Source organism: Psychroflexus torquis ATCC 700755, assembly GCF_000153485.2.
Lineage (GTDB): Bacteria > Bacteroidota > Bacteroidia > Flavobacteriales > Flavobacteriaceae > Psychroflexus > Psychroflexus torquis.
On the sequence record NC_018721.1, the window covers coordinates 1,787,251 to 1,902,593 of the forward strand.

Below are 115,343 nucleotides of genomic sequence, written 5' to 3' on the forward strand. Positions count from 1 at the left end.
GTTGCTCTGCAAGCTGCTGAGCGGGGAGCGCTGTGTCTACATCTTCAACAAGATGGATATGGCTATGGTTTCCAAAAAAATGGCTACACTGGTGCAATGCCATTTGGTGAGACCTCACTTCTTTTAGGTCTTCTAATTTCTGTCCTGTCAGAGCCACTAAATTGTGACTTATGTTTAGATAATGCTCTGCAGTCACTTGAAGATCATGGTCCAAAATAAGGCGGTAATTGGGAAGGATACTCCCTGCTATAGAATTCTCAATAGCCATCACTCCTTTTTCACATTCATCACTTATGATAGCCTGAACGAGTTTTTGGAATGTCATACATTCTAAAGCCTCGACATCGGTTTCTCCAAAAAGCTCTGTAAGGGCTTTATAGTGATTAGATCCTTTTATTCCTTGTATTGCTATTTTCAATTCTATAAATTAAAAAAGCCTCGTAAAAAACGAGGCTTTGTATATTTGATAATGAATTTATTTCATATCAACCCCGTTTCGCTAGACTAGCAAAATAAAAGTTGAAATAAATATAAAAACGAGTTGTCATTTGTATTGTAATATGGGACTAAATTAAAATTTATTTTGAATAAAATCCTATTAACCTAAATAAAATTCTAAATATTAGTTTTTTAGATACGCCTTTTGTCTAGGAATCGTTAGAAATTCTTTTTGTCTCCCATTCAGATAAATGACTTCTTGCCCATTAAAATAAGCACCTTCTTCCAACATCACCCTAAAAGGCTTTTCCCATTCGTCTAAGTAAACTTCAGCGTTGAGCTCTATCGCATACACCGTATTTGGGTGGAGTTCGTAATCACCAGAACCCGGTACTTTACCTTGATTGTCCCACATCCCGATAGTAGGTCCTGCAGCATGTCCATGATATCCCATGGGATGAGTATAAATAGTGCCGATTATACCTTCAGAACTCATCTTAGATCTAGCTGCTTCTAAGATTTCATTTCCAGTTCTGCCAGTTTTAAAATTGGACGTTAATATATCTTGTAACCGATTTCCAACGGCAAGAGCCTCTTTAAGATAGTGGGGAACTTCCTTTTCATCTGGCTTTAAGACGTATGCGAGTTCTTGCGTATCTGTGTTCAATCTTAAGTAGGTGATACCAAAATCCATATGTAAAATATCACCAGGCCTAATAATCTTTGGATCTGAATTAGTATCAAACGTTCTCAAATGTTCCTTGCTTTCGTTACTGCTTCTTTGAATATCTACCGTAGGATGAAACCAAGTTTCTAGACCAAGCTCTTTAATTTTATCTCTGTACCACCAGACCACATCTGTAGTACTGGTTACCCCTGGAGTAATCACCTGCTCCGATAAACCCTCTTGGATAATATGATGAGCTATAGTTTGGATGTGTTTATACGTTGCCATTTCTGAAGGTGTTCTTGTTTCCAACCAACCTACGGCAAGGGCTTCTGCAGAAGTTACTTTCTTTTGGTAGGATTTGGGCAAGTACTCCATCAGCATTTTGTATTCGGTATGGTTTAAGCCATCGGCATGTCCAAAATCTTCAGAAGTATTAATACCGATCTGCTTTGGATCGCGTTCTTTAATAAGCTCTATCAATCGCTTCCATTGGTTTGGTTCGACCTCAGGATCCCATGCTTTTTTAAAATATGAGCCCACATTATACCTAGCTACTGCCAAAGTTTCCACCTCATCTTCTCCTTCAGGCTTATACATCATTAGTATAGTCCTCCTCCGAGCCGCCAACCATGTGCTTGGCAGAAAAGTTTTAATAACTGGATCTTCATTGTATTCTCTAGAAATCACCAACCACATGTCTATCCCAGAACGGTCCATTAGTTTTGGCAAGACTGTTTCTATACGTTCTCCAAGCCATTGATCAATAACTTTAGATTGTTCCTTTTGAGATAATACAGCTATGCCTTGAGCATTGGTGGTACAGCAAATGCATGCTATAAAAAATAGGCTGAAAACTAATTTCATATGTCTGTTTTTTAATTTAAAATTAAAAATAGACATAAATTAAATAAAAAACCTCATCAATTAAATTTGATGAGGTCTGTAACTATTTCTTATAAAAGTTAGGTGATATTAACTCACTGCTTTCAATTTTCTTAAACTAGTTCTTTCAAGAGATTTTTCAGCATAGGATTTCGTTACCTTAAATTCAGTTTCATCACTTTCTGGCAGATAGAACATCGCATCGGTCAGGATAGCTTCACAAAGTGAACGTAAACCTCTTGCTCCAAGCTTGTACTCTAGTGCCTTTTGAACGATAAAATCTAAAGCCCCATCGGTAATTTGAAAATCGATATTATCCATTTCAAACAACTTTTTGTATTGTTTTATAATGGCATTTTTAGGTTCTGTCAAAATACGTCTTAGCGTCTCCTTATCCAAAGGATCCATATAGGTAAGAACAGGAAGACGACCAATAATCTCTGGGATGAGACCATAATCCTTCAAGTCCTTAGGGATAATATATTGAAGAATATTTTCTTTATCTACACTTTCACCCAATTTTGAAGCTCCATAGCCAACGGCTTGCATGTTTAAACGCTTTGAGATATTTTTCTCAATACCATCAAACGCACCTCCAGCAATAAACAATATGTTTTCTGTGTTGACTTCTATAAATTTTTGATCTGGATGCTTACGGCCTCCCTTTGGTGGTACATTAACGGTAGTGCCTTCTAAAAGTTTTAGCAAAGCTTGTTGAACACCTTCCCCACTTACATCTCTTGTAATGGAAGGATTATCACTTTTACGTGCGATTTTATCAATTTCATCGATAAATACAATCCCATGCTCAGCTTTTTCAGTATTGTAATCTGCTGCTGCAAGAAGCTTAGTCAAAATGGTTTCCACATCTTCACCAACATATCCAGCTTCGGTTAATACAGTAGCATCTACAATAGCTAGAGGAACATTAAGCATTTTAGCTATGGTTTTGGCAACAAGTGTTTTACCTGTCCCCGTTTGCCCTGCCATAATAATATTACTCTTTTGGATTTCAATGTCATCCTTAGATTTTGGCTGTAGTAATCTTTTGTAGTGATTATAAACGGCCACAGACATCACTTTTTTAGTTTGGTCTTGACCAATGACATATTGATCTAAGAAATCTTTGATAGCCTTTGGCTTTCTTAACTTCAATTCTGAAGAAAGCTCTTCTGTACTATCCTGTTTGGATTCCTCAACAACGATTCCGTGAGCTTGCTCGATACATCGGTCACAAATATGGGCGTCCAATCCTGCAATAAGTAGGTTGGTTTCAACTTTTTTGCGTCCACAAAATGAACATTCTAACTCTTCTTTAGCCATAATTTAGTCTCTAGTCAATATTTCATCAATCATTCCATACTCTTTCGCAGCATCTGATTTCATCCAGAAATCTCTATCTCCGTCTTGGTAGACCTCATCATAAGATTTTCCAGAATGTTTTGAAATGATCGTATATAATTCTTCTTTCAGCATTATGATTTGATTCGCTGTGATTTCAATATCATCTGCTTGTCCTTGTGCTCCACCCATAGGCTGATGGATCATCACTCTTGAATGAGGAAGACCACTTCGTTTTCCAGCAGTTCCTGCACAAAGCAGAACGGCTCCCATAGAAGCTGCTATTCCTGTATTAATAGTAGCCACATCCGGCTTTATAAATTGCATAGTATCATAAATTCCCAAACCAGCATAAACACTACCTCCGGGAGAGTTAATGTAAATCTGAATATCTTTTGAAGAATCTGTGCTTTCTAGAAACAAAAGTTGGGCTTGGATAATATTCGCAACTTGATCGTTGATAGGTAATCCTAGAAAAATAATTCTATCCATCATCAATCTAGAAAAAACGTCCATAGCCACAGCATTCATCTGGCGCTCCTCAATAATATTGGGAGTCATCGCAGAAGGAGTCATGCTTGTAATAATTTTATCGTAATAATTGGCATTGACACCATGATCTTTGGTGGCAAATTTTTTGAATTCTTTATCCATTTTCATAATATCCTCTGTGTTTTAAAACAAATATAGCTCGAAGCTAAGATCTTGCATGCTTCTTTTACTAAATGTTAACTTCGAGCTATATCCTTTTGTAAGTATAAAATTGATTTATTTATAAATCGTATCTACAAATTCTTTATAAGTAACGTCCTTTTCTTCAATCTTCATTTTCTCCTTGTAAAGTCCAAGTAATTTTTGGACCATTACTTCCTCTGAAAACTGTTTTACCTGCTCTTGGTTTGACATCAAATTTTGAATAATTCCGTCCATTTGATCTTCTGGAAAATCCATTTGACCAAATTGCATCATTTGCATTTTAATCTTTTCTTTGGCGACTTTCTTAACGTCCTCCATCTCGACCCTGACATTGTTGTCTTTCGCTATTTTGGCTTCGATAAGCTGGTACTTAATACCTTTCTCACTCTTTTCGTATTCGTCTTTAGCCTCTTCGACTGTCAATTTCTTTTCACCTTGTGTTTGCATCCACTTTTGAAGAAACTCTGAAGGTAAACTCATATTTGACTTTTCAATCAGGTGCTCTGTGACATCATTAAAAAATTGCTGATCGCCTTGTTGCTGAAAAGTTTGCTTGGATTGTTCTGCTATTTTTTCTTTAGCTTCTTTTTCTGAAGAGACTTCTCCTTCACCAAAAGCTTTATCAAACAGTTCTTGATTAAGTTCTGCTAGAATTTGTTCATTGATATCTTTGATCGTAAACGTCAAATCAACTTTTAAACCCTCAGCTTTATCTTTTTCTATACCGAGTTGAGTCGCTAAAGTATCCTCATCTTTAAAAAGTTTGCTAGATTTTAAAATAACTTGATCTCCTGCCTTTGCTCCTAAAAGTTCTTTTTGGTTGCTCTCTCCATCGAGATCTTCAACGTTGAAGGTGGCCTCATTTTCGATACCTTCTTCTTCATTGTGAAACGTTCCAACCACTGTAAAGTTTTCCTTCACTTCGTTATGGGGCTCGAGTTTCCCGTATTGACGCTGAATGGTTTTGAGTTGATTATCAATCATCTCCTCATCTGCAGAAATGTTGTAATACTTAACTGGACCTTCACCTTCCAAAGTGATATCAAATTTTGGGGCTAATCCTAATTCAAATTCAAAGTTATAATCGTCGGACTCCCAGTTTAATTCGTCTTGTGGTTTAGGGAGTGGATTTCCCAAAATTTCGAGCTTCTCTTTTGTGATATATGAGTTTAATGACTCTTGTAACAATTTATTGACTTCATCTACTAAAACAGATTTTCCATACTGTTTTTTTATCATACCCGTTGGGACCATTCCTTTTCTGAAACCAGGAATACTTGCTGTCTTACGATGGTCTTTAAGTACTTTTTCTACCTTTGGACTGTAATCGTTTTTTTCAATATTGATTTTGATGACAGAATTTAGTTGGTCTTTATCTTCTCTTGTTATCTTCATTTTAAAGAATTTTTTTGAAAGTGCAAAATTACAATTTATTTCACTGCTTACCAAGTTTTTATGCTGAAGGCTAGAGTGTAAGGCTTTTATACCAAATTAAATTTATAATGTCATATAAATTTAATTATACGACGACGTAGTTCAGCACAGGTTTTTTGATTGATTGAAGTTGAAAATAATTAGCATTGCCTTTGTTACGCTAATTATTTTGATAAAAAACAGGCGAAAAAAGCCTGTGTCGAATTCGTATCGGTAAAACGATTCATTACGACATTACAGGTTTTATTTGGCATTACACTAAGCCTTAAATCTTATTCCATTTCAGAAGACATCGATCTCGCTTCTTTTCTGAGTTTAATAAACATGATGACATCAAAAATAAAATGCGCAGCCATTGCCGAAAAAATATCAATGTAAAGCGTGAGATAGCCAAAGCCAGCAGAAATTAAAATCAAAAATACTCCATAGATAGATTTTTTCCAATCCTTTGTAGATATATAGCCGTGAAGAACAACAAAGAGTATAGCAGCCCACCATAACCCCATTAGAGGCTGAAGCGCTCCGCGGAATAAAATTTCTTCTCCTATACCCGCACATAGAGAATAGAATACTATATCAATCCACTGAAGATCTAAGCCTTTAAAAAGCCTAGCATAAAAAGCACTTGTTTCTTTTAACACAGGAAGTTTTAAAAGCAAAGCTCCTATAAGAGCCGCCAATGAACCAAAGCCAAGACCAATTGGAATAGAGGTGACGAGATGATCATAATTGAACATCTCGAAATAATCAACTTTATCTGAAAATGATAAAATAAAAAAAGCTATTCCGCTAAAGCCAAAAAGAGTAAATATGGACATGATAAGCATGGCCTTTTTGGTTACTACCATTTATTAAAGTTTAGATTATCTTTTACGCTGTGCAAGGGCGAACACTATAGATTGAAAGAAAGAGAGTAAAATACTAAATAAAACTGCCCACCAAAATCCATCCACACGGAAGGCCTCTATAAGCCAGTCTGCCATTAGAATGATAAATGCATTGATTGCCAGCAAGAACAAACCAAAGGTGACGACGGTGACTGGAAGGGTAAGAATCAATAAAATTGGCTTTATAAAGATGTTAAGTAGAGCAAGAATTGCAGCAACAACGATAGCCGTAAAAAAGTCGGCGACATACACCCCACCCAGAATATTGGATAGTATAAGGACGATAAGTCCTGTGAGAACAATTTGAAGTAAGGTTTTCATAGGTCTGTTTTAAATCTTAAATTTCCTAATATAAAAAAAACTGCCTCAACAATTAAGTTGAAGCAGTTTTTTTACAATTTAGAAACAGTTAATTCACATTGTCACTCAAAGATATTGTTCCAAATTCTCCAACATTTACTTTTGGCAAGTTAGACCCATACGTTTGATTAATAGCTTCTAGAGTTTCATTAGCTATAAGAGCATAACCCCGTGGAGTTAAATGCACACCATCCAAAGAAAATCCTCCACCAGTAACAAAGTCTGAAGTAATAATTCCACCAGGAAAGCTTATGCCTTGTCCTACTCTATTTAATAAAGCGTCAGCGTCTACAAAAGCCAATCCATTAGCTTCTGCTAAAGACTGTATTGTAGAATTGTAAGAAAGTCTAGCATTAGAAATGGCGCTAAGTTCACTAGAGTCTAAAGCATCTTTATCGTCGATACCATTCACCGCCCCCAAAACCAATTGCGCTTGTTCTTGAGTGGGCGTTCCTCCTTGCTGAAGAATTCCTAAAACTTGCAAAACTGCTGGTGAAAGAGCTACAGAACCATAACCTTGTGCCAAAGCAGCTCGATTGATGGTTAAAAGTATAAGCTCACCCTCCTGCATTTGTCTAAATCCTAATGGATTAGTTTGAGTTACAGGAACATCAATTACAAAACGATTTGGACCTTCATTAAATGCAATAGCATATTGAGCCGCTAGAGCTTGTGCTTGTGCTGGTGGCACTCCTTGCTGAATCAAGCCTTGAGTAAAAATTCCAGCAACTGCTTGGAAGAAGCCGGTCAAACTACCCGCTGAAGCTGCATCCAGAACCAAAGCGTTGTTTGGAACCGTTGTAAAAAATGGGATGTCGGTAACATTCGGAATATTATAAACAACTCCTCCAGAAGCATTTGCATTCAATTCATTTATCAACTGATTATAAACACCTCCAAATACGTTAGGGTCTGTAATATCCGTACTTCCATAAGTTGAAGGATCTAAATTTCCAGCTTGGTCAACACCTGTCCCTCCACTAGTAGCATAACCTAAGATATCATTATTTCCAATCCAAAGCGAAAAGAAACTAGGGTTTTGAGCTACAGCATCTGCAAGGACCGTCGTCGTTTCTGAAGTAGAAAATCTTACGAAATAAGGGTTAGACTGAGAGGGTAATCCTGCAGCAGCTCCATAACCAGGCGCCGCTAGATGGAAACTTTTTGCACCAGGGACTCCCATATTATTAAAAGGTCCCGATAATTTGTTGGTGATTTCAGTTTGAGGAGTTCCTGCAATTATTGCTGGTGCTGGACTACCTGAAACAGTAGATAACACCAATCGATTATTAGCAATTTGGACTCCATTCAAAAGTAAGCCTCCTAAATTATCAGCCATTAAAGGCTGTGTAAACTCACCACCTCCTAAGAGTTTAAATTGACCAGCAAGAATATTAGGGTAAGAGTTTTGCTGTCCTTTTATGTAAAGTGCATTGTCTGCAAATCCTGCAGTTAACGAATTCCCTAGAGAAACATAGTTAGAGAAATCAGCTTCACCAGCGGTGTAGACTTCGTTTTCTTCGATTGCATCATCAAATTCTGGTTCACAAGACAGAAGTCCTATAGCTAGAAACGGTAAATATTTTATATAGTTTTTCATTGTCTTTAATTATAGTTTATAAGTCACTCCTAAACCTGGTAAGAATGCATTTGATTTGTAGGTTCCACTAAAAGGGACGCTTTGTCCATTTTCAAGGTATGAGTCATAAGAGGCATCTACTTCTTGGAATCTTAAGTACAGAAAAGAAGCATCTATAGCAAGCTTTTCAGAGACCTGAAAAGACAAACCTGCTGTATAACCATTTCCATCATTTCTTGGAGTTTCTGGCGCAAAAAATCCAGCTTGAACTGGAGATTCATCAAAATAATAACCCGCTCTCAACGTCACATTGTCTGTTGCTTTATATTGAGCACCAAATCTATAGATAGAAGCATTTTTGTAGTTCCTTGGATTAATAGACGTTGGAACATTTGGATTTCCAAATTCAATGTCTAGAGAGTTATAAACATCCCAGAAGGCTCTCTGATAATCAAAGGCAAATAACCATTTTTCATTAGGCTCGTAAGCAAACCCAATGGTTAACTCAGCTGGAAGTGGCAAAGTGGCATTAAAGGTAGTTGTGCCGTTTTGAGGAGTTAATGCCGAGTTTGGGAAATTACTAAAGACTGCCTCACCTCCCTCAGCATTCAAGAGTATTTCGGATCTGTAATTAAATCCAATTCTCAATTCTTTAACAGGAGTAAACATAAAACTTCCACTCCATCCTGTATTGCTTACTCCAGTGTCGTCTACGGTAATATTAGATCTGTTTCCTTGCTCATCGGTAAGAGTACGGCTGGCATTTCTATTGAAATTGACATTACCTGTCACAAAAATAGGCCCACCTCCTATACTAAAATGCTCGGATAGCTTTATTGAAACTAAGGGCTGTATAAAGATAGCTGCTAAATTAATATCATTGACCAAGTGAGAACCTGCCCAATCTGGCTCCCACTCTACAGAGCTTCCATAGGGAGTCGTTACCGATAAACCTAAACTTATCCATTCATTGACTTTATAAGCCGCATGAAGGTAAAACGGTGTTCCTGCACCCTGCTGGGTTTCTGCAAATTGCCCAGTAGACCTATTTTGCCATTTCACATTAGAGAAGACACCTGTTACCCCGGCAGAAACCGTGAATTTGTCTTCCAAATAAACCATTCCTGATGGATTGAAAAATGCAATTTCCGCACTATTTACAACACCTACACCAGCATGACCCATCGCTAAAGCGCGCTGCCCTTGGGCTGCTACTCGATAGCCTCCTGCATAGACTGAAGCTGATGCAAAAATTAAAAGCATTCCTGAAATTAAAAAGTTCTTCATATCAATTTTGTTTAATTGTGAATTTCTAAAATTACAAATCAAATTTATCATTTATTAATAATTTCACACCATAAATTTAAAATATTATGCATGCATTGTAAATTAGTTTGTTTTCAAAAATTCTAAACTGGCTTGAAGGAAGTCCTCCCTTTTTTCTGCATGCACCCAATGACCTGAATTTTTAATGACTTTCATCTCAAAATTTTCAAAATGAGAAGCTGTATCTTTTTCATCTTCTTCTTGGATATAGTCTGAATTCCCTCCTTTTAAAAACAAGGTCTCTCCTGCATATTTTGAATTTTGCGGTAAACCTTTCCCCACTTCTTCTATATTGTCTTTTAGAGCTTGTAGGTTTATTCTAAGGTTGAGTTCGTCTTGCGTCTTCCAATACAGATTTTTTAAAAGAAATTGTCTTACTGCTTTTAAAGAAATATACTTAGCCAGAAGCTCATCCGCATCACTTCTAGAGGTTAGTTTAGCTTTAGAAACTTGGGTTAAACCCTCCAAAATTTGCTGGTGATGTTGTGGATAATATTTTGGGGCAATATCTACAATGATCAGTTTATTAAGACTCTCTGGATGTAAGGTAGCAAAGCGCATAGCAACTTTCCCTCCCATAGAATGACCAATAATAGAGACCTTTTCTAAATATTTATCCTCAAGATATTCCTTAAGGTCTTCGGCCATGAGTTCATAACTAAAAGCTGTGTCATGAGGACTTCTTCCATGATTTCTTTGATCGACAAGATGCACCTCAAACCCTTCTTTGTCGTAGGCATTGGCTAATGTTTTCCAATTATCGCCCATCCCCAAAAACCCGTGTAAAATAATAAGAGGCTTACCCTTTCCTTTTATTTTTGAATGTAACTTCATTTAGCTTAGTTTTTTTAGATAAGATTTAACCACAACTTCCAATCCATCATATAGGGCTTCTGAAATTAAAGCATGACCGATAGAAACTTCGTCTAGGAAAGGAATCGTCTGAGCAAAGTATTCAATATTCTCAAGTGAAAGATCGTGCCCAGCATTGATCCCTAAGCCTAGACTTTTCGCTTCTTCAGCACATTTTAAATAAGGTGCAATCGCTTTTTCCTTATCTTTAATGTATCCTTGAGCATAAGCCTCAGTGAAGAGTTCTACTCTATCGGCCCCTACTTCGGCGGCCCCTTGAATCATTTGCAAAGAAGGATCGACGAAAACTGAAGTTCTTATGCCATGAGCTTTAAATTCTGAAATTACCTCCTTCAAGAAATCCTTATGCTTTATAGTGTCCCATCCAGCGTTGGAAGTTAAAACATCTTCCCCATCTGGGACCAAAGTCACCTGAGCGGGTTTAGCGTCTAGAACTAAAGCTATAAACTTCTGGTTAGGATTCCCTTCAATATTGAATTCGGTTTTAATCACTTTGGTTAGTTCATTAACATCGGCATATCGTATATGACGCTCATCTGGCCTTGGGTGAACCGTAATCCCTTGAGCTCCAAAAGACTCTAAATTTTTTGCAGATTCAACCACATTAGGGGTATCTCCTCCTCTAGCATTTCTAAGAGTCGCAATTTTATTGATATTAACACTTAATCGTATCATTGTTAGTTTTTAAACAAAAATACAATCAAATACGAGACTTTGCTTTGATTTTACGTATTTTGCATGAAAAGATCATCTTATGATTTGGCAAAATTTAATTGACAAAACCCTACAGCCTCTAGATATATCGAATTCAATTTCAGAAGTGAAGTCGGTTTTCAAGACCTCAACATTCAATCATCTTCCCGTCTTTAAGAAAGGCGTTTTTAAAGGAAGTATTAATATAGATGACTTGATCGATTTAGATAAAGACGCACCACTTTCGGAATTTAAATACCTGATAGAAGTTTTTTATGCGGAAGCACATAAAACCAACTTAGACCTTATCCATGAGTTTGCTAATCATCAGACCAACATGTTGCCCATTTTAGACCAAGATAAAAACTACATTGGCGTAATGAAGCTTGAGGATGTTTTGGATTTATTTGGGGAAAGTCCTTTTGTAGCTAACGAAGGGGAAGTCATGATCTTAAGAAAAGAGAGAACCAAATTCTCTTTTAGTGAAGTCGCTCAACTTATTGAAACTCTTAATGCGAAGTTATCTGGCATGTATGTGAGTTATCTCTCCAAAGATGTCGTTGAAATTACTGTAAAAGTAGAACACCAGAGTATCAATGAAATCCTACAAACCTTTAGACGTTACGATTATCAAATTGCTAGCGAACATCCCGAGGACCTCTTTACGGAGGACCTTAAAGAACATTCAGACTATCTCAATAAATATTTAGACATATAGCTTAAGTAAATCATGGTGAAACACGTCGCTATTTTTGGCCAATCTTTTAATCTGGAAACTGAAAAGTACCTCCTTCAACTACTTGATGTCCTCAATGAACATCATATAAGTATAGTCATCGAGCAAGACTACTTTAGACTACTGAAGAAAGAGAAACCTATCCCCGAAATCAATAGCTTAAAAACATTTGCATCTCTTGATAAAACCATAGATTTATTTTTTACCATAGGTGGAGATGGTACTATTCTGTCGGCGGTAAAGTTTGTAAAAGATCTCAAAATTCCTATTATAGGTATCAACACTGGCAGGCTAGGATTTTTGGCTACTGTTCATAAAAACGAAATTAAAAAAAGCATAGAGGAAATTCTAGACGAAAAATACACAGTTTCGGAGCGGTCTGTCCTGGAAGTCTGCTGCGAATCTCAAGAGGGCGCTTTGCATTCTTTTCCTTTTGCCCTTAACGATATTGCCGTGAGCCGAAAGGAAACAACTTCTATGATCACCATTGAGACTTGGTTGAATGATGAATTCCTCAATGCATACTGGTCTGATGGTATTATTATTTCAACGCCAACGGGCTCCACGGGGTACTCTTTAAGTTGTGGAGGGCCCATTATTACACCTCAAACCAAAAGTTTCGTCATCACTCCCATCGCACCACATAATTTAAATGCCAGACCTCTAGTTATCCCCGATGATTTAGAAATAAAGTTGAAAATTTCAGGCAGAGAAGATCAATATCTGATTTCTTTGGACTCTAGGTTAGCCAGTTTGGACAAAGACACCATTGTGCGGATCAAAAAAGCTGACTTCAAGATTAAACTTGTTTGGCTATTTAGCGATAGCTTTATTACAACCCTCAGAAAAAAACTACTTTGGGGACAAGATAAACGCAACTAAAACAATAAATCGAGTCAAATTGTGTTTTTAAATCACAAATGATTTAAAATAAAAACCAGTGATATCAATATTTATATATTTGCAAACTTTTGAAACTCTATGAGATATATTCTTATTGGCCTCTCCATTTGTCTTGGAATTCAGTTCGCGTCGGCTCAGACTTATGAAGCAGGTCTTATGTTAGGTGGAGTGAATTTTGTTGGTGATGTTGGCTCCTCTTCCTTCATGAAAACAGAAGATTATCTGAGTCAAGATAAAGTCTCTTATGGTGTCATCTTAAAATGGAACAGAAGTCCTAGACACGCTTTCAGGTTTTCTATTTTAAGAGCAAACACCTTTGGAAACGATTTAAGGTCTGATGAACCCAGAAGATTTAATCGAAGATATTCTTTTGAGAGCAGCATTACAGAACTGTCGGTTGGTTTAGAATTAAACTTTTTTGAATGGGATCTTCATGCGCTTAAAAGACCTCTTATCACCCCCTATCTTTATACAGGTCCAACTTATTTTTTTACCAATGATTTTTTTGTAGAAAATGGTGAACTTGTTGAGGGAAACTCTATCTCAAATTTTGCCATTCCCTTAGTTATAGGAATAAAGGGGGCCTTGAGCAAGCATTGGATACTAGCTTTAGAATTTGGTGCCAGATATACTTTTACAGATAATTTGGACGGAAGTGCTCAAGATGAAATAAACAGTCAAACAATTTATCCTACCTTTGGAAATTCAAATATGAATGATTGGTACATGTTTTCGGGACTTACACTCACTTACACATTTGGGCGTAAACCTTGTTATTGCAATTTTTAGTGAATGGATTTCAGATCAAACATAAACGTAGAAAAACTTCCTAAGCACGTTGCCATCATCATGGATGGAAATGGACGCTGGGCTAAGAAGCAGGGATTAATGCGGGTAAGAGGCCATGAAAAAGGAACTAAAGCCGTTAGAGAAACTGTAGAAAGTAGTGCTGAATTAGGCATTGAAAATCTTACGCTTTACGCTTTTTCGACTGAAAATTGGAATAGACCTAAACTAGAGATTCAAACTCTTATGAGGCTCTTGGTGTCTTCTTTAAAAGATGAGATTAAGACATTACAAGACAATAAAATTAGGCTTCAGGCGATTGGTTGTATAGAAAATTTACCCACCAAGGCCAAAAAAGAACTTAAAGAAGTTATCGAGAAGACAGCAAATAATTCTCGCATGACCTTAACCCTAGCTCTGAGTTATGGAGCGAGAGAAGAAATGATTCAAGCTGTCAAACAAATCAGCCAAAAGGTAAAAAATAATATAATAGATTCTGAAACTATTGATGAGTCTACAATAAATAATCATCTTTACACCCGAAATTTACCAGACGTAGATATGATGATTCGCACAAGCGGCGAACAGCGAATCAGTAATTTTTTACTTTGGCAGATGGCATATGCGGAATTGTATTTTACAGAAACCCTCTGGCCAGATTTCAGAAAAGAAAACCTTTTTGAAGCAATTTACGAATATCAAAAAAGAGAAAGAAGATTTGGAAAAACAAGTGAACAACTCTAAGTGCACTACACTATTTTCTAGAGTTAACCTATATGTAACAGCTCTAACACTAATGTTATTTTTCGCCTTTGCGAATGCTCAGCAAAACCCTCAGCAAGCCGCCGGTAAAAAGTACACTTTAGGAAAGATAGAAGTTATTGGTTCCTCAAGCTATAACGAACAAACCGTGATTGCCTTCACAGGCCTTAAGGAAGGAGAAGAACTCTACATTCCTGGTGACAGGATAAGTAAGGTTCTGAAAAAACTTTGGGATCTTGGTCTTTTTAGTGATATAAATTTTTACTTAAAAAATGTAGACGGAGATATCGCAGATTTGCAACTGGAAATCGTTGAAGTACCCAAACTTAACGAGGTAAAAGTAAGAGGAATTAAGAAACGCAAGCGCTCCGAAATTATAAAAGACAACTCCATTCAAAAGAATACAAAAATCACTGAAAATTATGTGATAAACCTTCGTAATAATATAGAAGAGAAATATAAAGAGAAAGGTTTTCTGAATGCAAAAGCGAATATCATTACCAGTGAAGTTATAGACACTTCAAGTACGGATAACCTTGTTAATGTAACAATTGACATTGAAACTGGCGATAAAGTAAAAATAAGCGAAATAAATATTAAAGGGAATGAACAGTTTTCCGACTGGACTATAAAGCGGATGATGAAGAAAACCAAAGAAAAGTTCTTCTTAAGGTTATGGAAACGTTCAAAATTCATTGAAGAAGAATATGAAACTGATAAGGATAAAATAGTAAAGAAGTTTAAGGAAAAAGGATATCGAGATGCAAGAATAGTGAGCGATTCTGTTATTGTAAATTCCGATACTGATATTACTATTAACATAGAGGTAAAGGAAGGGAACCGCTACTATTTTGGAGAAATTGACTTTTTAGGAAATTCTGCTTATACAAACGCTCAGTTAAGTCAACTCATGGGGATAAGAAAAGGAGATCCTTACAACGGAACTGTTTTACAGAATAAAATCGCCAATAATGAAAAACCAGATGCCAATGATATTACCAATTTGTATCAAAACAATGGTTATCTATTTTCCAATATCACTCCTGTAGAAACCCGAATTTATAACGATACTATTGACTTCGAAATACGAATCAACGAGGGGAAAATTGCCTACTTCAACGAAATTTTAATCTCTGGTAATGACAAGACAAATGACAATGTCATTTTTAGAAATTTAAGGACACGACCAGGACAACAATACAGCAAACAAGATGTCATGAATACGATTCGTGAACTTGGGCAGCTTGGATTTTTTAATGCTGAAAATCTTGAACCAGAATTTAAAAATGTAGATCCACAATCAGGTACTCTTGACCTTCAGTACGTAGTAGAAGAACAAGGTAGTAGTCAAATTGAGTTGCAAGGTGGCTATGGTGGAGGAGGTTTTATTGGAACTTTAGGTTTGAGATTCAACAACTTCTCTCTTAAAAATATTTTCAACAAAGAGGCCTATAAACCAGTACCTATGGGGGATGGCCAATCTTTATCTCTAAGAGCACAAGCTAGTTTAGCCTTTCAAAATTATAGTTTATCTTTTGTAGAACCATGGTTGGGCGGTAAAAAGCCGGTACAGCTCTCTGTTTCCTTATCTCAAACTATACAATTTTTGTTCAACCCATTAACACGAAGAGCTGATAATGACAGAAGTTTTACCATTTCTGGAATAAATGTTGGTTTTGCTAAACGACTACGAGAACCCGATCAAAACTTTACTTTATCAACATCTATTGGGTATCAGAATTTTCAATTAAATAATTATAATATCGGATTATTTAGATTCCCTAATGGGACATCAAACAACCTATCATTCACCGTCGGATTAAACAGAAACAATACGTTTACTAATCCCATTTTTCCAACAGGAGGTTCAGAATTCGATTTTTCTGTGAAATTTACTCTACCCTACTCGGCTTTTAACGATGTAGATTACGCTGGTCTTCGAGAACAAAGAATAGAGGCTTTGGCCAGTAATGATGGAGAGGCTTTAGCGGTCATCGATCAGCAACGATTTAACTGGTTGGAATTTTATAAGGTTAAATTTAGTGGGGATTGGTATAATAATTTGTTTGATAAACTAGTTTTAAGGACACGTTTTGAATATGGGTTCTTAGGGGCTTATAATAATGACAGAGGTATTCCTCCATTTGAACGTTTTTTCTTAGGAGGAGATGGCTTAGCTGGTTTTGCTTTGGATGGTCGTGAAATTATTGCTCTAAGAGGTTATCCTAACCAATCCATATTACCTAGGACACGAACAGTTGGTGGAGAAGAAAGCTTTAATGATGGAGCTTCCATCTATAACAAATACACGATGGAGTTGAGGTATCCTATTACATTAAAACCTTCAGCTTCAATCTACGCACTTGCCTTTATGGAAGGTGGTGCTACTTTTGATCAGTTTAAAGACTTTACACCCTTTGAAATGAGCAGATCTGCTGGTGCTGGTTTACGTATCTTTATGCCTGCTTTTGGTCTATTGGGCATAGACTTTGGATATGGATTTGATCCCATACCAGGCAGTAATACAGGTCCTAATGCTTGGGAAACCCACTTTATTATCGGTCAACAATTTTAAAACAACATGATTTTTAATACCTTCCAATTATGAGATTTATTAATAGCGTTTTCTTTATTTGTTTTTGTGCTGTTACCTCTTTTGCACAAGGTGGTCTAAAGATAGCTTATGTGGATATGGATTATATTCTAGATAATGTTCCTGAATATAGACAAGCCTCTAGCCAATTGGACTCTAAAGCTCAACAGTGGAGAACGGAGATAGAAAGCAAACAAAACGAAATTGATAAGCTTAAGAATGAGTTAGAAAGTGAAAGACCTCTACTTACTGCAGATTTAATTCAAGATCTTGATGATGAAATAGAATATCTTGAAAACCAACTCTTAGAGTATCGCAATAAACGTTTTGGTGTTTCTGGAGATTTTATTGTTCAAAAAAGGCAATTGATACAGCCGATACAAGATCAGGTCTTTAATGCCATACAAGAAATTGGCGACAATAGAGATTATGACTTTATTTTTGAAAACTCCGCAGATGCCTTACTTTTGTTTTCTGCAAAGCGACATGATTTAAGTGAAGTCATCTTAAAGCTCATCAATAGAAATTCTAGAGGAGCTAAAAAAGAATCTTCCGATGTTCTGGAAGAAATTGGAGATTATAAGTCTGTTGAAAAAGCTGAAGAGGAAGATGTCAAAAAGGAAGAAAAAGCTCAAGAAGAAGAAGCCAGAAAGAATGAACGAGAAGTTTTAATAGATGAACGCCAAAGAAAAAGAGATTCGTTAAGAGATGCCAGACAAATAGAATTTGAAGAACGGAGAGCAAGAATCTTAAAAGAAAGAGAAGAAAGAGAAAAAGAAAGAGACTCTATTAGAAAAGCAAGAGAGAATAATTAAATATAATCACTAAACTAAAATTAAGAAATGAAAACTTTAAAAACAATCGCAATAGCTTTAGTATTGTCATTCGTATTAATGGCACCCTCAAATGCACAGTCGAAAGTAGCACACGTAAACTCGCAAGAGTTTGTTCAAGCCTTACCAAGTTATCAATCTGTAATGACAGAGCTGGATCAACGAGAAAAAACTTATCGTACTGAAATAGACGATTTGTTGAAGGAAGCTCAGAAAACAAACGAACGTTACCAAAGAGAAGCTGGCACTAAGACTGAAGAAGAAAATCAAAAGAGAGCGATGGAACTGCAAGAAATGCAACAATCCATCATGGAATACAGACAAACCGCTTCTGAAGATCTTCAGAAAAAACAAGAAGAACTCATGAGACCCGTCTTAGAAAGAGCAAGAGAGGTCATCCAACAAGTTGCTAGAGCAAAAGGCTATGACTATGTTTTAGATTCCTCACTCGGAGCAGGAGTCCTTATGGCAGACGGTTACGACCTGATGGCAGATGCTAAAACTGCTATTGGAGAATAATTAATTCACATTATATTTTTATAAAAAAAGACCATCTTTGTGATGGTCTTTTTTAGTTATATCCCCTATGTCTAAACACCCTGTTGTATTATTTGATTCTGGTGTCGGTGGTACATCACTCCTTAAGGAAATTATCCACTTACTTCCTCACGAAAATATAGTTTATCTGGCTGATAGTAAAAATGCTCCATACGGACTTCGAACAAGCCAAGATATCATCGCCTTAAGTATTAAAAATACGGAGTTGGCTATTCAATTGAAGGCTAAGATGATCGTTGTAGCCTGTAATACAGCAACAACAAATGCTATTTCATTTTTAAGATCTAACTATTCTCTTCCTTTTATAGGGATAGAACCCGCCATAAAGCCAGCAGCTCTAAATTCAAAAGCAAAGCGCATAGGTGTTCTAGCGACTAAAGGCACTTTAAGCAGTGAGTTATTTAAGCAGACCTCAGAGAGTTTTACTGAAGGTGTTAACGTCATTGAAGTGATTGGAAAAGGAATAGTGGAGGCTGTTGAGGGTGGCTGGACCAATGATGAGAGGTTCATTAATAACCTGAATCAACAAATCCAACCTTTTATTAAAGAGGATATCGATTATTTGGTATTAGGGTGCACACACTTCCCTTACATCATTCCTAAGCTTAGAGAATTACTTCCAAAGCATGTCACTCTTATCGATTCTGGGAGGGCAGTCGCTAAGCAAACCAAGGCTATTTTGAGAGAAAAGCATTTAAAGAACACAGATGATAGTTTTGGGGATATAAACATTTATACCAACACCGTCAACTCTTCTCATCTTCAAGAATTAATGAAGGATTATAGAAATGTAAGTATTACCCATATGGACTTTTAATAGTTTACAGCGGGGCAGTTACACTTATAACGCTTTCTATCTTCACCAAAATCATATCCTAAGGTAATCTGGTGGAAACCTCCAGTAGAAATCACATTCGAATTGGTTTGATAAGAATAGGTATACGCTACCATAAATCGATTATAATTAAAACCAAAAAAAGGTGACACATACTGAAGCTTTTGAGACTCTAGTTCAAAAGAACCAGAAGCTGCAAAATCTATCCCATCTAAAGCAGTTCTGTAAGATAGCCCACCCCAAATTTGACCAATGTTAAGTTGGTAATACGCCTTCACATTGAAATCGATATTGGATTGATTAAGCGCTTCTCTATGCTGAAAAAAAACTGAAGGTTCAAATAACCAACGTGATTCTGGTAAAGTAATGGTATAACCAACAGAGGTGAAGTATTGTCTTTGATTTTTAGTTTCGAAAATTTCTGAAAAAACTCTACGCTGCTGTGGGAGTAGATTTTTAAAAGTCACATGAGCAAAAAAATTCAAAAAGAAATATGAAAATCCAATATCTGAATTAAATAAGGTTTCGGAACGTTGAGACCCATCTATGGCAGGGTCTGGATTAACTATAGTGTTTAGCCCTGCTTGGTCAAAACGATCCTGAAGAATAGTGGCACTAAGTCCAAAAGAAAGTTGGTGGAGATCTGCTGTAGATCTGGAAAACATCAAATGGTAAGCAAAGGTGGCAGTTACACCCTGTTGTGAAAATCTTCCATTGGAGTCATTATAAAAAATCCCTCCGAGTCCTACTTTATCATTTAATCTCCCATTGACACTTAGCGTTTGTAAACTCGGGGCGTCCTTTACATCTAACCACTGTTGCCTAGCTGTTAACCTAACTTTATTGTAGTTTGAGGCTCCAGCCATAGAAGGGTGGACCAAATAATAGTTGTCTGTTAAATAATCTGAATAAATAGGTAAACTAGACCCTTGAGAAAAAGCAGTAAAAGAGAAAATAACGAATACTAGTATTGCTAAGCAATTACAACTTTTAGAAAAAATTAAAAAAAGGGGATTATTAAACAAAAGGATTTTAAAAGATTTAGTAATAAAAGAGAGTAAACACAAATATAAATTTTAAACCGCTATATTAATTTGTATTATCAAATTATTAATAGAAGCACAAAGTTGAAGCTTTGATTTTATTGTTTTGTAATTTTGCTCAAAAGAAAAATCATGCAGAATTACACGGTTGAAATTAAACCTACCAATAAACCCTCTATACTAAAATTTGAATTCAATGAATTTTTGACCAAACAAAAGGGCTATGAATATCATAATATCGAAGAAGCAATGAAGTCTCCAATTGCTTCTCAGTTATTCTACTTACCCTTTGTTAAAACAGTTTACATTTCTCAAAACTTTATTGCTATTGAGAAATTTAATATTGTAGAGTGGGCGGATGTACAAAACGAGATCTCAGAACAGCTTCTAAAACATATGAATGATGGCGGTAAAATTGTCGATGAGAAAGAAGAAAACTCTGTCAGCAAAATTCCTGTGACCGTCTATGCAGAAAGCACTCCTAACCCTTCAGTGATGAAATTTGTCGCTAATAAAAAACTGGTGTTGGAGTCTGCCGAATTTAAAAGCATCGATGATGCGGAACTCTCTCCTCTTGCTCAAAAATTATTTCACTTTCCTTTTGTCAAAGAAATATTTATGGATGATAACTATATCTCCATCAATAAATACGACATGGCAGAGTGGGAAGAAATTACCAACGAATTGAGAGGCTTTATAAAAGATTATCTCGAAGAGGGGGGAAAGATTTTAGAATCTGGAAAAGTCCAATCTAAAAAAACAGAGGCCCCTTCTCCAGAAATTGACACTAGCAATCTTGACGATATTTCTAAAGAGATTGTACAAATCCTAGAAGAATATGTGAAACCAGCTGTTGCCAGCGATGGAGGAAACATCATGTTTAAGTCTTATAACGCCGAGTCAAAAGATGTGCAAGTCATTTTACAAGGAGCTTGTAGTGGGTGTCCATCCTCTACCATCACCTTAAAAAATGGTATTGAATCCATGCTTAAAGAAATGCTACAGGGTAAAGTAGAGACCGTAACAGCCTTTAATGGTTAGTTGAAGGAATTAACAATCAATTCGGCGGTTTTACGACTTGCTCCGACTCCGCCGAGCTTTGTTTTCAATTCTTTATACTCCTTTTGTATATCTTCCCGCTTCTTAAGATCTAAGACTTTATCCAATTCTTGTTGAAGTTGTTTGACATTGAAATCACTTTGGATGAGTTCTTTAACGACTTCGCGATCCATTATTAAATTTACCAAAGAGATAAAACGCAAATTGACAATTTGTTTAGCTATTAAATAAGACACAGCATTTGCTTTATAACAAACCACTTCCGGCACTTCAAACAAAGCGGCTTCTAAAGTTGCAGTGCCCGATGTAACCAAAGCTGCATGAGCTTGACTCAATAAGTTATAAGTGTCGTTTTCTATCAATTTCACTTCCGAATTGGATACAATCGACTTATAAAACTCTTCATCTTGGCTTGGTGCTCCCGCAATAACAAATTGGAAAGACGGATAATGTTCTACTACTGAAAGCATAACCGACAGCATTTTAGAGATTTCTTGCTTTCTACTTCCCGGTAACAAAGCAATGATAGGTTTATCTTCCAATTTATGCTTTAGCTTAAAGGCTTCAAAGCTGATGTCTTTTCGTTTTTCAATTTGATCTAATAAAGGGTGGCCTACGAAATGAACTGGAAAATCATGCTTATTCTCATAAAAGTCTTTTTCAAAAGGCAAAATCACATACATATGATCTATATCTCTTTTTATCGCTTTAATTCGGTTTTCTTTCCACGCCCATATCTGCGGAGAAATATAATAATGTGTTGCAAACCCTAATTCTTTTGCCCATTGAGCAATCCTCATATTGAATCCAGGATAATCTATAAAAATGATAGCGTCAGGTTGATATCCTAATATATCAACTTTACAAAAATTAATATTCTTAAAAATAGTTTTAAGGTTTGTAATCACCTCCCAAAACCCCATAAAAGCGAGTTCTCTATAGTGTCTAACAAGTGTACCACCAACTTCTGCCATAAGGTCACCTCCCCAAAACCTAAAATCTGCGGAGGTATCTTTTTCTTGTAGGGCTTGCATTAAATTGGAAGCATGCAGATCTCCAGATGCTTCTCCTGCTATAATATAATATTTCATGAACTCAATTTACCTATCTACAATAGCGAAATTACAATAAATTAAGCATTACTCCTTGGGGGAATGCCAACTTCCCCTAAGGAGTTCCTGTGGGATTTGTTACCTTTGCATAACTTTTTTAGATAAGATTTTATGATTCAATCGATGACCGGTTACGGTAAAAGCAAATTGGAAGTAGCTGGCAAAACTTTTGTAGCAGAACTCAAATCTCTCAATAGTAAGCATCTAGATGCTAACGTAAGACTACCTTCAGAACTTAGAGAGCTAGAACTTCCCCTTAGAAATAGATTATCAAAAGCACTAGGACGCGGTAAAGTAGACTTGTCCTTACAGGTAGAAAAGCATGAAGCAGAAAGCTCTGCAAAGATAAATATCAAAGTAGTTGAAAGTTATCTGAGTCAACTTCAGCAATTTCCATCTTCTACAAATGGAGACTACAACCGTTTGTTACAGATTGCAATGTCAATGCCAAACGCTTTGAGTTCAGAAAAAAATGAGCTAGAAAAAGAGGATTCTGAAGCAGTTTATAAAGTTTTGGAAATGGCTTTAGAACAGATTAATCAATTTAGATCCGATGAAGGAGAGGTCTTAAAAAAAGACTTTGAGCTTCGCATCGATACCCTCACCGAATTACTTTTAAAAGTAAAAGACATCGATCCAGAACGCATCGCCAACGTGAAGTCTAGATTGCGAAAAGGCATTGAAGATCTAAAACAGAAGGTGGATGAAAACCGTTTCGAACAAGAATTGATTTATTACATAGAAAAATACGATATCACCGAAGAGAAAACAAGGCTAGACAACCATCTAGATTATTTCAATAAAGCGTTAAACTCTTCAGATTCTAACGGAAGAAAATTAAATTTTATTTGCCAGGAAATAGGAAGAGAGATCAATACCATAGGCAGTAAATCTAACTTTGCTCCCATGCAAAAAGCCGTTGTACAAATGAAGGATGAGCTAGAAAAAATAAAGGAGCAACTCCTTAACGTATTATAGGTATGGGCGAATCAAAACAGGGCAAACTCATTGTATTTTCTGCTCCATCTGGATCTGGCAAAACCACTATTGTAAGACATCTCTTAAGCAAAGAGGATCTAAATCTAGAGTTTTCGATTTCTGCAACCTCTAGATCACCAAGAGAAGACGAAATCGACGGAAAAGATTATTATTTTATGGATTTGAAGGCGTTCAAATCCTATATTAAAAACGATGACTTTTTGGAATGGGAAGAGGTGTACAGAGATAACTTTTACGGAACCTTAAATTCTGAGATAGATAGAATCTGGGCTATGGGAAAACATGTGGTTTTTGATATAGACGTTGTGGGGGGGTTGGATATTAAGCGTATTTATCCCACACAAACCTTAGCGGTATTCGTTGAGCCTCCAAGTATCGAAGAACTTAAAATCCGACTTAAAAAAAGGAAAACAGAGTCTGAAGATCGCATTGCCATGCGTGTTGCAAAAGCCTCTATTGAAATGGCCACCGCTCCACAGTTTGACCATATTATAGTCAATGAAGATTTGGATAAAGCTCTGGACGAAGCCTACCACTTAGTAAAAGATTTTATTCAGTAGATATGAAAAAAGTTGGTCTTTACTTTGGAACGTTCAATCCTTTTCACATCGGGCATTTGATTATTGCAAATCATTTGGTAGAACATACAGACATGGATGAGGTTTGGCTTGTTATTACTCCACAGAGCCCGTTTAAAAAGAAAAAAAATCTTTTAAAAAATCATCATAGATTAGAGTTGGTTTATCGAGGTACAGAGGATTATGAAAAATTAAAACCTTGCGATGTGGAATTTAACTTACCTCAACCAAGTTATACCTCCAAGACGCTAGCGGAACTCAAAGATTCACATCCAGACTTAGACTTTTCTTTGATTATGGGAGAGGATAATTTGGTAAATTTCCATAAATGGAGAAATTTCCAAACTATTTTGGACAACCATGAGATCTATATTTGTCCACGACACACTAAATCTGAAGTTCCTGAACAGTTCTTGAATCATCCAAAAATCAATATCACCACCACTCCTCAAATGGAAATCTCTTCAACGCTAATAAGGGAAATGATAAAATCTGGTAAAAATACACGCCCTCTTCTTCAGCACAAGGTCTGGGAATATATGGATGAGATGAATTTTTATAAATAAGCAGATAGCCTGTGCTCGACTTAAAGGTATTTTCCTCCAAGAGTAAATGTGATTATCTTTAAGATTTTTTAAATTAACTATAGAACATAGAAATTAAGATATAGACACTAAAACAAAATATATGACTAATTCTAATCCGAATTTTGGCGTTATAGGTGGTGGAAGCTGGGCTACCGCAATAGTAAAAATGCTATGTGAAAATGTATCGCAAGTGAACTGGTATATGAGAAACAAAGAAGTCATAACCCACATTGAGAAAGAGCACCACAACCCAAATTACCTTAGCGCCGTAGAATTTGACCCAAAGCAAATCAACTTATCCGATGATATCAATAAGGTCATCCAGGAATCAGATTTTCTAATCTTCGTTGTGCCTTCAGCCTTTTTAAAAAAAGAACTTGATAAAGTAACGGTCAGTTTAAAAGACAAAATCATATTTAGTGCTATAAAAGGGATTGTTCCAGAATCTCAGAGTTTGGTTGGGGAACATTTTCATCATGAATATGACATCCCTTTCGACAAAATTGGGGTGATCACGGGACCCTGCCATGCGGAAGAAGTCGCTTTAGAACGCCTTTCTTATTTAACCTTGGCCTGTGCCAACGACGATCATGCCAATACCTTAGCAACGTACTTGAGAAGTGACTATATAAAATGCAATATTTCCGAAGACATTATCGGTACAGAGTATGCTGCTGTACTCAAAAATATTTATGCTATTGCTGCAGGAATTGCTCATGGCTTAGGCTATGGTGATAATTTCCAAAGTGTCTTGATGAGTAATGCAATACGGGAGATGAAACGCTTCATCAAAAAACGCTATAAATTGAAACGAAATATCAATGATTCTGCGTATTTAGGAGATTTGTTGGTCACAGGATATTCAGTCTTTAGCCGTAATCGCTATTTTGGAAATATGATAGGAAAAGGCTATACGGTAAAAAGTGCTCAAATGGAAATGAGCATGATCGCAGAAGGATATTATGCCACTAATTCGGCTTACGAAATCAGTAAATCTTACGGGAATAAAAAACCCAAAACTCCTATCATCAATTCCGTTTATAAAGTTTTATACGAAGGTGAAAATCCAAAAGAAGTCTTTACCAAACTAGCTGATAAGCTAAACTAACCATTACTTTACTATGAATTCTATTTTAAAAGGAGGGCTTCTAGTCGCTCTTGGTGCTTCTTGCTACGGCTTGCTTACCACTTTTGTGAAACTGGCTTACGAGGAGCATTACACTCCTTACGAAGTGACCTTTGCTCAGCTTCTTATTGGCTTTATAGCTTTGGTTATTTTAAATCTCTTTCTAAAGAAAAGTGAGCCTCCTATAAAGGACTCAAAACTGAGACGCAAGACTATTTTATATCTTATCCTATCTGGGACGTCTCTTGGATTTACGAGTATATTTTATTATTTAGCTATTCAATACATCACTGTTTCTGTTGGTATTGTCTTGCTGATGCAAAGCGTATGGATAGGCGTTGTTTTGGATGGAATTATCAATAAGATAAAGCCTACTAAAAGAAAGATTTTTTCGGTTATCCTTATTTTAATAGGTACTGTTTTGGCGGCAGATTTACTTATAGAAAAACAAGAGATAGATTTCGCAGGAATAGGATACGGCATACTCGCCGCCTTGTCTTATACGGTTACTATTATGACATCCAATAGTGTTGGGCTTCAATATCACCCTATTACTCGAAGCAAATGGATGATGCTTGGAGGGCTCCTTGTTGTTTCTGTGATTACACTTCCAGAACTTATAAACTATATGGACTTTGGCATTTTTATAGTATGGGGACCAATTCTCGCTCTATTTGGAACCATTTTACCTCCCTTATTTTTTACAGCAGGTATGCCAAAAATAAATGTAGGTCTAGGCGCCATCATTTCTTCCATAGAGTTACCTGTAGCTGTTTTAATGGGCTATTTTGTCTTACAAGAAGAGCAAAATCTTTATAAATGGATTGGAATTGCTCTCATTTTATCATCTATAGTATTGATGAATTTGAGAAAAGTTAAAAAGAATCCAGTTTAACGCCAAATTAATCTGCTATGATTCCTTTTGAATTTAATAAGGGTAAATCTACAACCACTTCCGGTTTCAGAGAGAATTTTGAAAACCTGAAATCCTTATGAAGGAGCTTTCCTTCTAAAAAATAAGTCACTTGAAAAATATTATCTACTTCTAAAACATCGTCATGGAGAAACTCGAGTTTGGCGAATGACTTAACAGGTAAAACATCTAATTTCTTCCTTAAAATAGAAGTTGCTTTCGAGTTGCTTTCTCCTTTAGAAACCACTAAAACAGTCTCTAAAGGCTCGGTATTATCGTTGACGAGATAAATAGTCCATTCGTCTACTTTAAAGATAGAATTGAACTCATAAGAGGCGACAATGTAGACGTTTTTTACTTTTGGAATGTCCCTGTCGATGTCTTTTTTCATGTTGAAAAATTTACAATGACGATTTAAACTGTTTAAGGAAGCGAACATCATTTTCATAAAACATTCGAATATCTCCAATTTGATAAAGCAACATGGCTATTCGCTCTATACCCATACCAAAGGCAAAACCACTATACTCTTTAGGATCGATATCGCAATTTTTCAAAACATTTGGATCTACCATTCCACATCCCATAATTTCTAACCAACCAGTCCCCTTTGTGATTCTATAATCGGTTTCTGTTTCCAGTCCCCAGTAAATATCAACTTCTGCACTAGGTTCTGTAAAGGGGAAGTAAGATGGTCTTAACCGAATTTTAGACTTTCCAAACAACTCTTGTGTAAAATAAATCAAAGTTTGCTTCAAGTCTTTAAAAGATACATTTTTATCAATGTACAAACCTTCTACTTGATGAAATATACAATGAGACCGAGCTGAAATGTCTTCATTTCTAAAGACTCTTCCTGGAGAAATCGTTCGTATAGGAGGCTCATTGTTTTCCATATACCTCACTTGGACGCTCGATGTGTGAGTTCTTAACAGAATATCTTTAGGATCGGTTTGGATAAAAAAGGTATCCTGCATATCCCGAGCAGGGTGGTATTCTGGAAGGTTTAAGGCAGAGAAATTATGCCAATCGTCTTCTATTTCAGGTCCTTCAGAAACGTTAAACCCAATATTAGAAAATATGGTTGTAATTCTATTCTTGACTAGAGAAATAGGGTGTCTCGCACCAATTTCAAGAGGCTCTCCAGGTCTTGAGAGGTCGCCGTATAGCCCTTTATCCTCAATTTTTGAGGCAATTTCAGATTTCAGCTGCTCCACTTTTGATTGAGCTGAAACTTTCAACTCATTTATCGTTTTCCCAAACTCTTTCTTTTGTTCATTAGGCACATTTTTAAATTCAGCAAAAAAGGTATTCAAAATTCCTTTTTTTCCTAAATACTGAATTCTAAATTGCTCTAAGTCTTCTGTATTATCTGTTGTAAAGCGCTCAACCTCATATATATACGCCTTTATCTTATCTATCATACTGTTTGGTAAAATGAATTTGCAAATTTATAAAAAAAAGCAGCATGTTCCCCATAAAAAATATTAATTACTCAGCATACTATTCTATATACTCTCGTTTAAGAAAATAAGATACCAAAGCTTCTTTCATTAGTACCGTTTGTTCTCCTGCTTTTAAGACTGGAAGTTTTGAAATATTATTGAAATGTGGCCAGCCATCTTCATCAACAAAGTCAAATTCATAGAATCCATAAGGCTCTAGAAGTGTACAGATACCGATGTGAATCAAATTTACTTTATCATCTTTTTTAAATTTATCTTGTGGTTTGCCTAACTCTTGTACTCCTACCAAGTATATAATGGCATCGAGCTGCATCAGATCTCCATCTGCAAACTGTTCGGATAGTGCCTTTTGAAGGGATTCCCAACGTTTTTTAAGTAATTCATCTCTCATACCGCAAAGGTAAATGCTTTCATCGATTTGATTATATTTGACGACATGAATATAGTGGACATTATTCTTGGTGTTTTGCTTCTCATTGGTCTTGTAAGAGGATTCCAGAGAGGCTTTATTTTAGAGCTTACTGGAATCATCGGTTTAATAGCGGGGATCTTTGGCGCTTTAGAATATAGTTACATTGCAGAAAGTTACTTTACTCGATGGACAGACCTGTCGACCTCCAACATAGAAATTATCGGCTTTTTTATTAGCTTCCTAATCATAACACTCGCCGTATCAATTTTGGGTAAGATTTTGACTAAAATAGTACATACTATAGCCTTAGGAATGGTTAATCGATTACTAGGAGCACTCTTTGGAGTGGTTAAAACAGGCTTATTCATTTTTATTTTGATATTAATTTTTGAGTATATCAACACTGATGAAAGGTTTCTTGCAGTAACCAAACTTCAGGACTCTTTTATTGTGTCGACTATAAAAGAAGTGAGCTCTGCTCTTATACCTTCTTTGGAGGAATTAATAGAAACAAGTAATTTGTTGGATACTACTGATGAAGCATAAAAATATCTACTAAAATAACTTTCAAGAGTCTGTCTTAAGGAAACAAAAAGTCAGATTAAGACAGTAATTCTACCTTGCCAGACTGAAGAGAATAGACTCCTCCTATAATCTTTATGTCTCCTTTATACTCCATATCTTTTAAAATAGGACTCTTTTCACGAACCCTCTCCATAGTTAACCGGACGTTTTTTTCGACCACATCATGAACAAATTTTTTATTGGTAGAATCTCTCTTACCTTCTGTTTTGACGGCTTCAACAGCTGGTTTTATATTGCTTAATAGATGGGTGATGTTTCCTAATTCTATTCCATCACAAGCCGCGCTTACAGCTCCACAGCTCTCGTGACCCATCACAAAAACGAGCTTACTCCCCGCCACTTTACAAGCATACTCCATACTTCCAAGAATATCTTTATTTTCAAAATTTCCCGCAACTCTAGCGACAAAAATATCACCTATACCCTGATCGAAAACAGTTTCCACAGGAACACGGCTATCGACACAAGATAGAATAACAGCTTTAGGATATTGACCAACAGTAGCACTAACCTTTAGAGCGTTGTAATCTCTAGAATGAAAATTATCTGATGTAAACCGATTATTTCCTTCCATTAGATCATTTAAGATTTCATCTGGAGTAAGCGCCTCTTGCTCTAATTTAGTAATGATTTTATTTAATCCCATAATTAGTAGTTTGACTTTAGGTTAAAAAATTTCTGATAACTGTCTGGATTTTCGAATTTCCCTCGGTCTGAAATGATGGTTATATAAATATCCCTATTTTTAGCTTTAGTTTTAAAATCTTCAAGAATTTCTAAAATATCGTAATCCAGATATTTAGATTTTCTGATATCAATTTCAACATTGGAATGTGATGCAATATCATTAAGAGATTTTAAGATTGCCCCTTTATTGAAAAACGTAACTTCTTCAGCAAAAGTCATTTTTACGAGTTTCCCATCACCCGTTTTATCTTCTACATTTAAGAAATGCGAGTTTTTATAACTATTAATGAGAATTACAATTAGACCTACAACAAGGCCTAAACCTATTCCTGTGAGCAAATCACTTAAAACGATACCTGTTACGGTCACCATAAAAGGTAAAAACTGAGTTTTTCCAAGCTTAAACATCTTTACGAATAAAGAAGGTTTCGCTAGCTTATAGCCTACAATAAATAAGACTCCTGCGAGAACCGCTAATGGGATGAGGTTAAGTAAATCTGGGATAAAAACGACTGCGAGAAGCAACCATACAGCATGTAATATTCCAGATAATTTTGTACGCCCTCCAGATTGGATGTTGGCAGAACTTCTTACAATCACTTGAGTAATGGGTAAGCCTCCTATAAAACCCGAGAGCATATTTCCTGTTCCTTGAGCAATCAATTCTCTATTTGTTGGTGTTACTCGCTTTCTGGGATCAAGCTTATCTGTTGCTTCGACACTTAGCAAAGTTTCCAAACTAGCCACAACTGCAATTGTAAACCCGACAACCCAAACTTCTGTGCTTGTGATAATTGAGAAATCTGGGAAAGTGAATTGAGTAATGAAATCTGAAAAACTACTAGGTACAGGAACTGAAACTAGATTGGAATCTGCAATTCCAAATACACTGTCATCTTCTATAAATAACTTATAAAGAATCCCAGCAATAACTGCGACTAAGGGACCTGGAACTACTTTAAAAAAGTGGTGTTTTTTTTCTAAAACACTGGACCAAAATAACATAATCCCAATACTGATTAGTGTAATGCTTAGAGTCCCTATGGAGAGGCCTCCCCAAGCTAGGATGATATTATCTATCATCACCTTTATACTATAATGAAAAAAATCATAACTATCTGGTAAGCCAAAAGCGACGGAGAATTGCTTTAAAAAAATGATAATACCAATTCCTGCTAGCATTCCCTTTATAACTGAGGATGGGAAATAGTATCCTATGACTCCAGCTTTTAAGATACCTAATAAAATTTGAATAGCTCCTCCTATAACCACAGCGACCAAGAAGTACTCATATTTGCCTAAGCTTGCAATTGCACTTAATACTATAACTGCCAGACCCGCTGCTGGGCCGCTTACTCCTACTGAAGATCCACTTATGGAACCCACCACAATACCTCCTATTATTCCAGCTATAACTCCAGCAAAAAGGGGAGCCCCACTAGCTAATGCAATACCCAAACATAAGGGTAGTGCTACAAAAAAGACAACTACACTAGAAGGTAGGTCTTTGTTTAAATGTTTAAACATAAAATTGATTTGTCCATGCTCCTTAAGAAAAGAACATTTATTGATTTAATAAATAATTGAAAAAAATGACGAATTCAATTATAAAAAATCAGGAGGGGGACAGACTATTTTTTGATTGATAGCTTCGTAGTTCAAAAGGTAAGGTGTCGTTGAACTAGATGTGTCTCTATATATGGAACCAGCGGTTATTAAGTTATCATCAATGATGTAATCACTAAAAGATACATTATTTTTTTCTGAGTTTTCTTCCTCATTAGCATTGAATACAAAACTAATGTCCACATCACTTTCTACCGATATCATCAACAAAGTAGGAGTGATAATAAGGTTAGAAAAGGAAAAAATAAGTATAAATAATTTTAATCTCATATATAACGTAAATATATAGATTAATTATAGAAATAGGATGACTAGCTAATGTTATAGTTTTTTTAAAATTAGAGTCTTAACCCAGCCTTTAGACCCGTCGGAGAGTTCTATTTGAGTAAAGTCTCTAAAGGTAGAGCCTGTACTTACTTTACTACCTTTGTTCATTTGAAAATTAACATCACTTCTTGAGTTAGGCTCTACATGAACTTGTACTTGATCTTCAAAAATAATGGCAAAGGACTGCTCTCCTAAAAATTGATTTTGGAAACGTCCAAATAGCAAACTAGTTACTCCAAACACTAAAAATAAAATTGCAATAAAAAAGTTGATACGTTTTTTACGAGTGGTCCCAGATCTAAAATACAACACCATAAAAAAACCAAAACAGAAAGAAAAAATGACACTTACCCAAGCCCAAGTATTCACCTTTAACAGGTGTGTAGTAGTATAGACCATGGTGCTTAAATTGGACTCTGGTACGTTTTCAATCTTATCGATAGTTTGGGTGTTGGCAATCTCAAGATTTTGTCTCACCTCTTGGTCTGCAGGGTTGAGTTGAAGTGCTTTTTCATAATGAAATATAGCATTGGCCAAATCATTCTGTTTAAAATAAGCGTTCCCCAAATTGAAGTATAATTCAGTTGAAACTAAGCCCTCATCCAATAAACTAGAGTACAGCTGGACAGCTTTAGGAAATTGGTCATCGGCAAAAGCGTCGTTTGCTTTTTCGAAAGTATCTTCAGATTGAGAAAATCCAGTATAGCTGATGATTCCTATTAATAGGTAGAGATAGTATGTCATATTAAACTTCTTTATCAATTTCAGAAATCACTTTTGCGGCTTTTTCAAAATCAGTCTGCATATCCTTAGCCACTGAAGGCGTATATCTGGCCAATTCACAATTTTCAAGAAGTTTTAAAAATTGAGTAGTCGTTTCTTGAGAAATGCCATTCGCACTTAAGAGCTCTTGAATTTTATCTTTATGCATTTCCAAGGTCTGGATTTTCAATTTAGCTTTTAGATAATTATGAAAAGCTCTTTCTAAGGCTTCATAAAAAAGCTGAGAAGTTCCTAAATTCTTTTTAGCTTCAGATAAATAGCGCTTAGCCAACTTGTTCGCTCTTTTTTGTAGTAATTGATTCTGATCTGTTTCTCTGTTTTTTACTTTCCCAAAAATCAGCATAAACGGTATCGCTAAAAAAGGGGTAATGAATAATGTCCAGTATAATGGAGACTGGAAAAACACTGGATTATCCTTTTGCTTGAGGCTGGTCTTCAACTTTATATAATTGAAGTTGTTCTTAGAGGATATTATATTTTGAGCTTTAGCGTTATCACCCCCTGAAGTCGTTATAGGTTCTCTCGGCCGCTCTGGTCCCGAATTGACTTTTATAGAAATAGGACTAGAATTTAAAGTCTCGTAAGATTCAGTTCTTGGATTGAAATAAGAAAAAGGTACAGATTGTATGGTGTAATCTCCCTTGAATTCTGGAATCACAGTGTATTTTTCACTCACTCTACCCTGCATACCTAGACTCGACGTTCTTACGCTTTCTTGACGCTCCGGCTCATACAGTTCAAATGAAGATGGCGTGCGAATTACTGGCATATTGAACAGTTTCAAATTTCCTTTTCCACTCACTTCTGAAGTCAATTCCAAAGACATTTGGGCATCTAGTTCTTGTCTGTTAGCTTTTAGTTTAAAATCAAACTCACCTACTGCACCAGAGAAATTTTCAGGCTTTCCCTCTTCTGGAAGAGGTTTCACATCTACAATTCGGGTATTGGCAGAAAAATTCTTTTCGACAACCTCGTAGGTTCGTCTTCCAAAAAAATCCCTTTGGTCTGTGGGGACTTCTACAGAAACAGCTAGCGATAGGGGCTCAATTTTCAACTCCCCTGTTCTTTGAGGATAAAGAACTGTTTTACGAAGTTCGACATAACGATAAGGCTGTCCTCCAAATTCTCCTTGTTTCAGTTCTAATTGATCAATATTGATATTTTGACTCCAAAAGCCTTCAAATTTAGGATCATCCAAAGGTCTCCAGTTTCTAATGTTCACCGTAGGACTCAAAAAAAGCTTGTACACCACATAAATGCCTTCGTTGAGGTAGGGTTGGTATTTACTCACTTCTGCTATGAGATGTATGCCGTCACCCGCCTCGGCAACCGCTTTAGATTGATTGGGGGTATCGACTGCAGCAGTGACTTCTATTTGAATTGGTGAGGTCTTATAGACTTGACCCTCTACTGTAATTTCTGCTTGGCCAATAGTAATAGTCCCTCTTTTCTCTGGCTGAAATAAATACGTAAACGTTTTTTGAAATGAACTCTGACCATTTTTCCAGGATTGAGAAAAAGATTGGTTAGGGCCTCCAATTTTTCGAAGACCGTTGAAATTTGGAGGTATAAAATTGTCTCCGTTAGCATCTACGGTAAAATCAACTTTTAAACGTTCGTTTATTCCAATTTTTGTTCTACTTGCTTCTGCCGTAAAAGTAACTTGAGCTAACGAGGTTAGCCCTATTAAAAACAACATTAAGAATGTTACACTTTTCATGTTTTACCAGTCTTTTCCTGTTTTGGATTTTTGTCCTTTGGCTTTTTGTGCATTGAGTTTTTCCTGCACATCTTTCTCTTGATTCTCTATAGCTTCTAGCAAACGCTCAATTTGCTCTGGAGAGATTTGCCCTTTTTTATTTTGAGGTTGTTGTGGCTGCTTTTGCTCATCTTTCCCACCATCTCCTTCTTGTTCTTTTTCCTGCTTGCCTTTATCTCCTTCTTTATCTTTTTGATCCTCTTTATTTTCGTTTTGATCGCCTTTTTCTTCCTCTTGATCTTTATTTTTGTCCTCTTTTTCCTTATCCTCGTTATCGCCTTTGTCCTTATTCTCCTTACTTTCGTCTTCTTTTTTATCCTGACTTTTATCCTCTTTGTCGTCACCATCCTTACTGCCGTCGTTTTTCTCATCTTTCAATTTCGACTTGGCATAAGCAAGATTATATCTGGTTTCTTCATCTGTAGGATTGTTACGTAAAGCATCTTTATACGCCTCTACAGCAATTTGATATTGCTCCTCTTTCATAAAGGTGTTCCCCAAGTTATGGTAACTTTTATGCTTTAGTGATTTATCTTCTGTAGACTCAATCGCCTCAATAAGGCGAAGTTTAGCAGATTCAATCTCATTGTTTTCTAGATACAAATTTCCAAAATTGTAACTGATATCTGAATTGTCTTGGTCCATTGCTTTGGCTTCGCGAACTTTAGCTTCAGAAATAGGGAAATTGCCTGCATTGATTTGTGCCTCAGCCAGTAATGTTTTGGTTTCTTTGGAAGCCTTAGAGATATTTTGAGCATTACCTAGGGCAACACCAAAGGCCAAAATCACTGTGGTCAATACTATTTTTCTTCTAAGCATCCTCTTTTTCATGTTCATTAAATAAATTTAATCTCTTTATCCAAGCTGTTTTACGCTCTAATAGCAAGATATCAAATAGAACCAAAAATATACCAAAAGCTAGAAACCATTGATATTTACTCTTAAAGTCGGCAAATTGTTTTGCTTCAAACTCTGTTTTTTCAATTTTTTGTAATTCTTTTAAGATATCGTCAACAGCATTAGACGTGTTCGTCCCATCTATATAAGCCCCATTCCCAATTTCAGCGATTTTTTGAAGCGTTTCCGTATCTCTTTTAGTGATGACAATTTCTCCGTTATCATCTTTTAAGTAGGATTGAATTCTACCTTCTTTTTTAATAGGAATAGGATCCCCTCGTTCGGTTCCTACGCCGATAGTATATATTTTAATCCCTTCAGCTGCAGCTGTTTCTGCCATACTTTCAACATTACTGTCATGATCTTCACCTTCAGAAAGAATAATCAAAACTTTATTGGTTTGATCATCGTCATTATAATACGATTTTGCTAAGTCTATAGCTTGTGAAATGGCTGTACCTTGACTGGACACCATGTCGGTATTCATGCTTTGCAAAAAAGTCTTTGTACTCGCATAGTCTGTCGTAATGGGGACTTGAGGGAAAGCGCTCCCCGCATAACCTACTAATCCCACGCGGTCTGCAGTAAGCTTATTCACTATTTCGGTGATGATTCGCTTTGATTTTTCCAGTCTGTTAGGAGCAATGTCTTCGGCTAACATACTTTTTGAGACATCCAGAGCAAAAACAATATCTACTCCTTCTCGCTTAATAGTTTCCATTTTGGTCCCTAACTTTGGGTTGACTAAAGCCATGACAAAACAACAAAAGGCAAGGGCTAAAACTATGAACTTTAAATTGGCTTTAAAACTCGATTGGTCAGGGGCCAGCTTTTTAAAAAGCTTTAGGTCTGCAAATTTGTGTTGAGCTTTCTTTTTCCAATACACATGGTTCAAGAACAGAAACAGCAAGATTGGTAACACTAGGAAACCCCAAAAATAAATTTGTTCTTCTATTATAAACATTTATACAAAGCTTCTAAAAAGTGTGTGTTTCAATAAAAATTCTATAAGTAATAAACCTCCAGCTAGAATAAGGAAGATTCTATATTTCTCATCGTAATTATAAAACTTAAATTCTTCAATTTCTGTTTTTTCTAAGGCGTCAATCTCTTCATAAATAGCTTCAAATTTTTGGTTGTCAGTAGCTCTAAAGTATTTACCACCATTACTTTCAGCTATGGTTTTAAGCAAAGCTTCATCGATTTTGACTTCAATATTTCTATATTCAAATTGTCCGTTAGCTTTTATCCCCACAGGAGATAATGCCATACCATTGCTGCCTACTCCAATGGTGTAGGTTTTAATATCGTATTCTGTTGCGAGTTGTGTTGCTGTCTTAGGATCAATAAAGCCTGCATTGTTCTCACCATCAGTTAATAGAATAATCACTTTACTTTCGGCCTTACTATCTTTTAATTTATTGACGGAGGTGGCCAATCCCATCCCTATAGCAGTTCCTCCTTCTATGTTTTGACTATACTCCAGATCGTTGATAGCATTAAATATGATTGACTTATCAGTGGTTAAAGGAGTTTTGGTATAACTTTCTCCAGCGTAAATAACAAGTCCGATACGATCGTTTGGTCGGCCTTCTATAAAATTAATAGCTACTTTTTTTAAAGCTTCAAGCCGGTTGGGTTCCAAATCTCTAGCCAACATACTAGCAGAGATATCTACAGCCATAATTATATCAATTCCTTCTGTTTTCTTGACTTTGGTAGTCACATCTACAGTTCTTGGTCTTGCCATCGCTATAGTTAATAACACCAAGGCTAGCATTTTTAAGATAAAGAGAAGGGGACGTAACTTCGCTAAAGTACTCATCTTAAACCCCTGCGTACTTGACATCTTTATACTAGCATTTTGTTGATCTCTTTTTTTCCAATACCAAAACACAGCTAAGGGAATGGAAAGTAAAAGCCAAAACCAACTTGGATTTTCAAAAGTAAAGTTTTCAAAAATCATCATTTTTCTAAAGATTTAAATTCAACTGCATTGATAATTCGTTTAGTAATACTTTCTCCATATTCATCATCACCATCTCGGATTATGATAATTTGCTGGAATCCTCCTTTACCAAAATTCAAAATTTGATATTCTTTTCTAATGTCGCTTTTGGTAATCGGGTTTTCTATGGCAAAACTTCCAAATACTTTTTTCCCTTTTACCCCTCCAATAGTTTCAAACTCTTCAGATTTAGACAGGATGTTATAAGCCCCTCTTTCTTCAAAATCAGTATAAATACCATCCACAACAGCATCTAGATTTATCTCTTGAGCTTCTTTAAAGCGTATTTGATTTAGCACTATATAAAGGCTTTGGTACATAGATCCAGAGCTATACATCTCTCTGTCTGCTACATTCTGTTTTAGACTTTCAGGAAGTTCATAATCCCCTCGAACCAACACTTTTGGAGTTGTCATACTCATTGGCGGAACTCCGTAATCACTAGTCATCCAATTGCCTTCCAACAATTCTTTGGTTGGGTTCCCAATGATATTATCTTTAACATAAGCATATCCTTTGGTGGCTATCACCGCAGAAAGTACAGCTATAATCAAGACTGCTCCAAGGATAATTCCTACAATCCATTTTTGTTTTCTTCGTTTCTTCGCTAGTGCTTCTTGAAACGCTTTGTCTTTTTTGTTTTCCTCCTCTGTGATTTGTGGAATAGCACTTTGAACATTTTTTAAAAAATTTTCAATTTGCTTTCTATCCGACTTTAGGGTAATAAGATCGGGTTTACTTTTAGCGAATTTTGCTAGATCAGCTCTTCTTAGAATCTTTTCATACTCTGCTATGATGTCGTCTTTCAACGCCAGCTTTCTCTTTTCTTTTCTAAATATTAATTCTGAAATAAGTTCATTGGTCGTAAATTCTAGAGCTCTTATTTCTAGTTTTTCTTCCAGATATCTTCTAGTAATATTAGTTAGTTCTGTAATATACTCCTTAAAATTTCGAGACTCTAATGCGGAAGACGTATCTAATTCTTTAAGATATATCATCGCTTGTTCAAAAGGAGGAATTCTCTTTTTGGCTAGATCTCTTTTCTTTTTGAATTTGAATAATAAGAAAGCTATAATAGCTAATACAGCTATTATTCCTATCGTCCACCAGAACCAGGAAGCGATGCGGAACGGCTTTTCTACTCCAATTGATGGTTTTATAGGAAACAACTTTTGTTGAGTCGTATCCAAAACCACATCATTAACTCGTATCTTAAGGGTGTCTGTGTAAAACGCCTTATCGTTAATTTTCACCATTTGAGGAGGAACAGAGTAGGTTCCAGAATCGAATTGTGTAAGTTTATAAAGCTTGGTGAGTTTAAAGTTTTTTGCTTCAGGTTGTGTGGTATCGATTTTATAATCTTCGACCATCTCCAAAGGCACAAAAGTTTGATCTTTCGGAAACACCACAAAGTCTTCGTTACTTATATTTTCAACTTCAATGGTATAATCAACCTGCTCTCCAATTTTAATGGTATCCGCGTTGGTTTTGAAATTTACCTCTTGTGAATAAGAGAAGCCAAAAACAAACACTGAGATAAAGGTCAAAGTGAGTTTCCGTGTCATATCGAAGCTATATGGATGTAATGGTTTTTGCATAACTCTTATCTGGATTTGAAATAGCCAAGGAGTTTTATCACATAGTTTTCATCGACTCGATTGCTTAAATAGCCGGATCCACTTAGCTTGAAGGCTCTTTGAAAATAATCTACTCGATCTCTATACTGTTTTGTAAAGGCTTTCCTTGTAGATTTACTTGACGTATTGACCCACATAGCCTCGCCTGTTTCAGCATCTCGCATTTGGACCATTCCTAAATTAGGAAGTTCTTCTTCTCGCTTATCGAAAATACGGATTCCCGTGACATCATGCTTCTTGCCTAAAATCTTCAAGGTATGCTCATAGTCGTCAGATAAGAAATCTGACATCACAAATACTATCGCTTTTTTCTTCATCATATCGATAAGGTATTTGAAGGCTTTTGTCAAGTCGGTAGTTTTATGAGAGGGCTTAAACTCAATGAGTTCCCTTATAATTCTCAAAACATGCATTCTCCCTTTTTTAGGTGGGATATATAGCTCTATCTGATCTGAAAATAACATCAAGCCAATCTTATCATTATTTTGAGTGGCCGAAAAAGCTAAGGTGGCTGACATTTCTGTTATGATATCCTTCTTAAAGGTTTCTCTAGTCCCAAAGGCAGTAGATTCAGAAATATCTACAAGCAACATCATCGTTAACTCCCGTTCTTCTTCAAAAACTTTTATAAAAGGCTCATTGTATCGAGCAGTCACATTCCAATCTATAGATCTTACGTCATCTCCAAACTGGTAGGCTCTGACCTCACTAAAAGTCATCCCTCGCCCTTTGAATGTAGAATGGTATTCTCCACCAAAAACATGATCGCTTAACCGACGCGTTTTGATTTCTATTTTTCTAACTTTCTTTAAAAGCGATTTGGTATCCATGGATTGTGCAAACTAATGATTCGATCTAGAACTAAATCGTTAAGGAATTTTGATTATTAAGCGATTTAAAATTTGTACACTTAATTTTAAATACAAAATTTACGGGACTTCTATTTCATTTATAATTTTGCTTATAAGATCTTCAGATTTTATATTTTCTGCCTCGGCTTCGTAGGTAATTCCTACTCTGTGTCTTAGCACATCGTAGACCACTGCTCTAACGTCTTCTGGTATAACATAACCCCTTCTTTTTATGAAGGCATAGCATTTGGCGGCTATTGCCAAGTTGATACTTCCCCTTGGAGAAGCTCCAAAACTTATTAAAGGTTTGATCTCGGCCAATTTATATTTCTCTGGATAACGAGTCGCAAAAACGATGTCCAAAATATACTTTTCAATTTTTTCGTCCATATACACCTCCCTCACAGCGCTTTGAGCTCTCAGGATTTGCTCGATAGAAATAACGGGGTTCACTTTTCCAAAACTGTTATCGAGATTGGCCCTCATCACCAGTTGCTCTTCTTGAATGGTTGGATAATCTATAACTGTTTTCAGCATAAATCTATCCACTTGAGCTTCGGGTAAAGGGTATGTTCCTTCCTGCTCCACGGGATTTTGAGTGGCCATTACCAAGAAAGGCTTATCCAGTATAAACGTTTCATCTCCAATAGTCACTTGCTTTTCCTGCATAGCTTCTAGCAAGGCAGATTGTACTTTGGCAGGCGCACGATTGATCTCATCGGTTAAAACAAAGTTGGCGAAAATCGGTCCTTTTTTAATGCTGAATTCATTTTCTTTCATGTTGAAGATCATGGTTCCTACAACATCGGCAGGCAGTAAGTCTGGCGTAAATTGAATCCTGCTAAAACTTCCCTGTACAGCTTTAGCTAACGTGTTAATCGCTAGAGTCTTTGCCAAACCTGGCACCCCTTCTAATAAAATATGGCCTTGTCCCAAGAGACCTATCAATAGCCTTTCTATCATGTGCTTTTGACCAACGATCACTTTATTCATTTCGTTAGTGAGAATGTCTACAAAAGCACTTTCTTTTTCAATTTTTTCGTTAATCGAGGCAATGTCTACATTAGCTTGATCCTGATCCATATTTAATATCTTATAGCGTTATAACTTATTCTTATATCAAGTTGCAAATTGAAAATTAAATCCATTCTGAGTTGTTAAGACTTGGTTAAAAATAAAGGATTTACCATAAGCTTATGAGTCTGGATAAAATACCTATAGATATTTAAGAATTACATTTTATAAATCCACTGTTCCGGATTTAGTTTAGAAGTATTCTTAAACAGTTGAAAGATGAGAGTCGTTTTACCTGAAGATGAATTAATCCCTATCTCCCCTAGTTCTTCTCCTCGTTCTACCTTATCTCCAGATTTTACAAATACTCTTTGGAGGTTATTATAGATAGATAAATAGTCCCCGTGTCTTACCATAACCACAACATTGGCGCCTGGAATTTTACTTATCTGGCTTACCTCTCCTTCAAAAACAGCTCTTGCGATGCCGTTTTTCTCAGTATCTATCCTTACCCCGTTACTCATTATCTTAATGGTTTTGACAATAGGATGCGGGCGTTCACCAAAGCGCATAGACACAATTCCAGATTTTACTGGCCAAGGAAGCTTGCCCTTATTATTGGCAAAATCTTTGGCTAAAGCCTTTGCTTCTGGTGTGAGCTTAAAGGTTGCCTTGGCATCCGATCCCACTTTTTTATTTTCTATCGCAATAGCTTCCCGTATCAATCTATCGATTTCACGATCTATCCTACTCACTTCTTTTTGCTTTTGATTAAGCTCCTGAGCATATTTTTTCTTCTGTTTATTTATACTGGTTAGAAGTTGTTCTTGTGTGTTTTTATCACTCACCAGCCTAGATTTCGTTTGGCGATTCTCTGCCAATATTTTTTCTTGGTCTCTGCGCTGCTCAAACAGAGTCGAATTTAGGTTTTGCAGTGTTTTAGTTTGCGCCATAACCTCAACACCTTGCTTTTTGCGGTATTGTGCAAACTGCTTCATGTATTGAATCCTTTTGTAAGCTTGTAGAAAAGACTCCGAAGAAAACAAAAACATAATCCTGCTTTTATTGGATTTACTTCTGTAAGACTTCTGTATCATTTGCTCATAATCGTCCTTCAGCTGTTTAAGCTCATTTCGAAACCTATCAATTTTATTGGCATTGCTGGTGATTTCTCTTGTCAATAAATTTGCCTCTTGGTTGTTGACTTGGATTAATCTTTCTGTCGCTTTAATTCTATACTGAAGGTCTTCAAACTCACTTAAAGCAGATCTACCTTTCGACTCTGTGGTTCTTATAATTTTATTAATCTCGTCAATTTCCTGCTGAATGGCTTGACGTTTAGCTTCAAGCTCTCCTCGAGTTTGGGCAAAAACCTGTTGGCTAGCACAAATCATGAGGAAGACAAGTATGTATTGAAGGTATTTCATCAAAATTCTAAAAGGTCGTAGTTATTTGGAATAGAGAAGGGGAAACTGAGTTCTTCATCAAAACTAACCGAGCGATAATCCAGATCAATTCTCACTTTCTCATCACCATTTTGGGCAGTCATTCTTATTTTTGATGGAAATTTTTTTTGATTGATCAACTGAAATTGGTCGTAATCTATAACCAAACTTTCGTTATTCTGATTCCGAAGAGATTGAGATTTCATTTCAAATTGACGCCCATCTATACTCGCCGAATACGCTAAAACATTTTTGATGTTCTGCAGAAAAACATAGGTATCCTCATCAAAGAGCATTTGTTTCTTTTCGAGATCGAACATTGGTTTGCCTACTAATAAGTTCTGAAGATTTTGAAAGTTGACATCAATTCCCAGAAACTCTTTGGCCATTGAAAAATCACCATCAAAGTAAGTTTTATTTATCTTTTCATAATACATAAACCGATCTGGGGTAATATAGACTTTAGCAACGGTCAATAATCCCATCAATTTTGCACTCATCCAAATCGCCTTATCTTTATCTATTCTGTATGAAATAGTAATGGATTGGGAACCCTCTTCAGCCTTATACTTCGCCTTCATAGTTCCATTGGCCGTTTTAAAGTCGGCAAAATTATCTTCATACCTATTCATCACCGCTCTAGCTGATTTTTCTTTTAACCCAGAACCTGAATTGCTTTTCAAAGACTTGCAACTTAAACTGGTTAAAAATACCAACAGGACTAAACTTATATGTAAAAAATGGCGATTCATCAATTTGCTATTATTATCTCAAGTTTCGCACCTAATCAATTTCACTTAACACCTTGATGATTAAAGCTATGGGTATTTGTTAGAAACCCATAACTCTCAATATCCTCTATTATTTTGGATGTAATAAGTTCAATATCAATTGATTCTACTAGTTTTTCCAAATTGGTTAAAATTAAGTTGACAACTGCCAATATTCTGATATTCAGCTTATTTTCAATATAATCCTGTTTTAAATCTTTAAATAATCCGCCTATGGTTTCATAAGCCTCCATTCTGTACCGAATACTTGTGAGCAGATATTGGGTCATTGCAATTGTTATTTGTGCAATCTGGACATCAAAATTGGTAGACTGACACTTTCCAAGACCAAAGAGCTGCTTGGCTTCTTTAAAAAAGACTTCAATTGACCATCGAATACTATATACTTCAATTGCTTTTACAAATTTGAGTGATGTATCAGTGGTTATTAAGGTGTGCCATTTGCCGTTCTTCCCACGCTTCGAAATAAAGAGAGCAACCTTGAGCCCATCAATTTCAGCTATGTAATGATGGTAGTAGTAATTGAATTTACGACAGCGCTTGGGCTTTGCTTTCTGTTTTTTAAGTTGTGCTAAAGTTTTGACCTTTGATCTGACTTCAATTTTACTATTGTATTTATACATCCCAATAATATGGGTCGAACTGCAAATACTTCGTAACTTTTTAAGTAATCCCACACTTGTAAACCAGGTATCTATTAAAATATAGTCTACAGGAATTTTACGCTTTACAACCCTGGAAAACATTTGCACTACTAGGTCTGTTTTCTTTTTATTGAGTTCCCTATACCTCTTTGCCGCAACTGTTTTACTACATCTTGGTGTCTTCTTTTGGGCCTTACGCTGCTTTGCGGTTAGACCATATTTTAATCTTGATGTTTTGCTCTCACGGTGCAGACTAAAATCAATGGGGATAAAAACACTTCCATTCCAATACCCAGCCACAAGTAGCTTGAAACCTAAATAGTAGGTCTTTGACACATGGTTGTAGATCTTTGAGACTCCTTCAATAGTCTTTCCTGTTTTTGAAAGATCAGTATCATCAAAGATCAAGCATCTTGTAGGGTCTGCTGAGGGGGTGAAGAGTTCATCTTTCAATAGATATTGCTTTACAAACTGGGCCAAAAAAGCTCTCCAATTAATTTTTTGATTTGCCAAGATTCGATAGTATGAATCTTTTCCACATTTATTAAGTTCTGGATCTTTGTCAGTTGTAAGTCCATAAATAGAATTAATTCCAATAAGGGGCAAAATCAAGAGCGTAGCGATCAAATCCTCAAATGAAAAACCCGCCTTTTTGCACCAACTGAATTGTTTTTTTATTCTATTGAAGCCTAAAATATTCAGATGTGCCCGTAAATAGTCTGAATTAAACCAAACCTTATTAAACTTCCCTTTTATTTCTTGAACTTTTGCAATATATTCGTGTTGTAGCATGTTTTGTACTTTGTGTTTAGTTACTTAAAGATACAGTAAAACCAAGGGTTTCCCTTGGTTTTCATGCTATTTTTTTCCAATTAAACCCTGTGAATAATGGGTGCGAAACTTGAGTTATTATTAATTTCTTCTTGTAGGCCTCCGCTTTTTCAATTTCGCCTAATGCCAAATAGGAGTCTTTTAAAATTTCAAACATGCTTCGCTTTAGATTACTATCCTCGAAAATATAGTCTAAACCTTCTTCCAAAACCTCAATAGCTGCTTGGTGTTTTTTCAATTTGTTCAAAGCTAATCCTTTACTATAATATAGCAATGCTTGTGAAGGGTAACTCTGTAAAGCTTCTTCACTAGTGTTTAATAAGTCCTCAAACTTATTTAACTCCACTTCAAGCTCAATGATATTTGTTACGAGCCTGAAATCATTAGGCTTATTCCGTAAAGCAGATTTATAATTATCTAAGGCTTTCTCCTTATCTCTAGATTTGTAAAATTCTCCTAATTCTGCTTTGCTGGAGGAGTTCTTTTCTGAGGTGAGTGCTGAGTCTAATACGCTTACAAAAGCATCTTGGGCATCAGGGTTTTGGAGCGCAAAGGCTTTAAAGGAGTTGATCACTTTTACTTTATCTTTTTCTTCTAGAGTGAGGCTTTCCACCACTTTTTGACTGTAAGCTTTAGCTTTTGGGATATTTCTAGTCACTAGGTAAGCTAATGCCAATTCTACATTAATTTCTGGGTTAAAAACAGAGTGTTCTTGCACACGATTCCCGACTTTTATAGACTCTTCTGGAGCGTTATTAAGCCTGTAAAGCTCCATAAGATATGTTGCCGCTCGAGTATCTTCCAAAGAATTTTGAAACCTGCCTTCAAAATATTCAACCCCTTTTATTAAGAGGTTCCCTTCTTTATAAATGACCATTCGAAATTGATCTCGAAACTCATCTAAACCCTCCGTCGCATCAAAACGATCCAAAGCTTGTAAAGCGTGTTGATATTCATTTTGGATCAAATACAAATTCGACAACTCTTGATAATACACCGGATCACTTTCAGCTATAAATTGGGCGACTCCTATAGCATCCTCATACCTTTTCTGCATGGAATAAACATAAAACAACTGCTTGTGAATGTTTATATTTTCTTTGTATTTTGAATCTTCTAAAGTCTTTTTTAAGAAGGTTTCTGCCTTATCGTAGGCTTCCAAATCGATGTAATTTTTGGCTAATTCGTAATACACCGCCATATTGTTGGACTGAAGCTTTAAACATTTTTCTAATTCTTCTATCGCTTTTTGGGGATTTTCTATTGCCCTTTGAGCAATCGCCTCAAAGAAAGTCTCTTGAAATTCGTCTGTGTTATCTCCAAGATTATCCACGTTGATCTCTTCGGATAAATTGTCTTTGTCCTGAGCATAACTGTAAAAAGACAGCAGCATTACCATAAAACAAAAAAGACGAATGTGTTTTGACATACTTTTTTTAATCTAAAACCGAATAATCTCCTAAACTTACGGATGTGAAATTCCCATCAAATTTAGCGAAGTTCCCTATCATAGCTTTATCAAGATTAGCATTAAGAACTTGAGAGTTTTCTTGAATCAAGGAATTTTTAATGGATGAATTTTCAATCGTTGTCCCATTTCCAATAGAAACATTTGGACCGATTTTAGCATTTTTCAAAAACACATTTTCCCCAATAAAACAAGGCTCTAAAATTTCAGAATTTTCAATTTTAACGGAGGAAGACATCAATTGTTCTTTTTGATCTTCATGAATAAACTTCAGCATTCTAGAATTCGTCTCAACGGTCACCTTTTTATTGCCACAATCCATCCATTCGTCAACCTGTCCTGGTTTAAAAATAGCCCCATTTTCTTTCATCTTCTTAATCCCATCATTGATCTGGTATTCTCCCCCATGCATGATGTTTTCTTCGATGACTTTCTCCAACTGAGTTTTGAGCTGTGACACTTCTTTAAAATAGTAAATCCCAATCACTGCCAAGTCAGAAACAAAGTCCTTAGATTTTTCTACTAACTCTGTAATCTGTCCTTTGTCATTCAATTTTATAACCCCAAAAGCTTCAGGATTTTCTACCTGTTTTACCCACATAACCGCGTCTGCTTCTTTATCTAATTTAAAATCAGCTTTAAACAAGGTGTCGGCATAAGCAATTACAGCAGGACCACTCAATGAGTCTTTAGCACACATGATGGCATGACCGGTTCCCAAAGGTTTATCTTGATAATAAATAGTTGATTTCGCCTTTAAACTTGTCGCAATATTTTTCAGCTTTGCTTCAATTTCAACACCAAAATCTTCAGAAATAATAAAAGCGATTTCATCTATTTCATCTTCAAGCACCTCAGCTATACCTTCAACCAAACGCTGTACAATAGGTTTTCCAGCAATAGGTATTAAGGGTTTCGGGATGGTAAGTGTATGTGGTCTTAGTCTTGAGCCTCTTCCGGCCATGGGAACTATAATTTTCATAAAGTAAGTTTAATGATTTTTTGCACTAAGATAGCCTTCAGCTCTTACATGCTTGTATATATCTGATATGTTTTCTGGTATCTCTGCTCGAATGAACCAATTAACATCTAGTCCGCAGAAAATTGCCATTTTCATTAATGGTGGGTTTTCTCCAATAAGACGACCTAATTCTTCAAGGTTTTCTTCTAGCTCCAGTAAGTAATCTTGTTCTAATTTGTCAATCAGAACGAGAATTTTATAAGCCCTAGCGATAAGCGCTACCCCTATTTTTATAAATTTACGCGGCGTAGCTTTACAAATATGGGAGTTATTGTGTCTTAAAACTTCCTTCAATAAAAGCAAATTTAGACTGACCTCCCCAAATTTATCTTTGGTAATTTTGACGTGCTCTGTAATATCACCACTCAAAAAACGGATGTCCATATTTAAATACCCCACAGAGTAAAATTCCTTATTAAACAGTTTTGTTCTCTCTTTAATACTCTCTTCCATTTGGGAGCGCTTATCTTCTAAACTAATGGAACTCACCATTTCAAAATATAAACGCTTAGCCAGAATTTTATCTTTCTTCAACAAGCGCAAGATGAGTTTATCTTTTTCTTTGTCTGGAAGAAAGCTAAGAGCTTCTTTAAAGTCTTTTTCGAATGTCATATCTATCTAAAATTAAAAGTAGAACCCTCTTTTGTTGATTTGCTTTTAAAATACTTATTATTGACCCGTACTTCCAAATCCTCCTTCACCTCTTTGAGTTTCTGTCAAGATGTCTTCTTCTTGCCACTCGGCTTGTTCATGTTTTGCTAGAACAAGTTGAGCGATACGGTCACCTGAATTTATGGTGAAAATCTCTTTAGATAAATTCACCAGAATAACTCCAATTTCTCCACGGTAATCTGCATCTATAGTGCCTGGAGAATTGAGAACGGTGATGCCTTTTTTGAGAGCCAAACCGCTTCTTGGTCTTACTTGAGCTTCCACACCAAGAGGAAGTTCTATAAAAAGTCCTGTTTTGACAAGACAGCGCTCTAAGCTTTCTAAATAAATAGGTTCCTTCATATTTGCTTTCAGGTCTACTCCTGCAGATTGAGACGTCTCATACTTAGGCAATTCAAAAGCGGAACGATTGATAATCTTTACTTTCATGGTTATTTTGATTTTATAAGTCTTTGGAGTTCCTCTTTTTCGCTTAGATAAACTCCAACACAGAATACTAAAATAAGAAAAATTCCCACTGGGTAATTTTCTCTGAAATAATAAAACGAAAGTATAGAAAATAGAATTGAAACACCGAGGTAGATTGATATTTTACCGTATTTATAAGGAATGGCATAATACTTTTGACCCAAGAAAAACGAAAGTAACATCATACTGGCATAGGCGGTTAAGGTCGCTATTGCTGACCCAACATAACCGATTTCAGGAATTAACCAAAAGTTGATTCCTATTGTAAAAAGCGCTCCAATTGAGGAAATATAAGCGCCATAGTGAGTTTTGTCTGTGACCTTATACCAGACAGAAAGATTGTGATAAATTCCTAAAAACAAATTGGCCAGCAGAATGATTGGAACAATCTTCATGGCTTCCCAATAGCTCTCATCTTGTATTAGCAGCTGTTTAAAGAGATCTGCAAATACCATAACGCCCAATAAAATTATAGATCCAACAATCACAAAATATTTGGTGATCATCGCGTAAGCTGTTTTGGGATTTTTGCTGGACGCATGACTAAAAAAGAAAGGCTCTATACCCAATCGAAAAGCCGTGGCAAAGAGAGTCATAAACATCCCTAGCTTATAACAAGCCGAGTAAATCCCAATTTGTTCTTTAGCTATGTTTTCTGGTAACATCCGTTCCAAAAACAAGCGGTCTACAACCTCGTTGATAGAAAAGGCCAACCCCGCAATCAAAACCGGAAGACCATAGGACATCATAGATTTCCATAGGCTCCAGTTAAATTCAAATTTGATTTTCTTAAAGAAATCGAACAAAAGAAATAAAGTAACCCCACTGGCAATTAGCATAGAGATAAAGATGTAGGTTACTTCAAAATTAGGAATATAGATCGATTGGAAGAAAGAGTTTGTTTCGGACCATTGGCCCAAATAGAGAAGAAAAAACACGCTCAAGCCCAGATTTATGGCAACGTTGACAGTTTTGATAAATGCAAATTTCACAGGTTGGCTGGTCGCTCTTAACCAAGAAAATGGGATAATTGCCAAAGCATCTAAGGCCAGAATCCAAATGATGATTTGTAGATTTTGAGGATTGATCCTTGTGAAATTTTCAATGTTTGATATCGATAGGTAGGCTAAGGCTAGAAAAGCCAGAGTTGTGAAGAGAATAGACCAAGTGGAGGTGTGTATCACTTGAGATTTATCTTCTTCTTTATTATAAAACCTGAAAAAAGCCGTTTCCATCCCGTATGCTAAAATCACATTGAAAATAACAAAGTAGGAGAAAATGATGGAGTAATCTCCAAAGGAAGTGTTTTCTAGAACCCCAGTATATAAAGGAACCAAAATAACTGAAAGCATCCTCGGGATTACTGTCGCTACTCCGTAAATAAAGGTGTTTTTAAAAAGCTTTTTATAGATACTCACCCGAGAAATTCATTTTTTCAAATGTAGTAAATTATAAAGTCGAACCATTACAAAATAAGTTGTCACATAACTTATACCAATTTAGCATTCAAATGTCGTATAAAATCAGTTTCTTTTTCACTTACTAATCGTCATAAAATAGAACCATAACTATTGCTATGCTTATATTTTTTTCTTCAATTAAGTAAAAAATAATTCAAATTTTTAATGCAACATTTAAAAACTAAATTGGTATTGGTGGTTTGTTATCCTAAACTTACCTGAATGCAACTGGCAGGCAGACTTGTTTTAGGATCTAATTGCATTAGTTGATACTATCTCTTGGAGCTTATTTCTAACTATACGGTCATAACGTATGCAGATTTTTTATATGATAGTTATTTACTGATTTTTACTACCTCTATTTATGTATTTTTCCGTTATCGACTCCACTACTATCTTATTGATGGTCTTTAGAATTCCCTTTTAAACCTTTTTTTAGTTTTTGATTGTAATCTGACAATTCATCTTCTTCAAAATAACCCCTTTCTATATTTAAGGCTCTAAATTTCATAAATAAATCAAAGCTATTTCCACCCTCACTAATCCATTCAAATAAGGTGTTTAAAGCAATTTTTAAATGAGTAGATATGTAAGCCTGTCGGCTATCTGCATTACGCCTTCCTGAATTGTCTATTTTTTTACCAGTTAAAAATATTGTCTTCTCTTCTCTAACAACTTTTCGTAATTCATCATAAGAGTCCCCTTTTGGTAAGTGATTTTTTAAAATGCCTTGAATCGCATAAAATAATCGATGTGATTCTTTTGGATTTTGTTGATCGTCTGTAAAATCTATATCATAAATATTTTCATCAAGATCTTCTTCGAAGCCTAAATCAAAACTTTTATTGTTGTCAGCTTCTTCTGCAAGCCTTTTTATTTCTTCAAAATTTACTCCTTCTTTCTTATCTTTATCTTTCATCTTGTTTTTAATTCGATATTGTTTCTAAAACTTTTTTTATTTCCTCTGACGGATCTTCAGAAGTCCAAGTATTTAATTTTATAGACTTATAAGCAACTTCTGAAGATATTAGATATTTATTTAATATCGGATAATGTGTCTTTCTCTTAGAGGGATTGTCATGTAGATAGAATCCATAAATTATTGATGGATGCACGTTGTTATCTTTAGCGTATTTAGATACTACTAAGTGAGTCTTTATATTCGGAAATATAAAATCCATTTTTTCATCAGCAAACAACATTGTTCTAGCAAAGTGATTTGCCCTATCTTCATTTAATAACAATAAATCTGGATGACCTGTTAGATGGTATTTGTTCGTTCTTAAATCCTCTAAGTCATACATAATATGACACAACTCATGAAAAAGCGTGAACCAAAGCATATCATATCTGTTATAGTAATCTGTTAAAACGATACATGGTTTATTGTTTACAATAAACGTTGCTCCTTTAACTGATGTTTTAGTTACATGTTTTTGCACAATCACACTAACTCCTACAATATATAAAGCACGAATCACGGTGAGTAAACCGTTTTTTTCCAATCTAGTATACGGTCTTATTTTCGGGATTAATTTTTTAAAATCATTAAAATCAAATTCATTTGGATTATTTATAGCTTGTAAATTGTTATAAGCGGATTTAACCCAAAAATCATTCATTAGATCACTTCCAGATCTTTTTCCTTTACTAAATAAGGGTTGTGCAACGTAGGTTGTATAATCAAAAATAGAAGGTATTTTGAAGTAAGATATAATACGTTTTTCTATTAACTTGAAATCTGTTTTAGATTTAATAAAGCCCATCTTTTTAAGACCTTCTAAATCGAAATTTCTAACTATATAGTTCGCTTTTCGATTGTCCTCAATTTCTGAAATATACTCCGGCTCTAAAGATGAAACATACACCTTAACAGTGTCCTCTATATTCAAATCTAAAAAATTACTAATCTTTATTATAGAAATTAAATCAACTTTTTTGCTGTCACCATTTATGATTCTAGACATAGTGTCTTTATTGATACCGATAAGGGATGATAATTGTCTATCTGAAGATATAAATAACAATTTTTTTTTTTCATCAAACAAGTCTTTAAGGGTCTTTTGACCGCTAATCCCTAGAAGGTCATAAATTGCTGATAAATCGGCGTTTTTTTGCATAATGTCTCATTATTGAGACACAAAAGTACTAAATAAAACTTAATAAATTTACACTTTGTATCAAAAATGAGATTATTTTATTAACTGGCTATAAGTTATTCTTTTCTCTAAATTAGTAAGCAATAGTTTAAATCTAACTGTTTTGATGTTGGTAAATAAATTATATCTAAAGACAAACTCGTCAACATATAACTGTAAGTGTTTTAAGATTTAAAATAATACACGATAAGTATACCTCGCCTATTCTACAGAAATTAGAATATCATCCAGTTCATAAGTTCCATCACTAGCTTCAGCACCGCTGCCTATATATCTGAAGGCGATATAGCCATCTCCTTCAAAACAGGACATATCTACAAGTCCAGAACTGACCCAGTCTGCAAAAAATTGATCATCTTGAACGATCTCTGCATCTAAAATACTTGCCCAATTTGCTGCAGAGACGCCTTCTTCTGTTCCGTCCCAGTCAACAGAATAAAGAACCTGTAATACGCTTTCATCGGAAAAGCTGTTGGAAGTTTTAAATTCTAATGTGACTTTGGAATTGGCCTCTACAGGGATTTCTGGAGTAATCAACCAAGACACATTGGTGACATCCCCAGAGTTAAATGAACCGGCTCTCGCCGATATTCCTAAAGACTGGTTAGTCCCATTATCTAAAAAAGCTTCCCAAGCTTCAGAACCCGATTCTATATAATTGGTCCAGCCAGGAATACTCAGGGGATTATTGGTGTTTTGGTCTTCAAAATCTACAGTGATGAATTCCATTGCTGCTGGAATAGCAGCGATTCCACAAGAAAACACAAGGGGATCACAGCGTTCTCCTACCATATCCACATCTTCAGGAGAATTGATATAAAACGTAAAAAACTCACCGAGGAAATCTCGTGTAACAATCCCTTTCAAGCTACCAGACCCAGGAGGTAGAGAAAGCCCTTTAAAATCGGAGAAGGTACTTGTACTAAACATAAGTTCTGCAGAACTTACGCAGCTTTCCAAACTCCTTTCTCCATTAAATTCATCTTGTGTCTCGGAAGCATATGTTGTAGAGGTATTGTTCAAGAAGTAAATACTTGAAAATTGAACATCCGTAAGCTCAACATAAGTGTTCGCATCCGTAAACACCAGTTCTGATATCTCTTTTTGAGTGGCGACAACTTGTGCGGTCATGGTATCTCTTATAATATGATCTTCTACAAAAGATTCTGGAATTGTTCCAACAGTACTCCCATTTATCACTCCCAATCTGGGTTCACTACCTTCTCTCTGACCTAAAGTAAGACCATCCAGTTTAATATATACCTTTCTTCCAAAGTTATATTTTGTAAACAAGGGACTAAGATCTACTTGCACAGCAATACCATAAGTAGGAGCTTCTGGCTTATCTTGGACAATGAGCTCTCTAAAGAAATTCCCACCTTCATCGTTCGACACGACATAGGCTTCAGCAAAATTATTCGTTGCCTCAAACGTAAAGAGGCTGTCGTTTTGAGCTAGAACTCCAGCTAGAGAAGCTAAACTTATAATGTTACCCTCTATTTCCGGAGGGGTTTCCAAAAACTGAGGTGCATTATAATCATCATCTTCTACACAAGAAGAAAAGAATAGGAGCGTCCCTAAGCAAAGGAATATCAAATTTGTTTTTATCGGTTTCATCAGTCTGTCTTTTTATACTTTTAGAATCTTATGTATGTGCTTAAATAATAGGTAGTCCCGAAGCCAAAGAAGTACCGGTTACCAAATAGAGGTCCATTTTCCCGATTGAGATCTTCGCCTCTGCTTCTATAATTACTCGTTCTAGATTGTTCGAATCCTCCTGTTTTGTAGTCTTGATCTAGCACATTATTGACCACTGCAAAAAAACCTACGAAGTAATCTTTCACTTTCCAAGATTTCCCACCTATCATATTCACGAGCATATAGTCATCAAAGCGTTCCTGCTTTAAAATATCCTTAGCTAGAACTTCATCATAATCATTATAAAGAATTCCATCGGTATCCAAAGCAAAATTATCAGATCGTAAAAGTCCACTTGGACTTATATAGGTATGAGAAAAGTGATTGACAGTGACGCCAAAATTCCAATATTGAGGATCTCGGTACTCAAAACCCAATTGGAATACACGTTCTGGACCACTAGGAACTCTCACATTTTTTAACTCGGTTTTACCATCGCCAAACCTCAGCTTCGCCTCTGGAAAGTTCTGACTGGACAAATACAAATTTGGATTACTATCGTAAATGTAGTGCCCAAAAGAGCCTGCTGCCTTAAGAGTTAATGTTGTGAGAACTTTAGCTTCTACACCAAATTCAGCCCCATAATGCAACCTGTCAATACCCGTCATGACTTCCTGCACAAAAGCATTATTTTGATTGTTAGCCACGGGTAGACCTGTTAATTCTTCTGTATAATAAAACCCAACATTGGTTTCATCTTGAAACCCAGTATAAAACCCCGTGATGCGCCCACTTATAATTGGAGATTTATAAATATAACTGAGATCTGCAGATTGAATTTTCACCTCCGTTATACCTTCAACTACATCTCCATTTTGTCTGGCGTTGCTGTAGGAATTCTGCAAAGTAGGTGCATTTTGAAAGTAAGCCGCATTTAGAGTAAAAACATGTCTTCCCGTTAACCTAAAAGTCGTGCCTCCTTTTAGAGCATAGGTTGTGAAATCCAATTCTTCTCCAAGACCAAAAGAACGATCTCCTGAGAAAAATCCATTTTCATATAAGCCTGTTCTTTGATAGGTTGTCTTCCCAAAGCTTAAGCCCGTGTAAAAATCTATACGTTTATATTGAAGTTGAGCTTGAGCAAACACATCATAAACTTCTGCATCTACCTTATAATTGTATTTATAACGTTCTCCTTCTAAAACAAGGCGATTAGGATTTCTGAGATCACTCTGAGCCAAATCTGTTCCTATCCCAGTAATCAATGCACTTTCCTCAGCAAAAAAATCTACATCTAAATAGTGGTCTCCGCCTAACAGATCTTCTAGCTGAGCAAAGTTTTCACTCTCGAGCTTCCTGTAGTTTAACCGACCATTAAGTGTTATATTTTCGGCTAATTTTACATCCAAAATAGTATTAGCCATGACTTGTTTGTCTTCAACACGATCGGATTGAATAGCATAAGTAGAATTTCCACCCCTATTTTGATTTAAGAAATTGGCAAAGTAAAGATCCTCCCATTGAAACTGACCATCGTTTTGAAACTCCCGCTGAGCTAAAAAAGCCCCTTGATAATCTAGTGGGGTCGGGTTAGGATCTCTTAAATAATAGCTTGGTAAGTTTTGATAATAAATAGGCGAAGGATTTCTTGCCCCGCCTAAATAGGCTTGTTCACCAGTATTAGGATCTGTAAATAATCGCGTGCCGCCGTTTTCTACGCGAGTGGTAGAGAAGAATCCAAATTGGTAGCCCACATTGGTATTTAAAGAAATATTATCGGCAATATCCCAATAGTGATTCAGCATAAAAACAGGCTCTTCGGTCTTACGAATTCTAGAATTGCGCTGAGCACCATCAAAGCTTCCCCAATTCGGATTGTATTCTATACCTTTTAAGTTGACAACTTCCTGAGTCACCGCCGTTCCTAATCCTCTTCTGTTGGGAGCATAAAAGCCTGTAAAATTGAGACTATGCTTATCATTAATTTGGTTTTCAACAGAAAGAGAAATAGAATTGGCATCGTATAAGGTTCCTTCTCTAAAGCCTTCCTCGCCATAACGTCTAGACAGCAAAACTGAATAGGACCAACCGCCATTGAGTAAACCAGAATTATAACTTCCCATAATTCTGCCCTGATAGCTTCTGTTGGAACTTGCGAAAGACACGCGCCCACCCTTTCTCATTTTGGAGGCTCTCATCATAATATTAGATACCCCAGCTACATCCCCAATGGTGTAATCGCTTGCTTCTGTGTTTTTTGAAAACACCCGATTTCTTTGCACATCGTTAAGTCCTCCCCAGTTCGCCCAATTGGGCCTTCCAGAAAACTGCTTGTTCATTTCCAAGCCATTAATTAGTAATTTACCATTGGCGTTATCTAAGCCTCTTGGGTTAAAAAAGGCAGCACTAAAATCAAATGCTGCAGCTCTTAAGTAGGTATCTTGAGACGAGGCTAAAAGACCAGAAATATTAAAAGAACTCGCATCGTCTCCGTCCAACTCATCATCGGATAAAGAAATGGTGCTTATTTGTCTGTTTTCCTCGCTTAAATCAATAGTGAGATAAATCTCACCAAGGTCTAGTAGTTCTCCTTCATTGATGATGATCGGAAATCGTTTAGACTCATAATTAGTGGAATTTACAGCCAAAATTTGCTCCCCTAAAGGCAAATCTTGAGAAACAAACGTAAATCTTCCTTGTTCATCGGTCAGTACTTTTATGCCCATCCCTTCAATAGAGATAGTTATCCCAGGGAGTGGCTGTTCTGTATCCATTTCTAAAATTGTGCCTTTAACATCAGTTTGCTGAGCAGTAGCAACTATTCCCATTAAGATAAGGGGAAATACATAAAACAGTAAATGAAATCTAAACATAACCGTCTATTATATATTAAAGTTAACATAAGTCTATTTATATAATGCAACTATTTAAATAAAAAAATATGTTATTTTTATATTTAAAACATATACTATACTTTATGTGTAATAAGTATGAGATGATTTCAAATCAGAAATTTCGAGGTCTTTTTTTGGGATTTATAGTCCTTTTGTCTAGCTGTTCTTCGGTGCAGAAGACAACGCCAACATCTCAAGAATCAGAAGAATTCCTTATCAATACTATAGGGTTTTACAATTTGGAAAATTTATTCGACACTGAAGATGACCCTACTAAATTTGATGAAAGTTCTCCCCTTATGGAAATCGCAGAAGGTGAACGCGAGACCATCTACAGAGCAAAAGTCGCAAATATGGCTAAGGTCATTGCTGACTTAGGGTCTGAAGTCACAGGAAAACCGCCGGCGGTGATTGGCGTATGTGAAGTTGAAAACTTTAACGTGTTGCAAGATCTAGTTAACGACCACTCCTTATCTGGCTACGATTACGGGATTATACATTACAACTCGCCAGATGCCAGGAGTATCGACGTCGCCTTGCTTTATAGAAAAAGTATATTCAGACCCATCCACTCCAAAGCCCACGAACTCGTGTTGTATAGCGATATCGATAGGACCAAACGGAAGTATACCAGAGATCAGCTTTATGTTAAGGGGAAATTGGACGGTGAGGAGATGCATTTTATCGTAAATCACTGGCCCTCTAGAAGAGGAGGCGAAAAACGCAGCCGCCCCAACCGAGTAAACGCTGCTAAACTCACTAAAAAAATTAAAGATTCTATACAAACCCAAGACCCCTATGCGAAAATCCTAATTATGGGAGATTTTAATGATGGCCCTTACAACGAAAGTATAAAAGAGGTTTTAGAGGCACAGGAATTTTCTGAAAATTTAGGAATAAGAGGGCTTTATAATCCCCTTGAAAAGCTCTTTAAAAAAGGCATAGGCACCATCGCTTGGAGAGATACCTGGGATCTCTTTGATATGATTCTGGTCTCGAGACCCTTAATTCACACCACCGATTATTCAAGCTATACGCTTTACCAGGCTAATATTTTTAATCCGTATTATCTACAAAATCCAAAAGGCCGCTTTAAAGGCTACCCCTTTCGCTCCTTTGCCGATGGTGGATTTACCAATGGCTATAGTGACCACTTTCCGGTCTACTTATATCTGATTAAGAAAAAACCAACAGAACCCTTGCCTTCAGACTAGAATTTCTATACCATAGTTCGTGTTGGTTTTTATATTCAGTTCAAATTTTTCAATTAACTTTGGAAATTCTAAACCTACAATAGCTCCGTAGTTCAATGGATAGAACAAAAGTTTCCTAAACTTTAGATCTAAGTTCGATTCTTAGCGGAGCTACTTTTTTTGAATTGAAACTTTTTATATAGCGGACTATTTTATTAGTTTATTCGAAAACAAGCTACCACAGTTATTGTCTCTCAACATCAGGAAAGCATATTTGTCATAATGAAGCCGACGTTTGGCTAAGAATGGTCGTCGTCTGCGGGCTTCAAACTTTTCAAGTTTCAAGAAAGTTGAAGCGGGCTACAACCCTTTAATTTAATTCTGTTTCGGCTATTTTTTTTATACATTGTTCTACACTGGCTTTTTACAACATCTCAACCATACTCACCCCATTACTCTTCTTGTTAATCATAATCTGTGTTGGTATTCTCTCCTTCAAATTTTCAACGTGAGAAATGATTCCTATCATTTTTCCATCCGACTGCAAAGTTTCCAATGTTGAAATTACTGTTTCAAGGGTATCTTTGTCTAATGTTCCGAAGCCCTCGTCAATGAATAGAGAGTCTATTTTTACATTTTTACTGGCTAAATCTGATAAACCAAGTGCTAAAGCCAGACTTATGATAAATTTTTCTCCTCCGCTTGACGTGTCGACCAATCGCGCTTGATCGGTTTGGTAATGGTCAATTAAATTGAAATTGAGTTCTTCTTTTGGCTTGTAAACTTCTTCCATTTTTAAGGAATACCGCTTGTTTAATTTGTACAAATGCACATTGGCCAAATCCAGTAAATGTTTTAGGGTTAATCGCTGAACGTAAACATTGAAAGCATCTTTGGAATTACCGATGATCTTAAATAATTCCCTCCAAACGTTACAAATTGCATCTTGGGCTTCAATCTGTTTGTAAACTTCTTGGTTTCTATCCTTAATTTCTTGGTCTTTTCTAAACGCTTCTTTTACTTCCCCTTTTTCTGCTGAAAAACCATCTCTTTTGATTTTTAAATCTTCAGAAAGTGCCTTGCTTTCTTCTTCTGTCGTTTCGAAGGTTTTCGTTTTATTTTGCTTTGAGATAGCTTTGAGATTTGTTTCCTTTAAGGTTTTTAATCTCAACTGTTTTTCCTTGATTCGCTCTTTGTTTTGGGTATGTTTTAGTTTTTGTTCTCTGCTTAACAACGCTTTTTCGATTGCTTCTTTTGATTCGAAATCACTTTCAGAAATTTGAGCATCCAGTGTTGATTTCAGTGAATCATACACCGTTTTTAAAACTACTTGTTCTTTCTTGTTCTCCAGTTTTATAGCTTTTTTTTCCCGTTGAAGATCTAACTGCTTCTGTAATTCTTTTTTACTCAATTCAAGTTTATCAGTCAATTTCTTTCTAATCAATAGCAGACTATTGCGTTTACGTTCTACTGTAATATCAAGTGGTAAAATGGCAATTCTATCTTTATTAAGTTGAACTGACTTCTTATCACTTTCTGTTATTGATTTCTTATGCTCATCATAAGCTTTTACTGATGTTTCAGTTCGCTTATCAATATCAATTAATCTGTTTTTAAATACTCTTAAATCACTTTTTAATTCATCTAAATTCTTCTGGGTTGAATTCAATTGTGTAATCTTTGCTTCAATTCCTTGAATAAATGAAGTTGTATCTTCTATGGATGGCAATTGATAATTGAAACGCGCTAATTTTTCTTTTAACTCATTTTCTAATCTTGCGCACGTTTTCGATAGTTCATCAATCGACTTTTTTTTGCTATCAATTTCAGCAGTCAAATTTTTAATTTTCTCTCCAAGTGAAACATCTTTTGTTTTTAATGCTTCGATGGATTGATTTTGAACTTTGAAATCCTCTGATAATTTATCTTTCTGCTTTTGTAATTGTTGAGCAGAATTAATCTGTCCAGTCATTGCCAACAATTTCGGTGTCGATTGATTGATTTCAATTTCAATTTTGGTTGAATTAGTCAATTCTGTATCAAGTTCCAATTGTTTTGCATTGAATTTGATCTCCTTTAATTCATCATTGAATGCTAATATCTGCTGGGATAAATACTCACTACTTGTCGTGAATTTTATCTCCTTTTTTTCTAAATCAGATTTATTGTTTTTTAAAACTTCTAATTCTTTCGTAAACTCATTGAGCTCATGCAAAGATTTTGAAACACCTACAGATTCCAAATGCTCAGTAAATGGATGTTCTTTGGATCCACATAATCCACAAGGTTGACCTGCAAATAAATTGTGACGATCGTCCTCGTATTTTGAAATGCTTTTTTCTAATTCATAAATCTTTTGAGCTTTTTCCACCAACTTTTCGTGGGTAAGGATTTCCTTAGATTTTGTTTCAAGCTCTTTTTTAAGTGTATCAATATCCGCACTGAGTTTTCCCTTTTGGGTTTGCGCTCTTTCTAATTCTTTTGTTTCTTTTAGGTATTGGACAGAAAACGTTTTCAATTGCTTCCATTTGGATATAATTTCAGCAAGTCTTTTTTCCTCGTTCAATAGATCCGATAAATTATCTTTGGCTAGTTGCTCTTTGATGATAGTGATTTCTCTATCAATCTTTTTAATTTCAGCTATTTTTGAATCAAGTAATTCTTTATTGGATGATAATTCACTTTTTGTAGTTTCAACTCCCTTCTTTTTCTGCTCAATGGTTGAAATGTTTTCATTTAACGCTTCTTTATTTCCATTTAAAGTCGCTAATGCTGCTGTCCAACTAGACATTTCTTGATTTACGGCTGTCAAGAATTTGTTTTGTGTGACAAAATCTTCGTCTATATTTATATTATTTTCTGCTTCCTTTGAGAGTTTAGAACACTCACTTTTCTCATCGCTCAATAATTTAAGCTCTCTTTGCACCTCATCAAGTAACTTTTTAGACTTTTGTTGATTGTCCGCTTCATTCTTTAATTGACCATCCAGTTTCGTAACCAAATCAAATTTTGGTTGCCAGGCTTCGTAGTTTTTGTCCTCTAAATCTAATTCTTCAATTTGTTTTTTAGTCAAACCTGTTAATTGCTCAATTTCAGGTTTGAGTTGCCTCAATTGTTCTTCTAAAAGTTTTAATTGATTCGTTTTTTCAAGACTCGCTTTTTCATTTCTATTGAAATTTTGAATCAGTTCTTTGAATGGTTCAGCTTTTTCATTTAAATCCAATAATTCAAATTCAGCTTTATGATTTTCAAATTCAATGATCACTACTCTAGAATCAAGTTCTAATTTTTCAGATTCATGGGTTAATTCTTTAGATTTTAAATACCAATTCACAATAGTTTGAATGGAATTCATCTCTTTTTCTGCTTCTAAAATATGAACAACGAGTTCTTTATTTTTTGTTGTTAGTTGGATCTTTTCTTCTTCAGAAAGAACATCATCAGCGTTGATTCTAGATTTAATTTCTCTCAAGGTATTTTCTTCCTTGGCTTTTCTATCTAGAATGGCTTGACCAATTTTCTTATAAATTTCTTCGCCAGTGATTTGTTCTAACAATCGACCTTTTTCTGGTCCTTTTGCCGTTAAAAACGAAGCAAATTCTCCTTGGGCCAACATTACAGATCTTAAAAACTGATCATAATCCAATTGTGTAACGCGAATAACATCTTCACTTACCGCTCTCTTTTGGGACGATAAAATGGTATTGGACGTAAGGTTTTTAAGACTTACCTCCTCTTGCGGATTTACAAGCAATTTTCCCGATTTTGAAGCCAAACGCATTCCCCAATAAGCTTCGTAAATGGTATTCTCATTTTCGAAAGTCACCCTACTAAACGCGTCTGTTGCACCATGACTCACGACATCCAACAAAGTTCCTTTTGAATTATTGAATCGCGGAACATTGTGGTATAAAGCAATGGTAATGGCATCTAAAATCGTTGTTTTCCCTGCTCCAGTAGAACCCGTAATGGCATACAATCCGACATCTTTGAATAATTCATTTTCGAAATCAATTACGATTGGAGAATCCGATTTCAATGAATTTAAATTTTGTAATTCTATTTTTAATATCTTCATTTCAATCGGAGCTTATTGATTTTTAACGGATTGTAAGATTTCATTGAATGCATCTTCAATTGCTGGATTATCTTCTAAATCATAGCCAATTTCTTTGCATTTCAACTTAAAAACTTCTGTAGGCAAAAGTTCTTTTATCGATTTAGTTTCTTCCAATAATTCTTCAATACCACGCAATCTTCTTTGATTTTTCAAAGCTGTTTTTAGAATTTCGAATGGATAAGATTCCGCTGCTTTTTTCAATTCATCTGTATTGATATTGTGTTCTTCTGTTAGCGCAATTTCAACCCAAGGAATTAATCTATATTCATTAGAAATCAGGTTTGGGTATTGATTAATACATTCTTGTACCGTTCCCTCGATTTTATAAAAGTTTCTAAAACGTGGAACTAAAACATCATTTATCGCTGAAATTTCATTGTTTTCAATCGTTAGTACAATGATTTTCTTGTCATATTTAATTTCACTAAAGCTGAGAATATTTGGCGAACCAGAATACCTCACTTTTTCAGTTCCTCCGATGATTTGTGGTCTGTGCAAATGTCCCAAAGCGATATAATCAAAATATGTTGGGAAATCTCCAGCACCAATATGACCTAAACTTCCAACATAAATATTTTGTTCGCTCTCGGATACCGAACCACCCGTTGCGAATAAATGCCCCATCGCGATAACAGGCGCATGACTTATGTTAATTAACTGACATTGCTCAGCAGATTGCTGATAATGATTAATTAATGCTTGTTTGTATTTATCCGTTAATTCTTCGAATGATTCTCCAGCGACCGCTTTTCTGATATCTCCATCACGCAAATAAGGAACCGCGCCAATAATTACTTTTTCACCATTAATATCAATTTCAAAAACTTCATCTTCTATATTTTCTGTTGCCCTACCCACAACTTTAATGGAAAGGGCATTCAGAATATGTTTTGGTGCGTTTAATGTACCAGGCGAATCGTGATTTCCTCCTGTAATGATAATCGATTGACAAGAAGTACTTTTCAACTTAATCAAGAAACTGTAATACATCTCCAAACTTTGATTTGAAGGTGCATTGGTATCAAATATATCCCCCGAAATAAGCAGAACATCGATTTTTTCCTTTTCAATATACTTATGAATCCATTTTAGAAAAAGGGTTTGCTCTTCAACTTGACTTTGTTCGTGCAGTCGGTGTCCTAAATGCCAGTCGGCTGTATGAAGTATTTTCATATAGTTTTGGTTTTTTGCTTGTGTAGAATGGATTGTAGTCGAGTAGACAAGGGGAATTTCACCCCAAGCCTCTCACAGAACCGTGCTTGAAAGTCTCCCCTCACACGGCTCTTCTAATTTAATTTACAAAAATAAGCTCTTCCTTTTGCAAGTTGGCAAATTGTAAATTAAAATTAGCTCATCCCTTTGCTCCAGTTCCATTACACTCCCGAAGTTTCGGGATCAACACTACTACGAATGAGTCCGCCTCTGCTTACAACTTTGGTATTCTATCTCTCGATTGTTTCGATTGAATATTTCCCTTCGACTTGTAGCGAATCCTAATGCGGTAGCCTTACACAAGTCTATCATCCATAAGCAGATTCCCAAGTTCCATAATTAAGCCCAAGTAAAGTTCTTGCCACCTGAATGACGCCAGCCTTACAGAAAATAAATAGGTTATCTCTGTAATTAATGTTATTGCTAACATTACTTTTCACTCCGTATCATACTCCGTAGCTTTTGACTGAAAATAGCAACTTCTCGACACCTCGTCAGTGGTTTACTGTAGTTTATCCTGAGCTTGACGAAGGGTTCAACTCCATTACTCACACCTTGCCAACCTCGTGGATTGGATTCTCCTAAACGCTCAGCACCCCCGAAGCTTCGGGGCTCTTTACAACAGCACCTTTAGGGGGTTTAGAGCCATCGCCTATACAACGACTCTGATGGACTTACCATCATCTTAATTACAGCATTCAACCATTTTATGTATTGCCATGGTTGATTCTTGGCACACTATGGATAGTGGCGTGTTTAAGCAACTAATCTAGCAAATAAAAACCGAATATAAAATCTGCAAGGATTTTCTTAAGTAGGCGAGAACTAGCCATTTATTATATATGGTATTGCCAACAGTATTTTTCTTTCAGTTGCGAAGTTTGTTATCTGAATAATTAGATTGTTGTTTTAAATCTTCATTTTTAAAAACGTAATAAACTGATAGTATAAGTGTTATTATTTAAGATGTGTTAAATATTATCAAAAAGTGTATGTCTGTATGTTATAAATGATTTACATATTATTTATTTGAATTAATTGAACTCGCCACGCTTCCTAATAGCGCACCCAGGCGGGTCTTTTTTAATATCAAGTGAAGAAAGAAGACTATCCAAAAAAAGTACTAACACTAGACAAACAAATTACTCAGCTAAAAGATAGAGGCTTAGTAATTGATGATGATGAAATAGCTAAAAATTATCTTAAGAATATAAGCTATTTTAGACTTCAAGGTTACTGGTGGGAATTTCAAATTGATAAGGAAAATCATAAGTTTGTCGAAGGAACAAATTTCAATGATGTAATCAATCTATATACTTTTGATAGAAAGCTTAGATTACTTTTATTTGATGTATTAGAGCGAATTGAAATTGCTTTAAGGACTAAGTTAGTTTATTACCCATCTTTAGAATTAGGTCATTGGTGGTTTGAAGATAAAAATAATTTCTTTGTTGAAGATTTTTTTAATGAATCGGTTAATGAAATTTCAAGCCATTTCTTATATTACTTCGTAAAAATTAATTATTCTTAATTTACATTGGTTTTTTTTAATAGTAAGTATATACCGTAACATATAACAAGAATTGAAAAAAATACTCCTCCCCATTTGATATATATAGCAAGTTCTTTATAGCCATCAGTTGGAAGCTTAATAAAAGTGAAAGCTGTTACTAATCCTATAATTATCAATAAAAATGATGCATTTTTCTTCATTATTCTTAATTTGTTAAAAAAGCAATTCTGAACTTTAACTTAGAATTGCTTTTTTTAATTAAATAATTATTAGCCTGGACAAGAACAATTATCCAAATGCTTTGCTGTTTGATACCCTAAACAAATTAAACCAGATAGAAGAGACCATGTCCAACTACTACAACCTCCAGCTACCAATTCTAACTCATCAATCGATAATTCCATATCATCAATGTCCATTTTTGGTGGTATAATAAGATTTACGAAATCATTCCTTCGAGTTCTTGTTCGGAAGCATTTTCATTACTTGGAATGTTCATTCTAAGTGCATTTTCTTTTGCTTTGTGCATATCCCATTGTTTTCTAGCTGCATTAATTACAACACCTATAACTAATCGAATAGCAACATATTCCATTGATTCAGGAATATATGGAATGTCAATATGTTTGTTCGCAAGTTTCGATAGCCTTTTTATTAACCGTTTTGCCTCATCATCATCTATTCCCTTATCCATACTTCTTACCAAATCGTAAAATTCATTAGGTAAGTTATCATAGAGAAACCTGTCAACTTTAATTACAATCTTAATCAATATCTTCTCTTCACCTGTCTCGTTTATTATTGGAACATTGATTTTTTCATTTAGTCTCTGCGCTAATTCTTTAACTTCTTTATCAGTCATTTTTGAACGCTTTTCTGCTGGTGCAAAATATTCATCCAATAAACCTTTAAATTGCTCTTCTGTTAATTCATTAATTGTTACCATAATTTATTTTGTTTAATTGTTTATAGATTATTGAGTCTAACTTTAAAATTGCCCTTATACTCAAAAGAGTATTTTTTTGTAATCCAAATTTCTTCATAATCAGTTAAGACAGATATTTCTAAATAGTATTTTCTTTTTGTAAAGAAAAATTAGAGTTTATAGGGAAAAAGTTTATTAATTGATAATTGGCTGAATTCCCAGTAAGAGTAATAATATGAGGTTGGTCAAAAAGGTGATCTGTTAACCCTTTAGTCTTCAAACTATCATTAATTGTTTCATAAGAAGTCTTCCATATTCCAGTCCAAAGAAAGTCTCTATTACATAATGTTTCACTCAACTGTATTTTATTAATAAAGGGACAAATATTTAATTTAATTTGCATTATACTTCCTGCTTGATTCGATTTATTGACAAAAGAAAAAGGAATAAGTAAATCCTTATCTGTACTTCCTTCCATAGATTTATATACCTCTATTTCTACACCGCAATTAAAATCAATATCAGGTCTTTGGGAATTAGAAAAATATAGGGATACACCAGATATTATGATTGCCAATATTGATATTGAAATACTTATTCTATCTTTCATTTCTAGTTATTTTAATGAATGCCAACATCCGTACAAACCCTATTCAACTCTATAGTATAGGACTTATGATTATTAAGACTTATTTCATATTGCTAACTAAATTAACACTTTTTTGTATAATATATAACATAATTTTATTTTTTTGTTATTCATCGCTCAAAATCGAGTGTAAATTTCTATGAATTTTGAGCTATTATGTCCTCGTCGAGATCTTGTGAAAAATAAAGGCAACATAGGTGAGAAAATAACCATTGGCAGATCGGATAAGGGCTTATGTCCTACCTATTGTAAAAACCACTATCATAAGCAGCTGAGATAGGCCACCAAAAAAGAGCAGTAGAAGTCAGTGGGGTTTTTAAAACTGAATTGTGCAATACCAATAGAACTCGTGAGTAATCCCAATTTGCCTTTCGACGACCCCCTATAATCCAATTGACGAGTATGATGGATAAATTACAGCTAAGTCTTAAGACCGTTGCAAGGTAAAATCTAATAAATAAAGTTTTTAAATCACCCTAATTGTTTGTATATAAGGGCATTAATTCTTATTTTTAATGTATGAAACTACAGAAACAGCCTACAATAGCAGACACAATTTGTGATTTGCGATCAAGAAAGATAAAAAGAACGTTTTTCAGCCAAATAAATACACTAATCGATTGGGATAACATCGAAAAGCTAATAGATACTGATTATTCTAGAGGTAAAAGTGCTGTAGGTAAACCTTCCTATAGCGGTCTACTGTTGTTTAAAATGTGTCTTTTGCAAAGTTGGTATGGATTGAGTGATTATGAAGTAGAAGATAGGTTGAACGACAGCATCTCTTTCAGTTATTTCTGCGGGATGAATATAGATGAAGTTGCGCCAGATCATAGCACCTTGAGTAGATTTAGAACCGCGTTAACAAAAACTAAAACTTTTGAGAAGTTATTCAGCATCATTAATGCACAATTGGAAGCTCACAACATCATTGTTAAAAAGGGGATCATAGTCGATGCTAGTGTCATCGATACCCCACTTCGACCAAAAGGAAAGACGAACCATAAGGTAACCGAAGATCGCAGCGAAGAAGAGATAAAGGCAAAAAAGCAGTATGCTGACAGTGTAGATACAGATGGAACATGGCTAAAGAAAAGAGGGAAGTATCATTTTGGATTTAAAAAACATCATGTGACTGATAACGAAGGTCTTGTCATAGGAGTCTTAACCACAACGGCAAGTAAAAATGAGATAGTCAATTTAGAAGACGTGCTAGAAACAGTGAATATAGATTTACCAAAAGACATCCCATTAAAAGCAGATAAAGGGTATCAGTCAAAGAAAAATGCAGGACTACTCAAAAAGCGAAATCTAAAAAATCATATTCTAAGAAAAGCTTACAAGAACAAACCTTTAACACGTTGGGAAAGGAAGTTCAATAAATTAATAGGCAAAACAAGATTCAAGGTAGAGCGTACATTTGGAGGAATAAAAAGATAGTTTAACGGAGGGTTAGCAAGATATCGAGGAATAGAAAAAATGCATACCCAAAATCTTATGGAAGCCATGTGTTACAATTTGTATAGAAGTCCAGGGATAATTGCGTCTAATTGTAAAATTTAGGAGAAAAACAATAAGAAAAATAACTGTAAAGGCTAGAAATAGAACTTAAAAAGAAGATTTTAGACAAAACACCAAAAATAATCAGCATAAAAAAGAGATTATAGCGAAATCGTTGGATTATGCAACGGTCTTGTCTTATGCATTGTAATACCGCCGTCTTATTGTTTAATCAGACACAACTAGTCTAAAACAGAGTCATACTTAACTGCACATCCCAATTGGCGCGAATTTCAATAGGCCTTTGCAATTGCTAGATCAAGTTCGGTTTACGATGCTACCTATCGATGTACTTTAATGATAAATTAATGACTTTTGACTTGTTTTTCGCCACAGTACTTTGTTGGCAACCGGCCTTATTATTTTCCTATTATTGCAGGTAATATATAATCTGTCATCATTTTGTCTGCATTCAGATGTGCATCTGGTGAGTTATAGGCAGAAGAAGTAATTACTACGACAAAAGGGATGTCTTTAAAAATAAAAATCTTGTTTCCTCCGCGACCACTACAATAGGATACTTCATATTCTTTATTGTTAATTTTAAAAATTTTATTCCAGAATAAGTAGCCATAAAATTCATCATTTGTAGAAATTTTCACTTTTCTATCCAGACTTTTTTCTACCCATTCTTTATTTAAAATTTGTATCCCATTCCAAAGTCCTTTGTTTTTATATAATTGACCATATTTTGCAAAATCAATAGCTCTTAGTTGTATTCCGCCAGCCGTATTACCTACCTTTTGTGGCGTGTATTGCCATTTGTAATTAATAATGTCAAGAGGGGCGAATAATTTTTTATCTGCATAAGAAACTAAGCCTTCAGGAACAGATTTGTGAATAACATCTCCTAAAACCACAATTCCAGCTGTAAAATAAGCAAAATCTTTTCCTATTGTTTTGTCTTTTTGCATAGGTAAATCAAGGGAAAATTTTACCCAGTTTTTGGTTGGGTACATATTTTCTTCATTCCCTGGACTACTGTAATCGCTATCATCACCAAGAAAACCAGAACTCATCGTTAAAAGAGATTTTAGCGTTACAGAATCTTTTTTCTTACTATAATTATCAAACGATTTTAAATTATAAAAATGGTTTAATAAAACAGTTTCATTTTTATAAATTTTTCTTCAATTGCAATTCCCATCATTGTAGAAGCGATTGATTTACCCACAGATCGCGGATTGTGTAAACTACTTCTATTTTCACCATTAAAATATTCTTCAATCAAGAGTTTATTTTCTTTTATAACGACAATCCCATTGATATTTTCAAATCTTTTTTCAGCTATTTTTCTATTTAAAGCTTCAATTCTTGATTTATCAAAACTACCGTTAGATATTTTCCAACCGCTATTTGGTTGTATTTGTTGAAGTGGAACTAAGCTTTCGTCAACAGGGATTCTTGCTACTTCTACAGCAATCTTTCCTTTGGCTAAAATAGGGCCAACTATTAATGAGTCTTCTTGTATGTAAGGTCTTACTTCAACACTTAAAGAATGGCTACCTTTTGTAAGAACATCTTGTCCTCCGCCTAATTTCATAAACTTGAGCCACATAAACCAACCCCAATAATCAATTTGTGCAGGATAAGCAAGAGGAACTACGTGTTTAAGTTGTTCTGTTTTAGTCGCTTTTAATCCTGCTCCTTTGTTTAAATTTTCTACATAAATTACTTCTCCATCTACTAAAAATGAAAATTGAAAATTTCCTTTATTTAATAATTGATCTTGTGTTAAGTTTGGAGCCAATAATTGAAGACTATATACTAAAGGTTTATCTAAAGTAAATTGAATACTTAGAAATTTGTCAGTGTTTAGAGTGAAACTATTTGAGTAGTTATTTGAAGTAATTTTTTTTGTCTTAAAGTCAACTTTTGAAAAATATAAATTTTCAATTCCTTCTGTATGTGCGTTTTTTAACTCTGAGTTATTGCCCTGCTTGCAGGATATTAATAAAAAAACAATAAGGACTAAAAAAAAATTTGACTTCATCTTTGAGTGTATAGTTTTATTATTTAACAAACATATACTTAATGAAACTGTCAAAAGCACCATATTATAATATGGGACTCATTTAAAGCTATACAGGATTGGTTTTTATTGACTTTTTATAATTTAGTGGGGTTATGCCCTTGATATTTTTAAAAGCTCTGTTAAAAGTTGTTTTTGAATTGAAGCCACATTCAAAAGAGATGCCCAATAGCGTTATGTGATCATAATTACCACTATGCAATCTGTCAATAATAGCATTAACACGGTATTCATTTACAAAATCCGAGAAATTTTTATCCAAACCATCGTTTATTACTTTGGACAAAATATTGGGATGTATGTTAAGATTATCTGCCAAAGATTTTAAGGTTAATTCTGAGTTCAGATAAAAAAGGTTAGTTAGCATTTGTCCTTTTAACCAAATTGCTTTTTTAATGATCTCTTCAGATGGGTTTTCTTTGTCAATACTATTTTTCTTATTAGTTTCAAGTAAAATTACTTCGGGCCTTAAAAAAGCTTCAGCACTAATCCAAATAGTTATCATAGAAAGTAACACATAAATTGGGTAATAATCACTTATGCTTAACTGAAAATCAAATATCACATAATCAATAATGGTATAAGGTGTCCATAAAAACCAAAGTATAGCAAATACAATAAGCAACCTATATAGCCATCTTAAATTATAGGCATCATTGTTACTATAGTTATTGTTTAACCAAGAATGATAGGATTTAATAGCTTTCAGCGCATATATACAGTAGATTACGATAGAAACAATTGCTAAAAACTGAACGATAGGCATTAATTTAAGATAGGCCTCCGTTTCAATACCAATGACATTATTTTCAAGTGCCTCTCGACTTATAATAAGATGTATTATAAGCTCAATTAATAAAGGCAAAAAATGAATGCTATCTTTCTTGGAAAGATTATAATTAAAGTTGGTTATTTTTCTGACATATAAATATAATAATGGTCCAAGAGCCAAGGAGTAATTTAGTGGTATTAAATAAAAATAGGGTAGATAATCAGTTATCTGAAAATCCAAACTCAATATCCAAATACTCCAAAAAACAATGATGAAAGTTACTAATCCAAGTAATACATTGGCTTTTCTATTTATCCGTTTTGTAAAAATAAGTAGCAATCCAAATGTAGCTCCTATAAATACAGATGCAATTATAATAAGATTAAAAAAATTTAAATTGAATTCACACATTGATTATATTCTTCTTGTAAAAAACTACCTATTTATAAATGGATATTGATTTTCGTTATAATACCAATTCACTTTGTTACGCAGGTATTCAATATATAAAATTACACTATTTTAAAAGCTGATCTTTGGTAATGTGCTTTGTAGAATTCTTCTGTTTTTAGTTTGTTCATTATCTTGGATTCAGCTTGTTTCTAACGGCAAGTAATCGAGTAGTAGGGCATTTCGAAGCACACACTTTCAATACTCCGTAATGTTCATATTTACTCGTTAAGCCCTATTATTTCTTATAAAATGTTATACACTTTTATTTTTTGCAATTTTCTTCAATCAATTGGCTTGCTCCACTATCTCCAAGTTCAAGTGCTAATTTTAAATTGTTGCATGCGCTTGAGTTTTCATTCAATTTCAACTCTGAAATAGCCAAAAACCTTCTCAGTTCACCTGCTTTTGGGTCAAGTTTGACACATTGTCCAAAGTCCGATTTTGCTTTCTCGAATTGATTTATTTCCATTTCGGTAAGTCCTCTATTCACCAATGAGCTAATGTATTCTGGATCTAGTTCGATAGCTTTTGAATAATCAGTGATTGCAGCTTCATAATTTTTCAATTTTTGATTTAAGAAAGCTCGGTTATTGTATGTCATTGCATCTTTAGGGTCTAACCTTATCGCATCGTCATAAGCTTTTATGGCTTTGTTAGAATGTCCTGATTGCGTATAAAAATATCCAATCTTTTTAAAGGCAAAGGAATTCTTAGGATCTATTTTTGTTATCTTTTTATAAGCATTTAGTGTTCCTTGAATGTCGTTTAACTGCTCTTTACAGTCGGCAATTCTTTGATAGCATAGTTCAGCTCGATCATTCTTGGTATCTTTTTCAATACCGATTTTGTAATAACGCTTTGCATCAATTAGATTTCCTTGTGTTTCTAATAAAGAAGCAAAACCAAAATATGAATCAGGAAGTTCTGGATTCAATAACCACGATTGATTAAACCTTTTCATTGCAGTTTTCAAGTCATTATTATAATAATATCTCCAAGCATGGTCAATTTGAATAGCCGCGGAGCTATCAATTGTACCGAACTGTTTTAAGCAATCTTGAATAAACTCTTCGTCTAATTCTCTGTACTCTTTAGTTTTTTTGACTTCCCCATATCTTGGTTGAGTATTGTCAATTTTATTGTTCTGTGAATGGCAAGAACTTAAGATTGACAAAGTTAATAGTGAAGTTACTAGTAATTTCATTTTTTATATTGTGCCTAACATCTGAATAAAACCCTTTCAACTCTTTAGTATAGGATATATATCTATTTAGAACGTTATTTTATTATCAACTAAACTAGCACTTTCATATATACTACCCAACAGACTTTTTATTGTTTTGTTATTCATCGCTAAAACTCAAGTATAACTCTTCGCCGCTTTAGAGCTATTATGAACTAATAAAGATGTTGTGAAAAATAAAGGCAACATAGGGGAGAACACAACCATTGGCAGATCAAGTAAGGGTTTATGTCCTACCTATTTTAAAAACCACTATCATGAGCAGCTGAAATAGGCCACCAAAAAGGAGCAGTAGAAGTCAGTGGGGTTTTTAAAACTGAATTATGGATTACTACTAGAACTGGTGAGTAATCCAAATTTGTCCTTCGACTATCTCCTATAATCCAATTGACGAGTATGATGGATGAATTATACATCAAGTCTTATGCCTTGTAATACCGCCGTCTTATTGTATAATTGGACACAACTAGTCTAAAACAGAGTCATACTCAACTGCACATCCCAATGGGCGCGAATTTCAATAGGCCTTTGCAATTGCTAGATGAAGTTCGATCTACGATGCTACCTATTGATGTACTCTAGTGATAAATTAATGCCTTTTGACTTGTTTTTCGCCAAAGTACTTTGTTAGAGGTTTGAATTTTCCATTGTCTTTTGTTCAAGATTATTCATTCTATACCCCAAAATGCCGCTATTTATATCGATTGCAATATGTAGAAAAACTGCTATCCAAATATTTTCAGTAAAATAGTAAATAGTGGAAAATAAAAATCCCAAAATAAAAGAGGCTATAATGTTTTGCTTTCCCATACCGATATGAGTTGCAGCAAAAATTATATTTGTCAAAATAAATGCAATTAATAAATTGGCATTTTCTTTTAAAAACTCGAATAAAAAGAGTCTAAAAATTATCTCTTCACAAATTCCAGCACTTATAGATAGAATAACAAACCAATCAAATTCTTTTTTTGTCTTTGGTAGATAGCGGTATATGTCTTTCATTTTCTCCTTAACAACGGGGAGGGAGGCGGATGTGATATTCGACTGCTTATACTGTACAATCGTAAATGCCAAAGCTAAAACTGAAAATACAATACTGATTACAGTAAAATTCGGGTACAGATTTAATTGAGGGAGTTGTGTCGTAAAAAAATTAATGAGAATCAGAATTGTTAGACCCCAGAAGATTGTGATTGTTTGTTTGTAGTCAAGTAATCTAAACTTGTCGTCTTGCTTTATGCTATTGTTCGTTTTTTTATAGGTTAACAAAAAGTATGTTGGGTAAATTATCCCAATGAGCCCTGCTAAAATAGTTGTCCAAATCATTTTTATGTTGCTGCTATTAATATTTGTTGTTACGACCCTACCTCTAGAGTTAGCTTTAAAAATAGTGGTTTTGAAATATAGTAATTTTTTGTCCATTATTTTTAGGACATGCTAGGGGCTGTTTCTTATAAAAACTTGTTTTTGAATGGAATTGATTTAAAAAAATGGTGCATTCAAATTCATGCCATAAGTAAATCCGCTTTTTGCTAAAAGAATCATAGCCTATTTACTTTATACTTTGGATATGGTAAGAAGACTGGAAAGTGAAAATACCAGTAGATAATCCATTATCTGCAAAACAAGTTGTCCAGATGAAGTTGTCAAAAACCAAAAATAAATAAGAACTATTCAAAACTTTTTTTTGTGTATTCTCAAAAAAAATTAAAGTAATTCCTGTTGACTTGTTTTTTAACTCAGCACTTTTTTAGCAAGCGTTATTTATTTCAACTTAAGTTTATCAATCCTAGTTCCAACTGTAAATTCTTTCATTTCCTTTTCAAGATTATTGAAATCAACTTGTTGTACTTTCTTTATAACTTCTCCGTTTTTCATTACATAAATTTCATCACACGTATCCGCAAGAGTTGAAAAAATGTGAGAAGAAATAATTACTGTTTTTTCTAATTCTTTAAATCGTTTTATAATTTCAGTTATAATTAAATTGCTTTGTATGTCAACACCATTGAAAGGTTCGTCCAGAATAAATACATCATTTCCTTGTAAAAGAATTGCGGTTAAAGCCAATTTCTTTTTCATCCCTGTTGAATAAGTAGAGGCATACTGATTTAGGGGTAAGTCAAATATATTTTTGTGCTCAATATTGGATAGTTTTATTTGTCTTGTGTTGGCAAGTAGTTGTATGTATTCCCTTCCGGTAATTTTAGAGAAAAAAAACGGTTCTGTTAACAACAGTCCTAAATGGTCTTTTAGTTTAGTATAGTTAGATGAGATATTTCCTTTATAATCTTCAAGTCCTGAAAGGCACCTAAATAGAGTTGTTTTCCCTGCTCCATTTTCTCCAACAATGCCATATACTTTCCCTTTTTTAAATTCTAAATCTATTGAATTTAGAACTTGATTTTTACCGTAAAACTTTGATAATATTTCAATTTTAATCATTTAAAATGTCTTTTAATTTTTTAATCGATTGGTAATAAAAAAAAGGAATAAATATTAAGAGTATTGGCGGAAAGATTAAACTTGTTACAATCAAAATTAGTTGTGATACATTCATCTCATTTGGAAAAGACGAATATTTGGCAAAAATTATTGTCGTGAGATAAGCAAAACACAAAAGAATAAAAACAATTAAAATATCAATTTGATTAAAAAATGAAAAACTCAAAGTAATTATAATTGGCAAACTTAAAAGTAAAAAATTGATCAAGCATGTTTTTGTTTTTTCCAATAAAAATTCTTTCGGAGATAAATTATAATTCCAAACAAAATAGTCGTTTTCTATTTTTGAATAATAAGAAAAACAAGTTATTCCAATTAATAGCACAGAAAAGACACCTAGGTTAAAATTTCCAACGGATACTGAAATATAAGTTAAGACATAAGCTATTGGAAAAACATAAAATGTCTTTCTAAAGCCAACAGCAAATTCAAATGGTTTTTTACTAAACGGTGTTGGAATTGTTACAATCACATTTGTGCTGAAGTTGAACAGCATAATGATAATTACCAATAAATTTAATAAAATAGAAAACACAAATTGTTCTTTGTAAATTAAAAACAGAGTAAAAGGCAAGCAATAGAGGAGGTTTTCTACTACTCTTAATTTTTTGTATTTGTCTTTATTGAATATAGATTTTAAGAAATCATTTCGTTTAGGATCACTTAATCTTGAGACGAAACTTAATGCGATTAATCCGTAAACATAATTGGCGAATTCTGTGTTTCCGAAGAGATAATTGGAAAGCAGAATAAATAGAAACAGTAAAAGTGGATATCCTATCAAAAGTGGAAGTCCAAAATCAATCATTTTCCTATTCAGCATTTTATATTGAAGTTGGAAGTATTCTTTCATTCGTAATATTGACCAGATTTAGTAAAATATTCTCTTTTTGTAAGTTTAGTTTTTGTGAAAAAAATGTTATTCTGTCCATATTCATATTTATAACACGAAAATAAGAGCCTATAGAGTTTTATAATTCAGTCAATTTTATGAGTAGTTTTTCATTAACCACAGCGGTAATGTATAAGCGTAGTTGAATTTATAAAAAGCCAAATTAGTAAAAATAGAACTAACCAGTGGAAATTCTTAAGGAATTTCCATGTGGATGGGAAAACCAAGCAATTAATTTTATTCTCTATTGGCAATAGTGAATTATCATAAAAAGCTGTAAGTGAATCTATTTTGGTCTCCAAATGTTTGATCATTCAGAATCGATTTATAAATGCTATTTGCTTTTACAAATGCTTTTGAATACCCTGTATTTTTTGTTTAACTTTTTTTGTTAAATATTAAACAAATATAAATATTTATTATACGTTTGTTTAACTCGAATTAAATAAAAAATTATGATGAATAGAAATTTACTAGCTTTTTTAATGATAATCCCTTTCTTTTTTATCAGTTGCAGTGATGATGATGGCTACTCAAATCCTGAACCACCTGAAATAACTGAACTAAATTCTAAAATTTATACTCTAGGAACAGTAGGTGATTTTGGAGTTTCTGGCACAGCTAAATTTATAGAAAATAGCGATGCCACATTATCCATTGAATTAGATTTACAAAATACACCAGCAGGTGGTATCCACCCTGCACACATTCACTTTAACACTGCTGTTGAAACTGGTGGCATAGCTTTGACACTTGAAGATGTAAACGGAGATACGGGGAAAAGTACAACTATATTTACAACCCTTAATGATGGTACTGATATCACATATTTAGAGCTGCTTGATTTTGATGGTTATATAAACGTTCATTTAAGCGCGACTGAATTATCTACAATCGTTGCACAAGGTGATATAGGACAAAATGAGCTTACAGGCGAAACCATCAGCTATGATCTAAATGAAAGAGACGTTCCTGGTATTAATGGTACTGTTGTATTTGCCAAACGTGTTAATCAAACAACCTTGGTCTCTATCAACCTCACTGGTACTCCTGCCGGCGGAAGACATCCAGCACATATACATGAAAATGATATTGCTACTACAGGAAATATTATCGTTGGTTTAAATCCAGTAATTGGAGATAGTGGTATTAGTAAAACGCAAGTAGAAGCCTTAGTTGGTGGTGCTGCGGTAACTTATACCGAGTTATTGACTATTAACGCATACATAAATGTTCATTTGAGTAATGCTGATTTAGATACAATCGTTGCTCAAGGAAATATTGGTTCTAACGCAGGTACCGATCCAGGGGGTGCAGAGTCAAAGACTTATGATGTAACCAATAGCGGAGCTTCAGCATATATTTTTAACGGAGAAGGGCTTTCAGACTCAAATAATCCAGACTTTACATTTAAAAGAGGAGGTACGTATACTTTTAACGTAACTGTTCCAGGTCACCCTTTCTATATAAATTCAGTAAGAGGAACAGGGACAGCTAACACATATAATTCAGGTGTTACAAATAATGGTGCCGTATCTGGAACAATCACATTTACTGTTCCTACAGATGCACCAGATACGTTGTATTACAATTGTGAATTTCACAGCTCTATGACTGGAATGATTACTATTATAGATTAATTGATCGTTGATTAAAATAACAGTGTTTAAAAAAGGGGGATGGCTACACCATCCCCCTTTTTATATTGAAGAATTCAATTATAAATCTAGCAGAAAAAACCCTCACTCTTGTTTGGTAAAAATTCAAATGCTCTGTATCCTTAAAAACAAATTGTGACAATCCAAATGATAGTATCACCGCACTTATAACACCGATAAATGAGTTCTGATCTATTAGAACAAGACCACTTTCATTAAAAGGAAGAATACCAGGCCATTGCTCATCTTAAGAATTGCTATTTAAAGAACTTAAAATTAGTAAGGATATAAAGAGATGCCTCATCGTTCTGTTTTGATAAAACAACACCTAACTTTTTTAGTATGCTACTATTAATTACGGCATTTATGTGTAAGATTAGTCGGATGATTAAATAACTAAATTAGTGAAAAATGAAATGAACGAGAGGAAGTTCCAATGGACTTTTCATAAGTAAGCTAAAAACAGGCAATTAAGTTTACACGTTTTAAAGGTATCCATCCCACCAACTACATATAGCAAGTCAAACTGATTATGTTTATCAGGTAATTCCGGGTAAAAAACTTCTCTTATGTATTCTGTAGTTTTTTGTAATTCTGGGGATACAAATCTTTAATATTCTTGTGGTTGATGGACATAATATTTTCCAAAGTGTACTTTAACCACTGATAAGGGTTCACCTCGTGTTTTTTACAGATTGCAAAGAAGGAATACATAATTGCCCCTCGTTGTGCCGCATCGTGAGAGCCTGCAAAGAGATAGTTCTTACGTCCCAAAGCTAATTTTCTTATAGCATTTTCAGTGAGATTATTATCTATCTCGAGAACCCCATCATATAAATAGGCACTGAGCTGGTCCCACCGGTTCAGGCTGTAACTCATAGCTTTACCTATTGTGCTTTTTGGCAGGATATGGTGATCCTTTAGCTGGTTTACCATCCATTTTCCAAATTCATCAATGATCCCCAAGGACTCGTCCAGCCGAAGCTTTTTTCGCTCTTTTGGATTTAAATTATTCTCCCGTGCCTTAGCCTCGACTTTGTAGAGCTTCTGGATAAAAGTAAGCGCTATCTCTGCCTTTAGTTTATCATTGTCCCGGGCTTTATCAAATTCCCTTCGGGCATGAGCCCAGCAATTAAGGTGAGTAACCCCTTCGCGTTTTCCAATTTTATCATAAACAGAATACCCATCACTTTGCAGGTAGCCCTTAAATCCTGATAATACATGCGCTGCAGCCTGGGCGCTGCGCCCCGACTGATAATCAAAAAGCACCGTTTTATCTATAGGACAATGGTACACCCAGTAGTATCCCTGATGGGTGGTGCCTTTCTTTTTCTTATCGATGACTTTGATGGGGGACTCATCGGCCTGGAGATACCCCTTTGACCGAATATCTTCCAGCAAATGCTGATAAAGAATATCCAATATTTTAAGGCTTTGCCTGGTCCAGCCTTCCAAAGTGGAAGAGGCAATAGGAATATCAGCTCTTTTAAAACGCTGAAGCTGGCGGTAAAGAGGGAGATGGTCTTCATACTTATCGACCAGAATGGAAGCTAAAAGCCCGGCTCCCGGTATTCCTTTTTCAATAACTCGCTCTGGAAGCGCTCCTATTACAACTCCTTCTTTATTCCGAGGAGCGTATTTATAGCGGATGTAGCGTTTGATGTAATATTTGGAAGGCTCATATTCTAATTCCTCGGTGATTTCTTCTCCAATACAGACCATATCGCTTAAATCGCCCTCAGGGTAGATCTTGATTTCTTCCACGGGAAGATGCTGCGGAAGCGGTACTCGACCTTTATGAGCAGATTTCCTTTTTCGGCGCTCATAGGTAAGCTTTTCCTTTACTTCTTCTTCCTGCCTTTGTGCTATTTCTGGCTCCATCTCAAAGGGAAGGCTCATTTGATCCTTATCACCCTCGAAGCGTTCTCTTTTCTGTCCGTGAACAATCCGTTTGTACTGAGCCAGTTGAAACTCCAAATCCAAGATCTTATAGTGTGCCTTTTCAACATCCTTTCCCTTCTTCTGAAGTAGGCTCAAAAGTTGGTCTTTAGTAAGGTTTTCCAGGGCATTTTGCATAGGATAAATATACAAAAACCGATACTTTGAACCTAGCGTTAACCCCTGTTTTTACTGATAAAATACGATTATTTCCTAGTGTGAATAGCGCAGTTTCTGAACACTTTTTTTAACCGTAATACCCTCGATCATCAGCACCAGTTGCGGCCAGCTGAAACTAGTCTGGCCTTCCCTTATTGCAGGTGGAGTGAAGCTTCCCCGCTCCAGGCGTTTATAGTATAAAACAAAGCCGCCCCGTTCCCAATGAAGGAGCTTCAGATGGGTGCGATTCCGGTTAAGAAAAACGAACACATCGCCACTTGTGGGCTCCCTATTCAGTTCATTTCTTACCAGTCCGCTTAGGCCATGGAAGGATTTACGCATATCACAGGGCTTGAGGTAAAAGTGATAACAATGGGAAGAACCTAGCGAGAACATTAGTAAAGTTTTACTAACCTTGCAATTAATGCCAGATCCGGTGAACTCATTTGAAGCTTGACCCCATTGGGGTAAATAAATTCCATGGCACTGGCTGAAGATTTCAATCCAGTGTCTACTTCCACAAAACCGCCCGGGTGATCTTCCTCTTTCTTTTTGCGTATCCAGTAACTAAAAGTAGAAGGGCTGATCCCTCTTTCTTTGCTAAAGGCTTTTGACGAAAGGCCACTACTTTGATATTCCGTTACCAATTTGTACATTTCTTCGTGTTTGCTCATAATAAATATTATTTTAGAGCAAAGCTATCGAGAGAAAGTCAGGTGGTCAATATGTGGTTGGTGGGGTGGATACTTTTAAAGCACAGTTTTTATTCCATTCTTAGTATTTCCAGTAGTCTATTTAGTTGATGATCTTCTTTCAAGAATATCTGATCCAAGTTCCTTTCTATTTTAATATCAGGTGCTGTACCAATTCCATCTAATATTTTACCGTTTTTTTGAAAAGAAACCATTGTGCTTATTTTCCCGCGTAATTCTGAATTTGGTAGTTCAAATCGCTGGCTGTTTCCACTCGAACCGTCAGTGTTCACTCCAACTATTTTTATGTTTGGTAATCCCTTAAATGTTGAAACAAGAATAGAAGCAGCGCTAAAACTTCTTTCATTGGTTAAGATACAAATAGGCTTATCATAATGATACTTGTCTTTTGTGATTTTCTGACCATTGAAAATATAATAATAATATTCGCTAAACTTATCATTATCCAAGTTATACATTGGCTCAAAAGAAGTCATAAATTTATCCACTGTATTTTGTTCTCGCCTATCCAACTCATCTCTCGAAAATAAGAAGCGATTATGCAACTCTTTCTTTAATTCATCATTCAACGGTAGTTTGCCGCGTTGCCTTGTGGCGTTAACGACATACACGGAATTTGGATCGACAAAATACCCCGCTAATTCTTGAATTAAATCACGTGTTCCACCACCATTATCTCGTACATCTATAATTAAGGCATCAGTTTCTTTTGCCTTTATCATAAAATCATTGAGATACTCAAAAAATACTGGGCTATCGTCTATGCTCAACATATCTACAATCTGGATATATCCGATGTTATCTTTTATCGTAAAAAATTGTTGGATAATCTCTATGTCATTTAACTGCTCTTCTCGCAAAAAGAAATTTTTCTTATGAAATCGCTCATCCCATAAATAAGCCTTGTTCTCATCTGATACTAATTTGATATCCACGACTTTCTCGATTCCGTTTTCATTTGTAAGCGTTACTGGAAGCGTATTAGGCAAGTTGAAGTTGATATTTAGAATGCTAAAAACGGTCTCTATATCTCTCAGATCTCTAATTGCAAGAAGAGAATACGAACTTTTTGGGGCGAGCTGTTCGCTAGGAATAATTTTTGGCAATATCTGGTCTAGTGGTATATTATTTATAGATTTTAGGTACGGAAATTCTGAATTCCAAAAAGCGTATTCTTTATTCGCCTTATCATATTCGAGTACTAATACTTTGCCTTTAAATGGTGCAAATGATAAGGGAAAATAGAGTGTTTCTGGTAAATCATAACCTTTTATATAAGAATGCCTATCGCCAATTTTTCCAATAGTTTTGGATAAGAACAACCCAAAACCAGATTTGGTGATTTTTGTTCCATCTAATTGGTCTAAATAGTTGTCAAAATCCTTTCGGTAATCAAATCCGTTTAATCCTTGATATGAAGATTGGTTTTTAAGAATACCGTCAAGAATTTTCAAGTCGTTTTCAATTTCGCTTTTCGTTAGATAATCAGTATCCTTTTGTGCATTGCAAAAAAGTGTGAAAATTGATAATAAAATGACTGTGAAAATTTTCATTGCCTATGTTTTTAAATGTTCATTAAAGCATACAGGTTGTTGCCTACTTTTGGTGAATGATTAAGCAACTAATTTAGCAAACAAATCACAGATAGAAAATTCCAACGGAATTTTCCGGAGGTACACTGACCAAAGTGATTAAGTATACACTGAATTTCCATTTCGTTGTGTTTCAGTGTCATAATTATTCGCCTTAATTCTTTTATTTCAGCATTTGAATGAATTCGGTCAGTGAATTATTCCGCTATATTTTTAAATTCCGATTGAGTGAGGATTATACGACCGGCTGAATTACTCACATAATTAAGTTATATACGTTCGCTTAAATCCAATTTTAAAAGAGGGTTTTTAGTATAATTATCGCGCAAATTTCTTATCAGTGTAAATGGTATAGGACAGAAGACCGCTTTATTTTTAATCGTGGTTGCTAGGGTTTTTAAGTTTGGAACAGCCTCACAGGTATGCAGCTATATCAGCATCAAACCAACGGCCAGAAAGTCTGAGAGCAGTGTTAGAGTTAGGGCAAGAATCAGTATGGTGGTTAATAAAAAGCTGCGTCATATGCTGTTTTTATATTCTCTTAGGGCCTGTAAGCACAACAAAGCGTATCGGGAAATTATCAGAATATAGTAGGCAAAAGTTAGAAGCTAGCCTTAATTGCCATAGCCAACAAGCTACTCAAACAGTGTTTTACTATTACAAAAACAGCCAGGCCATATGATGAAAGTTACGTTTCTGTGTTGTCTAAATAAATAAAGAAAAATCAATTAAAAAGCTTGAAAAATCAGTCTTATGAAGTCTAAACTACTAATGTTCCATATTAAAGTAGAAAAGAGTTGTTTTTACCTCAGTTCTGTGTTGTGCTTAATATTTTTAGTTCACTTGCTCAATTTCAGTATTCGAAACGCTCCTTGAATAACCAAAACAAAAACGATTGTCCCAATAATCAAATCAGGTTTATTAGAACTCAAATAATTTACTAAAATTCCTGCTACAATTACTCCTAAGTTGATAATCACGTCATTTGAGGTGAAAATCATACTCGCTTTCATATGTGCTTCTTCTTTACTTTTTGACTTTTGTAAAATGTAAAGACAAATTCCGTTTGCTATAAGAGCAAAAATCGAAACGATAATCATTGTTGAAAAATCGGGAAGTTCCTTGTCTCCGAAAAATCTCCTTAAAACTTCTAAAAATCCAATAATCGCAAGTGTTATTTGAAAATATCCAGCAAGTTTCGCAATTCGTTTTTTCTTTATTAGCGTTCCCCCAACCGCAAACAAACTAATTCCGTACACAAAACTGTCCGCAAGCATATCCAAGCTATCCGCAACGAGTCCTATAGATTTTGAAATCAGTCCTGTTGTCATTTCGATAATGAAAAAGGCGAAATTGATTATAAGTACAGACCAAAGTAGTTTTTTTTGGTTTTGGTTTTTTTTAAAATCCGTTTGGTCAGTTTTTTCCGTTGAAATTTTTTTCCCACCTAAGTTCAGCTCGATAACAGACTTTTCGATTTGGTCAATTTCTCCAGTGTGAAAAACGATCAATTTTCGGTTTACAATATCAAAGTCTAAATTCGCAATACTCGAAATTCCGTCCAATTTCATTCGGATTAGATTTTCCTCTGACGGACAGTCCATTTTGGTAATTTCAAATATCGTTTTTTTCAATCAGTTTCTGGATTTTTAAGCATTAAGCAGTAGAGTAGAGCCTGATTGCTCTTCTCATATTCGCTATACGAATATAATAAAACAATCAACGCCGCCTTCATCTAATACTTCGACAGACCTACCTGCCAAGGCACGACAGGCAGGCTCAGTGCACCGCCATGCTTAGATTTTTCCCTCCCACAGCATACCTCGTTTTTGTCAGGATTTCGTAGTTTTCCATCTATAACCACGCCATCCCTGTGACTCCGGTAGATGGTTACACTTCATACTACTGTCTATCCATGCAACATAACAGGGTTCGAGAACGTCGAAACTCCCCCCAATCTATAGATACACTTATCGAAGCTACTATGAGTTCACACTTGCGTAGTACAGCTTGGTTATTTGGACATGCCAAGCTTTAGCAAAACAGTCACAAATTGAACTGTCGGCAGCTCTTCTAAATGAACAGCAAATTATTAAGGTAGGATTTACAGCTACTGGAAAACCACAACTTCATAGCGCACCAACGATTTTGCTAAACTGCTTTTTAAAGCAGTTTAGGTTGTGCTGGCAAAAGTTTATTAATACTTAACCGTTACATTAAATCCTATACTTACAGCTCCCTTTTTTTGCCAATAATCTTGACTAGTCTTCTTGAAAATTATAGGACTCCCTAAAAACCCTGCGGAGAAAGACAGCCCAAATTCATCCCCTAAATTTTCAATCCACTCCAAAGTGACAAAGAAATCCTCATAGACTACAATGTCATAATCACGAAGATCAACAGTAAGTATACCTTCTTTAATTTGACTGACAATTATGATGTTCTCTTTCAAAAGACTTTTATTGGGTAATCCATTTTTCAAATCATAAAAATTGAGCCTAAACTTAAGAGTATCGTACTCATTTTTGACAATAGAGACATTGAAATCTTCAATGTAAGTTGGGCTTTTCTTAATTTTAATTTTTATGCCGATTTCATTACCTAAATTGTTTGATGAGAATCCACCGCTAATTCTTTTAGAAGTAGTTTTATTTCCAAGAATTTTTTCTTTTAATTTTCTACTTGAAACAACAACCTCTTGTAAATTACTGATTTCTTCTTCCAGTTGAATACTTGGATTATTGAGAATTATAGTTTTAAAATTAGATACTTTAAAGATCAGAGGTTTATAACCGATCGATGAAATTTTCAATGTATCGTTATCGTATTTTTCATTCAGTTCAATTTGAAAGCCTCCTTTATTATTGGAGACTGTTCCAATGCTTTTTCCAACAACCCCTATATTAACATAAGACAGAGTCTCTTTAGAATTCTTATCTACTATACTTCCCTTATATGTTTCTTGAGAATATGATTTCGATGAAATAAGAAGAAGTAGTAATATAATTTTTCGCATGTTTTGATTTATTTTAGGTAACGTTTAGTATATAGTTTGTTGCGTGTTTAAGCAACTAAATTAGTAAAAAAGTCACATATGGAAAATTCCAGCGGAATTTTCGTAAGCAAGCGATGACCAATAATAAATTATATACCGTGTTACCCTTTGTTATTTTTCAACTCGCGAGTTTATAGTGGTTCACAAGCACAGAAGCAGATATTTGTAAGATTCGCTCCAATTCCCTAATCATATCAACAGTCAATCTTTTCTTACGGTTTAAGACTTCTGATACTCGACTTTTCCCGCCGATAATTCCAACTAAATCTTTTTGTCGCATATTCAATTCTTCCATTCGGATTTTTATCGCTTCGATTGGGTCAGGTGCTTCAATTGGATAATGTTCGTTTTCATAATTCTCGATAACCAATGAAAGAATTTCCGCTTCATCGCCTTCTTTTGTGTCAATTGACGCATCGAAAATCACTTCCAAACGTTCTAGAGCATTTCGGTAATCTTTGTCAGATTTAATTGGCTTTACATTCATAATATTATTTTTAAATCGTGTCTGCATTTATTTTGTCATATTCAGCATGTGTGCTGATAAAACGAATAAATGCCCATTGCTTTTCATAATTGAACTTTACAATTAGTCTGTAAGAATTTCCTTTAATATTGAAAACTACTCGACTATATTTTAGAATGCTTGCGTTGATGTAAGTTTGTTTTACATCATTTGGTGAAAACCATTTGGCACTTTTGGTGGTATCATACCAAGTTTTCAAATACTGTTCGGAATCAGCGTGTATTTCCCAATATTCCCGAAGTGTACTTTTTGCAATTATTCGTTTCATCGATTCAATTATAGCACAAATATACAATTAGTTCTCAAATGTTGAACTACTGACGAATATTCTTTTTAATAAAGGCTAACGTGATGTGTGTGGTTAGATTCTGTGTTAGTATGCAACAAAAAACCCATATTTTTTTAAAACGGCTTTAAGCTACTTTCTAAAGGGCAATAGTATTTTACTCTAATTTCTTTTTTTCGTCTATATAAGTTGAATCAGATTGCTTTTTAATTGATTTTAGCATATCCATTTTATTCAATATTTCTAATTGTTGTTTTGAAATCCTTTGCATATTATTGAATCGTATTCTTTTTTCAACTCCGCTTTTAATTAATTCAGAGTTTAGAGATTCAAGATTTGATAATACTGCAAGTTCATTAATACTTGCATAATCTCTCATATTATTTCCTTCTAGAGATAGTTTTGGATTTGACTCTTTCCATTGTTTAGCCGTACAGACAAATAAAGCTACATTTAATAAATCTGCTTCTTCTGCATATTCAATCCATTGTTTTTCAGTTGTATATTTTGATTTTGGAATAATATGATTTTTAACAGCGTCAGTATGTATATGATAATTTACCTTACTTAAAACTCTCTTTACATCCCATTCTAAATTATGTTGATTAGTATCAATTTCTTTTAATCTCTGATACTCTTTTACAATATAAAGTTAAAAAATTGGACTAATCCACATTCCGAAATTATAATCCTTTAATAAGTCTTCGTCAGTTTCCAATTGATGTTTCCAAAGTTGGATATTCTTTTTAGTAATCGGAAAATTAAGTTCTGGACTTTCCCATTGATAAACAATATTACATCATCCCAATCAAAAGACTCTTCTGTGATTAATTTATTTGCATAGTTTTCAAAATCATTTTCTGCGATTTCTCCATTCAGATTTTGGTCGCATTTAGCGATTAAATTAGAGCGTGGTATTTTGATTTCTTGGTTCAATTTTGGTTTTTCTTCAAATGATGCACAACGACCTGGCAAAGAAATCGCAGGGAGTTTAAAATTTTACCCTTTCAGTTTAGTACTTAGACAAGCCAAATATTTTTACAATTATTTTTCTTTCTTCGTTATCAAAATTTTGGTTTGGCGGTTTTCAATCGAAGCTCAAAACTTCCATTTACCACCAAAACCCCTATGTCTTTTAGCCATTGTTAGCGGTTCGTTGTTTATTTGCTTTATAAAAACCAATTTTCATCTTTAGCGATTTGTCCGACTGCCTTAATATTTTTGTTCGCAAATATTCTACATGATCTTTCTGCACAAGAAGCAATTACACGAGGATATTTTTTCGACTCGGTCATTATTGTATTTGCGATTTCTATTGGCAATTCTTTAACTTCATTTAGACGGTGATTATAAAAACGATATGATCTTTCCTCATAATTTGTTAGTGTAGCATAAATTTCCTTTACTTCATTTAAAAGTGTCAAGTCTAGATTGTTTTTCAAATACTTTTCAATTAGGTATGATAATCTAATGTCGCCAATAGCCTTCATTTTTTGAGTAGCACTTGACAAGTTTTTATAAATGAAATTAAGTCTTGATTCTTCGGAGAAACGATGGCTTATAAGATATATAACTTCATTTTCTATTGCGTTTTTGACTAAATATTTTGCAATTTCGTTTGACTGTGAATTACTTAAATTAGATTGTCTTGCTGTCTTTTTCAAACTATCATTTAAAGTCAAAAATTCATCTTTAGACAGTTTATTTATTTGAGTTGAAATATTTGCAATTTGTTGAATAATAGTTTTTGGAGTTGCCCATGTTAGAAGGACAAGAAGTGTGAAAGCTATATCGGTTGAATTTTGTAATTGCAATTCCCAATATTTAATATTTCCTGATTTCATTCTAGCACATCTTACACGTTTACAAAGTGATTTTGAAGAATCTGTTAGAACGGAAAACTCATCATAAGTTTCGTTTTTCGATTTAATACCAGCTGAAATAACAGCTATGATTTTAATTGCACATGTATCTTGGAAAATACCTCTAAAACTTTCTACCAATAATTCCCAAGGTTCTATATTATTTTTCCATTTTGTTATTTCATCATTTAAACTTTTTGAAATAAGGTTTGCGAAATTCTCAATTGATTTATCAATTTCATCTTTTACTGAGATTGTGTTAATAGGTTTTTCTTGTTTAACATCTTGTGGGAAATTTCTAACTCTTTGAGAAATGGAATTTAAAAAGGGTATATTGGAATCATCGCTATTCAATATATTAATCAATAAATATGGGTGGAGCATTATAGTTAAGAACTGTAAACTATGATTAAAATACTTTCTTTGATGAACTGAAATTTTACTTTGCAGAACCCCGTTTAAAACTACTTGCTTTATATCAAGGTCTGAATCAATTACATCTAATCTGTTACCATCAATTAAAATTTGTAATCGTTTTTCCTTTTGTTCTAAGTCACCTTCCCTTATTATGTTGTGTAGTTGTTTGTTTTCAATTTTGTGAATAATTTCTAATTGATAAGCATATTCAAACCACTTAGTTAGTTTTTCGTCATTAAGGTTCCTTACATTATTTAACCAAAGTTCTAGTGTTTGAAAAGGATTGTTGCGGACAATACCTATGAGCTCAGAAGCGTAGTCATTCTGAGGAAATTTCTTTAACTGGTCAAAGCATTCAATTGTTAATTCCAAACGTCCACATTCATTCGGTAAAAGAATAGGTTCATTATTCCCTCTGCGACCTTCTTGGTTTATTATATTCCCAATATTAATACCGTCAACAATAATCCTAACAACATCATTCAGTAGCAAAGGGTATTGCGTAAAAACCCAATCAGAAAGGATTTGAGAAGTAAGTAGTCTAGGATAATTTGTATTTTTCAAAAACAGATCGTCTTGTAATTCCTTTAATTTTTGAATCAACATTGGCAATTCTCCCTTGTCAAAACAACCAGAAAAAAATCGTACTACATTATGCCAATAGAAGTTACGTGAAATTGCATCAAATCTTTCGGGTTTAGTACCTGTTTTTTCTGAACCAGCAGGTGAATAAGGTGATGTGTTATATAGATATTTCGCACAAAAATATTCTCTTAAAGGTTGAACTTCAAACTCATATGTTCCTTGAACTCTTGAAACTAATGCACAAACCCTTTCTTCCATTACATGAAATAACTTGTCAGCAATATCAGTTTTATGTCCTTCTTTAGTTAGATAAATTTTTAATAGTGATTGTAAATCATCAATGTGTATGCTTCCACTGTTATTATGAAGTTCTGCTTCTGAATGCAATACCCATGCTAAATATTGATGTATATCAATAATTAAATCCCTATGATCTCTAATAGTAATGTTCTTTTCAGATTCACGATTAAAAAAAAGTTCTATGTAGCTATCATATAAAGCGGTTCTTTTATTTGGTAAAGATTCACCTCTTGTTCTTAAAAGACTAATAAAGATTGCGAGTTGCATTGGGCTTTTTGCCAAATCTTTTAAATGAGGGAGCTGGAGTTTCTCTTCTACTAATCTCTTTATTTCGTTACCTTCTTTATTATCTAATCTACTGGCTTTGACCCATCTTTCTACATATTCCTTTGTAATAGCTGGTGTAATGTCGGTTAATTCAAAATGCGGATAAATATCAGTAGAAAAGCCAATAGTATCTGAAAAAGCTGCAGGGCGGCTAGTAATAATAATTTGTAAAGATTTAGAGTTTTCAGATATTCTATTAATTCCCTTATTTATAAAATCGATAACTTCTTCTCTGATTTTATTATCGGCAATTTCATCAAATCCATCAAAAACAAATAATATGGAGCTTAGTTTGGTAATAGCAACTAAATCACTTGAATTGAAATCATCGATTTAAGAATGATATACAATGTGACCAACTAAAAAAGATTCAAGTGAGTTTTTCCAAATACTATTATAATATTCTTCATTAAGTCTTCCTTGATATGGGTTTTTGTTTTCAACCCACGATGCAATATGTCTTAGATCAATTTTAAATGGTAATCTAATAGGAGTGTTTTTTGCATGGTCGGGTAATAACACTAAATCGCTTGTTTTATTTAACAAACGTGCTCGATGAACCTGACATATATACTGTGAAATTGTTGATTTTCCTTGGCCTGGACCCCCTTCAAGTAAGATCCTTTCAATCTCATTTTGTATTTTTGGATGTAAAAGAAAACTGGCCGCACCAACATTTTCACGTTCTTCGAAAAGAAAATGGTCTTCGAAGTTAATAATCTTCTTTTGATAATTTTCGAAATGATTTAGAGTCCTTTTAAGATTTTTATTTTTTTCATTATACTTTCTAATTTTTATTGGAACATCCGTGAATAAATCAAATAATCTATTTTCCAAATCAATCTGCCTAAACTTAACTTTATTATCAGTTATATATTGGTCTGCCAAATATGCTTTAACTACACTTTCACGTCTTTCTTTATTTTCATTAATGTTTTGAAAAAGAACTGAATTTAAAATATCTTGTCCATTTATTATTTCAGGAAAAGACCACTTAAAAATCGGGTCTTTTTCAAATAATCGGGATAAATCATCACGCCACCAGCAGACTGAAGGTATTTTAATATAAGATTCTAGAATTTCATTTACCTTATCTTTAGAACCAGCATCCAAAAGCGCAGTGCCTCTAACATTAGTTAAAAGATAGAATTTTTTTGCTCCTCTTGGAATTAGCTTGTCAATTTTTGGAGCCTCATCTTTTATGATTTTAGTTAACCACTTGTGCACATCTGGAATAGAATTAGGATTACGGACAAATTTAACTTGAAATACAATGAATTCTTTTTTTGTTGAATTCATGAAATAAACCAAAGAGTCTCTACCTCCATCTGGTTGTCCGACAGGGAATGATTGAGAGTCGGGAAATTCCTTCGCAATTAGGCAATTGCAAAATTCTTGAAATCTTTCGTCTCCTAAATTTTCATATAAATAGTCCATTGTTTGTTTATTTGTTTCCTGTCTTATAATTCTGACTAACGTTTTTATAATGTTTTGAATATCAATCGTTAGTAATTTTTATTTTTAGTATATTTTTTCACCTTTTCTCTTCAATCTAAACGTTAGCTTAAAGTATTTATTTGTTTTTTCCACAAAGGGCGGAATTACTGCAAACATCCGTATAAACCCTATTCAAATCTTCAGTATTGGTTATATATCTATTTAGGACGTCGTTTTACGTTTATCTAAGCTAACACTTTTGGGTATACTATCCAATGGAATTTTTATTGTTTTATTGTACTTTGCTAAAACTCAAGTATAAATTCCGTGGTTTTGAGCTATTATGACCTATTGCAGTCTAGATATGTCTTAAGCCTGTTCCGCATTTTATAAAGTGTGCGGCAAAACTATGATGTAAATGTGTGGAATGCTCCAAGGCTTAGTCTTGGTGTTTTTACAGCTTTGATTTGCCTTTTTTATAAATTATGGAATCTCCCTAAGTGTAGCTGTAAATTTAAATTTTTGTAAACTTCCAAAAATCGTTTTTTGGGACAGGTGCTTCGTAAGTTTTAATTTCGGCAGAGCCAGTGACTTGATACGATAATTTCCAAGCATGCAGGCAAATCGATAAAGGAAAGTATTCTTGTCCTTATACAGAAACCTCTTTTTTTGTTACCGTAGTGTTGCTCTATAAACGTCACACATACCTCCAGAACCACATGCAGAGTCATAGATAATGCCTTGATAAGGCTCTATCATTTCGGCAATCAGGTTTACAATACTTTTTGGAATGTAAAATTCTCTTTTTCCTTCTTTAATAGCAAATTTAGCAAGAAAATACTCATGTACTCGCTAGATTCTATTAAACCTCTTAATTTATCGCAAGATTGCCAAAGGCTTTCTTCTATGGATTTTATTTTTTCTTATTTAATCAAATTCATTATTTTTAAGGCTTTGTACCAATAGTAAAAACCTGATTTGTCTGGTTGTTTTTTTAGTCTGTTCAAGAAATTCCAATCAGGATCTTCAATGTTTAATTCCTTTATATCTTGATCTTGAAAATAGTCGATTGGTGATAAATCTTTGTGCAATATTTTAGCTGATACATAGGCAATATGTGCAGCAGCAAGAACAGCATCATCAATCCTAAAATTGCCAACCATTAAAAAACCAGTACCAAAAGCTCGTATTCCTTTTTGTAGCTCAATAAATTTTTGTTTTTCATCTGCTGAGCCTTTTCCTTTTTTAGCAAGAATTGCACAGGTGTCTATGGTGTCCTGCAACACCTTTTTAGGAGTTAAATCTGATGTTTCAGTCTTACGATATTCAATTTCTTGCACTGCAAAGACTTCAAAACTTTGAGCAACAATTTCCATATTCTCTAGTCTTTCGAAGAGTTTACTTAAATCAAATAATTGTTTACAAATCTCCATAGAAAATGGCTGTTGGTCTCTTCCTTTAAAATAGGGAATCCCAACAGTATTTGGAGTAAAAGCCGTAAGCTTATCACCTGTAATAGCTTCAATAGTGGGCACTGTAATGTTCGTTTCACCTTCTGTCTCAATCCATTTGGTTTGAACTGGTTTTTCAGTTAATTCTGGGTAAATAGCATCTTCAATTAATACATCTAAGAGAATGGTTCCAGAATATTTACCTTTCGTTACAGAATCAAAAGTAAAAGAATAATGAGCTTTTGGAACACCTTCTTTATAACTGCGGTGTTCATCTAGTTCAAATGATTTAAAGTTTGATGAATCAATAACGGTATTCAATAGTGTTTCTAGGGTTTCTCTGTCGGTATTACAAATGATATCAATATCGATGGAGAATCTATTTCCTTCTTCCAATAAGAGTACAAGGCTGGTAACACCTTTGAAAACAAAATTTAGACCATTAGCTTTGATGCGTTCTAGTAAATGTAACACATAAATCATTTTTTCTAGAATGGCTTTGTCTATTCGCTTGTGAGCTGCTTTTTTTTTGAAAGTGTCTAACCAATCCTCCGTAAAGCAATGTTCCTTTATCATTTGATGATGTCTTTTACTAGAGGGTACATAGTGTTGGTCATAAACTGCTTAATGTCTTGTTCTCTTTCTCTACGTTTGGCGTAACTGAATAATTTGGTATAGTTAAGTGTATAGTTTTTTAAAGCATTTTCATAGATGTGCATCAGCTCAGCACCTTGGTAGAAATAGAATAATTTGTTTTCTGTATACAGGTCTACTAATATTTTTTCAAGCAGGGGAGTATAGAATTTAGTTTTCTTTTCAGCTCTTTTTGAAATGGGCGATCTAGTGATGAGTTTTTTTATGATAACAGGCTTTTGACTCTCTGAGATATAAAATTCAATCGCTTTTTCATCTGGATTTAGATAGAAATCGAATCGAAAAGAATCTTTCAATTCGTAATAGAGCGATTCAACACAGTCTTTTTCAATTTCAATGATGATTAATTTTTTTCCTGCTTGATGTTGAGAAAATTCATTTATCCAATCAGTGTCCCAAACACAGTATTTTACATCTTCAAAACGCTCAGAAATAACTTTGGCAAGTTTTAAAATCTCTCCAGAAATTTCAGGTTTATATTTTGGTTTGTATGAAATGGTATAATAACCTCTTTGAATAGATTTGATAATATTCTTATTCTTAAGGTCATATATTCTCCAACCAAATGTGCCTTCTTTCAGATTTGGCTCGAAATACCTAAAAAAATCAAATAGCTCTTCTCTTGAGAAAGCCTCTCTGTTCTTAAATTCCTCTAGAAGTCTATTTTCAATGATTTTCGGCATTTAAAAAATTTTATTTATACCAAATATAGTAAAAATTGGCGAATATTGGAAATCAAATAAACGCCAGTAAATAAAATAACTGGCTAATATTAGAAATAGTCATTGAGTACGTTGGAAAAAGAGCTTGACTGTGCGGTGGGCTGTTTTTTCAGATTGTAGGCAACGTTATTACTTACTTTACCCCCTCATTAAAGTAGTTTTTATATTTACTAAGAAACAAGAAAAGAATTAAACCCTTGTTTTGAAAATACAGGCCATCATATTATAAAGCTTAGTGTTTATCTTTCAGAATATGATTTAGATTATGTTGAAGAGTACCCTTTAGCCATCAACCAACTTTTAGGTGTTGTTAGAACAAAAATAGACAGAGTTTTAACCTTTAAGTATGCACTAGGATTTTGACAGTTTTATATGGCGTGATTTTTTACGCGGCGTTTTATAAACTATGTTATCTACCTAAGTGTAGCCGTAAAATTTAGGCTTTTGTAAACTTCCAAAAATCGTTTTTTGGGACAGGTGCTTCGTAAGTTTTAATATCGGTGGAGCCAGTGACTTGATACGATAATTTCCAAGCATGCAGGCAAATCGATAAAGGAAAGTATTCTTGATCTGAACCATATTTTTCATCTCCGATAATAGGGAGTTCCACATGCGCTAACTGGGCTCTTATTTGATGGAACCGACCAGTTTTAAGTTTTATTTCTAAAAGATAACCTAAATTTTTTTAATTCTAATGTTAAGTTCAGCCGTTCGTTTCATCATTTTGCTAAACGATAGAGTAGCACCATAAAACATGCTTTCTTGCATGGTTTTATAATCTTTCTCCCATTCTTTAATTGTTTCTTCTGGTGGTTTAATGTTAATTAATTGGGGGGTATGGTTTGCATAGTCAATTCCTCTTATTGCATTGAAATTCTTTCTGTGTGCAATAATTGTATCGTATAATTCAACATCTTTCAAAGCTTCTGTGCCGTGAATTGTATCCATTAGTTTTTCTAGATCATACAAATGACGACTCATTCTCTCTACTCTTATAAATTTAGATTCTTTTTGGAATTCCTAATGCAATAGGAATATCTTCTCTAGAAATGTTCGTTTAGGAGAAACAACAAGTATTGTTATTTTTTTTCAGCAAAGGGGAGTTCTCTAAATTCCTCAGAGACCATAGAAATAATGGGTTTATTTTCTACAGGTTCCATTAAGGAACGCGCACCAACTTCTATCAAAACTCTTGTCCTTAAATAGTTAGATGTTTCTGTTAAAGATTTATCTTAATTCAATAACTAAGGGATCAGTGTCTGTGTCTTTTGTTTCTTGAACAACTAATTCATAATCTTGAACATTAATTTAATTAAAGCATCATTGATGTCTTTATAAAATTCATTTCCAATAAAGGAACAAGAGGCTTTACGTAACTTTTTAACTTGAGTTTTACTCAATTGACCTTTAAAGCCTAAATATTTTCTGTCAATTACTAAGTCGATATCTTCTGAAAAACGTTCAATTAAATTCCATGCTTTACTCAAAGATGTTCCTCCTTTAAAAATAATATGTTTTGAGTAAGATAATGAAAATATAATATTCAATGATAAAGTTACCCACCAATCTTTTTCAACTGCAGAAGATGGAAACCCAGTTTTTTCACTGACTTGATTGAATATGTTCAGTTTATCTTTTTTGCTAAGTCTTATAAAGTTTTTCATGATTTGCTATTCTTTATAATTTTAGAAATCCAAACAGGAGCTAGTTTAGCATCATACTCTTTAATTTCTTTTTCAAGATGTATTTTAATTTTTTCTAATTGTTCTGCTGTTACATTGTCTTTTCCAATTTCCTTAAGTGCTTGAATAATTAAACTTGTAATTTCTCCTTTTACAGCTAAGTTTTTTGGGGATGTTCGCTTGAATTTTATTGTTCTTTTACCAACTACTATACTTCTTGGAGTTCCGTCAGTTAAGAAAACAACATTCATTGGGATTTGAGTCGATAATCCTAATTTATTAAGAGCTGCTGTTCCTGTTGGTATAATTCGTGCTTTATCTCGTTCAGCAATTGCTACTGCAATTGCTTCTATTGTCGGATATAAAACTCCTAAAAGTTTGTCTTGTTTTGGGTATAAATATATTCCATGAGCTAGTCTTACTAAGAACTTTTTGTTTTTAAGTCTGAGTAACGTTTTTTTCACAACTTCAACATTTCCTATATCATCAAAGTTAGAGGGGAATAGAATACTCCCTCTTTTCATTAATTTTATTTCGTTTTCAATTCTAGATTGAACTGATTTAGTCATTATTCATCTATTTATGTCCCAAATTTAGTAATTATTTGGGACAACAATTTCACTTTTCATAAAAATTATTATTGAAGTAGTTAGAGAAGTATAAGCTCTTTTTATTTTGCTCGTGCCTTACAAAATAAAAAGAGCTTGACTGTGCGGTGGGCTTTTTTTTCAGATTGTGGGCAACGTTATTCTTTACTTTACCCCTCATTAAAGTAGTTTTTATATTTACTAAGAAGCAAGAAAAGAATTAAACCCTTGTTTTGAAAATACAGGCCATCATATTATAAAACTTAGTGTTTATCTTTCAGAATATGATTTAGATTATGTTGAAGAGTACCCTTTAGCCATCAACCAACTTTTAGGTGTTGTTAGAACAAAAATAGACAGGGTTTTAACCTTTAAGTATGCACTAGGATTTTGACAGCTTTATAAAGCGAAATTTTTTATGCGGTGCTTTATAAATTATGAAATCTACCTAAGTGTGGCCGTAAAATTTAGATTTTTGTAAACTTCCAAAAATCATTTTTTGGGACAGGTGCTTCGTATGTTTTAATATCAGTGGAGCCAGTGACTTGATACGATAATTTCCAAGCATGCAGGCAAATCGATAAAGGAAGGTATTCTTGATCTGAACCATATTTTTCATCTCCGATAATAGGGAGTTCCATATGCGCTAACTGGGCTCTTATTTGATGGAACCGACCCGTTTTAGGTTTTATTTCTAAAAGATAGCCAAAATTATTTTCGTCTATAACTTGATAAGAAAGAATGCATTTTAGAGATTCTTTAGATTTTAAAGACACGATATCCGCTCTTTTTTCTAGGTTGTTTTTGACAAGAAAATTAGTCAAGGTTTTTTTGCTCTTTAAGGGCTTCTTTTGAACAATTGCTAAATAGGTTTTTTGAACTTTTCTACCGCTAAACAGCTCATTGAATCCCACAAGAATACTTTTTTTCTTAGCAAAAACCAATACACCACTTGTTACGCGATCCAATCTATGTATAACCCCGATATAGGGCTTCCGTTTCTTTTTTAAAAGGTGATGCAGCACTTGATTCTCAACCGTGAGATTCTCATAAGGACTTTTTTCACTAATAAGCCCAGCCATTTTGTTCACGACTATATAATCGTTGTTTTCTTGTAGTACTTCCAAGTTGGGCATCAGCAGCAGTTTTCTTTTAAAATTTTACTAGGGTATTTATACTTTCCCTAATTTCAAGTGATTACTGGCTATATAATTTTGTTGACTTCAATAAAATAATGGTCATCAAAATTGATATAAAGCACCCCCCTTTATCAATAAGGGGTTAACTTATTACAGCTCTCTTGTAGCAATATGTAATTATTTACCGTCAATGTTAGACTATTTTAGCTTTTTTGTCCCTTTTTTAGTCAATTTTAAAAATGCATCAGCTTAATGGTTTTACAAAAATCACAAGCTGCTGTATTCAAATAAGCATATTTTTTTTAATTTAATAGACGTTTTAAAAAGGGCTATTAGCACCTTAAGTCATAAACCAAAAAACCCCAGAGTTTTCTGGGGTTTTCATTAATTGAAAATAAATTTCACTTATACTTAAAAGAGTCCCATAGGCTTCTTGTCATAAGAAACCAGCATGTTTTTTACAACACGGTAGTGATCTAACGCCATTTTATGGTTTTCACGACCGAATCCTGAATCTTTCACACCACCAAAAGGAGCGTGAGCAGGATAGGTATTGTATTGATTTACCCACACTCTACCAGCTTGAATAGCACGTGGAACTTGGAATAATTCATGAGCATCACGAGACCAAACACCTGCTCCTAAGCCATAAGGGGTATCGTTAGCAATAGCTATTGCTTCTTCCGTAGAACTAAAGGTAGTCAATGCGACAACTGGTCCAAAAATTTCTTCTTGAAATACACGCATGTCGTTTGTTCCTTTCAATACGGTTGGTTGTACATAGTATCCTCCAGAAAGATCACCTTCATGGTTACCAGCTTCTCCACCAGCTAATACAATGGCTCCTTCTTCTTTACCGATATTGATGTAGTCAAGAATCTTTTCACATTGTGCTTTAGAAACTTGAGAACCAATCATTGTTTCTGGATCTAGAGGGTCACCCGCTTTAACTAGCTTTAAGCGTTCTTGCATCTTTTCTATAAAAAGATCAGCAATGTCTTCGTGAACTAGAATACGAGATGGTGTCGTACAGATCTCTCCTTGGTTAAGGGCGAACATCAACGCACCTTCAATAGATTTGCTAAAGAATTCGTCGTCTTGCTCTGCTACTGATGGAAAGAAAACATTAGGAGATTTTCCACCTAGTTCCATAGTTACAGGAATAATGTTTTCTGCTGCATTGTGGTATACTTTTCGACCTGTTTCTGTAGAACCAGTGAAGGAAAGTTTATCTATGCGTTTTGATGTTGCTAAAGCCTGTCCAGCTTCTGCACCAAAACCAGTTACAATATTTAATACGCCTGCAGGTAAGATGTCACCAATAAGCTCCATTAAAACAATAACGCTGGTTGGCGTTTGTTCTGCTGGTTTCACAATTGCTGTACAACCTGCTGCTAAAGCTGGCGCGATTTTCCAAGCTAACATGAGCATTGGGAAATTCCAAGGAATGATTTCACCAACAACACCTATAGGCTCATTTAAAGCTATGCTTAATGTGTTCTTGTCGTGTTCTGAAATACTTCCTTCGTCTGCCCGAATAACTCCAGCAAAATAGCGAAAATGATCAATACAGTAAGGGATATCGGCTGCACGGGCTTCACGGATTGGTTTTCCGTTATCAATGGTCTCTAAAGTTGCCAGATACTCTAGGTTATCTTCCATGACCTGCGCAATTTTTAATAACATATTGCTTCGTTCTGCAGCTGAAGAGCTACTCCACGAGGGAAACGCGTCATGTGCGGCGTCTAAAGCCAGATCTACATCTTCTTGAGTGGAACGTGCTGCCTGAGTAAATACCTTCCCATCTACGGGAGATACATTATCGAAATATTGACCTTTTATAGGAGCAACGAAGTTACCACCAATAAAATTCTCATATCTTTCTTTGAATATAGGTTTAGTTACATTTGCCATAATTATATATTTTGATTTTTAAATCCTGCTTACGAAAACAAGCGGGATTTTGTTATACTACAAATGTATGGCGAGAGCTAACTCATGAAGTTATTCGTGAGGGTCAATAACTTATGAAAAAAGTTCAGTATACTATTTTTTAAAATAATTATATATAGTTATTGTATTAACCTACTGAACTATAGGTTTTTAAAATATGTCATATTAATTTTAAATATCCGTTGGACTAATTAAGAACATTTTTTTTGAAAGCGATTTTAAAGTTAGAGTGGTTATTATAACCCATATCTAATATCAAATTATATTTATAATGCCGTATGAATAAATTGAATTATTTTTTGATTGATTGATTGAAATCAAAAATAACTAGCATAGCCTTAGCTACGGTAATTATTTTTGATGAAAAGCAGGCTAAAAAGAAACGATTTATTGCGTCATTATAGGTCTAATACCAAATATGTTTTGTATTGCCGTATATTTTTCGTATATTTATGAATGGGAAGAAAAGCAATTTTAGAGATCAAGGAATCAGATTCGGAGCTAAACAAACTCTTGTTAAAACAGAAAACGTTAAAAGCAGAAAAACGTTTAAAGAGTTTGCTAGCCATTAAGTCTGGCAAATTTGAAACCCGACAAGAATTAGCTGATTTTTTAGGGATTCATATCAGAACCCTAGAAAGGTGGATTGTGAACTACAATGCTGGTGGGGTTGAGATGATGTTAACTGATAAGCCTAAAAATAAAACGTCTAAAATTATTACACCACAAATACATAAGGGTTTATCCCAAAGAGTACATGACCCAAATAATCCTTTTTTGGGATACTGGGATGCTCAAAATTGGGTAGAACAAGAGTATGGCGTAGTTGTTAAGTACCAACGGATCCGTGAGTATTTGATTCAGCATTTTAAAACAAAACCCAAGACTCCTAGGAAATCTCACTACAAAAAAGATGTAGAGGCTGAAAAAGCTTTTTTAAAAACTCCCTAATACGCTAGATAACATTAGAATTAGTCTTAATAAAGATAGTTACGACTCTGTTAATTTATACTTTCAAGATGAAGCTCGATTTGGAATGATGAATCATCTTGGAAAATACATAACCGCTAGCGGTGTAAAGCCAATAGTGACCTATCAACATATTTATAAAACGACCTATCTATATGGTAGTTACTCTCCAATAAACGGAGACTCTTTTGTTTGGGAAATAAATGGTGTAAGTACTAACATATTTCAAGCCTATCTGCGGGAATTTTCAACACATAATCCAAAGGAATATAAAATTGTAGTGATTGATAATGCAGGATTTCATTCTACAAAAAATATAGAGGTGCCACAAAATATAGTCTTGTTAAGAATACCCCCATACAATCCTGAACTAAACCCATGCGAACAAGTATGGCAATACATTAAAAATCGATTTAAGAATCAAAGATTCGAATCGATGAAAAGTTTAAAAGAATGGCTAAGCGAAATGGTCTGCGAAATGAAACCTGAAACCATTAAATCTATAACAGGAAACCATCATTTTCTAAAGGCTTTTAATACGGCATTTAATAACTAAATTGGTATAATTTGGTATAATTAAATATCAGACGCTTTTAAATCACCTCCTTCCAGTAGTTCTTTAGCTTTTTGTAGGCGCTTGTCTTTCAGCCATTTCCCAGAAGGTTCTTTATATTCTGAAGTAAAGAAGGGCAGCAAAAAAAACTCCCAAACACTAGTGCTTGGGAGTTTAAAAAAAGATAATAAATACTAGGAGGAAAACTAATCAATAATCAATTTATAAGATTGCTCTTGAACGTTGTCTACCTGCTTGATTCTAATAAAATACATACCATTGCTTAAATTAGAAATATCTAAGGTTACGTTCGTATCTATCGCCTTATGGTTGACCACAACCTTTCCTAACATATTGTAAATGGTGATATGCTCCATGTTAATTTTAGACTTAATATTTACTAAATTATGAGCTGGATTTGGATAAACAATAATTTTAATGTTTTCAAATCGTTCAGTAGAAAGCGTTCCCAAATCATAATTTATGATGAGTTGTGGCGCATTATTTCCCTCAAAGGAATCTGCTTCTCTTTCTCCTGTTCCAGAAAAAACAAATGCAATTGGATTTAATAATTGCCAATTAGATTCCTGTAAAACGCCTTCAACTAATGTTTTTAAATCGGGTGTTCTCTGGTCTAAAGTAGCATCACCCTCATTAATCCAAGCAGGAATATTGCTCCATGGTACTGTATTATTTAAAACTGATCTACTTGATATATCAAAAGCTGTGTCTGTAAACTCTAATGAGTTAGCCTCAGCTGCAATACTCAAATTAGTAGTTCCATTATTGTCATCATCTACTGTAAACTGAACATAAGCACTTGTTATAGTGGCATTTGCAGGTAAATGAATATCTGTAAATCTTAGTCCTACTAATTGCTCTACAGAGCCACTTTCAAAGGTTAATTCTAAATCAGTACTAGTTAAAGATATAACACCGCTACTCAATTCTTCCTCGGCATCATTTGCACTGTTTATGACGTCATAGATTAATGTCCCTGTTTCTGGTATTCCTGCACAATTACAATTGCCATCTTGTATATCAAAAAAAGTACTTGCATCACCATCATCGCAGGTTGTTCCAAATGGAATACATGGATTTGAGAATCTATAAAACAACTTTAGAACAGGCCCTACCGCATTACCGTCCTTAGACTCTGCCACGCGTTTTCCACTACCAGAAAAAATGAAAGTCATCGCATTTCCTGGAAGCCAACCGTCTTGAGCTCTTATCTCGTTGATCATATTTGTTAGATATGGAGTTCTTTGGTTGATGCCTTCTTCCCCTACAAGATCCCATAATGAAATAGCATTCCAATCTACATGACTACTTGTTAAGGCTCTTGAAGATATGTTAGAATTAGTATTTATAAATGCGCTGCTATCGTCAGCAAGCTCACCGTTAATAATTAAATTGGTTGGGTCTTGATCATTGTCGTCTTCGTCTGTTTGAAATTGAATATATGCTCGGTACAGAAAAGCGTCGTCAGGTAAGTTCACGTTATTATATCTTACACCTACCACTTGATCTTCACCATCCCAAATGAGTTCTAAATCGCTACTAGTAATATCTACCACTCCAGTTGAAAGCACTTCTTCTGCGTCATCGCTACTCGTGTTTACAACAATGTCATTTTCAATAAGGTCTAGGGTTGAGAAACCTATGCAGTTACAAAAGCCATCTTCTTCGTCATTTACAGTAGTTGCATCATCGTCATCGCATGGCGTCCCTTCCTCTGGACACGTATTGTTGAGTGTGTAGGTAATGATAAGTCGAGGTGCATCATCTGAGCTACCATCATAAGATTCGGCTGTTCGTTTTCCCTCACCTTGCATTATAAAGGTCATCGGATTAAAAATAGACCAAGTACTTTGCTCGATTATTTCTTGAACGATAGCTCTTAAATTAGGTGTTTTTTGGTCATCTGTAGCATCTCCTACGGTATTCCAAGAAGGAATATTTTGCCATTGCACAGCGGTAAACGTGTGTGGTCTTCCAGTGATATCAAATGGCACACTTTCTGAAAAGGTAGCACTACTCGAAGACAATTCACCTTTAATAATCAGGTTAGTAGGGTCACTTCCTGTTTCATCCGTGGTAAACTGTATTCGTGCGTCTAGAACAGAAGCATTCTCTGGCAAGCTTACGCTACCGAATCGTATGCCAATAGTTTGGTTGTTTTGACCTGCAAAAGCATCAAAAACCAATTCCAAATCAGAGCTCGTAGTATACATCACACCTCCTGTTTCTGATTCCTCAGCATCATCTGTTGCCTCGGTCACTTGAAAAGTAAGATTTCCAGACTCTTGTAAACCTATACAATTGCAATTGCCATCTTCTACATCTAAAACCGTCAACGGGTCTCCGTCATCACAAATAGTTCCTGCTTCTGGACATGGCTCTTGATAAAATAATTTTAATACTGGTGGATTTCCGGAGTCAAATGACTTTGCCACTCTTTTACCTTGTCCAGAAAATATAAAAGACATAGCGTTTCCTGAAGTCCAGGCAGTCTGATTGATAATTTCGTTTGTGATTGTATTCAAATAGGGTGTTCTTTGATAAACGCCTGCTTCATCTATGGTACTCCACATATCAATCTCACTCCACGACACTGTATTTTGTGTCAAATTTCTCGAGGAAACATCATTAAGTTGAGTTGAAAAGGAGGCACTTGTTCCTATCAGTTCTCCATGAATCATTAAATTGGTGGGATCTTGACCTGCTGCAGTGCTCCCCGTTTCAAATTGAATATAGGCCCGATGAATAGTAGAACCAGTCGGTATTTGAATATTTTCAAATCTAACTCCTACAATTTGATCTGTGCTATCATAAATGAATTCTAATTCTGTATGAGAGGTATTTACACTGCCGGATTCTAGATCCTCTTCAGCGTCGTCACTAGAATTAGCCACTAAAATTGTTTCTTGAACTAAATCTTCTGCTAATACTCCTTCACAATTACAAAAGCCATCTTCCTCATCAATGATAGTTAAAGGGTCATTATCGTCACAAGCGGTACCTACTTCATTGCAATTATTATCTAGACTATTAGATATAGTAACCACGGCACCAGTAGGTGGTGTAAATACATCTAGATTTGATGGCAGTGTAAAGGGATCGTTGTTAGCCACCTCTCCTACGTTGTCTGCATTATTTACAATGATGGTTCTTAGTTTAATTTCATCTGGGTAAACAAATATTAATTTGAATTGATTAAAAGAGCCTGAGCTTCTGGTCCAGCTTTTGTCATCATTATTAGGCCTCAAAGGAGCGCCCCAGCAACCCTCTCCTGTATAAACCGTTCCATTGAGTTGGTCGATCACAAAACCTTCATCGTTTCCTAGACTTGAGGAAGGTTTAATAGGCCAGGTGGTTTTTGCCATGTGAGAATCACAATCTACTACTAATCTCACTTCTTCATCAAAAAATAACTGCGCCCAGGCGCCATATTCATTATTCCCCTCAGATTTACCTGCCGTATGAGGTCTCATAGGTTTATGGTATTGAGCCATCTTCCATTTGTGTTCTGTGGAGTTAGCAAGATCGTTCTCTAACCAAGTCAGTTGATTTCCTAAAACTGAAATTTCAGAATTTAAGGTGTAGGTTCTCAGCAAATCATTTCCAAAAGTGAGCGCGTAATAAGACTCTGTAGTTGGGGTGTCAAACAGGTTATAAATAACAATTGGGTTTTCATGATTTCCTCTTGCAGGAACGATGGGAAACATTCTACCATCCGTTGCTGTAGTAAGTTGCCAGTCATCAAACCAGTCTTGCCACTCCTGATCGGTATCATCATCGGTCATATCACCACCGAATAGGACGGCATTCGGTTTTAGCTTGCTGACTAGCTTATTTGCATTTTGCCTAGGTGTTCTGTTATTTCTGGAATCTCCACCAGCTATAAAAGACAAAGGACTCGTATCATCTGTCGAAGTTTTAAACCAATAACGTTGACTTACTCCTCGACTATCAGAAATTACAAAGTAATAATTAGTGTCTGGATTTAGATTAGTAAGACGTACAAACCTATTATCCATACCCCTATAAACTATTGCTCTGTCCTCCGTTTGAGAAAAGGTATATGCAGAGGTGTTGGTCCCATGATCAATAGTATCATAATAAAGAGTTGAATTCAAACCTGATATTTGATTCCATGCTACGGTCATAGTTGTTGCTGGATCATCTACTAGAATAAGCCGGTACTTGTCATTGTTTGCAACAACAGAAAATGTCATCAAACAAAATGCAAAAAAGAAGAGTAATTTAGTTTTCATTAGTAAGTAATTTAAAAGTTAGAGTATGAGTTTTAGGGAGGATTAAAAAAATAATTAAAGGCACTAAAGCATGTGGCAATCTATAAAGGGTGAGGTATGTGCTGTTGTGTAACGACGACCAAAAAAAATCTGGATTAAATCCAGATACAAGCCTTGCTACTGCGGTCAAAAATCCCCAGATCATTACGTATACAAGCGTAGGTCTTGCTAACTTGGGAATAAATATAAATATGGAAACAATAATATCTAAAACCCCTATCATAAATAGAAGCTGCGTTGCCTGAGTTTCATTAACTCCTAGAATTTTTATGGTCATGTCTATAAAATGGCCGGGGACGTAGAAGAGTCCCATAGCAAAAAGACCATGCGGAATAAAAGTTAGTGCTACTGCTATTTTAAGCCATTTAGAAAGTTTTGATACATCCATGTTCTTTAAAGAGGCATTAAAAAAAATAACTAATGGAACGATCAGTTGGATGCTCAGTTCAAATAATTGAAGGATGTCGTAGTTTTTTGATTTAACCATACAAATCCCCATAAAAAACAACAAGAAAATACCAGTCCCAAGAATTGTCTTTTTTAAAATGTGGAGTTTTATTTGATGCCAAAAAAGGCAAAGTAAAGCACTAACTAAAAAAACTACACTACTTAAAATGGTGAGGTTTTCTATGAATGTATTAACATTTAAGTTGGTGGCATATTCTTGCCAAGAATAATTAAATAGCCCCTCTACAACAGGTGACAAAAGACTTTCGTCCCAAAATATGGCTCTGTAAGGAGCTCCAAAAAAGAAAAATTGATACGCTCTACCAAAGAATATTAAAAATGCTGAAAAGCTTAAAAGATACCTAAACATAAAACAAGAAATAATAAGTTAGGTAAATGTATTTGCATCCATTTATCTTTAGATTATTACAAAGTTGTCAGTTTATTAACTAATGGTAAATAAAGTTATGTCCTAGGTTAACTCCATTTTAAAGAGTTTAAATAAAGGTATCGATATTTCTCTTTAAGTAGGATTGATTGTAGAGTTGTAGGGATGTAAATAAGAGAATTTTGAGGCAACCACCAGTATTCCACAGTTTTTAAATCAACAGCATAAAACGTTTACAATGCCAATTTAATTATTAAAAGTCTTTAGAAAATGTTGATTTCCTGTTATAGACGTAATGGTTTCAGGTTTCATGTCGCAGAGCATTTCGCTTAACCACTCTTTTAAACTTTTCACCGATTTGAATCTTTGATTTTTAAATCGATTTTTAATGTATTGCCATACATGTTCGCATGGGTTTAGCTCAGGATTATATGGGGGTATTCTTAAAAGAACTATATTTTGTGGTACCTCTATATTTTTTGTAAAATAAAATCCTGCATCATCAATCACTACAATTTTGTATTCCTTTGGATTATGTGTTGAAAATTCTCGCAGATAGGCTTGAAATATGTTAGTACTTACACCGTTGATTTTCCAAACAAAAGAGTCTCCATTTATTAGCGAGAGCTTACTTGTGAAACTATTCATGAGGGTCAATAACTTATGAAAAAAATTCAGTATGAAGTGTTCTTAAATAAAAAGACATGGTAATTTTATCAACCTATTGAATTTACAAATTTTTGAAATAGGTCACATTAATTTGAGAGGTCCGTTGGACTAATTCCAAACTTTTTTTTGAAAGCTACACTAAAGTTGGACAGGTTATTATAGCCTATATCTAAATAAATATCAGAGGCTTTTAAATCCCCTCCTTCCAGTAGTTCTTTAGCTTTATGTAGGCGCTTGTCTTGCAGCCATTTTCCGGGAGGTTCTTTATATTCGGAAGTAAAATGACGCTTAAAAGTTGATAAACTCATATTGCAGAGAAAAGCTATTTCTTCCAATTTTAAGTTGGAATTTACATTGCTTTCCACGACATTTTTAAACAGCGAAATCTCTTTCGAGATCAATGAGTGTAAGTAGTCTTCGAAAGTAGAGCCATACTTGTTTAGCAAATACAACATGATTTCTTCAAATTTTAAAACCAATAAAGCATCGCTGTAACTATGATCCGTAAAGGTATTAGACGATAAAGAATTAATGAAAGCAGCAATATAATCATCATTTTCAATCACAAAATAAGGAACCTCTTCTTTATAAGGCTTAACATTGTTTGTGTACTTACTTAAGAAGTCAGTCAGTTTTTTTTCAGAAAAGAAGAAAAGCTTGCAGTAATAAACGGCTTCAGTATCCAATAGCTCAGTCCAAAGCCAATTTCCTTTTTTAAGCAACAAGGATTGCGCTTTATTTACCGCGACCGATGTACCAGCAAAATGAACCTGCTTTTTACCAACTTGTAGAAAGCTAAACATATTCATGCTTAAATTGACTTTACTTTTTACGACATCGCTAGACATCTTAAAATCGTACACGAAGATATCTTGATCTGTTTTTATATTCTGAAAATAAATTTCAGGTATGTTTTCTATTGGCATTTGTTTTTTCTTCGTTTAGATGCTGGTTCGTTTAAGAATATTTGGTCGATTGCTTGGTATTTTTCCATCTCATTATAAGTAAATTAAAAGGATACAAACCTCAAGTCCATAAAAATATAAGATGCTATTTTTTTGTGTTATAATCGATCTAACTTATATACTTTTTGGATATAAACACGATTTTATAAGCCCTGAGATAGAATCAAATTTTTACCTATTAATTCTCAGCCTTAATTATCTGTCGTATTAAATCGAGTAAATTTAATGCATTAAAATCTGGCTGTAAATAATAGGGATTATAAATTACTTGCTTTCGTTTTATGTAAGCTGTGGTGAGTCCTGCTTTTTTTGCTCCATACAAATCCCAATCATGTGTCGCAACCATTACAATATTTTCAGTTTGTAATCCTTCTTTCTGAGCTGCTGAAAGATAAATATCCTTAAAAGGTTTGTAATTCTCGACATTATCTGCGGAGTAATAAGAATCAAAAAGGTCAATAATTCCTGCATTAGTTAGCTGTTCTTTTATCATTTCTAAAGACGAATTAGAAACAGCAATCACACGAATACCATTGTTCCTTAAAACACGAAGAGCAGGTCGTACATCCTCGTAAGCAGGTAACTTTTTAAATTCTCCAAGTATTTCAGCTTTTACCTCACTACTTAAAGATTTATTATTTTCGAAAAACAGATTTTCTAAAGCCACGCCTGCTAATTCTCCGAAATTTCTATAGTCGCCCATAATTCCCATTATAGTTGAACTGTGTAGTAGTTTTGTGAACCAATATTTTAGAATGTAGTTATCATCAAAGTGCTTATCAAACTGTTTCTTAAGTAAACTCAGGTTTAATAAGGTTTCGTTCATGTCGAAGAATACTGCTTTTTTCATGCTATTTTACTCATCTATTTTTGTCAAATAATTCTGTTTAAAGGGTCGTTTCAAGCTTATTGACAACTTTCTTTTATTAATACATAATTATACCTACAATGTCGCAATAAATCGTTTTACCGTAATAAAGGCTATGCTAATTATTTTTAACTTAAATATTCAAAAAACCTGTGCTGAGCTACATCGTAGTATAATTCAATTTATTCATATGACATCATAAATTTAATTTAGTGTAAAGGTCTAATGTGGCAATTTTTTTTGCGCTGTTGGCTCACACATTTTTTTCTGTTATGATTATTCCGCCAATCAGTTCTTTTTCATTTGGTTTTTCAAACCAGTTTTCCATAAAAGAAAAGTCTTCCTTACTGACTACAAATTCAAAAGTTTTTCCTTTTTCTGTGTTTCTTTTAGTAACTCTATTTAGTCGAGTTTCTTTTGAAATGTCTAAAAAATGAGTTTTCAATTCGTAACCATTCAACTTTGAAAACTCTCTAAATTTTTCACGATGTGTAAATTTTGATAACCCTAAATCCAAAATAGAATCAGTTTCTGAGTTTTCCAACTGTCGAATTAAATCCATGATCATTTTTTCGGCTCGTTCTATTCTTTCAAGAAACCACTCTAGTCCATCCGTCGATTTTTTGTCGTCTAGAAATAACGTTTTATTCCACTTGTCAATTGAAAAAATAATTCCTTTTGTTTTTCCTTTCAATTCTGATGAATACGTCGTTTTTCCAGAACCTGTATTTCCAACTATTAAATGTATCATTTTGTTTTATCTCAAATGTTTACAACTGTTCGTATAAAAAGTTGTTTTGATGCTTCAGCAAGACATGGTTTTTAACCTGTGTTACATATATCATTTTCCTTTCCAATCAGATATTATACCAATTTAGCATTCAAATGTCGTATAAAATCAGTTTCTTTTTCACTTACTAATCGTCATAAAATAGAACCGTAACTATTGCTATTCTTATATTTTTTTCCTCAACTAAGTAAAAAATAATTCAAATTTTTAATGCAACATTTAAAAACTAAATTGGTATTATTTCATTGTTTGCTTTATAAACGATTTTACTGTCATCATTTACCAACGAATTCCAATTGTTTATTCGTGATTTTGAAAACAGAGTATGAAAAGCACCATTAATGCCATTTGCACCAGTATTCAAATGATGAATTCTATTCGTTAGTTTTTTTACTGAGTCTGAGTCATGCTTTCTTTCTACCAGTTTTTTTCCTTTCTTAACATACGTTGATGTAGTGCTACTTTCATGTGGTAAGAAGTATTGAATAAAGCCATGAGCAATAAAGCGTCTTTCATAATTTAACTGTCCAATTTCTACTTTTAATTCGTCCCAAATGGGTTTCAACTCGACCAAATTTTCATCAATGAATCCAGTTAAATTTTCAACTTTTTTTTCAAATGGAAAACCCACATGTTTTGTAAAATAATCTATCTTTTTTCTTAAATTAAATTCAGTCATAGAACCTAAATCTGCTAAGCCGTATTCTAATTCTGAAAAGGCGATAATGAAAGCTCCAACCGCTTCTTTAAATTTTTTGTCCTCTGTAAGTCTAGTATTCATAGTAGGTCAATATCTTTAATTATTCACTTTGTGAGTTTAATATTTCAGACATTTTAAAAGCCTTTTACATTTTAATCAAAAGTTCTGGCGCACCACATAGAAACCTGACACAAAAACACCTAATGTTAAAATTGAAACGTTTTATATTAACCTTTAAATGTTATTCTGCTTTTATTTTATTTAGATTAAAAAATGTTTTGACCCCTATAAAACAAAAGTATTCTTTTAGATTTCGTTAGTTAAATTATGCGGTTAATTTATTCATTAAAATCAGGTGTTTGTCAGCGTTCTATTTTTCCAAAGGTGTTATTTTTCCTAATAGTCCGTGTCATCTCTTTTTGTCGTAAAATAGAACATCTTCTCTAAGGATTTTTCTATTTCTCCAAAGGTTCTATATTCAAATCACTGAAAGACTTCTCCGATTTATTTTTTTATTTGCTAAAACCTGCCTGCCAGAAGGCAGGTTCTATAGTATGTATCATTAACACATTACCCTAATTCATTGTCTTTATTAGTCGTAAATTCATAAATAGATTTCATCCCCGTAATGGGAGAATTAAAAGCATAGAAATCAAACTCTCGAATGAAAAACCATCCTTTTTGCACTAACCGATCCTGTTTTTTATTTTATTGAAACCCAAAATGTTTAAATGTTCTTCTAGATACTCTGAATTAAGCCAAACCTTATTAAGCTCCCCTTTTATGTCATGTGCTTTTGCAGTATCTCCATGATGTAGTATGTTCTGTACTTTGTGTCTAGTAGCTTAGAAATAATGGGGGCAAAACTTGAATATGGAATCACCATAAGTGACTATACATTTCTTTATACAAAGAGTTAATTCACTAAGTAGTTCTCGATTTTTTACTCAATTAGATTTATTTCCCATACCATGATAACTTTATCGTCCCCTGCAGAAATCAAATAATTATTGAAGGAGCTCCAAATTAATTTATTTACAGAAAATTGGTGTCCGTCATAATTTTCTTTGTCAATTACCTCTAGTGGTTGAAATGTTTTCGAATCCCAAATTTTTAAAGTTTTATCACGACTAGCTGTAGCAAATAAGTTAGAATCTGGGCTGTATGCGATATCGTAAATCGCCCAAGGATGCGCAGGAATTGATTTTAATAGTTCGTAATCTTCAACCTGCCAGATGTTCAAATCACCATCTCTACCTCCCGTTAAAAGGAATTTTCCATCAGGACTAAATCGCACAACATTTGAAGAAAGCTCATGTCCAAGAAAGACCCTTTTTTCCTGTAATGTTTTTAGGTCAAAAATACGAATGTTGCAATCGCCCGAAGCAACAGCTATTTCAGAATTTTTATAATTAAAGTCGATGTTTCGTACTTTTTCATCACACACTTTTTTTAGCTTGATTAATTCTAAAGTTTCAAGTGAATAAATCGCAAGATTACCGTCTCCTCCAGCGGTATAAATGCGATTGGTTTCTTCAGAATACCTAATATTAAAAACTTGAGAAGTATGGTTTTTTAAAATTTTTATTTCTTTCTTCTTTTCTAAATCTAATACATAAACATCACCCTTTGAAGTTCCTGCCAACACTATTTTTTTTTGGGGAATGTGACAGATAGAATATAAAGCGGAAGGAAAACTAGCCACAAATTTTTCACCTTGAAATGTTTTTAAATTCCATTGAGCAATTATCTTATCAGCACTACCAGAGAAGATAAGATGTTCAGCGGTCCCTATATCTAAAGCGTATATGGAGCTTTTATGTCCAGTTAATGTCTCTATTTTGTTTATTTCAAGTCTCATTTATGAAGAAGTTTTTTAATTTAGGTATGCGGGTTCTTATCGCTACCATAGGCTCGGCTATGAGTAGCGCGGGATTAAATTGCCACAAATCTTTCAGCTTAACGGTATGTTTATTAATATTCATTTACTTTTAATTTAGCACCAAAACCCGCATGGGGTTTTGGTTGTGTTACCAATAGCATTACCTATAAATTGTGTAGCGTGCTTTTAGCTCGAGCAGTTTAATTCTGCTTTTAATTGAACCATCACGAACACCGACTCTTACATTTTCAACTATGAGCTCAATTTCATCAAATAACCTATTGGTTTGTACAATTGTACTTCCATTTTCAGCTTTGTTATTGAAATTTCCATCCCATGAAATATCTGGATATCGGATTAATGGCGCATCTTCAAATGCACTAAGTGTGAATAGATGTTGAGAATTCTCGTTGTGATCTTGGTTTGATGGGATATTGACAAGTGAATAACTATGCACAAGAGCATTACGTAGAGCTTCTATCACATATTGGTCTTTCTCATCTATATCCGAGAAATGCTGCAGGGCCCCGCGAATTCCTTTTTTACCGCTCGAAGACACATTTGGTTCAAATACTTTACCAATTATTTCTAATAGCAGTAAATAGTTGGTGATACCAATGAACGAATATGGTTCTAAATGACCATTATTTTTGTTTGTAAGAATATGATGTTTTAATTCACCAGTTGCTACGTCTCTTCCTGTTATTTTTCTAGCATCCTCAAGAGCGATGGAAAAGGATGAATAGCGATTACTCTCAATCAATTTATCACAGACAAATTTCTCTAAAAACTCAGTTGAATTCATAATCGTAAAATTGGTTAAGTCCTAGCGTTCCATAATAAGCTTTTATTTTTTGGCGACAGGTTCTTGTATGGATGTAAACCTTATTTAGACCTAAATTAGTAAAAGAAAACGAACCAGAAGAAATTCTGAAGGGGTTTCCAAGTAGGCAACAACAAAAGCGATTAATTGTAAATGTTACTAGGCGCTTTTTTTAATCAGTTAGTAATTGCGCAGTACACGTTAATTTTCCAATCATCCTTTATCGGGGCTTAAGTTTGATTTCTAATAAAATACTTAGTTATAGTTAAATAGTTCTTTCAATGGATACCCACTATTTCCAATTGGCAATTGAGGATTCAGTATCATTATTAGTGTGGATCCTATGTCTATAGGCGAAACTGCCCTAACTGATTCTCCATGTGTTATCCTCTATTATCCTTTATTTAATGCTTCCATTCTTTCTTTGTAAGAGTCCTCACCACTTATTTCAAAAGCTTTTGTTACAAATTTGATAGCATTTTCGTTATCACCATTTTTTTCATAGTAATCCGCCATGGAATCAAAGGCATTTGCGCTATTCGGGTAATATTCAATAGTAAGTTCAAAGTTCACCTTAGCTCTTTCCATTTGGCCCATATCCATACTCATATATCCCTGCATATTTAATAAGAATTCAGGAAAAGGAGGTACAGCATAGCCAAAATGTGTTTCAAGTTTATGCTGGCGATACCTAACAATCTTATCAATTTCATCTGCGGTGGTAGTTGGCGAATTATATTTGTCAATATTTTCAGTCTGGTACCATTCAAAAACAGAAATTAAACCATCCATAATGGAAGGAAAGGAAATAGTACCATGTAAATCTCTTGGATAAAACTTCCATTCAAAAGCTAATTCATTTTGTTTGTTTTGATTCAACACTTCTGAGAAATCAATATTAGATCGTGAAAATAGGGTAAAGTCTGTTGTGTCTTTTTTTATTTCAGTTAAAGTCATCCCAGACCTCTGCATATAAACAACACCGCCCAAGGACATAAATAGTGACTTCCCTTTATAATTTGCACTTGAAACTTTAGCTTTTGCTTCCTTAATTAATTGTTGATTATCCCAATCTAAACTCGGGTCAATAACCAGATAGTTTGAAAATAATTGTGGATGATGAACTAACGAATAAAGAGCAAATAAGCCACCATAGGAATGACCAATTAAGGTTCGGAAATTGGTGACAGGATAGTTATGTTCTACAAATGGAATTAGTTCAGTCTCTATAAATTTAGTGAAATTGGCAGCCTCTCCGTTTTCTTGTTTAAAAGGACTTCCATACATCTCAGTTACTTTTGAAGTTGTTAAGTCGCGCATTCTGTTTTTATCGTTTGAAATGCCAACAATGACCATTTCGGGTGTAAAGCCACCACTATAATAGTTTTGTACATCATTCACTGTAGGGAGAAATACTTCACCATCTAAAACAAAAACTACGGGGTATTTTATGTTTTCATCGGGCTTGTAATCTGCTGGGAGTTGCACATAAATTTCTCTGTATTCATTTAGACTTTTGGAATATAGGCTATCCAAAACACCGACTTTTTGCAAAAAATTAACCTTCTGATTGGTTTGACCATTTGTAAATTGTTGGAAGAAAAAACTCAATCCGATTACTAATGCTAGTTGTATTTTATTCATGTGTCATTACTTGAGATTAACGGTTTTTGTGTAATTAGCAGTAAATTTTAAGGCACTTCGCTTTCGGTTTAGCACTTCATTTTTTAAATGCTAAAAAGTTCAAATTCAGCTCAAACCCATCATTAAAAATACACTTCTTAAGTTAGATTTCTAATTAAATATTTAGTTTCAGGTATTAATCAGAACAAAAGGGAGGATTAAGATTACTATATACGGTGAAGTTTCAAACTTCGACAATCCCGAAGCCTCCGGAATAATCTTCTTTCTTTTCTAGACAGAATTTATAGGAACTGTGAGACTTTAAATCTCGTTTTAAGCTTGTACTGAGCTTGTCAAAGTATTGTTGTGAATAAAGTAACTGATTCTCTCCTAAATCAATTCTTATGAATGACTATAAGGAAACTTTTGGAGTTGACATCAGCAAAGCTATTTTTGATGTCCACGGAAATACTACAGTTCATAATCAGTATAGAAACGATGCGTCTGGTTTTAAGAAATTTCTTAAAGATTTGCTTAAAGAATGTTTAGTTGTAATGGAAGCAACTGGCTATTATTAGTATAGACCAGCACAATTTCTATATAAAAATGGAGACACCAATAAGAGCTTACATTGCTGACTCGCATCCCTTTTTTAAGCCAGAAGACAGCTTTGTTTTTAATTGTAGCTACCGATGGGTTTTCAAAATTTGTGATGGCCTTACAGTTGTGCAGCTACTTAGTGATTACACCAACGATTTTGAAGTTTGGAAGTCGTGTTAGAAACTGAGCAAGATTGAGTAAGGTGGATAATAAAAAGCTTCGTAATCTTGTGTTTTTATGCTCCTTTTATGTCTGCAAACATAATAGAGGGTGTAGAGAGCTTTATGAAGGAATAATAGCCAAAGGAAAGAGTAAAAAACTAGCATTAGTTGCGATAGCCAAAAGGCTAATCAAGCCATGTTTTGCTTTTGGAAAAAGTAAAATTGATCAGTTTACATTGTATTTGACTAGAGAAAATTCAGCAGAAGTTTAGACGTATAATACTCAAAAAAGCGGTCTTTCAGTGTAAAATCTTTATTTAAAATAACCGTGGCTGGTAGCGAGAATGGAAATCCTTTTCGCGAGGCCAGCAATAAAGGTATTTCGTGAACTCCATTGCGCTGGGTCAGTGCTTGTTTATTTATAAAATTCACGCTTTCAAAAGTGATGGTATCGGTTTGCTCTACGTCCATTTCTATAGCATAATAATCACTGTTTAGTTTTTGTATGACTTCTGGCTTTGTAAAGATTTCTCGTTCTATTTTTTTGCAATAAGAACACCACTTAGCATGAAAGAAGATAAAAACTGGCTTTGGTTTTTCCTTAATTGCTTGTTCCAATTCTGGCCAGCTTTTCCATTCAATTTCAGAATCACTTTGGGCTCTTACAAACAAGAGCCCGGCTAAAAAAATGAATATAAAACAAATAAAATCTTTCATAAATGTTAAATTAAAAGTCTCCAAACTTCAACCCTACAAAGAATGTTCTTGGACGATTTGGTCCATAAATAAAATCTGAATCTCTTCCCGCTCCACGGTCAAAATCATCTTGATAGCTATCAAATAAGTTTTGAACACCACCACTCAATTCAACATGAAATGTATCTTTTAAGTCAAAGTGATAGGTAACCTTTGTCGTCATATCCAGAAATGATTCGGTATCTACTAAGTCTATAAAACCAGAATCACTAATAACACGTGGTGCAATCATCGGGCCAGTGTAACTTCCTGTCACGTCAAACCTAAAGGCTTCAGAAGCTGTCCAGTTTACATTTAAGAAACCATAGACGTCTGGTGATCTTACAAATTCCTCTAAAATAACATCTTGTTCACCAGGTACACTGCCATCTGCTTCAAACAATACTTGGTCTTCTTTAAATATGGAACGTTGTATGGTTACCCCAGCTTGGAATAAGAAATCCGAACTTGGCGATACACTCAATTCCAAGTTTGTCCCTGCAACAAAAGCACCAGATCCGTTTCTTGATTCTTCAAGAATTGAACCATTGGGTAAAGATGTCCCTGTACTTACAATGGTAAAAGGATTTTCCAACG

General features: G+C 34.5%; 105 protein-coding genes, 1 tRNA gene and 4 pseudogenes (2 of these 110 only partly in view). 24 read left to right on the top strand and 86 right to left on the bottom strand.

Annotation, left to right across the window (positions count from 1 at the left end):
* From P700755_RS07645 to P700755_RS07695, 11 genes are all read right to left on the bottom strand, one after another.
* Positions 1 to 424: the 5' portion of a prephenate dehydratase gene (locus tag P700755_RS07645; RefSeq protein WP_041758237.1), read on the bottom strand. The gene continues 401 nt to the left of window position 1, outside the view; 424 of the gene's 825 nt are visible here — the first part of the coding sequence; the start codon lies at positions 422 to 424; its stop codon lies off the left edge, out of view.
* Between the two features lie 198 nt (positions 425 to 622).
* Positions 623 to 1,972, bottom strand: coding sequence for a M24 family metallopeptidase (locus P700755_RS07650; protein WP_015024125.1), 1,350 nt, complete (start codon positions 1,970 to 1,972; stop codon positions 623 to 625).
* Positions 1,973 to 2,080: 108 nt separating this feature from the next.
* Positions 2,081 to 3,313: an ATP-dependent Clp protease ATP-binding subunit ClpX gene (clpX, locus tag P700755_RS07655; RefSeq protein ID WP_015024126.1), complete on the bottom strand. Its 1,233-nt coding sequence runs from the start codon at positions 3,311 to 3,313 to the stop codon at positions 2,081 to 2,083.
* A 3-nt stretch (positions 3,314 to 3,316) separates the two neighbouring features.
* Positions 3,317 to 3,991 carry an ATP-dependent Clp protease proteolytic subunit gene (locus tag P700755_RS07660; protein WP_015024127.1) on the bottom strand — a complete coding sequence of 225 codons (675 nt, stop codon included), beginning with the start codon at positions 3,989 to 3,991 and terminating at the stop codon, positions 3,317 to 3,319.
* A 108-nt stretch (positions 3,992 to 4,099) separates the two neighbouring features.
* A complete protein-coding gene (tig, locus tag P700755_RS07665) occupies positions 4,100 to 5,422 on the bottom strand; it encodes a trigger factor (protein ID WP_015024128.1) in 1,323 nt (440 codons plus the stop codon).
* A gap of 311 nt (positions 5,423 to 5,733) precedes the next feature.
* Positions 5,734 to 6,309 carry a CPBP family intramembrane glutamic endopeptidase gene (locus tag P700755_RS07670; RefSeq protein ID WP_015024129.1) on the bottom strand — a complete coding sequence of 192 codons (576 nt, stop codon included), beginning with the start codon at positions 6,307 to 6,309 and terminating at the stop codon, positions 5,734 to 5,736.
* Positions 6,310 to 6,324: 15 nt separating this feature from the next.
* Positions 6,325 to 6,669, bottom strand: a complete 345-nt coding sequence (locus P700755_RS07675) for a phage holin family protein (protein WP_015024130.1) — start codon at positions 6,667 to 6,669, stop codon at positions 6,325 to 6,327.
* An 88-nt stretch (positions 6,670 to 6,757) separates the two neighbouring features.
* Positions 6,758 to 8,308, bottom strand: coding sequence for an SGNH/GDSL hydrolase family protein (locus P700755_RS07680; RefSeq protein WP_015024131.1), 1,551 nt, complete (start codon positions 8,306 to 8,308; stop codon positions 6,758 to 6,760).
* A gap of 9 nt (positions 8,309 to 8,317) precedes the next feature.
* Complete coding sequence (locus tag P700755_RS07685; protein ID WP_015024132.1) at positions 8,318 to 9,574, bottom strand: OmpP1/FadL family transporter; 1,257 nt, start codon at positions 9,572 to 9,574, stop codon at positions 8,318 to 8,320.
* A 102-nt stretch (positions 9,575 to 9,676) separates the two neighbouring features.
* Complete coding sequence (locus tag P700755_RS07690) at positions 9,677 to 10,447, bottom strand: alpha/beta fold hydrolase (RefSeq protein ID WP_015024133.1); 771 nt, start codon at positions 10,445 to 10,447, stop codon at positions 9,677 to 9,679.
* The gene (locus P700755_RS07695) at positions 10,448 to 11,161 is read right to left on the bottom strand and encodes a pyridoxine 5'-phosphate synthase (RefSeq protein ID WP_015024134.1); all 714 of its coding nucleotides are present in this window, start codon (positions 11,159 to 11,161) and stop codon (positions 10,448 to 10,450) included. It lies immediately after the preceding gene.
* Positions 11,162 to 11,240: 79 nt separating this feature from the next.
* On the opposite strand from P700755_RS07695, the gene P700755_RS07700 reads away from it, so the two are divergent.
* The 8 genes from P700755_RS07700 to murI all read left to right on the top strand — a co-directional run bounded on the left by P700755_RS07700 (position 11,241) and on the right by murI (position 19,167).
* Complete coding sequence (locus P700755_RS07700) at positions 11,241 to 11,897, top strand: CBS domain-containing protein (RefSeq protein WP_015024135.1); 657 nt, start codon at positions 11,241 to 11,243, stop codon at positions 11,895 to 11,897.
* Positions 11,898 to 11,909: 12 nt separating this feature from the next.
* Positions 11,910 to 12,797 (top strand): NAD kinase, encoded by an 888-nt coding sequence (locus P700755_RS07705; protein ID WP_015024136.1) that lies wholly within the window; start codon positions 11,910 to 11,912, stop codon positions 12,795 to 12,797.
* Positions 12,798 to 12,896: 99 nt separating this feature from the next.
* A complete protein-coding gene (gene porG, locus P700755_RS07710; protein ID WP_015024137.1) occupies positions 12,897 to 13,607 on the top strand; it encodes a type IX secretion system protein PorG in 711 nt (236 codons plus the stop codon).
* 3 nt (positions 13,608 to 13,610) lie between these two features.
* Positions 13,611 to 14,348 (top strand): undecaprenyl pyrophosphate synthase, encoded by a 738-nt coding sequence (locus tag P700755_RS07715; protein WP_015024138.1) that lies wholly within the window; start codon positions 13,611 to 13,613, stop codon positions 14,346 to 14,348.
* A complete protein-coding gene (locus tag P700755_RS07720; protein WP_041758239.1) occupies positions 14,284 to 16,941 on the top strand; it encodes a BamA/OMP85 family outer membrane protein in 2,658 nt (885 codons plus the stop codon). The genes P700755_RS07715 and P700755_RS07720 overlap by 65 nt, the downstream gene beginning before the upstream one ends.
* 29 nt (positions 16,942 to 16,970) lie before the next feature.
* Entirely contained in the window at positions 16,971 to 17,774 is an 804-nt protein-coding gene (locus tag P700755_RS07725; RefSeq protein WP_015024140.1) for an OmpH/Skp family outer membrane protein, read from the top strand.
* A gap of 27 nt (positions 17,775 to 17,801) precedes the next feature.
* Positions 17,802 to 18,311, top strand: a complete 510-nt coding sequence (locus P700755_RS07730) for an OmpH/Skp family outer membrane protein (RefSeq protein ID WP_015024141.1) — start codon at positions 17,802 to 17,804, stop codon at positions 18,309 to 18,311.
* Between the two features lie 67 nt (positions 18,312 to 18,378).
* Complete coding sequence (gene murI, locus P700755_RS07735; RefSeq protein WP_015024142.1) at positions 18,379 to 19,167, top strand: glutamate racemase; 789 nt, start codon at positions 18,379 to 18,381, stop codon at positions 19,165 to 19,167.
* Here murI and P700755_RS07740 read toward each other — a convergent pair.
* Entirely contained in the window at positions 19,164 to 20,210 is a 1,047-nt protein-coding gene (locus P700755_RS07740; protein ID WP_015024143.1) for a PorP/SprF family type IX secretion system membrane protein, read from the bottom strand. The genes murI and P700755_RS07740 overlap by 4 nt on opposite strands.
* A gap of 150 nt (positions 20,211 to 20,360) precedes the next feature.
* Here P700755_RS07740 and P700755_RS07745 point away from each other — a divergent pair, with 150 nt between their 5' ends.
* Positions 20,361 to 21,269 carry a NifU family protein gene (locus P700755_RS07745; protein ID WP_015024144.1) on the top strand — a complete coding sequence of 303 codons (909 nt, stop codon included), beginning with the start codon at positions 20,361 to 20,363 and terminating at the stop codon, positions 21,267 to 21,269.
* Here P700755_RS07745 and lpxB read toward each other — a convergent pair.
* A complete protein-coding gene (gene lpxB / locus P700755_RS07750; protein ID WP_015024145.1) occupies positions 21,266 to 22,378 on the bottom strand; it encodes a lipid-A-disaccharide synthase in 1,113 nt (370 codons plus the stop codon). The genes P700755_RS07745 and lpxB overlap by 4 nt on opposite strands.
* A gap of 132 nt (positions 22,379 to 22,510) precedes the next feature.
* Here lpxB and P700755_RS07755 point away from each other — a divergent pair, with 132 nt between their 5' ends.
* From P700755_RS07755 to P700755_RS07775, 5 genes are all read left to right on the top strand, one after another.
* Entirely contained in the window at positions 22,511 to 23,377 is an 867-nt protein-coding gene (locus P700755_RS07755) for a YicC/YloC family endoribonuclease (RefSeq protein ID WP_015024146.1), read from the top strand.
* A 2-nt stretch (positions 23,378 to 23,379) separates the two neighbouring features.
* Positions 23,380 to 23,958 (top strand): guanylate kinase, encoded by a 579-nt coding sequence (gmk, locus tag P700755_RS07760; protein WP_015024147.1) that lies wholly within the window; start codon positions 23,380 to 23,382, stop codon positions 23,956 to 23,958.
* A gap of 2 nt (positions 23,959 to 23,960) precedes the next feature.
* The gene (nadD, locus tag P700755_RS07765; RefSeq protein WP_015024148.1) at positions 23,961 to 24,542 is read left to right on the top strand and encodes a nicotinate (nicotinamide) nucleotide adenylyltransferase; all 582 of its coding nucleotides are present in this window, start codon (positions 23,961 to 23,963) and stop codon (positions 24,540 to 24,542) included.
* Positions 24,543 to 24,663: 121 nt separating this feature from the next.
* Positions 24,664 to 25,671, top strand: a complete 1,008-nt coding sequence (locus P700755_RS07770) for an NAD(P)H-dependent glycerol-3-phosphate dehydrogenase (RefSeq protein ID WP_015024149.1) — start codon at positions 24,664 to 24,666, stop codon at positions 25,669 to 25,671.
* Positions 25,672 to 25,684: 13 nt separating this feature from the next.
* Complete coding sequence (locus tag P700755_RS07775) at positions 25,685 to 26,584, top strand: EamA family transporter (RefSeq protein ID WP_015024150.1); 900 nt, start codon at positions 25,685 to 25,687, stop codon at positions 26,582 to 26,584.
* Positions 26,585 to 26,591: 7 nt separating this feature from the next.
* Here P700755_RS07775 and P700755_RS07780 read toward each other — a convergent pair whose 3' ends face one another.
* From P700755_RS07780 to P700755_RS07790, 3 genes are all read right to left on the bottom strand, one after another.
* Complete coding sequence (locus P700755_RS07780) at positions 26,592 to 26,993, bottom strand: hypothetical protein (RefSeq protein WP_015024151.1); 402 nt, start codon at positions 26,991 to 26,993, stop codon at positions 26,592 to 26,594.
* Positions 26,994 to 27,003: 10 nt separating this feature from the next.
* Positions 27,004 to 28,026 (bottom strand): phenylalanine--tRNA ligase subunit alpha, encoded by a 1,023-nt coding sequence (pheS, locus tag P700755_RS07785; RefSeq protein ID WP_015024152.1) that lies wholly within the window; start codon positions 28,024 to 28,026, stop codon positions 27,004 to 27,006.
* Between the two features lie 79 nt (positions 28,027 to 28,105).
* On the bottom strand, positions 28,106 to 28,459 hold the full coding sequence (locus P700755_RS07790; RefSeq protein ID WP_015024153.1) for a hypothetical protein: 354 nt from the start codon (positions 28,457 to 28,459) through the stop codon (positions 28,106 to 28,108).
* 45 nt (positions 28,460 to 28,504) lie between these two features.
* On the opposite strand from P700755_RS07790, the gene P700755_RS07795 reads away from it, so the two are divergent.
* Positions 28,505 to 29,026: a CvpA family protein gene (locus P700755_RS07795; protein ID WP_041758240.1), complete on the top strand. Its 522-nt coding sequence runs from the start codon at positions 28,505 to 28,507 to the stop codon at positions 29,024 to 29,026.
* A gap of 55 nt (positions 29,027 to 29,081) precedes the next feature.
* On the opposite strand, the gene P700755_RS07800 is transcribed toward P700755_RS07795, so the two are convergent.
* From P700755_RS07800 to P700755_RS07910, 23 genes are all read right to left on the bottom strand, one after another.
* The gene (locus P700755_RS07800) at positions 29,082 to 29,711 is read right to left on the bottom strand and encodes a carbonic anhydrase family protein (protein WP_015024155.1); all 630 of its coding nucleotides are present in this window, start codon (positions 29,709 to 29,711) and stop codon (positions 29,082 to 29,084) included.
* Between the two features lie 2 nt (positions 29,712 to 29,713).
* Positions 29,714 to 31,279, bottom strand: a complete 1,566-nt coding sequence (locus P700755_RS07805; protein WP_015024156.1) for a SulP family inorganic anion transporter — start codon at positions 31,277 to 31,279, stop codon at positions 29,714 to 29,716.
* Between the two features lie 78 nt (positions 31,280 to 31,357).
* Positions 31,358 to 31,648: a hypothetical protein gene (locus P700755_RS07810; protein WP_015024157.1), complete on the bottom strand. Its 291-nt coding sequence runs from the start codon at positions 31,646 to 31,648 to the stop codon at positions 31,358 to 31,360.
* Between the two features lie 51 nt (positions 31,649 to 31,699).
* Complete coding sequence (locus P700755_RS07815; RefSeq protein WP_015024158.1) at positions 31,700 to 32,449, bottom strand: tetratricopeptide repeat protein; 750 nt, start codon at positions 32,447 to 32,449, stop codon at positions 31,700 to 31,702.
* A gap of 1 nt (position 32,450) precedes the next feature.
* A complete protein-coding gene (locus P700755_RS07820) occupies positions 32,451 to 34,208 on the bottom strand; it encodes a BatD family protein (RefSeq protein ID WP_015024159.1) in 1,758 nt (585 codons plus the stop codon).
* 3 nt (positions 34,209 to 34,211) lie between these two features.
* A complete protein-coding gene (locus P700755_RS07825; RefSeq protein WP_245536016.1) occupies positions 34,212 to 35,084 on the bottom strand; it encodes a tetratricopeptide repeat protein in 873 nt (290 codons plus the stop codon).
* Complete coding sequence (locus P700755_RS07830; protein ID WP_015024161.1) at positions 35,059 to 36,108, bottom strand: vWA domain-containing protein; 1,050 nt, start codon at positions 36,106 to 36,108, stop codon at positions 35,059 to 35,061. Before P700755_RS07830 ends, P700755_RS07825 begins: the two co-directional genes overlap by 26 nt.
* The gene (locus tag P700755_RS07835; protein ID WP_015024162.1) at positions 36,109 to 37,113 is read right to left on the bottom strand and encodes a vWA domain-containing protein; all 1,005 of its coding nucleotides are present in this window, start codon (positions 37,111 to 37,113) and stop codon (positions 36,109 to 36,111) included. It abuts the gene before it with no gap.
* Positions 37,110 to 38,750, bottom strand: coding sequence for a hypothetical protein (locus P700755_RS07840; RefSeq protein WP_015024163.1), 1,641 nt, complete (start codon positions 38,748 to 38,750; stop codon positions 37,110 to 37,112). The genes P700755_RS07835 and P700755_RS07840 overlap by 4 nt, the downstream gene beginning before the upstream one ends.
* Positions 38,751 to 38,755: 5 nt before the next feature.
* A complete protein-coding gene (locus tag P700755_RS07845; protein ID WP_015024164.1) occupies positions 38,756 to 39,619 on the bottom strand; it encodes a DUF58 domain-containing protein in 864 nt (287 codons plus the stop codon).
* 99 nt (positions 39,620 to 39,718) lie between these two features.
* Positions 39,719 to 40,723: an AAA family ATPase gene (locus P700755_RS07850; RefSeq protein ID WP_015024165.1), complete on the bottom strand. Its 1,005-nt coding sequence runs from the start codon at positions 40,721 to 40,723 to the stop codon at positions 39,719 to 39,721.
* 149 nt (positions 40,724 to 40,872) lie between these two features.
* Positions 40,873 to 42,081: a murein hydrolase activator EnvC family protein gene (locus P700755_RS07855; RefSeq protein ID WP_041758242.1), complete on the bottom strand. Its 1,209-nt coding sequence runs from the start codon at positions 42,079 to 42,081 to the stop codon at positions 40,873 to 40,875.
* The gene (lolB1, locus tag P700755_RS07860; protein ID WP_015024167.1) at positions 42,081 to 42,851 is read right to left on the bottom strand and encodes a lipoprotein insertase outer membrane protein LolB1; all 771 of its coding nucleotides are present in this window, start codon (positions 42,849 to 42,851) and stop codon (positions 42,081 to 42,083) included. Before lolB1 ends, P700755_RS07855 begins: the two co-directional genes overlap by 1 nt.
* A 41-nt stretch (positions 42,852 to 42,892) precedes the next feature.
* Positions 42,893 to 44,326: an IS4-like element ISPto3 family transposase gene (locus tag P700755_RS07865; protein WP_015022725.1), complete on the bottom strand. Its 1,434-nt coding sequence runs from the start codon at positions 44,324 to 44,326 to the stop codon at positions 42,893 to 42,895.
* A 61-nt stretch (positions 44,327 to 44,387) separates the two neighbouring features.
* Positions 44,388 to 45,794 (bottom strand): tetratricopeptide repeat protein, encoded by a 1,407-nt coding sequence (locus tag P700755_RS07870; protein ID WP_015024168.1) that lies wholly within the window; start codon positions 45,792 to 45,794, stop codon positions 44,388 to 44,390.
* 7 nt (positions 45,795 to 45,801) lie between these two features.
* Complete coding sequence (locus tag P700755_RS07875; protein WP_015024169.1) at positions 45,802 to 46,815, bottom strand: sugar phosphate nucleotidyltransferase; 1,014 nt, start codon at positions 46,813 to 46,815, stop codon at positions 45,802 to 45,804.
* A gap of 9 nt (positions 46,816 to 46,824) precedes the next feature.
* Complete coding sequence (locus tag P700755_RS07880) at positions 46,825 to 47,466, bottom strand: hypothetical protein (RefSeq protein WP_015024170.1); 642 nt, start codon at positions 47,464 to 47,466, stop codon at positions 46,825 to 46,827.
* Positions 47,467 to 47,523: 57 nt separating this feature from the next.
* Positions 47,524 to 47,955 (bottom strand): dUTP diphosphatase, encoded by a 432-nt coding sequence (dut, locus tag P700755_RS07885; protein WP_015024171.1) that lies wholly within the window; start codon positions 47,953 to 47,955, stop codon positions 47,524 to 47,526.
* A 2-nt stretch (positions 47,956 to 47,957) separates the two neighbouring features.
* Positions 47,958 to 49,412: a lipopolysaccharide biosynthesis protein gene (locus P700755_RS07890; protein WP_015024172.1), complete on the bottom strand. Its 1,455-nt coding sequence runs from the start codon at positions 49,410 to 49,412 to the stop codon at positions 47,958 to 47,960.
* Between the two features lie 439 nt (positions 49,413 to 49,851).
* The gene (locus P700755_RS18710; protein WP_015024173.1) at positions 49,852 to 50,373 is read right to left on the bottom strand and encodes a hypothetical protein; all 522 of its coding nucleotides are present in this window, start codon (positions 50,371 to 50,373) and stop codon (positions 49,852 to 49,854) included.
* A gap of 7 nt (positions 50,374 to 50,380) precedes the next feature.
* Complete coding sequence (locus P700755_RS07900; protein WP_015024174.1) at positions 50,381 to 51,574, bottom strand: helix-turn-helix domain-containing protein; 1,194 nt, start codon at positions 51,572 to 51,574, stop codon at positions 50,381 to 50,383.
* Between the two features lie 240 nt (positions 51,575 to 51,814).
* Positions 51,815 to 53,230, bottom strand: a complete 1,416-nt coding sequence (locus P700755_RS07905) for a DUF5689 domain-containing protein (RefSeq protein WP_015024175.1) — start codon at positions 53,228 to 53,230, stop codon at positions 51,815 to 51,817.
* A gap of 20 nt (positions 53,231 to 53,250) precedes the next feature.
* Positions 53,251 to 56,124 carry a carboxypeptidase-like regulatory domain-containing protein gene (locus tag P700755_RS07910; protein WP_015024176.1) on the bottom strand — a complete coding sequence of 958 codons (2,874 nt, stop codon included), beginning with the start codon at positions 56,122 to 56,124 and terminating at the stop codon, positions 53,251 to 53,253.
* Between the two features lie 122 nt (positions 56,125 to 56,246).
* Here P700755_RS07910 and P700755_RS07915 point away from each other — a divergent pair, with 122 nt between their 5' ends.
* Entirely contained in the window at positions 56,247 to 57,359 is a 1,113-nt protein-coding gene (locus P700755_RS07915; RefSeq protein WP_041758691.1) for an endonuclease/exonuclease/phosphatase family protein, read from the top strand.
* 81 nt (positions 57,360 to 57,440) lie between these two features.
* Positions 57,441 to 57,512 (top strand) — tRNA-Arg (locus P700755_RS07920).
* A gap of 250 nt (positions 57,513 to 57,762) precedes the next feature.
* Here P700755_RS07920 and P700755_RS07925 read toward each other — a convergent pair.
* Positions 57,763 to 61,416, bottom strand: a complete 3,654-nt coding sequence (locus P700755_RS07925) for an AAA family ATPase (protein ID WP_015024178.1) — start codon at positions 61,414 to 61,416, stop codon at positions 57,763 to 57,765.
* Between the two features lie 12 nt (positions 61,417 to 61,428).
* The gene (locus tag P700755_RS07930; RefSeq protein ID WP_015024179.1) at positions 61,429 to 62,631 is read right to left on the bottom strand and encodes an exonuclease SbcCD subunit D C-terminal domain-containing protein; all 1,203 of its coding nucleotides are present in this window, start codon (positions 62,629 to 62,631) and stop codon (positions 61,429 to 61,431) included.
* A gap of 1,132 nt (positions 62,632 to 63,763) precedes the next feature.
* Between P700755_RS07930 and P700755_RS07935 the strand changes: the two genes are divergently transcribed.
* On the top strand, positions 63,764 to 64,201 hold the full coding sequence (locus P700755_RS07935; RefSeq protein WP_015024180.1) for an Abi family protein: 438 nt from the start codon (positions 63,764 to 63,766) through the stop codon (positions 64,199 to 64,201).
* A 251-nt stretch (positions 64,202 to 64,452) separates the two neighbouring features.
* Here the strand turns inward: P700755_RS07935 and P700755_RS19910 are convergent, their stop codons facing one another.
* The 3 genes from P700755_RS19910 to P700755_RS07950 form a co-directional block, all read right to left on the bottom strand.
* A complete protein-coding gene (locus P700755_RS19910) occupies positions 64,453 to 64,602 on the bottom strand; it encodes a hypothetical protein (RefSeq protein WP_015024181.1) in 150 nt (49 codons plus the stop codon).
* Positions 64,603 to 64,622: 20 nt separating this feature from the next.
* Positions 64,623 to 65,129 carry a hypothetical protein gene (locus P700755_RS07945; RefSeq protein ID WP_015024182.1) on the bottom strand — a complete coding sequence of 169 codons (507 nt, stop codon included), beginning with the start codon at positions 65,127 to 65,129 and terminating at the stop codon, positions 64,623 to 64,625.
* A gap of 118 nt (positions 65,130 to 65,247) precedes the next feature.
* On the bottom strand, positions 65,248 to 65,718 hold the full coding sequence (locus P700755_RS07950) for a hypothetical protein (protein ID WP_015024183.1): 471 nt from the start codon (positions 65,716 to 65,718) through the stop codon (positions 65,248 to 65,250).
* A gap of 558 nt (positions 65,719 to 66,276) precedes the next feature.
* Here P700755_RS07950 and P700755_RS07955 point away from each other — a divergent pair.
* Positions 66,277 to 67,197, top strand: coding sequence for an IS5 family transposase (locus tag P700755_RS07955; RefSeq protein ID WP_015024184.1), 921 nt, complete (start codon positions 66,277 to 66,279; stop codon positions 67,195 to 67,197).
* Positions 67,198 to 67,676: 479 nt separating this feature from the next.
* Here P700755_RS07955 and P700755_RS20645 read toward each other — a convergent pair whose 3' ends face one another.
* The 7 genes from P700755_RS20645 to P700755_RS07985 all read right to left on the bottom strand — a co-directional run bounded on the left by P700755_RS20645 (position 67,677) and on the right by P700755_RS07985 (position 75,175).
* Positions 67,677 to 68,336 (bottom strand): serine hydrolase domain-containing protein, encoded by a 660-nt coding sequence (locus P700755_RS20645; protein ID WP_245536020.1) that lies wholly within the window; start codon positions 68,334 to 68,336, stop codon positions 67,677 to 67,679.
* Positions 68,337 to 68,413: 77 nt separating this feature from the next.
* A complete protein-coding gene (locus P700755_RS20650; RefSeq protein ID WP_245536021.1) occupies positions 68,414 to 69,364 on the bottom strand; it encodes a hypothetical protein in 951 nt (316 codons plus the stop codon).
* Between the two features lie 34 nt (positions 69,365 to 69,398).
* The gene (locus P700755_RS07965; protein ID WP_015024185.1) at positions 69,399 to 70,532 is read right to left on the bottom strand and encodes a helix-turn-helix domain-containing protein; all 1,134 of its coding nucleotides are present in this window, start codon (positions 70,530 to 70,532) and stop codon (positions 69,399 to 69,401) included.
* A gap of 304 nt (positions 70,533 to 70,836) precedes the next feature.
* Positions 70,837 to 71,778, bottom strand: coding sequence for a tetratricopeptide repeat protein (locus P700755_RS07970; protein WP_015024186.1), 942 nt, complete (start codon positions 71,776 to 71,778; stop codon positions 70,837 to 70,839).
* Between the two features lie 666 nt (positions 71,779 to 72,444).
* A complete protein-coding gene (locus P700755_RS07975; RefSeq protein ID WP_015024188.1) occupies positions 72,445 to 73,239 on the bottom strand; it encodes a CPBP family intramembrane glutamic endopeptidase in 795 nt (264 codons plus the stop codon).
* Positions 73,240 to 73,581: 342 nt separating this feature from the next.
* The gene (locus tag P700755_RS07980; RefSeq protein ID WP_015024189.1) at positions 73,582 to 74,262 is read right to left on the bottom strand and encodes an ABC transporter ATP-binding protein; all 681 of its coding nucleotides are present in this window, start codon (positions 74,260 to 74,262) and stop codon (positions 73,582 to 73,584) included.
* The gene (locus tag P700755_RS07985) at positions 74,255 to 75,175 is read right to left on the bottom strand and encodes a hypothetical protein (RefSeq protein WP_015024190.1); all 921 of its coding nucleotides are present in this window, start codon (positions 75,173 to 75,175) and stop codon (positions 74,255 to 74,257) included. The genes P700755_RS07980 and P700755_RS07985 overlap by 8 nt, the downstream gene beginning before the upstream one ends.
* Before the next feature lie 494 nt (positions 75,176 to 75,669).
* Between P700755_RS07985 and P700755_RS07990 the strand changes: the two genes are divergently transcribed.
* Positions 75,670 to 76,854: a CHRD domain-containing protein gene (locus P700755_RS07990; protein WP_245536022.1), complete on the top strand. Its 1,185-nt coding sequence runs from the start codon at positions 75,670 to 75,672 to the stop codon at positions 76,852 to 76,854.
* Between the two features lie 585 nt (positions 76,855 to 77,439).
* On the opposite strand, the gene P700755_RS07995 is transcribed toward P700755_RS07990, so the two are convergent.
* The 4 genes from P700755_RS07995 to P700755_RS08010 all read right to left on the bottom strand — a co-directional run bounded on the left by P700755_RS07995 (position 77,440) and on the right by P700755_RS08010 (position 81,235).
* The gene (locus P700755_RS07995; RefSeq protein ID WP_015024343.1) at positions 77,440 to 78,948 is read right to left on the bottom strand and encodes an IS66-like element ISPto8 family transposase; all 1,509 of its coding nucleotides are present in this window, start codon (positions 78,946 to 78,948) and stop codon (positions 77,440 to 77,442) included.
* 75 nt (positions 78,949 to 79,023) lie between these two features.
* Positions 79,024 to 79,365: an IS66 family insertion sequence element accessory protein TnpB gene (gene tnpB / locus P700755_RS21245; protein WP_015024193.1), complete on the bottom strand. Its 342-nt coding sequence runs from the start codon at positions 79,363 to 79,365 to the stop codon at positions 79,024 to 79,026.
* Positions 79,365 to 79,643: an IS66 family insertion sequence element accessory protein TnpA gene (gene tnpA / locus P700755_RS08005; RefSeq protein ID WP_015024194.1), complete on the bottom strand. Its 279-nt coding sequence runs from the start codon at positions 79,641 to 79,643 to the stop codon at positions 79,365 to 79,367. Before tnpA ends, tnpB begins: the two co-directional genes overlap by 1 nt.
* 89 nt (positions 79,644 to 79,732) lie before the next feature.
* Positions 79,733 to 81,235, bottom strand: coding sequence for a S41 family peptidase (locus P700755_RS08010; protein WP_015024195.1), 1,503 nt, complete (start codon positions 81,233 to 81,235; stop codon positions 79,733 to 79,735).
* Positions 81,236 to 81,607: 372 nt separating this feature from the next.
* Here P700755_RS08010 and P700755_RS21250 point away from each other — a divergent pair.
* Positions 81,608 to 81,987: pseudogene (locus P700755_RS21250) on the top strand (transposase); the annotation flags it as partial.
* A 126-nt stretch (positions 81,988 to 82,113) separates the two neighbouring features.
* Here the strand turns inward: P700755_RS21250 and P700755_RS08015 are convergent.
* The 17 genes from P700755_RS08015 to P700755_RS08095 all read right to left on the bottom strand — a co-directional run bounded on the left by P700755_RS08015 (position 82,114) and on the right by P700755_RS08095 (position 98,218).
* Positions 82,114 to 82,908 carry a cation efflux transmembrane domain-containing protein gene (locus P700755_RS08015; protein WP_169314466.1) on the bottom strand — a complete coding sequence of 265 codons (795 nt, stop codon included), beginning with the start codon at positions 82,906 to 82,908 and terminating at the stop codon, positions 82,114 to 82,116.
* Between the two features lie 563 nt (positions 82,909 to 83,471).
* Positions 83,472 to 84,290 (bottom strand): carboxypeptidase-like regulatory domain-containing protein, encoded by an 819-nt coding sequence (locus tag P700755_RS08025; RefSeq protein WP_015024198.1) that lies wholly within the window; start codon positions 84,288 to 84,290, stop codon positions 83,472 to 83,474.
* Positions 84,291 to 84,447: 157 nt separating this feature from the next.
* Positions 84,448 to 84,816: a helix-turn-helix domain-containing protein gene (locus tag P700755_RS08030; protein WP_015024199.1), complete on the bottom strand. Its 369-nt coding sequence runs from the start codon at positions 84,814 to 84,816 to the stop codon at positions 84,448 to 84,450.
* 10 nt (positions 84,817 to 84,826) lie between these two features.
* A complete protein-coding gene (locus tag P700755_RS08035) occupies positions 84,827 to 85,123 on the bottom strand; it encodes a type II toxin-antitoxin system HigB family toxin (protein WP_015024200.1) in 297 nt (98 codons plus the stop codon).
* A 175-nt stretch (positions 85,124 to 85,298) separates the two neighbouring features.
* Positions 85,299 to 85,520: a hypothetical protein gene (locus P700755_RS18715; protein WP_051007949.1), complete on the bottom strand. Its 222-nt coding sequence runs from the start codon at positions 85,518 to 85,520 to the stop codon at positions 85,299 to 85,301.
* A 314-nt stretch (positions 85,521 to 85,834) separates the two neighbouring features.
* The gene (locus P700755_RS08045; protein ID WP_041758246.1) at positions 85,835 to 86,077 is read right to left on the bottom strand and encodes a hypothetical protein; all 243 of its coding nucleotides are present in this window, start codon (positions 86,075 to 86,077) and stop codon (positions 85,835 to 85,837) included.
* A gap of 233 nt (positions 86,078 to 86,310) precedes the next feature.
* On the bottom strand, positions 86,311 to 88,587 hold the full coding sequence (locus tag P700755_RS08055) for an NACHT domain-containing protein (RefSeq protein ID WP_157609269.1): 2,277 nt from the start codon (positions 88,585 to 88,587) through the stop codon (positions 86,311 to 86,313).
* Positions 88,588 to 88,965: 378 nt separating this feature from the next.
* Positions 88,966 to 90,069 carry a hypothetical protein gene (locus P700755_RS08060; protein ID WP_041758250.1) on the bottom strand — a complete coding sequence of 368 codons (1,104 nt, stop codon included), beginning with the start codon at positions 90,067 to 90,069 and terminating at the stop codon, positions 88,966 to 88,968.
* Positions 90,070 to 90,741: 672 nt separating this feature from the next.
* Positions 90,742 to 90,888: an N-6 DNA methylase gene (locus P700755_RS20655; RefSeq protein ID WP_342626356.1), complete on the bottom strand. Its 147-nt coding sequence runs from the start codon at positions 90,886 to 90,888 to the stop codon at positions 90,742 to 90,744.
* A gap of 104 nt (positions 90,889 to 90,992) precedes the next feature.
* Positions 90,993 to 92,096 (bottom strand): nucleotidyl transferase AbiEii/AbiGii toxin family protein, encoded by a 1,104-nt coding sequence (locus P700755_RS08065; RefSeq protein WP_015024202.1) that lies wholly within the window; start codon positions 92,094 to 92,096, stop codon positions 90,993 to 90,995.
* A complete protein-coding gene (locus P700755_RS08070; RefSeq protein WP_015024203.1) occupies positions 92,093 to 92,857 on the bottom strand; it encodes a DUF6577 family protein in 765 nt (254 codons plus the stop codon). The genes P700755_RS08065 and P700755_RS08070 overlap by 4 nt, the downstream gene beginning before the upstream one ends.
* 475 nt (positions 92,858 to 93,332) lie before the next feature.
* Positions 93,333 to 93,506 (bottom strand): RluA family pseudouridine synthase, encoded by a 174-nt coding sequence (locus P700755_RS08075; protein WP_245536024.1) that lies wholly within the window; start codon positions 93,504 to 93,506, stop codon positions 93,333 to 93,335.
* A 65-nt stretch (positions 93,507 to 93,571) separates the two neighbouring features.
* Positions 93,572 to 93,877, bottom strand: a complete 306-nt coding sequence (locus tag P700755_RS19240) for a nucleotidyl transferase AbiEii/AbiGii toxin family protein (protein WP_083858485.1) — start codon at positions 93,875 to 93,877, stop codon at positions 93,572 to 93,574.
* A gap of 302 nt (positions 93,878 to 94,179) precedes the next feature.
* Positions 94,180 to 94,560 (bottom strand): nucleotidyl transferase AbiEii/AbiGii toxin family protein, encoded by a 381-nt coding sequence (locus P700755_RS19245; RefSeq protein ID WP_083858486.1) that lies wholly within the window; start codon positions 94,558 to 94,560, stop codon positions 94,180 to 94,182.
* Positions 94,557 to 95,147, bottom strand: coding sequence for a DUF6088 family protein (locus P700755_RS08085; protein ID WP_015024204.1), 591 nt, complete (start codon positions 95,145 to 95,147; stop codon positions 94,557 to 94,559). The genes P700755_RS19245 and P700755_RS08085 overlap by 4 nt, the downstream gene beginning before the upstream one ends.
* Positions 95,148 to 95,632: 485 nt before the next feature.
* Complete coding sequence (locus tag P700755_RS08090) at positions 95,633 to 96,301, bottom strand: RluA family pseudouridine synthase (protein ID WP_015024205.1); 669 nt, start codon at positions 96,299 to 96,301, stop codon at positions 95,633 to 95,635.
* 414 nt (positions 96,302 to 96,715) lie between these two features.
* Positions 96,716 to 98,218, bottom strand: a complete 1,503-nt coding sequence (locus P700755_RS08095; protein ID WP_015024206.1) for an aldehyde dehydrogenase family protein — start codon at positions 98,216 to 98,218, stop codon at positions 96,716 to 96,718.
* Positions 98,219 to 98,713: 495 nt separating this feature from the next.
* On the opposite strand from P700755_RS08095, the gene P700755_RS08100 reads away from it, so the two are divergent.
* Positions 98,714 to 99,208, top strand: coding sequence for a helix-turn-helix domain-containing protein (locus tag P700755_RS08100; protein ID WP_015023771.1), 495 nt, complete (start codon positions 98,714 to 98,716; stop codon positions 99,206 to 99,208).
* Between the two features lie 13 nt (positions 99,209 to 99,221).
* Positions 99,222 to 99,782: an IS630 family transposase gene (locus tag P700755_RS08105; protein WP_083858487.1), complete on the top strand. Its 561-nt coding sequence runs from the start codon at positions 99,222 to 99,224 to the stop codon at positions 99,780 to 99,782.
* Positions 99,783 to 99,805: 23 nt separating this feature from the next.
* On the opposite strand, the pseudogene P700755_RS20660 reads toward P700755_RS08105, so the two are convergent.
* The 12 genes and pseudogenes from P700755_RS20660 to P700755_RS08155 all read right to left on the bottom strand — a co-directional run.
* Positions 99,806 to 99,910: pseudogene (locus P700755_RS20660) on the bottom strand (helix-turn-helix domain-containing protein); the annotation flags it as partial.
* A 75-nt stretch (positions 99,911 to 99,985) separates the two neighbouring features.
* Positions 99,986 to 104,056, bottom strand: coding sequence for a T9SS type A sorting domain-containing protein (locus P700755_RS18720; RefSeq protein WP_015024208.1), 4,071 nt, complete (start codon positions 104,054 to 104,056; stop codon positions 99,986 to 99,988).
* Positions 104,046 to 104,912, bottom strand: coding sequence for a hypothetical protein (locus P700755_RS08115; protein ID WP_015024209.1), 867 nt, complete (start codon positions 104,910 to 104,912; stop codon positions 104,046 to 104,048). Before P700755_RS08115 ends, P700755_RS18720 begins: the two co-directional genes overlap by 11 nt.
* A gap of 264 nt (positions 104,913 to 105,176) precedes the next feature.
* Positions 105,177 to 105,578, bottom strand: a complete 402-nt coding sequence (locus tag P700755_RS08120; RefSeq protein WP_245536025.1) for a transposase — start codon at positions 105,576 to 105,578, stop codon at positions 105,177 to 105,179.
* A gap of 107 nt (positions 105,579 to 105,685) precedes the next feature.
* Entirely contained in the window at positions 105,686 to 106,525 is an 840-nt protein-coding gene (locus P700755_RS08125; RefSeq protein WP_015024210.1) for a helix-turn-helix domain-containing protein, read from the bottom strand.
* A 217-nt stretch (positions 106,526 to 106,742) separates the two neighbouring features.
* Positions 106,743 to 107,414 carry a haloacid dehalogenase type II gene (locus P700755_RS08130; RefSeq protein ID WP_015024211.1) on the bottom strand — a complete coding sequence of 224 codons (672 nt, stop codon included), beginning with the start codon at positions 107,412 to 107,414 and terminating at the stop codon, positions 106,743 to 106,745.
* Between the two features lie 271 nt (positions 107,415 to 107,685).
* Entirely contained in the window at positions 107,686 to 108,183 is a 498-nt protein-coding gene (locus P700755_RS08135) for a P-loop nucleotide/nucleoside kinase family protein (RefSeq protein ID WP_015024212.1), read from the bottom strand.
* 265 nt (positions 108,184 to 108,448) lie between these two features.
* Positions 108,449 to 109,003 (bottom strand): hypothetical protein, encoded by a 555-nt coding sequence (locus tag P700755_RS08140; RefSeq protein ID WP_015024213.1) that lies wholly within the window; start codon positions 109,001 to 109,003, stop codon positions 108,449 to 108,451.
* Between the two features lie 492 nt (positions 109,004 to 109,495).
* A pseudogene (locus P700755_RS20665) lies at positions 109,496 to 109,743 on the bottom strand (IS4 family transposase); the annotation flags it as partial.
* A 122-nt stretch (positions 109,744 to 109,865) separates the two neighbouring features.
* The gene (locus P700755_RS08145) at positions 109,866 to 110,783 is read right to left on the bottom strand and encodes a WD40 repeat domain-containing protein (RefSeq protein WP_015024214.1); all 918 of its coding nucleotides are present in this window, start codon (positions 110,781 to 110,783) and stop codon (positions 109,866 to 109,868) included.
* 181 nt (positions 110,784 to 110,964) lie between these two features.
* Entirely contained in the window at positions 110,965 to 111,609 is a 645-nt protein-coding gene (locus P700755_RS08150) for a hypothetical protein (protein WP_015024216.1), read from the bottom strand.
* A 411-nt stretch (positions 111,610 to 112,020) separates the two neighbouring features.
* Positions 112,021 to 113,271 carry an alpha/beta hydrolase-fold protein gene (locus P700755_RS08155; protein WP_015024217.1) on the bottom strand — a complete coding sequence of 417 codons (1,251 nt, stop codon included), beginning with the start codon at positions 113,269 to 113,271 and terminating at the stop codon, positions 112,021 to 112,023.
* 383 nt (positions 113,272 to 113,654) lie between these two features.
* Here P700755_RS08155 and P700755_RS21255 point away from each other — a divergent pair.
* Positions 113,655 to 114,283: pseudogene (locus P700755_RS21255) on the top strand (transposase).
* Here the strand turns inward: P700755_RS21255 and P700755_RS08165 are convergent.
* Positions 114,258 to 114,728, bottom strand: a complete 471-nt coding sequence (locus P700755_RS08165) for a thioredoxin family protein (protein ID WP_015024218.1) — start codon at positions 114,726 to 114,728, stop codon at positions 114,258 to 114,260. The pseudogene P700755_RS21255 and the gene P700755_RS08165 overlap by 26 nt on opposite strands.
* A 10-nt stretch (positions 114,729 to 114,738) precedes the next feature.
* Positions 114,739 to 115,343 carry the 3' end of a TonB-dependent receptor gene (locus tag P700755_RS08170; protein ID WP_015024219.1) on the bottom strand. It continues 1,750 nt past the right edge of the window, so the window shows 605 of its 2,355 coding nt (coding positions 1,751-2,355); the start codon falls outside the window, past its right edge; its stop codon occupies positions 114,739 to 114,741.

Coding starts and splice junctions, on each gene's coding strand:
- P700755_RS07650 (WP_015024125.1), bottom strand. CDS start 1,972: ATGAAATTAGTTTTCAGCCTATTTTTTATAGCATGCATTTGCTGTACC.
- clpX (WP_015024126.1), bottom strand. CDS start 3,313: ATGGCTAAAGAAGAGTTAGAATGTTCATTTTGTGGACGCAAAAAAGTT.
- P700755_RS07660 (WP_015024127.1), bottom strand. CDS start 3,991: ATGAAAATGGATAAAGAATTCAAAAAATTTGCCACCAAAGATCATGGT.
- tig (WP_015024128.1), bottom strand. CDS start 5,422: ATGAAGATAACAAGAGAAGATAAAGACCAACTAAATTCTGTCATCAAA.
- P700755_RS07670 (WP_015024129.1), bottom strand. CDS start 6,309: ATGGTAGTAACCAAAAAGGCCATGCTTATCATGTCCATATTTACTCTT.
- P700755_RS07675 (WP_015024130.1), bottom strand. CDS start 6,669: ATGAAAACCTTACTTCAAATTGTTCTCACAGGACTTATCGTCCTTATA.
- P700755_RS07680 (WP_015024131.1), bottom strand. CDS start 8,308: ATGAAAAACTATATAAAATATTTACCGTTTCTAGCTATAGGACTTCTG.
- P700755_RS07685 (WP_015024132.1), bottom strand. CDS start 9,574: ATGAAGAACTTTTTAATTTCAGGAATGCTTTTAATTTTTGCATCAGCT.
- P700755_RS07690 (WP_015024133.1), bottom strand. CDS start 10,447: ATGAAGTTACATTCAAAAATAAAAGGAAAGGGTAAGCCTCTTATTATT.
- P700755_RS07695 (WP_015024134.1), bottom strand. CDS start 11,161: ATGATACGATTAAGTGTTAATATCAATAAAATTGCGACTCTTAGAAAT.
- P700755_RS07700 (WP_015024135.1), top strand. CDS start 11,241: ATGATTTGGCAAAATTTAATTGACAAAACCCTACAGCCTCTAGATATA.
- P700755_RS07705 (WP_015024136.1), top strand. CDS start 11,910: ATGGTGAAACACGTCGCTATTTTTGGCCAATCTTTTAATCTGGAAACT.
- porG (WP_015024137.1), top strand. CDS start 12,897: ATGAGATATATTCTTATTGGCCTCTCCATTTGTCTTGGAATTCAGTTC.
- P700755_RS07715 (WP_015024138.1), top strand. CDS start 13,611: ATGGATTTCAGATCAAACATAAACGTAGAAAAACTTCCTAAGCACGTT.
- P700755_RS07725 (WP_015024140.1), top strand. CDS start 16,971: ATGAGATTTATTAATAGCGTTTTCTTTATTTGTTTTTGTGCTGTTACC.
- P700755_RS07730 (WP_015024141.1), top strand. CDS start 17,802: ATGAAAACTTTAAAAACAATCGCAATAGCTTTAGTATTGTCATTCGTA.
- murI (WP_015024142.1), top strand. CDS start 18,379: ATGTCTAAACACCCTGTTGTATTATTTGATTCTGGTGTCGGTGGTACA.
- P700755_RS07745 (WP_015024144.1), top strand. CDS start 20,361: ATGCAGAATTACACGGTTGAAATTAAACCTACCAATAAACCCTCTATA.
- lpxB (WP_015024145.1), bottom strand. CDS start 22,378: ATGAAATATTATATTATAGCAGGAGAAGCATCTGGAGATCTGCATGCT.
- P700755_RS07755 (WP_015024146.1), top strand. CDS start 22,511: ATGATTCAATCGATGACCGGTTACGGTAAAAGCAAATTGGAAGTAGCT.
- gmk (WP_015024147.1), top strand. CDS start 23,380: ATGGGCGAATCAAAACAGGGCAAACTCATTGTATTTTCTGCTCCATCT.
- nadD (WP_015024148.1), top strand. CDS start 23,961: ATGAAAAAAGTTGGTCTTTACTTTGGAACGTTCAATCCTTTTCACATC.
- P700755_RS07770 (WP_015024149.1), top strand. CDS start 24,664: ATGACTAATTCTAATCCGAATTTTGGCGTTATAGGTGGTGGAAGCTGG.
- P700755_RS07775 (WP_015024150.1), top strand. CDS start 25,685: ATGAATTCTATTTTAAAAGGAGGGCTTCTAGTCGCTCTTGGTGCTTCT.
- P700755_RS07780 (WP_015024151.1), bottom strand. CDS start 26,993: ATGAAAAAAGACATCGACAGGGACATTCCAAAAGTAAAAAACGTCTAC.
- pheS (WP_015024152.1), bottom strand. CDS start 28,026: ATGATAGATAAGATAAAGGCGTATATATATGAGGTTGAGCGCTTTACA.
- P700755_RS07790 (WP_015024153.1), bottom strand. CDS start 28,459: ATGAGAGATGAATTACTTAAAAAACGTTGGGAATCCCTTCAAAAGGCA.
- P700755_RS07795 (WP_041758240.1), top strand. CDS start 28,505: ATGAATATAGTGGACATTATTCTTGGTGTTTTGCTTCTCATTGGTCTT.
- P700755_RS07800 (WP_015024155.1), bottom strand. CDS start 29,711: ATGGGATTAAATAAAATCATTACTAAATTAGAGCAAGAGGCGCTTACT.
- P700755_RS07805 (WP_015024156.1), bottom strand. CDS start 31,279: ATGTTTAAACATTTAAACAAAGACCTACCTTCTAGTGTAGTTGTCTTT.
- P700755_RS07810 (WP_015024157.1), bottom strand. CDS start 31,648: ATGAGATTAAAATTATTTATACTTATTTTTTCCTTTTCTAACCTTATT.
- P700755_RS07815 (WP_015024158.1), bottom strand. CDS start 32,449: ATGACATACTATCTCTACCTATTAATAGGAATCATCAGCTATACTGGA.
- P700755_RS07820 (WP_015024159.1), bottom strand. CDS start 34,208: ATGAAAAGTGTAACATTCTTAATGTTGTTTTTAATAGGGCTAACCTCG.
- P700755_RS07825 (WP_245536016.1), bottom strand. CDS start 35,084: ATGAACATGAAAAAGAGGATGCTTAGAAGAAAAATAGTATTGACCACA.
- P700755_RS07830 (WP_015024161.1), bottom strand. CDS start 36,108: ATGTTTATAATAGAAGAACAAATTTATTTTTGGGGTTTCCTAGTGTTA.
- P700755_RS07835 (WP_015024162.1), bottom strand. CDS start 37,113: ATGATGATTTTTGAAAACTTTACTTTTGAAAATCCAAGTTGGTTTTGG.
- P700755_RS07840 (WP_015024163.1), bottom strand. CDS start 38,750: ATGCAAAAACCATTACATCCATATAGCTTCGATATGACACGGAAACTC.
- P700755_RS07845 (WP_015024164.1), bottom strand. CDS start 39,619: ATGGATACCAAATCGCTTTTAAAGAAAGTTAGAAAAATAGAAATCAAA.
- P700755_RS07850 (WP_015024165.1), bottom strand. CDS start 40,723: ATGGATCAGGATCAAGCTAATGTAGACATTGCCTCGATTAACGAAAAA.
- P700755_RS07855 (WP_041758242.1), bottom strand. CDS start 42,081: ATGAAATACCTTCAATACATACTTGTCTTCCTCATGATTTGTGCTAGC.
- lolB1 (WP_015024167.1), bottom strand. CDS start 42,851: ATGAATCGCCATTTTTTACATATAAGTTTAGTCCTGTTGGTATTTTTA.
- P700755_RS07865 (WP_015022725.1), bottom strand. CDS start 44,326: ATGCTACAACACGAATATATTGCAAAAGTTCAAGAAATAAAAGGGAAG.
- P700755_RS07870 (WP_015024168.1), bottom strand. CDS start 45,794: ATGTCAAAACACATTCGTCTTTTTTGTTTTATGGTAATGCTGCTGTCT.
- P700755_RS07875 (WP_015024169.1), bottom strand. CDS start 46,815: ATGAAAATTATAGTTCCCATGGCCGGAAGAGGCTCAAGACTAAGACCA.
- P700755_RS07880 (WP_015024170.1), bottom strand. CDS start 47,466: ATGACATTCGAAAAAGACTTTAAAGAAGCTCTTAGCTTTCTTCCAGAC.
- dut (WP_015024171.1), bottom strand. CDS start 47,955: ATGAAAGTAAAGATTATCAATCGTTCCGCTTTTGAATTGCCTAAGTAT.
- P700755_RS18710 (WP_015024173.1), bottom strand. CDS start 50,373: ATGAAAGATAAAGATAAGAAAGAAGGAGTAAATTTTGAAGAAATAAAA.
- P700755_RS07900 (WP_015024174.1), bottom strand. CDS start 51,574: ATGCAAAAAAACGCCGATTTATCAGCAATTTATGACCTTCTAGGGATT.
- P700755_RS07905 (WP_015024175.1), bottom strand. CDS start 53,230: ATGAAACCGATAAAAACAAATTTGATATTCCTTTGCTTAGGGACGCTC.
- P700755_RS07910 (WP_015024176.1), bottom strand. CDS start 56,124: ATGTTTAGATTTCATTTACTGTTTTATGTATTTCCCCTTATCTTAATG.
- P700755_RS07915 (WP_041758691.1), top strand. CDS start 56,247: ATGATTTCAAATCAGAAATTTCGAGGTCTTTTTTTGGGATTTATAGTC.
- P700755_RS07925 (WP_015024178.1), bottom strand. CDS start 61,416: ATGAAGATATTAAAAATAGAATTACAAAATTTAAATTCATTGAAATCG.
- P700755_RS07930 (WP_015024179.1), bottom strand. CDS start 62,631: ATGAAAATACTTCATACAGCCGACTGGCATTTAGGACACCGACTGCAC.
- P700755_RS19910 (WP_015024181.1), bottom strand. CDS start 64,602: ATGGACATTGATGATATGGAATTATCGATTGATGAGTTAGAATTGGTA.
- P700755_RS07945 (WP_015024182.1), bottom strand. CDS start 65,129: ATGGTAACAATTAATGAATTAACAGAAGAGCAATTTAAAGGTTTATTG.
- P700755_RS07950 (WP_015024183.1), bottom strand. CDS start 65,718: ATGAAAGATAGAATAAGTATTTCAATATCAATATTGGCAATCATAATA.
- P700755_RS07955 (WP_015024184.1), top strand. CDS start 66,277: ATGAAACTACAGAAACAGCCTACAATAGCAGACACAATTTGTGATTTG.
- P700755_RS20645 (WP_245536020.1), bottom strand. CDS start 68,336: ATGAGTTCTGGTTTTCTTGGTGATGATAGCGATTACAGTAGTCCAGGG.
- P700755_RS07965 (WP_015024185.1), bottom strand. CDS start 70,532: ATGTGTGAATTCAATTTAAATTTTTTTAATCTTATTATAATTGCATCT.
- P700755_RS07970 (WP_015024186.1), bottom strand. CDS start 71,778: ATGAAATTACTAGTAACTTCACTATTAACTTTGTCAATCTTAAGTTCT.
- P700755_RS07975 (WP_015024188.1), bottom strand. CDS start 73,239: ATGGACAAAAAATTACTATATTTCAAAACCACTATTTTTAAAGCTAAC.
- P700755_RS07980 (WP_015024189.1), bottom strand. CDS start 74,262: ATGATTAAAATTGAAATATTATCAAAGTTTTACGGTAAAAATCAAGTT.
- P700755_RS07985 (WP_015024190.1), bottom strand. CDS start 75,175: ATGAAAGAATACTTCCAACTTCAATATAAAATGCTGAATAGGAAAATG.
- P700755_RS07990 (WP_245536022.1), top strand. CDS start 75,670: ATGATGAATAGAAATTTACTAGCTTTTTTAATGATAATCCCTTTCTTT.
- P700755_RS07995 (WP_015024343.1), bottom strand. CDS start 78,948: ATGCAAAATGCCCTGGAAAACCTTACTAAAGACCAACTTTTGAGCCTA.
- tnpB (WP_015024193.1), bottom strand. CDS start 79,365: ATGTTCTCGCTAGGTTCTTCCCATTGTTATCACTTTTACCTCAAGCCC.
- tnpA (WP_015024194.1), bottom strand. CDS start 79,643: ATGAGCAAACACGAAGAAATGTACAAATTGGTAACGGAATATCAAAGT.
- P700755_RS08010 (WP_015024195.1), bottom strand. CDS start 81,235: ATGAAAATTTTCACAGTCATTTTATTATCAATTTTCACACTTTTTTGC.
- P700755_RS08025 (WP_015024198.1), bottom strand. CDS start 84,290: ATGCGAAAAATTATATTACTACTTCTTCTTATTTCATCGAAATCATAT.
- P700755_RS08030 (WP_015024199.1), bottom strand. CDS start 84,816: ATGAATGTAAAGCCAATTAAATCTGACAAAGATTACCGAAATGCTCTA.
- P700755_RS08035 (WP_015024200.1), bottom strand. CDS start 85,123: ATGAAACGAATAATTGCAAAAAGTACACTTCGGGAATATTGGGAAATA.
- P700755_RS18715 (WP_051007949.1), bottom strand. CDS start 85,520: ATGAGAGATTATGCAAGTATTAATGAACTTGCAGTATTATCAAATCTT.
- P700755_RS08060 (WP_041758250.1), bottom strand. CDS start 90,069: ATGGACTATTTATATGAAAATTTAGGAGACGAAAGATTTCAAGAATTT.
- P700755_RS08065 (WP_015024202.1), bottom strand. CDS start 92,096: ATGATAAAGGAACATTGCTTTACGGAGGATTGGTTAGACACTTTCAAA.
- P700755_RS08070 (WP_015024203.1), bottom strand. CDS start 92,857: ATGCCGAAAATCATTGAAAATAGACTTCTAGAGGAATTTAAGAACAGA.
- P700755_RS19240 (WP_083858485.1), bottom strand. CDS start 93,877: ATGAGTCGTCATTTGTATGATCTAGAAAAACTAATGGATACAATTCAC.
- P700755_RS19245 (WP_083858486.1), bottom strand. CDS start 94,560: ATGAAAAACTTTATAAGACTTAGCAAAAAAGATAAACTGAACATATTC.
- P700755_RS08085 (WP_015024204.1), bottom strand. CDS start 95,147: ATGACTAAATCAGTTCAATCTAGAATTGAAAACGAAATAAAATTAATG.
- P700755_RS08090 (WP_015024205.1), bottom strand. CDS start 96,301: ATGCCCAACTTGGAAGTACTACAAGAAAACAACGATTATATAGTCGTG.
- P700755_RS08095 (WP_015024206.1), bottom strand. CDS start 98,218: ATGGCAAATGTAACTAAACCTATATTCAAAGAAAGATATGAGAATTTT.
- P700755_RS08100 (WP_015023771.1), top strand. CDS start 98,714: ATGGGAAGAAAAGCAATTTTAGAGATCAAGGAATCAGATTCGGAGCTA.
- P700755_RS18720 (WP_015024208.1), bottom strand. CDS start 104,056: ATGAAAACTAAATTACTCTTCTTTTTTGCATTTTGTTTGATGACATTT.
- P700755_RS08115 (WP_015024209.1), bottom strand. CDS start 104,912: ATGTTTAGGTATCTTTTAAGCTTTTCAGCATTTTTAATATTCTTTGGT.
- P700755_RS08120 (WP_245536025.1), bottom strand. CDS start 105,578: ATGAATAGTTTCACAAGTAAGCTCTCGCTAATAAATGGAGACTCTTTT.
- P700755_RS08125 (WP_015024210.1), bottom strand. CDS start 106,525: ATGCCAATAGAAAACATACCTGAAATTTATTTTCAGAATATAAAAACA.
- P700755_RS08130 (WP_015024211.1), bottom strand. CDS start 107,414: ATGAAAAAAGCAGTATTCTTCGACATGAACGAAACCTTATTAAACCTG.
- P700755_RS08135 (WP_015024212.1), bottom strand. CDS start 108,183: ATGATACATTTAATAGTTGGAAATACAGGTTCTGGAAAAACGACGTAT.
- P700755_RS08140 (WP_015024213.1), bottom strand. CDS start 109,003: ATGAATACTAGACTTACAGAGGACAAAAAATTTAAAGAAGCGGTTGGA.
- P700755_RS08145 (WP_015024214.1), bottom strand. CDS start 110,783: ATGAGACTTGAAATAAACAAAATAGAGACATTAACTGGACATAAAAGC.
- P700755_RS08150 (WP_015024216.1), bottom strand. CDS start 111,609: ATGAATTCAACTGAGTTTTTAGAGAAATTTGTCTGTGATAAATTGATT.
- P700755_RS08155 (WP_015024217.1), bottom strand. CDS start 113,271: ATGAATAAAATACAACTAGCATTAGTAATCGGATTGAGTTTTTTCTTC.
- P700755_RS08165 (WP_015024218.1), bottom strand. CDS start 114,728: ATGAAAGATTTTATTTGTTTTATATTCATTTTTTTAGCCGGGCTCTTG.